87 protein-coding genes, 1 tRNA gene and 2 pseudogenes are annotated in these 90,063 nt (G+C 71.6%); 61 read left to right on the top strand and 29 right to left on the bottom strand.

Features of this window, described 5'->3' with window-relative positions; all coding sequences use genetic code 11:
- Positions 1 to 181: 181 nt before the first annotated feature.
- Positions 182 to 1,027, top strand: a pseudogene (locus IG94_RS0129295) (flavoprotein); the annotation flags it as partial.
- Between the two features lie 242 nt (positions 1,028 to 1,269).
- Entirely contained in the window at positions 1,270 to 1,803 is a 534-nt protein-coding gene (locus tag IG94_RS0129290; protein ID WP_031043872.1) for a DUF5994 family protein, read from the top strand.
- Here IG94_RS0129290 and IG94_RS0129285 read toward each other — a convergent pair.
- Positions 1,771 to 2,166 carry a DUF5994 family protein gene (locus IG94_RS0129285; RefSeq protein ID WP_224219996.1) on the bottom strand — a complete coding sequence of 132 codons (396 nt, stop codon included), beginning with the start codon at positions 2,164 to 2,166 and terminating at the stop codon, positions 1,771 to 1,773. The genes IG94_RS0129290 and IG94_RS0129285 overlap by 33 nt on opposite strands.
- Positions 2,167 to 2,480: 314 nt before the next feature.
- On the opposite strand from IG94_RS0129285, the gene IG94_RS0129280 reads away from it, so the two are divergent.
- Positions 2,481 to 3,071 (top strand): DUF5994 family protein, encoded by a 591-nt coding sequence (locus tag IG94_RS0129280; protein WP_031043866.1) that lies wholly within the window; start codon positions 2,481 to 2,483, stop codon positions 3,069 to 3,071.
- Between the two features lie 5 nt (positions 3,072 to 3,076).
- Entirely contained in the window at positions 3,077 to 3,358 is a 282-nt protein-coding gene (locus IG94_RS0129275; RefSeq protein WP_030401450.1) for a hypothetical protein, read from the top strand.
- On the opposite strand, the gene IG94_RS0129270 is transcribed toward IG94_RS0129275, so the two are convergent.
- The 5 genes from IG94_RS0129270 to IG94_RS0129250 form a co-directional block, all read right to left on the bottom strand.
- On the bottom strand, positions 3,355 to 4,395 hold the full coding sequence (locus IG94_RS0129270) for a fatty acid desaturase family protein (protein WP_031043862.1): 1,041 nt from the start codon (positions 4,393 to 4,395) through the stop codon (positions 3,355 to 3,357). The two genes, IG94_RS0129275 and IG94_RS0129270, sit on opposite strands and share 4 nt — an antisense overlap.
- 100 nt (positions 4,396 to 4,495) lie before the next feature.
- On the bottom strand, positions 4,496 to 5,011 hold the full coding sequence (locus IG94_RS0129265; protein WP_031043860.1) for a DUF5994 family protein: 516 nt from the start codon (positions 5,009 to 5,011) through the stop codon (positions 4,496 to 4,498).
- A 394-nt stretch (positions 5,012 to 5,405) separates the two neighbouring features.
- Complete coding sequence (locus tag IG94_RS0129260) at positions 5,406 to 7,133, bottom strand: GAF domain-containing SpoIIE family protein phosphatase (protein ID WP_031043857.1); 1,728 nt, start codon at positions 7,131 to 7,133, stop codon at positions 5,406 to 5,408.
- A gap of 715 nt (positions 7,134 to 7,848) precedes the next feature.
- A complete protein-coding gene (locus IG94_RS0129255) occupies positions 7,849 to 8,214 on the bottom strand; it encodes a hypothetical protein (protein ID WP_031043854.1) in 366 nt (121 codons plus the stop codon).
- Positions 8,215 to 8,228: 14 nt separating this feature from the next.
- Complete coding sequence (locus IG94_RS0129250; RefSeq protein WP_031043852.1) at positions 8,229 to 9,485, bottom strand: helix-turn-helix transcriptional regulator; 1,257 nt, start codon at positions 9,483 to 9,485, stop codon at positions 8,229 to 8,231.
- A 167-nt stretch (positions 9,486 to 9,652) separates the two neighbouring features.
- On the opposite strand from IG94_RS0129250, the gene IG94_RS39755 reads away from it, so the two are divergent.
- The 4 genes from IG94_RS39755 to IG94_RS0129225 all read left to right on the top strand — a co-directional run bounded on the left by IG94_RS39755 (position 9,653) and on the right by IG94_RS0129225 (position 13,008).
- Positions 9,653 to 10,024, top strand: coding sequence for a hypothetical protein (locus IG94_RS39755; RefSeq protein WP_148315135.1), 372 nt, complete (start codon positions 9,653 to 9,655; stop codon positions 10,022 to 10,024).
- Positions 10,017 to 10,166, top strand: coding sequence for a hypothetical protein (locus tag IG94_RS42635; protein ID WP_157852335.1), 150 nt, complete (start codon positions 10,017 to 10,019; stop codon positions 10,164 to 10,166). Before IG94_RS39755 ends, IG94_RS42635 begins: the two co-directional genes overlap by 8 nt.
- Before the next feature lie 785 nt (positions 10,167 to 10,951).
- The gene (locus tag IG94_RS0129230; protein WP_224326504.1) at positions 10,952 to 12,265 is read left to right on the top strand and encodes an asparagine synthase-related protein; all 1,314 of its coding nucleotides are present in this window, start codon (positions 10,952 to 10,954) and stop codon (positions 12,263 to 12,265) included.
- On the top strand, positions 12,262 to 13,008 hold the full coding sequence (locus IG94_RS0129225; RefSeq protein ID WP_031043839.1) for a class I SAM-dependent methyltransferase: 747 nt from the start codon (positions 12,262 to 12,264) through the stop codon (positions 13,006 to 13,008). Before IG94_RS0129230 ends, IG94_RS0129225 begins: the two co-directional genes overlap by 4 nt.
- Positions 13,009 to 13,022: 14 nt before the next feature.
- Here the strand turns inward: IG94_RS0129225 and IG94_RS0129220 are convergent, their stop codons facing one another.
- From IG94_RS0129220 to IG94_RS0129205, 4 genes are all read right to left on the bottom strand, one after another.
- Positions 13,023 to 14,765, bottom strand: a complete 1,743-nt coding sequence (locus IG94_RS0129220; protein WP_031043833.1) for a relaxase/mobilization nuclease domain-containing protein — start codon at positions 14,763 to 14,765, stop codon at positions 13,023 to 13,025.
- Positions 14,762 to 15,115, bottom strand: coding sequence for a plasmid mobilization protein (locus IG94_RS0129215; RefSeq protein ID WP_372458728.1), 354 nt, complete (start codon positions 15,113 to 15,115; stop codon positions 14,762 to 14,764). The genes IG94_RS0129220 and IG94_RS0129215 overlap by 4 nt, the downstream gene beginning before the upstream one ends.
- 857 nt (positions 15,116 to 15,972) lie before the next feature.
- Positions 15,973 to 16,665, bottom strand: coding sequence for an ATP-binding protein (locus IG94_RS0129210; protein WP_031043827.1), 693 nt, complete (start codon positions 16,663 to 16,665; stop codon positions 15,973 to 15,975).
- Positions 16,662 to 17,618, bottom strand: a complete 957-nt coding sequence (locus tag IG94_RS0129205) for a hypothetical protein (protein ID WP_031043824.1) — start codon at positions 17,616 to 17,618, stop codon at positions 16,662 to 16,664. The genes IG94_RS0129210 and IG94_RS0129205 overlap by 4 nt, the downstream gene beginning before the upstream one ends.
- 505 nt (positions 17,619 to 18,123) lie before the next feature.
- On the opposite strand from IG94_RS0129205, the gene IG94_RS0129200 reads away from it, so the two are divergent.
- The 5 genes from IG94_RS0129200 (at position 18,124) to IG94_RS0129180 (ending at position 22,606) form a co-directional block, all read left to right on the top strand.
- Positions 18,124 to 18,381, top strand: a complete 258-nt coding sequence (locus tag IG94_RS0129200; protein ID WP_030401440.1) for a helix-turn-helix domain-containing protein — start codon at positions 18,124 to 18,126, stop codon at positions 18,379 to 18,381.
- Between the two features lie 126 nt (positions 18,382 to 18,507).
- The gene (locus tag IG94_RS0129195; protein WP_031043819.1) at positions 18,508 to 18,720 is read left to right on the top strand and encodes an excisionase family DNA-binding protein; all 213 of its coding nucleotides are present in this window, start codon (positions 18,508 to 18,510) and stop codon (positions 18,718 to 18,720) included.
- A complete protein-coding gene (locus IG94_RS0129190) occupies positions 18,720 to 19,865 on the top strand; it encodes a tyrosine-type recombinase/integrase (RefSeq protein WP_031043814.1) in 1,146 nt (381 codons plus the stop codon). Before IG94_RS0129195 ends, IG94_RS0129190 begins: the two co-directional genes overlap by 1 nt.
- A gap of 198 nt (positions 19,866 to 20,063) precedes the next feature.
- Positions 20,064 to 22,130 carry a GNAT family N-acetyltransferase gene (locus IG94_RS0129185; protein WP_031043812.1) on the top strand — a complete coding sequence of 689 codons (2,067 nt, stop codon included), beginning with the start codon at positions 20,064 to 20,066 and terminating at the stop codon, positions 22,128 to 22,130.
- Entirely contained in the window at positions 22,127 to 22,606 is a 480-nt protein-coding gene (locus IG94_RS0129180; protein ID WP_224219990.1) for an ASCH domain-containing protein, read from the top strand. The genes IG94_RS0129185 and IG94_RS0129180 overlap by 4 nt, the downstream gene beginning before the upstream one ends.
- A 43-nt stretch (positions 22,607 to 22,649) precedes the next feature.
- Here the strand turns inward: IG94_RS0129180 and IG94_RS38935 are convergent.
- Positions 22,650 to 23,191 (bottom strand): annotated as a pseudogene (locus IG94_RS38935) (DUF1707 SHOCT-like domain-containing protein).
- Positions 23,192 to 23,497: 306 nt separating this feature from the next.
- A tRNA-Gly gene (locus tag IG94_RS0129170) sits at positions 23,498 to 23,571 on the bottom strand.
- Between the two features lie 537 nt (positions 23,572 to 24,108).
- On the opposite strand from IG94_RS0129170, the gene dcd reads away from it, so the two are divergent.
- Both dcd and IG94_RS0129160 read left to right on the top strand, forming a co-directional pair.
- Positions 24,109 to 24,684, top strand: a complete 576-nt coding sequence (gene dcd / locus IG94_RS0129165; RefSeq protein WP_031043809.1) for a dCTP deaminase — start codon at positions 24,109 to 24,111, stop codon at positions 24,682 to 24,684.
- Between the two features lie 25 nt (positions 24,685 to 24,709).
- The gene (locus IG94_RS0129160) at positions 24,710 to 25,207 is read left to right on the top strand and encodes a phosphoribosyltransferase (RefSeq protein WP_031043808.1); all 498 of its coding nucleotides are present in this window, start codon (positions 24,710 to 24,712) and stop codon (positions 25,205 to 25,207) included.
- A 68-nt stretch (positions 25,208 to 25,275) separates the two neighbouring features.
- Here the strand turns inward: IG94_RS0129160 and IG94_RS0129155 are convergent, their stop codons facing one another.
- The 3 genes from IG94_RS0129155 to IG94_RS0129145 all read right to left on the bottom strand — a co-directional run bounded on the left by IG94_RS0129155 (position 25,276) and on the right by IG94_RS0129145 (position 30,079).
- Positions 25,276 to 26,226, bottom strand: a complete 951-nt coding sequence (locus tag IG94_RS0129155) for a Yip1 family protein (protein WP_031043804.1) — start codon at positions 26,224 to 26,226, stop codon at positions 25,276 to 25,278.
- 126 nt (positions 26,227 to 26,352) lie between these two features.
- A complete protein-coding gene (locus IG94_RS0129150) occupies positions 26,353 to 27,657 on the bottom strand; it encodes an FG-GAP repeat domain-containing protein (protein ID WP_031043801.1) in 1,305 nt (434 codons plus the stop codon).
- A gap of 139 nt (positions 27,658 to 27,796) precedes the next feature.
- The gene (locus IG94_RS0129145) at positions 27,797 to 30,079 is read right to left on the bottom strand and encodes a (Fe-S)-binding protein (protein ID WP_031043799.1); all 2,283 of its coding nucleotides are present in this window, start codon (positions 30,077 to 30,079) and stop codon (positions 27,797 to 27,799) included.
- 488 nt (positions 30,080 to 30,567) lie between these two features.
- On the opposite strand from IG94_RS0129145, the gene dnaK reads away from it, so the two are divergent.
- The 6 genes from dnaK to IG94_RS0129115 all read left to right on the top strand — a co-directional run bounded on the left by dnaK (position 30,568) and on the right by IG94_RS0129115 (position 37,478).
- Entirely contained in the window at positions 30,568 to 32,433 is a 1,866-nt protein-coding gene (dnaK, locus tag IG94_RS0129140; protein ID WP_031043797.1) for a molecular chaperone DnaK, read from the top strand.
- A complete protein-coding gene (gene grpE, locus IG94_RS0129135) occupies positions 32,430 to 33,101 on the top strand; it encodes a nucleotide exchange factor GrpE (RefSeq protein ID WP_031043794.1) in 672 nt (223 codons plus the stop codon). The genes dnaK and grpE overlap by 4 nt, the downstream gene beginning before the upstream one ends.
- 36 nt (positions 33,102 to 33,137) lie before the next feature.
- A complete protein-coding gene (gene dnaJ, locus IG94_RS0129130) occupies positions 33,138 to 34,343 on the top strand; it encodes a molecular chaperone DnaJ (RefSeq protein WP_031043793.1) in 1,206 nt (401 codons plus the stop codon).
- A 5-nt stretch (positions 34,344 to 34,348) separates the two neighbouring features.
- A complete protein-coding gene (locus IG94_RS0129125) occupies positions 34,349 to 34,816 on the top strand; it encodes a heat shock protein transcriptional repressor HspR (RefSeq protein WP_031043789.1) in 468 nt (155 codons plus the stop codon).
- A gap of 379 nt (positions 34,817 to 35,195) precedes the next feature.
- Positions 35,196 to 36,302, top strand: coding sequence for a sugar ABC transporter substrate-binding protein (locus IG94_RS0129120; RefSeq protein ID WP_199790906.1), 1,107 nt, complete (start codon positions 35,196 to 35,198; stop codon positions 36,300 to 36,302).
- 150 nt (positions 36,303 to 36,452) lie between these two features.
- Positions 36,453 to 37,478, top strand: a complete 1,026-nt coding sequence (locus IG94_RS0129115) for a helix-turn-helix transcriptional regulator (RefSeq protein ID WP_031043780.1) — start codon at positions 36,453 to 36,455, stop codon at positions 37,476 to 37,478.
- Here IG94_RS0129115 and IG94_RS0129110 read toward each other — a convergent pair.
- Together IG94_RS0129110 and IG94_RS0129105 are read right to left on the bottom strand one after the other, a co-directional pair.
- Positions 37,444 to 38,424 (bottom strand): helix-turn-helix transcriptional regulator, encoded by a 981-nt coding sequence (locus tag IG94_RS0129110; RefSeq protein ID WP_031043778.1) that lies wholly within the window; start codon positions 38,422 to 38,424, stop codon positions 37,444 to 37,446. The genes IG94_RS0129115 and IG94_RS0129110 overlap by 35 nt on opposite strands.
- A 28-nt stretch (positions 38,425 to 38,452) precedes the next feature.
- Positions 38,453 to 39,463 carry a helix-turn-helix transcriptional regulator gene (locus IG94_RS0129105; protein WP_169752402.1) on the bottom strand — a complete coding sequence of 337 codons (1,011 nt, stop codon included), beginning with the start codon at positions 39,461 to 39,463 and terminating at the stop codon, positions 38,453 to 38,455.
- Positions 39,464 to 39,740: 277 nt separating this feature from the next.
- Between IG94_RS0129105 and IG94_RS0129095 the strand changes: the two genes are divergently transcribed.
- The 3 genes from IG94_RS0129095 to IG94_RS0129085 all read left to right on the top strand — a co-directional run bounded on the left by IG94_RS0129095 (position 39,741) and on the right by IG94_RS0129085 (position 43,828).
- The gene (locus IG94_RS0129095) at positions 39,741 to 40,076 is read left to right on the top strand and encodes a Rieske (2Fe-2S) protein (RefSeq protein ID WP_031043768.1); all 336 of its coding nucleotides are present in this window, start codon (positions 39,741 to 39,743) and stop codon (positions 40,074 to 40,076) included.
- Positions 40,077 to 40,450: 374 nt separating this feature from the next.
- Positions 40,451 to 43,048: an ATP-dependent chaperone ClpB gene (gene clpB, locus IG94_RS0129090; RefSeq protein WP_031043765.1), complete on the top strand. Its 2,598-nt coding sequence runs from the start codon at positions 40,451 to 40,453 to the stop codon at positions 43,046 to 43,048.
- 243 nt (positions 43,049 to 43,291) lie between these two features.
- Entirely contained in the window at positions 43,292 to 43,828 is a 537-nt protein-coding gene (locus tag IG94_RS0129085) for a type III secretion system chaperone family protein (protein ID WP_031043763.1), read from the top strand.
- A 140-nt stretch (positions 43,829 to 43,968) separates the two neighbouring features.
- Here the strand turns inward: IG94_RS0129085 and IG94_RS0129080 are convergent, their stop codons facing one another.
- On the bottom strand, positions 43,969 to 45,171 hold the full coding sequence (locus IG94_RS0129080; protein ID WP_031043760.1) for a pyridoxal phosphate-dependent aminotransferase: 1,203 nt from the start codon (positions 45,169 to 45,171) through the stop codon (positions 43,969 to 43,971).
- A gap of 73 nt (positions 45,172 to 45,244) precedes the next feature.
- Complete coding sequence (locus IG94_RS0129075; RefSeq protein ID WP_031043757.1) at positions 45,245 to 46,717, bottom strand: alpha/beta hydrolase; 1,473 nt, start codon at positions 46,715 to 46,717, stop codon at positions 45,245 to 45,247.
- A 273-nt stretch (positions 46,718 to 46,990) separates the two neighbouring features.
- On the opposite strand from IG94_RS0129075, the gene IG94_RS0129070 reads away from it, so the two are divergent.
- Positions 46,991 to 47,851, top strand: a complete 861-nt coding sequence (locus IG94_RS0129070) for a S1 family peptidase (RefSeq protein ID WP_157852333.1) — start codon at positions 46,991 to 46,993, stop codon at positions 47,849 to 47,851.
- A 218-nt stretch (positions 47,852 to 48,069) separates the two neighbouring features.
- Here IG94_RS0129070 and IG94_RS0129065 read toward each other — a convergent pair whose 3' ends face one another.
- A complete protein-coding gene (locus IG94_RS0129065) occupies positions 48,070 to 48,306 on the bottom strand; it encodes a GntR family transcriptional regulator (RefSeq protein ID WP_031043751.1) in 237 nt (78 codons plus the stop codon).
- A 155-nt stretch (positions 48,307 to 48,461) separates the two neighbouring features.
- On the opposite strand from IG94_RS0129065, the gene IG94_RS38930 reads away from it, so the two are divergent.
- Both IG94_RS38930 and IG94_RS0129055 read left to right on the top strand, forming a co-directional pair.
- A complete protein-coding gene (locus IG94_RS38930; protein ID WP_043484822.1) occupies positions 48,462 to 48,680 on the top strand; it encodes a hypothetical protein in 219 nt (72 codons plus the stop codon).
- Positions 48,681 to 48,949: 269 nt separating this feature from the next.
- Positions 48,950 to 49,231, top strand: a complete 282-nt coding sequence (locus IG94_RS0129055) for a hypothetical protein (protein ID WP_169752400.1) — start codon at positions 48,950 to 48,952, stop codon at positions 49,229 to 49,231.
- A gap of 472 nt (positions 49,232 to 49,703) precedes the next feature.
- On the opposite strand, the gene IG94_RS0129050 is transcribed toward IG94_RS0129055, so the two are convergent.
- Complete coding sequence (locus IG94_RS0129050) at positions 49,704 to 50,267, bottom strand: GNAT family N-acetyltransferase (protein WP_031043745.1); 564 nt, start codon at positions 50,265 to 50,267, stop codon at positions 49,704 to 49,706.
- Entirely contained in the window at positions 50,264 to 51,037 is a 774-nt protein-coding gene (locus IG94_RS0129045; RefSeq protein ID WP_031043743.1) for a GntR family transcriptional regulator, read from the bottom strand. The genes IG94_RS0129050 and IG94_RS0129045 overlap by 4 nt, the downstream gene beginning before the upstream one ends.
- 157 nt (positions 51,038 to 51,194) lie before the next feature.
- Here IG94_RS0129045 and IG94_RS0129040 point away from each other — a divergent pair, with 157 nt between their 5' ends.
- From IG94_RS0129040 to IG94_RS0128900, 29 genes are all read left to right on the top strand, one after another.
- Positions 51,195 to 51,524: an SCO3933 family regulatory protein gene (locus IG94_RS0129040; RefSeq protein WP_031043740.1), complete on the top strand. Its 330-nt coding sequence runs from the start codon at positions 51,195 to 51,197 to the stop codon at positions 51,522 to 51,524.
- Between the two features lie 2 nt (positions 51,525 to 51,526).
- A complete protein-coding gene (locus IG94_RS0129035; RefSeq protein ID WP_031043738.1) occupies positions 51,527 to 52,870 on the top strand; it encodes an FtsK/SpoIIIE domain-containing protein in 1,344 nt (447 codons plus the stop codon).
- A gap of 45 nt (positions 52,871 to 52,915) precedes the next feature.
- Positions 52,916 to 53,596, top strand: coding sequence for a DUF2637 domain-containing protein (locus IG94_RS0129030; protein WP_031043736.1), 681 nt, complete (start codon positions 52,916 to 52,918; stop codon positions 53,594 to 53,596).
- A 14-nt stretch (positions 53,597 to 53,610) separates the two neighbouring features.
- A complete protein-coding gene (locus IG94_RS0129025; protein ID WP_031043733.1) occupies positions 53,611 to 53,799 on the top strand; it encodes a mobile element transfer protein in 189 nt (62 codons plus the stop codon).
- Positions 53,800 to 53,810: 11 nt separating this feature from the next.
- A complete protein-coding gene (locus IG94_RS42030) occupies positions 53,811 to 53,966 on the top strand; it encodes a hypothetical protein (RefSeq protein ID WP_107060722.1) in 156 nt (51 codons plus the stop codon).
- 19 nt (positions 53,967 to 53,985) lie between these two features.
- Entirely contained in the window at positions 53,986 to 54,285 is a 300-nt protein-coding gene (locus tag IG94_RS0129015) for a hypothetical protein (RefSeq protein ID WP_031043731.1), read from the top strand.
- A 92-nt stretch (positions 54,286 to 54,377) separates the two neighbouring features.
- Positions 54,378 to 54,566, top strand: a complete 189-nt coding sequence (locus tag IG94_RS0129010; protein WP_031043727.1) for a hypothetical protein — start codon at positions 54,378 to 54,380, stop codon at positions 54,564 to 54,566.
- Positions 54,563 to 55,963 carry a replication initiator protein RepSA gene (repSA, locus tag IG94_RS0129005; RefSeq protein WP_031043724.1) on the top strand — a complete coding sequence of 467 codons (1,401 nt, stop codon included), beginning with the start codon at positions 54,563 to 54,565 and terminating at the stop codon, positions 55,961 to 55,963. The genes IG94_RS0129010 and repSA overlap by 4 nt, the downstream gene beginning before the upstream one ends.
- On the top strand, positions 55,960 to 56,148 hold the full coding sequence (locus tag IG94_RS0129000) for a helix-turn-helix transcriptional regulator (RefSeq protein ID WP_031043721.1): 189 nt from the start codon (positions 55,960 to 55,962) through the stop codon (positions 56,146 to 56,148). The genes repSA and IG94_RS0129000 overlap by 4 nt, the downstream gene beginning before the upstream one ends.
- The gene (locus tag IG94_RS0128995; RefSeq protein ID WP_031043719.1) at positions 56,148 to 57,398 is read left to right on the top strand and encodes a tyrosine-type recombinase/integrase; all 1,251 of its coding nucleotides are present in this window, start codon (positions 56,148 to 56,150) and stop codon (positions 57,396 to 57,398) included. Before IG94_RS0129000 ends, IG94_RS0128995 begins: the two co-directional genes overlap by 1 nt.
- A gap of 226 nt (positions 57,399 to 57,624) precedes the next feature.
- Positions 57,625 to 57,912, top strand: coding sequence for a hypothetical protein (locus IG94_RS0128990; RefSeq protein ID WP_031043717.1), 288 nt, complete (start codon positions 57,625 to 57,627; stop codon positions 57,910 to 57,912).
- 360 nt (positions 57,913 to 58,272) lie between these two features.
- Complete coding sequence (locus IG94_RS0128985; RefSeq protein ID WP_031043715.1) at positions 58,273 to 58,809, top strand: DUF2617 family protein; 537 nt, start codon at positions 58,273 to 58,275, stop codon at positions 58,807 to 58,809.
- Between the two features lie 146 nt (positions 58,810 to 58,955).
- Positions 58,956 to 60,614, top strand: a complete 1,659-nt coding sequence (locus IG94_RS0128980) for a polyamine aminopropyltransferase (RefSeq protein WP_031043711.1) — start codon at positions 58,956 to 58,958, stop codon at positions 60,612 to 60,614.
- Between the two features lie 65 nt (positions 60,615 to 60,679).
- Positions 60,680 to 61,516 (top strand): SRPBCC family protein, encoded by an 837-nt coding sequence (locus tag IG94_RS0128975; protein ID WP_031043708.1) that lies wholly within the window; start codon positions 60,680 to 60,682, stop codon positions 61,514 to 61,516.
- Positions 61,517 to 61,601: 85 nt separating this feature from the next.
- On the top strand, positions 61,602 to 62,399 hold the full coding sequence (locus IG94_RS0128970; RefSeq protein ID WP_031043705.1) for an aldose epimerase family protein: 798 nt from the start codon (positions 61,602 to 61,604) through the stop codon (positions 62,397 to 62,399).
- A 10-nt stretch (positions 62,400 to 62,409) separates the two neighbouring features.
- Positions 62,410 to 62,964, top strand: a complete 555-nt coding sequence (gene pyrE / locus IG94_RS0128965; protein ID WP_031043691.1) for an orotate phosphoribosyltransferase — start codon at positions 62,410 to 62,412, stop codon at positions 62,962 to 62,964.
- Positions 62,965 to 63,119: 155 nt separating this feature from the next.
- Positions 63,120 to 64,151: a class II fructose-bisphosphate aldolase gene (fbaA, locus tag IG94_RS0128960; RefSeq protein WP_031043686.1), complete on the top strand. Its 1,032-nt coding sequence runs from the start codon at positions 63,120 to 63,122 to the stop codon at positions 64,149 to 64,151.
- A 92-nt stretch (positions 64,152 to 64,243) separates the two neighbouring features.
- Entirely contained in the window at positions 64,244 to 65,701 is a 1,458-nt protein-coding gene (locus IG94_RS0128955) for an MFS transporter (protein ID WP_031043683.1), read from the top strand.
- A gap of 125 nt (positions 65,702 to 65,826) precedes the next feature.
- Positions 65,827 to 66,240: a DUF3151 domain-containing protein gene (locus IG94_RS0128950; RefSeq protein ID WP_031043680.1), complete on the top strand. Its 414-nt coding sequence runs from the start codon at positions 65,827 to 65,829 to the stop codon at positions 66,238 to 66,240.
- Between the two features lie 169 nt (positions 66,241 to 66,409).
- Entirely contained in the window at positions 66,410 to 67,243 is an 834-nt protein-coding gene (locus tag IG94_RS0128945) for a tryptophan 2,3-dioxygenase family protein (RefSeq protein ID WP_031043676.1), read from the top strand.
- The gene (kynU, locus tag IG94_RS0128940; RefSeq protein ID WP_031043670.1) at positions 67,236 to 68,516 is read left to right on the top strand and encodes a kynureninase; all 1,281 of its coding nucleotides are present in this window, start codon (positions 67,236 to 67,238) and stop codon (positions 68,514 to 68,516) included. The genes IG94_RS0128945 and kynU overlap by 8 nt, the downstream gene beginning before the upstream one ends.
- 232 nt (positions 68,517 to 68,748) lie before the next feature.
- Complete coding sequence (locus tag IG94_RS0128935) at positions 68,749 to 69,651, top strand: alpha/beta hydrolase (RefSeq protein ID WP_031043667.1); 903 nt, start codon at positions 68,749 to 68,751, stop codon at positions 69,649 to 69,651.
- A gap of 282 nt (positions 69,652 to 69,933) precedes the next feature.
- Entirely contained in the window at positions 69,934 to 70,923 is a 990-nt protein-coding gene (locus IG94_RS0128930) for an alpha/beta hydrolase (RefSeq protein ID WP_031043663.1), read from the top strand.
- Positions 70,916 to 72,205, top strand: coding sequence for an acyltransferase family protein (locus tag IG94_RS0128925; protein ID WP_031043661.1), 1,290 nt, complete (start codon positions 70,916 to 70,918; stop codon positions 72,203 to 72,205). Before IG94_RS0128930 ends, IG94_RS0128925 begins: the two co-directional genes overlap by 8 nt.
- Complete coding sequence (locus IG94_RS0128920) at positions 72,198 to 73,688, top strand: sensor histidine kinase (protein WP_052410915.1); 1,491 nt, start codon at positions 72,198 to 72,200, stop codon at positions 73,686 to 73,688. The genes IG94_RS0128925 and IG94_RS0128920 overlap by 8 nt, the downstream gene beginning before the upstream one ends.
- Positions 73,685 to 74,371, top strand: coding sequence for a response regulator (locus tag IG94_RS0128915; RefSeq protein WP_031043654.1), 687 nt, complete (start codon positions 73,685 to 73,687; stop codon positions 74,369 to 74,371). The genes IG94_RS0128920 and IG94_RS0128915 overlap by 4 nt, the downstream gene beginning before the upstream one ends.
- A 12-nt stretch (positions 74,372 to 74,383) precedes the next feature.
- Positions 74,384 to 75,802, top strand: coding sequence for a sensor histidine kinase (locus tag IG94_RS0128910; protein ID WP_031043650.1), 1,419 nt, complete (start codon positions 74,384 to 74,386; stop codon positions 75,800 to 75,802).
- On the top strand, positions 75,799 to 76,473 hold the full coding sequence (locus tag IG94_RS0128905) for a response regulator (RefSeq protein WP_031043647.1): 675 nt from the start codon (positions 75,799 to 75,801) through the stop codon (positions 76,471 to 76,473). Before IG94_RS0128910 ends, IG94_RS0128905 begins: the two co-directional genes overlap by 4 nt.
- A 140-nt stretch (positions 76,474 to 76,613) precedes the next feature.
- Positions 76,614 to 77,909 carry a cytochrome P450 gene (locus IG94_RS0128900; RefSeq protein ID WP_224326502.1) on the top strand — a complete coding sequence of 432 codons (1,296 nt, stop codon included), beginning with the start codon at positions 76,614 to 76,616 and terminating at the stop codon, positions 77,907 to 77,909.
- Here IG94_RS0128900 and IG94_RS0128895 read toward each other — a convergent pair.
- The 3 genes from IG94_RS0128895 to IG94_RS0128885 all read right to left on the bottom strand — a co-directional run bounded on the left by IG94_RS0128895 (position 77,892) and on the right by IG94_RS0128885 (position 80,816).
- Entirely contained in the window at positions 77,892 to 78,167 is a 276-nt protein-coding gene (locus tag IG94_RS0128895; protein ID WP_031043642.1) for a hypothetical protein, read from the bottom strand. The genes IG94_RS0128900 and IG94_RS0128895 overlap by 18 nt on opposite strands.
- Before the next feature lie 73 nt (positions 78,168 to 78,240).
- The gene (locus IG94_RS0128890; protein WP_031043639.1) at positions 78,241 to 79,866 is read right to left on the bottom strand and encodes an ABC transporter permease; all 1,626 of its coding nucleotides are present in this window, start codon (positions 79,864 to 79,866) and stop codon (positions 78,241 to 78,243) included.
- Positions 79,863 to 80,816: an ABC transporter ATP-binding protein gene (locus IG94_RS0128885; RefSeq protein WP_031043636.1), complete on the bottom strand. Its 954-nt coding sequence runs from the start codon at positions 80,814 to 80,816 to the stop codon at positions 79,863 to 79,865. The genes IG94_RS0128890 and IG94_RS0128885 overlap by 4 nt, the downstream gene beginning before the upstream one ends.
- A gap of 106 nt (positions 80,817 to 80,922) precedes the next feature.
- On the opposite strand from IG94_RS0128885, the gene IG94_RS0128880 reads away from it, so the two are divergent.
- On the top strand, positions 80,923 to 81,414 hold the full coding sequence (locus IG94_RS0128880; RefSeq protein ID WP_031043633.1) for a GbsR/MarR family transcriptional regulator: 492 nt from the start codon (positions 80,923 to 80,925) through the stop codon (positions 81,412 to 81,414).
- A gap of 107 nt (positions 81,415 to 81,521) precedes the next feature.
- Here IG94_RS0128880 and IG94_RS0128875 read toward each other — a convergent pair whose 3' ends face one another.
- Positions 81,522 to 82,451 (bottom strand): diacylglycerol kinase family protein, encoded by a 930-nt coding sequence (locus IG94_RS0128875; protein ID WP_031043631.1) that lies wholly within the window; start codon positions 82,449 to 82,451, stop codon positions 81,522 to 81,524.
- Between the two features lie 185 nt (positions 82,452 to 82,636).
- Here IG94_RS0128875 and IG94_RS0128870 point away from each other — a divergent pair, with 185 nt between their 5' ends.
- From IG94_RS0128870 to IG94_RS0128860, 3 genes are all read left to right on the top strand, one after another.
- Positions 82,637 to 83,920 carry an adenylosuccinate synthase gene (locus IG94_RS0128870; protein WP_031043628.1) on the top strand — a complete coding sequence of 428 codons (1,284 nt, stop codon included), beginning with the start codon at positions 82,637 to 82,639 and terminating at the stop codon, positions 83,918 to 83,920.
- Between the two features lie 121 nt (positions 83,921 to 84,041).
- Entirely contained in the window at positions 84,042 to 84,566 is a 525-nt protein-coding gene (locus tag IG94_RS0128865) for a DUF3515 family protein (protein WP_052410913.1), read from the top strand.
- A gap of 79 nt (positions 84,567 to 84,645) precedes the next feature.
- On the top strand, positions 84,646 to 84,858 hold the full coding sequence (locus tag IG94_RS0128860) for a hypothetical protein (RefSeq protein ID WP_031043624.1): 213 nt from the start codon (positions 84,646 to 84,648) through the stop codon (positions 84,856 to 84,858).
- A 29-nt stretch (positions 84,859 to 84,887) separates the two neighbouring features.
- On the opposite strand, the gene IG94_RS0128855 is transcribed toward IG94_RS0128860, so the two are convergent.
- The 3 genes from IG94_RS0128855 to IG94_RS0128845 all read right to left on the bottom strand — a co-directional run bounded on the left by IG94_RS0128855 (position 84,888) and on the right by IG94_RS0128845 (position 87,931).
- Positions 84,888 to 85,538 carry a hypothetical protein gene (locus IG94_RS0128855; protein WP_031043612.1) on the bottom strand — a complete coding sequence of 217 codons (651 nt, stop codon included), beginning with the start codon at positions 85,536 to 85,538 and terminating at the stop codon, positions 84,888 to 84,890.
- Positions 85,539 to 85,679: 141 nt separating this feature from the next.
- A complete protein-coding gene (locus IG94_RS0128850; RefSeq protein ID WP_031043609.1) occupies positions 85,680 to 86,381 on the bottom strand; it encodes a GntR family transcriptional regulator in 702 nt (233 codons plus the stop codon).
- A gap of 194 nt (positions 86,382 to 86,575) precedes the next feature.
- On the bottom strand, positions 86,576 to 87,931 hold the full coding sequence (locus tag IG94_RS0128845; RefSeq protein WP_031043604.1) for an aspartate aminotransferase family protein: 1,356 nt from the start codon (positions 87,929 to 87,931) through the stop codon (positions 86,576 to 86,578).
- A gap of 216 nt (positions 87,932 to 88,147) precedes the next feature.
- On the opposite strand from IG94_RS0128845, the gene IG94_RS0128840 reads away from it, so the two are divergent.
- Entirely contained in the window at positions 88,148 to 89,779 is a 1,632-nt protein-coding gene (locus IG94_RS0128840) for a serine/threonine-protein kinase (protein ID WP_031043601.1), read from the top strand.
- Positions 89,780 to 90,063: the final 284 nt, after the last annotated feature.

Raw genomic sequence — 90,063 nt, 5'->3', positions numbered from 1 at the left:
CGAGGCCGGTGTCGCCTACACCGGGGAGATCCTGACTGCAAACGAGGGAATGACCCTTGCTATTTGACACGCACGGCAGCTCAGCTCGGTGCGCACGATTGTGGACGTTCGATTCCGCGCGAACGCTGGCTGCCTCCCAAACCCATCAACAAGTGCTGTCCGTATTCGTGAACAGAGCCACGGTGAGAAGTCCGCTTCCGACCGCATCACCTACCGCGTCCCCGATCTGAAGGACCCGGCTGTCCGAGCCCGCTACGCCGGCAAGCGCACGGCGGTCGTCGGTTCCGGCGCCTCCGCGTTCACCGCTCTCGCCCTGCTCGCCGACCTGGCCGGGGAAGAGGCGGACACACACGCGGTCTGGATCCTGCGCCGAGGCATCGGCGACGCCACGTACGGCGGCGGCGAGGCCGACCAGCTCCCGGCCCGCGGCGCCCTCGGCCTGCGTGCCAAGGCGGCGGTGGAGCAGGGGCACGCGAGCGCCGTCACCGGGTTCCGTACGGAAGCGGTCGAGCGTGACGGCGACCGGCTGGTCCTGGTCGCCGAGGACGGCCGCCGCCTGGACGCGGTCGACGAGGTCGTCGTCCTGACCGGCTTCCGCCCCGACCTCAGCTTCCTCTCCGAGCTCCGCCTCGGCCTCGACGAACGCCTCCAGGCCCCGACCGCGCTGGCTCCGCTGATCGACCCGAACGTCCACTCCTGCGGCACGGTCTACCCGCACGGCGTGAAGGAGCTGTCCCACCCGGAGCAGGGCGTCTACCTGGCCGGCATGAAGTCCTACGGCCGCGCCCCCACCTTCCTCGCCATGACCGGCTACGAGCAGGTCCGCTCCATCACGGCCGCTCTCGCCGGTGACCACGAGGCGGCCGAACGCGTCGAGCTGACCCTGCCGGAGACCGGTGTGTGTGGCGGCGCGGGTCTGTTCGACGAGCCCGACGCCGCGCGGAGCGGCGAAGGCGGAGGTTGCTGCGCGGCCCCTGCCACGCTGCAGATCGGCATCGGCGCACCGGCCGCCTCCGGCGGCTGCTGACAGACCGACACCGCGGGCGCTGGCGCGTTCCTTGCGTTGGCGGCGAGTACGTCGGGGTGACGGGCCTTGGTGCCGCCCAGAAGCGCAGGTCGGGGGAAGCACACCTCGACCTTGTTCTTCTACGCGTGCGGCGATGACAGTGAGTAGCCCGGTGATCGTGGAATCCCGGCCGTCGTCGGTCGAGGAGTACCGTGAAACCAGGAGGCTTTCGGTTTGCCGTTCCCGGTAGGCAGGCGAGTGCGATGTCCGACCCCGACCCCCCGCGGGTGACCAGGCTCCTGCCCGACGCTGTGCATCAGGCGGTTTCGCGACCTGGAACCGCCGTGGTGCGGCTCGAGACGACCCATGACCGGAAGGGTGCGCTCGACGGGGCGTGGTGGCCCCGCTCCCGCGACATCGCCGGTGAACTGCCCGGCCTCGTCTCCGCGCTGTCCGAGTACCTCGGGCCGATCACACGTGTCGGTCTGGACACCGACGCCTGGGACGAGCTGCCGACGCGGCTGACGATCGACGGTCGTGTCGTCCGCATCGACTCCTTCCCGGTCGGAGACGACACCGTTCTCATCACCCGGGGCAGCAATGATCTCTTCTCGCTGCTGGTGGTTCCGCCCCACACCGCGGCCGACGCGGCCCGCGCGGCCATGGCCGCAGCCGTGCGCGCAGGCAGTCAGACGCCGGCGGAACAGATCCTCATCGACACCGGCACGGAGCGTGTGGGCCCGAGGCATGCACCCACCGCTGCGCTACGCCACGGCCGCCATGAGCCGGGCCGCTGACGACGCGCTCGTCGGGGGCGGCACCACGAGGAGATCCCAACGGCCCGCAGTGTAGGACTGCAGTAGGATCCTGTGCGGGTTGAGCGCCTCGGTGAATCTGTCGACCGCCACCTCGTAGCCGTTGACGACGACCACGCCGTGCGGGAGAGGCTGCCAGTGGCGGGGATTGACGGCCACGTGGGTGAGCCGGCCCCACAGCGGATCGATCACGTCGGCCAGTTCGCCGAGTTCTCGTGCCAGGTCGCGGGTCCGTGGCCACCACGCGCCGTCCGGACGGCCGAAGCGGCTGGCGGATCCGAGGACGAGGCGCGCGGCACGTGGTCGGAACGGTGCCGCGTGCGGACGGAGCTGAGTGGTGTTCATGATCATGAGGAAGAAGCCTGACTGCGGGCCTGCGCCGACTGACGGAGCGCCCGGTGGTGAGTGAGCGAGGACGGGACCGGCGGCGCCGGTACACGAAAGCCCTCGAAGTCCTCAGGCTACTCCTCGACGAGCCCCGACAAGAGGCTTCGGCCTCATCGGGTGGACTGCTCCCGGTGTACGGCCTGGTCGGGCGCCGCGAAGAGTAGGCTGGAGGAACCGGGGACACTCCGCGCACGGGCATTTCGCGTCTGTGCCGTTTTCGGTGATCGAATACGCCGGGTCGGCTCAGGCCCGCCCGGGGCAGGGTTCGCGTCATGACTGCGACCGTCTCCCCTCCGACGACGTCCGAAGACCGGCGTCCCACGTCTCCCGTACGTCTCTCGCTCGTCCCCGCCGGTTCGGCACCGCTGCTGCTGGACGGCGCCTGGTGGCCGCGTTCGCGTGATCTCACCGCCGAACTGCCGGCCCTGGCGTCCGTTCTGGATCCGCTGTGGGGGCGGATCACCCGGATCACGGTGAACCCCGCCCAGTGGCCGGTCGTCCCGCGCAAGGTGCCTGTCGCCGGGCACGTGGTGAAGGTGGGCTGGTTCCGCTTCGAGCAGGACGAGCACGAGTTGCTGCTGCTCTCCTACCACGTGGGCCGCTGGAACCTGCTGGTCGTTCCCCCGCAGACGCCTCCGGCCGCGGCCGCCTGGCTGATGGCCGCCGCGAGCGACCCGCGCCGGACAGCGACCGCGAGCAGCCTGCTGGCGGATGCCGCGCGTCTGACGGTGACCGCCGAGGCCGACCGCACCAGGGAAGCGGTGTGGGAGTCCGAAGGAGGACATGGAGCCGGTGCTTCCGTCACTTCTCCATGGCTTCGAGTCGCCGTCGCCACCGCGAGGGACCGGCCGGAAAGGGTGTGAGGGCCATGGACATCCTCGTGACGGTGTTCGTGCTGCTGGCGGTGATCGCGGCAGGCGCGTTCCTCATCCACCGCCTGAACTCCCAGCACGGGGGCAGAAGTGCCGCCTTCCACTACGGCCGCAGCGGTGTCGTCGCACCAGACCGGAAGACCGACGAAGGGCCGGCGGTACGCCGACGGTCCCCGGTCGCGAACGACGCCGGCGAGCGCCGGGGCTCCCGGTACGGCGGACGCGGACGGCTGCGTCCTGGACGCCGCCGTACCCACGGCGGCGTCTCGCCCCGCTAAGTGGGGACGCGGGTCCGTCGGAGCGGGGCGCCGGCGTCGTGGAGGCTGGTGAGTGCCAACCGGTAGGAGGCGACCAGGCCCGTTTCCGCATAGTCGACACCCAGGTCCCGGCAGTACCGCCGGACGATGGCGCGGGCCTTGCGCAGGTTGGGGCTGGGCATGCTCGGGAACAGGTGGTGCTCGATCTGGTGGTTCAGGCCGCCGAGCGCCAGGTCGGTGAACCGGCCGCCGTTGACGTTGCGTGAGGTCAGCACCTGGCGGCGGAGGAAGTCGGGGCGGTCGTCGGCCGTCAGGATCGGCATCCCCTTGTGGTTGGGCGCGAAGGCCGAACCGAGGTAGACGCCGAACAGGCACTGGTGGACGGCGAGGAAGGCGATCGCCATCCCGGGCGGCAGGACCCAGAACAGGGCGGCCAGGTAGACGGCGCAGTGCCCCAGGAGCAGAGCGCCGTCGACCGCCCGGCGTTTGAGCCGGCGGTTGGCCATGGCCCTGCCGCTCGCCACGTGCAGGTTGAAGCCCTCCAGCGTGAGCAGGGGAAAGAAGAGGAACGCCTGCCAGCGGCCGAGCAGGCGGGGCAGTCCGGTGGCGGCGCGGGCCTGGTCCGGGGACCAGACGAGCAGGTCGGGTCCGATGTCGGGGTCGAGGTTCTCGGTGTTGGGGTTGGCGTGGTGACGGGTGTGCTTGTCCTGCCACCAGCCGTAGCTCATGCCGATCGACGCGCCGGCGATCCGTCCGGACAACTCGCTGGCCCGGCGGCGGCGGAACACCTGCCGGTGGGCCATGTCATGGGCGACCAGGGCGACTTGCCCGTACATCACGGCCAGGAACGCGGCGATCGCCAGTGTCCACCAGGAGGCGCCGACGAGGACGAACGCGGCCCATCCGGCGGCGTAGAGCCCGGTCACGGCGGTGATGCGTAACGTGTAGTAGCCGGGGCGGCGCCCCAGCAGTCCGGCGTCCGCGATCTTCTTCGACAGCCGGGCGAAGTCGCTGCCGGGAGTGTCGGGGCGCGTGGCGGTGGTGGTGGCCATGGTCATGAGGACGTCTCTCTCAGAAGCGGGCGGATGACTCGGGGCGGCCCCAGGGCGAGTTGGGCGCGGGGAGCGGGTGCGTACATGGACGTGCCCGCGGCGGCTCCTACCACCGAGGGGCCCGGGTTCCCCGCCCGGTGGGTCCCACACGGCCGCGCGGACCTGCCGCCGCCGTCGGGGCCGGGGGCCGGGCTTCTCCCTCGGCGCCGGGCCGCCGGTCGTCCAAGGCGGCCGTCGTAAGGAGAGCGGCTGCTTCCTCCGTCGCGTCCGGCGGGATCACCTGCAGATCCCAACGGCCGAGCCCTGGGGAGAGCAGGACGACCCGGTCCGGGGCGTGCGGAGAGGCGGGGGCCTTGTGCAGGCGGACGACCTGGTTGGCGACGAACATGCGCCCCGGTGCCGCCGACCAGGCCGCGGCGTCCACGGTGACGCCGGTGATGTCGCCCCACGCTCTCGGCAGCGCGGCGAGCATCTTCGGGAGCTGTGTCAGAAGATCGCGGGAGTACGGCCACCACACTCCGTCGATCCGGCGCGGCAGCGCGCCGTGCGGCGCGAGACGCAGGCGGACGAGGGGCAGGGGCGGGGACAGGGTGGACGGTGCGGTGGGGACTGTGGCGATCACGTGGGATCTCTCTGACGAGTTGGGTGCCGGCCGGTTCGGCAGGGCACGGCGGCCGACGGTCCGCGGGCTGTCGGGCAGCGCCGGACGTGGCCGGTGGATCCGGGTGCTGGAGGTCGTGCCTGGCCGCTCTTGCCGGAGGAAAGCGCCGACGACCGCCGCGAGTTCGCGGGAAGGGAGTCGGCGGGCGTATGCGGGGTGAAGGGGGGAGACCCTTCCGCGTGACGAACGCCGGTGGATACCGGGGTGGAGCCGGTCCGCCACCGGCGTGCCTGATGCCCTCGGTCTCCTCAGACTACTCCTCGGCGAGTAAAGGCGGCGTGACAGCAGGTCATCAGTGGTGTGGGAGATGGTGGGCGCCTCCGCGGCACCGGCCCGGTCCGACGGCCACCACGTCTCATGGCGGCGGTACGCGCAGGGCGAGCAGGGCTACGTCGTCGGTGCTGCCGGGCGGCAGGTGGGCGAGCACCTTTCCGCACAGCCTGTCCAGCGGTTCGTGGACGAGAGTGAGGGCGTGCCGGAGCAGCCGGTCCAGGCCCGTGTCGAGGTCGCTGCCCGGTGTCTCGACGAGCCCGTCCGTGTACAGCAGCAGGGTGGAGCCGGGCTTCAGGGGATGCGTGGCGTCCGGTCGGTCCGCGTCGCCGACGGATCCGGTGCCGAGGAGCAGCCCCTGGCCGGCTTCCAGAAAGCATGCGGTGCCGTCCGGGGAGAGGAGCAGCGGGGGCGGGTGCCCCGCGCTGGTCCAGCGGAGCGTCCACGGTCCCGTGTCCGGGTCGCCCTCGACGCGGGCGAGGATCAGGGTGGCCAGCGGGACGGTGGTGATGACCGGCATGGCGGCGTCGAGGCGGTCGACGACGGCGCCGGGCGGTCCCGTGTGATCCCAGGCCAGCGAACGCAGAATGCCGTGCAGTTGGGCCATACCGGCCGCCGCGGTCAGGTCGTGGCCCACGACGTCACCGATGACCAGGGCGAGCGCGCCGTCCTTCAGGATGAAGGCGTCGTACCAGTCCCCGCCGACCTGGGAGCCCGCGGGTGCGGGCTGGTAGCGGGCGGCCAGCCGGAGGTGGCCCGGCCGGGGCAGCGGGACGAGCAGGTTGCGCTGCATGGCCTCGGCGACGGCGCGCTGACGGCCGTAGCGGCGGGTGTTGTCGATGAGCACGCCGACCCGGCGGCCGACGTCGCCCACTGCGGCCAGGTCGTCTTCGTCGAAGGGGTGCGCCGGGTCGGTGCGCACCACCGTCAGCGCCCCGGTGATCCGGTCCCGGGCGCCGAGGGGCACCGTAACGGCGGAGCTGGCGCCCACCGCCGTCAGAAAGCCATGGTGGAGAGCGGCCAGAGGAGGGTGTCCGGCGGCCGGGGTGAGGGCAGCCACCCGCTCCTGGAGCACGGATTCGCCCCCGGTCAGCGCACGGCCCAGCGGCGAGTCCTCCCCCTCACCGGCCCCCTCCGCGCCGAGTACGCTCCGGCCCTGGAATCCGGCGTCCCGTCCCTCCGGACCGGTCACCGCCACCCGGTGGACCTCGCCGGAACCGGTCCGCAGGTCCACCGCGGCCCAGTCGGCCAGACGGGGCACGAGCAGCCGCACCAGGCGGGCCAGCGCCTCGTCGGTCTCCAGAGTCTGCCCCAGGACGTCCGTGATCTCCGCGACCAGGGACAGCCGCTCGTTGAGGTCCTCCAGGGCGCGCGTGCGCGCCGTTCGCTCCCGGTGGACGCGGCGGTCCCCCGTGGCGTCCGTGAACAGCAGTGCCATGCCTTGCACGGAGCCGTCCTCCGTCAAGGGGGACGCGGACCAGGAGACAGCCAGCAGACGACCGTCACCGCGCAGGTATGTGCCGCCCTCCCCTCGCGCCCCCTGCCCCTCGGCCAGCGCGTGGAGCAGGGGGCACCGGTCTCGCGGCACCTTGTTGCCGTCCGCGTCCCGGTGCAGCAGATCGTGTGCGTCGGCTCCCCGCATCGCCCCGGTGGTGCGGCCCAGCAGCCGCTCGGCCGCCGGGTTCGCGACGATCACGCTTCCGGCTGCGTCCAGCACCAGCACCGCCGTGTCCAGCCGCTCGACGACCCGCCGCCAGAAACCCGGCTCGCCCACCGGCCACGCCCCCACGTCATCACCCACCGCATCGCGCACGGACCCTCCAGAGGCTGTCTTCCCGTCGATGGTGCTCCGACGCGGCCCTGCTCGCACGGCACCGGGGCAGACGGCGCACACCGCGCGGGCACGGCCCACGGGCCAGCCAGGTATGTCCGGACCAGGGGCAGTCGTCATCCCGCCGTCTGGCCAGACGCCGGGTCTCCCGGGCGGTTGGTCCGCTCGTCTCCGGCGAGCCGTACCCCGCGCCGTCCTCGCCCCGGACCGCGGGGAGCGCAGCTCCGCCCGGGCACGGACGCGGCCAGGCCCGTGACGAGGACGGCGAGGCCAGCAGGTGACAGGATCTCCGGGATGCTGCTCGATGAAGGCGTCGTCGCTGACCGTCAGGACGGCGAGCACACTGTTCACGGCTACGACGGTGTTGCGGCGGCTGTCGGGCCGGCCGCGATGGTGACAGTCAAAGCCTCGGCGGTCGTGGGGGAGGAAGCCCGTCCCGAGTCGGGACAAGAGGTTTGTCCCGAGTCGGGACATGACGCCCGTCCCGAAAAGGGACAACCGGAGACCCCGGCGAACAGTTCGGAGCCGCGCGCATGCTCAACAGGATCCGCCCGCTGTCCGGCCCCCTCGCCGCGCCGGTCCCACAGGAGCTGAACCGTGACGCGGCGGTCGGAAACGAGCCGCGAAGGGAGGGCCGATCGACGCCATAGGAAGCCCGGCGGTTGCGCAGGCCGACTTGAATGGCAGCCCCGTGCGACTACTTCAGAGCGTCCTCGATCGCCTCGAAGATGTCCGCGTCGGTCTCTTTCTGCCAGTCGGGCAGGTCGGGCCAGTCGGCGACATAGCCCGGCTTCGGGTTCTCGAAGTGCTTGTACATCTGCGCGGTCCAGCAGGTGGCGACAAAGCGGCTCTTCTGCTCGCGGGTGAGGCGGGAGGCGTGGCGGTCGCTGAGGTCGAGGAACTGGCGCACTTGGTCGTGGACGGCCCCGGCGGCCTGGCGCTCCCACTCGGGGGTCTCGTCCCAGGGGGTGACGTAGCCGGGCTTCGGCTCGCCGGGGAAGTGCTTGCGCACTCCGGTGATCCAAGCCTCGCGGAACAGTCGGGCGCCCTCGGACTGCGACATGCCTTCCCCTCTCGTCACGTCGTGCACAGTGCGTCGATCTCGGCGCCCAGCTCCGCCACACGAGCGTCGCGGGAGAGCGGGCCGAGGTCGGTTCGTAGCCCCTGAAGTTTATGGGCGACGTGACCCGAGGAGGTCGTGTGGGCGAGTCGCAGCGCCTCCCCGCCGTAGGCGAGTACTTGGTCGGGGTCCTGGCGCCGGGCGCCGATGGCCGCGAGGTCGGTCAATACCGCACCGCGTCGGCGGAAGGACTGGCCGGAAGCGAGGATGTCCTGGCTGAGCGCGCTGCTGAGTGCCTTCTCAGCGAGGTCGAGGCGTCCAAGCTGGAGGTAGCGCGCGCCACGCTCTTCTGCGAGGCGGGAGCCGTCGAAACGCAGCCAGCCACCGTTGTGGGCCGCCCCGCTCAGGACGGTCACCTTCTCCGCCTCGTCCAAGGCGCGTTCGCAGGCGGAGAGGTCGCCGAGGCCGGCGTACGCCTCGGCTTGGACGGCGGCGACCCAGTAGCGGGTGGACAGGGAACCGTCCCCGCGCCTTGCCACCTTCTCGGCGGCCGACAGCGTGCCGACCGCGTCGGCGTACCGGCGTTCGTACAGATCGACGTAGGCGTGGCGGACGAGGGCACACGCCCACAGGTCGTAGGACTTCGCCTCCTGGCTGGCAGAGGCGGCGAGCGTGTAGGAGGCGGCGGCGTCGGTGTAGCGGTTGCCGTCGAAGGCCAGTTCTCCTGCGAGCTGGAAGAGGTCGCCGGCCGCGCCGCACAGGGCCTGTGCTTCGACCTCGGGCCGTCCGTCGAGGGTCTCGTTCAGGGCGGTGAGCTGGTCGCGGACGACCGGGTAGACGGAACGCTTGGCGCGGGCGAGTTGGTAGACCTGCCACAGGTGTCCGTTCATGCGCAGGAAGTCGTCGGACATCCCGCGCAGCGCGCCCTCCGCGAGGGCTGCGCCCTCGTCGGGGGGCAGGGCCACCAGGGCACTGGTGACGGTGATGGCGCGCAGGAACTGGCGTCGGATCATGTCGTCGGGGTCCCCTGAGCCGTGGTGGTCGCGAGGCGGCGGCCCTGCCGACTCCGGGCGGGCTGCTCGTGGCTGTCCCACCAAGGCGTCGAGTTCGTCAAGGTCGAGGTGGAGCAGCTCGGCCAGCCGTGGTCTCAGCGGCGGCTGCGGCGTGGTGGAGCGGCCTTCCCAGCGGCCGACGGTCCGTCGGTCCACGCCGAGGGCGTGCGCGAGCTCTTCCTGACTGTAGCCCAGCGCCCTGCGCCGCTCAGCAAGCCCCATGCCGCCCCCTTTCCACGCACCAACCCGCGTCTAACCCGACGGCACCGGGCTGTCCCAGAAGTGTCTCAGGACTGCCCCGCGGATGCCGTGGTCTGCGCCAACACGAGCCGCTTTTCTGGACGTTGTCAGGCACGACAACGGTGGAGACCGGAGAAGGGGTGCGGGCAATGGCAGCAGGAAGCGTCACGTCGTTCGAGGTGGCTGGAGTGTCGATCGTCCTGGAGGCGGTCGACGAGACCGTGGAAACCGCGCTGGCCATTCGCCTGATGATGCCCGAACGCCCGGTGATCGACGCCACGACCCGAGACCTGGTCAGCCACCTGAGAGTGCTGATGGCCGAGGAGCTCGGCTTCGACGAGAACCCGGCCGTCCAGGCGCTGTTCCGGGAGGGCTACCGGGTCCTCGACCTGACGCGCCGGCCGACGGAGCAGTCCCCTCACTTCCATGCCTACCAGTACATGCGGGATCTCGGCTCACTGACCAGACGCTTCGCCGACGTCTACCGCGCGACCCGGAGGAAGGACCAGAACGATGGCTGACCAAACCCCGGCCGAGCCGCCGGTGTGCCGGATCGGCGCCACCCTGCCCGACCAGGAACGAGCACGACGCGTCTTCGTCGGCCGACCTGGCCTGGCGCCGACCGTGGGGCAACAGCGTGGCAAGGACCAGGGCGCGCAGTGAAAGGCCAGGTCACGGCTCAGGTCATGTACATCGCGTGCGTCATGGTGCTCGGGGGGTCGATCGTGGTGGCGGTGTCCCTGGGATGGTGAGCCGGCGGCGCAACAGGCGAGGTCGCCCCTATGGCTGGCGGCAGTGGCTGCTGTCGGCCCTGATCATCGTCTCCACTGCCCCGGTCGCCTGGGCTCTGTGGCACCTCGCCCCCGACTGAGAGAGACCACCGGTCCGCTCCGGACCTACCGACTCCCGCTCTGGCCGAGCGAGCCCTCGGGAAGACCCGGTCCCCACCGGGGAAGGGCTCAGCCGCTCTCTCCCTTCGGCCAGAGCGGGCCCCACCCAACGAGCTCCCGTCCAGTTCGCCGTGAACGCCGGCGGCAGGGACGGGTCCGGGTTCCGCAGCTCGCGGTGCCCGTCCACCCACTCCGCAGGAGGAAGGAACAGTCATGATCATCGACGAACTCTTCACGGGAGACCTGGTCACCGGCGTCCCCAGCATGGACGCGGCGCTGCTCGACAAGATGCCCGGTGGTGGCGACAACAACGGCGACCACTGCAGCTGACCGGCCGGTGAACGCGGCGGAGCAGGGCCTGGCGTCCTGCTCCGCCGCTCCGTAGAGGAGGGGAGCGGAGTGCTCTCGTTTCGTGTGCGACTGGCAGACACCCGGGACGCCGGCTGGCGATGGGACACAGACCGCTGGGTCAAGGGGGAGAGCTGGATCCGGCCCGCTCACGCAACCGTCCTGGTCGCGGACCTCATACCAGGCGACGGATCGAGCGTCTGTGTGCTGGTGCGAGAAGACAGAGACGGTGAAGCCGACTACACGTCGCTGCTCGTCCGGCCCGACGAGATCCAGGTCTCGGCGGGAATGCTGGGTACCGTCCCGCTGTACCTCACAGTTGTCGGCGACGAGATCTTCGGGGCGTGGGACATCGTCGACCTCCGGCCGCACCTGCGACCTGACCAGCTCAATCCACGAGCGGTCGCCCGCACCTTGAGCCGCCAACACCGCTCCAGCACCGACACCCTCTTCGACGGCGTGTACCGACTCACCGAACGCGCTACCGCGGTCTTCACGCCGGCAGGGCTCTCCATCCTCTACCCCGAGCCCGCCCAGCACGTCCTGGAACCCCGCAGCCTCCGTAGCGGAGTGGACCCCGTGACCGCGTTCGACGCACTGCTCACCGAGGCCGTGGCCGAGTGGCGATCGACGGCCGGCCGCGTCGGCGTCGAGGTGTCAGGCGGAGCGGACTCGGCCAACGTGGCACTGTCCGCCGTAGCGGCCGGATTCGGCTCCGTGCACACCTTCGGGCTACTCATGGGCGGCCGGATCGGCCAGCTCCAGCGAGACCGACGCCGCTCCCTGGTGGACCACCTGGGATTGCGCGACACCGCCGTGCCGGCGATGCAGCACCCGCCCTTCGTGCCTGGAGGCGTGAGGGAACGCAGACGGCCGCACGATCCGGCAGGCGCCTTCTACCAGGAAGCGTTCGACATCATGCGCGGGCACGTGGCCGCACACGGCTGCGAGCTGATCTTCACAGGTGGCGGTGGGGACGAGGTCAACGCCCACCACTCGCGTACGGAAGCCGGACTCCCGCCGATGGAGCCGGTGCCATGGCTCGGCGACAAGGCCACCGCGGCGCTGGCCCAGGTGAACGAGAACCTCGCTCCCATCCCGGTCCTGCCTGTGCCGACGCTCATGGCATTCGGCCTGCACAACCCGGCGTACGTGAGACTCGGTATCTGGCCGGTGGCCCCGCTCGTCCACCCCCGGATGATCCGCTTCATGGAGCAACTGCCGTACGAGTACAAACGCGACAAGAAGATGTTCCGCGACCGACTTCGGCGGACGGGTCTGCCCGAGTCCGTTGCGGCTCCGACCGAGCCGGAGAACTTCCTCGCGGTCATGGAGTCGGGACTGCGCACTTACGGGCTCCCTCTCCTGGACGAGATGCTGACCGATTCCCTGCTGATCGATCTCGGCTACGTTGATGCCGACGCCCTCAGCCGGGCCCGCGACCACGCCGAGCGGACTCCCGCGGTGCCCGACCTGCTGTGCGACACACTCGCCCTGGAAGTCGGACTGCGGAGCCTCGCATGAGCGGCCTGGACATCGCCGAACCCAGACACCTGGCAGCCTCCAACCTCTTCTACCGAGACCCCGCCCTGTACGACAGAGTGCAGTCCGACAGCACCAGCGCGAGCAGCTGTCGGGCGCTCGTCCATCGGCACCGCCCGGACGCCCGCACTCTGCTGGATCTGGGCTGCGGAACCGGGAGAGAGCTGGAGCTGCTGGCCCGCCACTTCGACTGCATCGGTGTCGAGTTCCAGCCCGGCCTGGTCGACTACGCCCGCCGCACACGGCCCGGCCTCGACATCCGCCTCGGCGACATGCGCACCATCCGACTCGACCACACCGCTGACGTGCTGACCTGCCTGGGAAACTCCCTCTCCTACGTGCACGACAACCAGGACATCCAGGCGGTCTTCCGGACCTTCGCAGCGCACGCCCGTCCCGGGACGCTCCTTGTACTCTGCTGTTCCGTAGCCCCGATCGAGCGTGATGAGCCGCAGGAAGCAGAGGTCGAGATCGGATCGGACACAGCCCACGTGACCATCACCTACGAGTGGGACCTGCGGACCCAGATGAACACCATGCGCCGGCACTGGGTGTTCAACTCAGGTGAAGAGACACGGGACGTGATTCGTCGGCGTGTTCTCGGGCCGCGTGAGCTGGAGCTGTACGCGACGCTCGCCGGCTTCGACGTCCTCCAGATCAGCGACGAGATCGGAGCAGGCACCTTGCACGGGCCTACCGCGTACACCGTGGCCCGGTACAGATGATCAGGACACGGTCGTCAGCGGCCACGGCGGGGATCGTTCCCTGTCGGGCCGGGCGCCGACTGCGTGGTGGGCGCCGAGTGCGAGGTGTGCCGGTTGGCTCGGAGGGCCGTGGCGTTGCGGTCGTCGGGTAGTGCGGGCAGGTGAGCGCTGCGGCGCAGGCGCCAGACGAGGACGTCGCTCATGGATCCGGCGGAGCGTAGTTCGCGCCGTGCCGTGGCTTCGGTCAGCAGGGCGGCCGGGTCATGGCCGGCCCTCCGGGCGTCGTCCAGTGTGGCGGCCAAGGCGGGCCAACCGGCCTCAGCCTCGATCCGGTCGGCCAGCTCCGGCAGCACTTGGTGGAGCAGGTTCGCCTGCTGTTGCCGAACACGTTGAGTCAGCCGCCGGCCTCGCTGGCTCAGTGCGGTCATGGGCTGGACTGAGGCGGCCTGGTAGGCGGCGCGGAGGTGCTCGGCGGCTTGCTGGGCTGCTGTGGCCTGCTGGGTGTGATGCTTCCTGGCGTGCCACTTTGCCGCGGCGGTCACGACGAAGAAGGCCATGTCGATGAGCATGGCCGTGCAGGCGCCGTCTTCGCCCCGGCCCAGGACCGGCCCGCTGTGGACGAGATCACGGGCGGCTTGTCGCAGGCCCCGGTCGTGCCCGCGTACCGCCTTCACGTGGGAGCGGCTCGCGCGCTCGAACGCGGAGGCTGCCTCGCGCAGTTCAGCCCGGGTGTGGGCGGCGGAGGTCTTGGCCAGCGCGTCCAGGACCTCTCCGGTCGCGGCGATCTGGGCTGCTGCGGTGCCGTCGTCGCCGTGGTCGATCACCAGCAGGGCCTGCCACGTGGCAGCCGCGGCCCGCCGCCGCGCGAACGCGGGGCCTGTCACGGGCGGCAGTGCAGGCTGATCCGGCCACGAACCGTCGATGGCGGTGGGCGTCTCCGAGGGCCGGCTCCAGCGTTCGCGGACACGGGGCAGGGACAGGTCGGGCGCCAGCTTGGAGCCTGAGTAGAAGACCGGCTCGCCGTCCTTGTTCCGGTCATCAGGGAGGGCGACCTTGTACCCGAGGAGGTCGCCGGAGGGCGCGAGACGCTTGCGGATCAGCAGACCGGCGGCGGCCAGGCGGTCGAAGAACTCGTCCGTCGAGGCAGCACCGGCCACTGCCCGGCGCACGGACTCACGAAGTTCCTCCCGCGCCGTGCGCTCCCGGCCTTCCCGCTGGGCCTTGTGCCGTTCGGCGCTGGTCGGACGACGGGCTGCGGTGCCATCGCCGGTGGCGAGGCGGCGCAACCCGTAGTCGATCTCGATCACGCGGGCTTCCGCTTGGGAACGCTTGCCGTCCCGGCGAATGCGGGCTTGCCGGCCGTCCTCTCGTACGACGGTGGCGATGATGTGAATGTGGTCGTCGGCGTGCCGAATCGCTGCCCAGCGGCAGGCGGCGTCGTCACCGTCGGGAGCGATGCTGGTGGCGGCGACCATTCGGCGCGCAATCTCGGCCCACTGCTCGTCCGACAGGACCGGGTCCTCAGGAGCGGCGCGTAGCGACAGATGCCACACGTGCTCGGCGGGCCGTCGGTTCTTCGGCAGGGCGTTGACCGGCTGGTCGAGCAGCCGCTGGAGATCTCCGTACGTGGCGTCGAGGTCGCGCCCGGGATCAGGGGCGAGGCTGTCCCAGGCGCCCACCAGGTGCGGGTCTGTGTGTTCTTCGTGCGTGCCGGGCCCGTACAGGTAGTGGAGCAGGCCGATGGTGCGCGTGCCTCTTGCGTGGATGCGGGGGATCACCTGGCCCTCCTGTTGTCCAAGTGGTGCTGGGTGAAGGCGTCGACGCGCCTGGCGGCGCGCTGGACGGCGGCGAGGACCGCCTCTGCCTGCGGTGCGTCGGCGCCGGAGTTCAGTGCCTTGGCGACCTGGTTGAGGTTGTTGCCGAGTTGCCCGAGGTGGCGCCGCAGCGCGAACAGCTCGTGCAGCATCTCTCGCTCGCCCGCGATGTCCTCGGCGGTGCGGCCGAGGTCGTGGGCGGCGTTGAGAGCGGCGCGGGCGAGGAAGCCGGCGATGCTCATGTGGCACGTGGCGGCTGCTCGGGCGAGCAGTTGGTACTCGGCGTCGTTCATGCGGCAGCTGGGCTGGTGCAGGCGCTTGTTCTCGTCGCGCAGGCGTTCGCGCTGCTGTATGCGGGGCTGTGACGGAGAGGTGCGCGCGCAGTCGATGCTGTGGTTCGCGTGTAGCTCTTCCCCGCCGGTTTGCGATCCGTCCTCGGTCGCTTCCGGGCCCGCCGCTCTCGGGGCGGGAGACGCAAGAGCATTGCTCCCGTCGGGAGCAATGCTCTTGCACCAACTTGCTCCGTCGGAGGCTGAGATGGCGGCCCCCTGACGCACGTCGTCAGGAGTGTGCTGATGTGGTTGGTGCATGGGTCGCTTTTCTGGGTGGGTGTTCCACGATGAGAACCCGTAGCGGCGGCCGTGCGCGGCTGACACCGGGCGGGCTCGTTACGGGACCGTGTGGGGTGGGCTCCAGGTTGGAGCGGTCCGCGAGGACCGGTCCTCTCTTCCTCTGTGCATCACGCTCGGGGACCGCGGACCGCGTTGTGCGGGTCTTCGGTCCTCGGCAGGACCGGGACCCGGCAGGGCTCGGTCCTTCCTCACGATTGACTGTCATGCGCGGTGCAGGACCGTTGTTTCCGCCCACCTGGGGGCTGTGACCTGCTGCTTTGCCAGGAGACCGTTCTCGTGTCCGACGGGACCGTCGGGGACCGGTCCCCGAGACGTACGGGACCGGTCCCCGATGTCTGGTGAGGACCGGTCCCCACCTCGGGCGGCCACGGTCCCGGGACCGGGATGCTCGGTCCTCGCATGTGCCGTCCGGTCCCCGGCCATTGAGGACCGGTCCCCGACACCCTCGCTCGGTCCTCGACGCGGCACGCGGCCGGTCCTCCTGGTGAAAGGACGCGCGCTCGCGGACTGCCCTTCCGTCATCCGGTCTTTCTCCATCGTCAGGGGGAGCGGTGACGTCGTCTGTCAGGGCCCTTGAGGATGACGCGGTCGGTCATCTCCGCGAGGCGGGAAGCGACGCGGTCACCGAGGGTGGTGCGCAGCTCGGCGGTGGGCAGATTGGTCGTGATGAGGGTGGGGAGCAAGTGCTCGTACCGGTGGTTGATGAGCCGGTAGGTCAGCTCCTCGGTCCACTCGCTGGTCTTGGCCGCACCGAGGTCGTCCAGAAGCAGCAGTGGGCTGCGGGCCAGGGTCTGCAGGTCGCGTTCGGCGTCGTGGCCGGCACGGGGACGCAGGCGGGCGTACAGGTCGGCGGTGGTGACGGCTTCCCAGCGCAGGCGAACCCCGCGGGTGAGGAGAGCCCGGACGGCGCCGTACGCCTGATGCGTCTTGCCCGTGCCGGTGGGGCCGGCGATCAGCAGGGAGGGACCCTCGGCGATGCCAGGCCCACTCGGGCCGGGGCGTCCGGCATGGGCGATGTGGTCGGCCCAGGCGATGATCTGAGGGTGGTCGGCGAGGGCACGGCGGTAGCGGGCCGGGATGCGGGCGTCGGCCAGCTCCAAGGCGGTGACGGGTTCGCCGGACGGCTCCGCGGCTACGGCGCCGGGGTCGATGCCACGGCCCGCCAGTATGCCGTTCAGACGGTCGGCGAGCGGGCCGACGGGCTGGGGTTCGCGGGTGAGGGTGGAGCTCAGAGCTGTTCTCCGTAGGCGGCTTCGACGTCGGCGGGGTTTGTCCACGCCCTGTGGATGACGGGCTGGGCGAGGGCGGCGTTCATGGCCTGGTGCACCAGGCTCGGCAGGATGCTGGGGTGCCTGCCCTTGGTCCTGTGGAGGACGAGCCCTGCCCTGACGTGGTCGGGAGCGATGCCTTCGGCGAGCAGCTTGCGCACCTCTCGGCCGAGATGGCCCAGGACGTCCTGGGGCGGGCGGTGGGCGCATGCCGCGCTGTATTCGGCGATGAGCTGCTTGGCCGAGACGGTGCTGGCCGCGGGGGCGCTTGCGCCCCCCGAAGGGGTAGATCCTAGATCCATGATCCTAGGTCCTAGATCCGGACCGTGAGGTGTCACCGCGGCCTCAAGCACGAGTCCGTGAGGTTCAGGTGAGGGCTCACTGAACGCCTTCTGACCTGCGGTTTTGCTGGTGGTTTCCGTTTGGTTCGAGGGATCGTGCGGGTTCCGTGCCCCTTCACTGCCACCTCCGCGAGGGTTCGGCGCATGGTCCGCGACGGCTCCGTGCGTTACGGACGGCGCGGGTGCCACGGCCTCGACAGCCTCGGTGCCGCCCGGGGCACCGTTCGGATCGTTGTGGCGAGGGCAGGCCGGGATGCGGCTCTTGCTGGCCCGGTTGATCTTCTGGTGCTTGTGCCACGTGACGATGTGCAGGTAGCGCTTGTCGTCCGGGCCCTTGTACCGGCAGACCAGGCCGGCGTCGGCCAGCTGGGCGAGATCCTTCTCGACCTCGGCGGGAGTGTGCTCCGGACGCAGAACCCACAGCTGACCGGCGATGATCGCCGCGTGGTCGCGATAGCGGCCTTGGTCGTCGGCCTGAGTGAGCAGACCGAAGAAGGTGCGCTCGGCGGTCAGGGTGACGACGGCGAGGGATTCGGAGACGAAGGCTTCGGGCTTGATGGTGCGGATCCGTGCCAAGAGCGGAGTGTTCCTTACTCGGTGGCCGATGGGCGGGCACCCATGGCTCACCGTCGGTCGTGACGGCAAAGGCGGGGGAGTTGGCCGGCCGTTGACGCGAGGCTGGCTGAGAGCCGGGCGCGCTTTCCGGGGGTGTCGTCAACATAGCCACACCCGAGCGGCACAAGTCCAGCCCTGACCTGTCGAATCTCTGTCGGCAGAAAGGCCATCGGCAATCGGGGCGGCGAGGGCGGCGTGAAAACGGTAGGTCACGATCTGCGGTTGACCAAATAGTTGTTCTGGGCGTCAAGCCAGAAGGATCACACCGGCAAGGCGTTGACGTCCGGCGAGTGGCGAAGCTACAACACAACACCCCACGTCAGAGACGCTGTCGAGCACTGCTCGGGTCGCCGTCACAGGGAACCCATCGACGAAATGGCCACCCGCCTGCCAAACGCACGGCGGCGCAACATAGCCGACGATCGCCGGTTAACCAAACCGGCGAACACAGCCGAGAATTGGAGTCATGGCAGCACGTTCACTGGAAATCGGCGCAGCCGGGATAAGGGCCGCCCGCACGATCGAAATTCTCCGCACCGAGCGCGGCCTCTCCCAGCGAGAGCTGGCCGCTCGCGTCACCGCCCTTGGCCGGCCAATGTCCAACACGATGCTGTCCCGCATCGAACGCGCTCAGCGCCGCTGCGACGTCGACGACCTGCTCACCCTCGCGCAGGCACTTCGCGTCCCGGCCCGCGCCCTGCTCCAGGACTCCGCGACCTGTTGAAGCCACCACCGGTCCGCCGTGCCCGCTCCAGTTTCGACCTCGGTAAGGAAGTCTCACCGTTGCACCGACTCGCAATAGCCCCGGCCCGTTGCACTCAGCAGCACAGCCGAAAGGGGGCGGTCGCCCATGACTGACCGCCTTCTGACGGTGGCCGAAGCCGCCGAACAGCTCGGTACCGGCGAACGCTTCGTTCGCCGTCTGATCGCCGAGCGCCGCATTCGCTACGTCAAGCTCGGACGTCCCGTGCGCGTCCCCGAGAGTGCCGTCACCGAGTACATCGAGGCGCGCACGGTCGAGCCGACCCGGCGCACCCGCACTCGGTACGGGCGGGCCGCCTGATGCCGACACGCAAGCTCCAGCGTCGTCGGGAGTTCGGTACCGTACGCAAGCTCCCGTCCGGTCGATGGCAGGCCCGCTACCTGGGCCCGGACGGGCAGCGCCACAAGGCCCCCGAGACCTTCGACACGAAGACCGACGCGCAGGACTGGCTGAACCTGGTCCGCGCCGACATCGAGCGTGACCACTGGCGTGACCCGGACGCCGGCGCGATCAACTTCGAGAAGTACGCCCTCCGTTGGGTGGAGGAGCGCGGTCTGGCCCCGACCACGGTCGACCGCTACGACGGCCTGCTACGCCTGCACCTCCTGCCGGCCTTCGGCAGCAAGGACCTGGACGAGATCACACCGCCTTCCGTCCGCACCTGGCGAGCCGAGCGGCTCAAGGCAACGGGTGCCACGACGGTCGCCAAGTCGTACCGGCTGCTGAAGGCCATTCTGCAGACCGCGGTCGATGACGACCTCCTGCGGACCAACCCGTGCCGGATCAAGGGCGCCGGTCGGGAGGAAGCCGACGAGCGGCCGACCGCCACCGTGGAGCAGGTCTTCGACCTCGCCGACGCCATGGGTCCGCGCTGGCGCCTGATGGTCCTGCTCGGTGCCTTCGCCTCGCTCCGCCCCGAGGAACTGGCTGAACTGCGCCGCCGCAGTGTCGATCTCGACGAATGCTCCCTGCGGATCACGCATGCGTCCCCGGAGCTGACCAACGGCAGGAGGGTCACCGGCGATCCCAAGTCACGAGCGGGCAAGCGCACCGTGTACCTGCCCGATTTCCTCCTGCCCGAGCTGCGACGCCACGTGCAGTGGTTCGCCGAGAAGGAGCCGGACGGACTCCTCTTCGTCGGGGAGAAGGGAGCCCCATTCCGCCGCTCGACGTTCGGACGGAAGTGGCGCAAGGCCAGGACGAAGGTGGGGCTGCCGGACAACTTCCGCTTCTACGACCTCCGGCACACCGGTAACACCCTCGCCGCCGACACCGGCGCCAAGCTGAAGGACCTCATGGTGCGCGCCGGCCAGTCCTCGGAACGGGCCCAGCTCATCTACCAGCACTCGACGGCCAAGCATCAGCGGAGGCTGGCCCAGGGGATCGACACTGAAGTGCGCGAGCGCTTGCGTGAGGCGGGTGCCGATCGGTCGGAAGCCACTTAGGCGGACCGGTATCGGGGCTACTAGTCCGGCGGGACGGTTCCATCGGCCGGACTCTGGAGGCAGGCGACGGTCTCCGCAGCACCGTGCGCCCCTCGTGCCCCCTTGAGGGATGGCAGCAACTGAGATCAGCTTCTCCCTGTATGCAGTGACAGGGGAGTTGTGGCCGGTCGCGATCAGCCACAGCTGGAGGGGGTAGTAATGGCGATCAAGCTGGTGTCCGTTTCGCCCGCGCAAGAAGAGTTGATCGTTAAGGCCATAGCCCTGGGGGACCGGTACACGAAGACGCTGGGGCTTCTGACGCCTCCTGCCTATGAGAAGGCAGCTGAGGACGGTGGCCTTCTGGTCGCGGTCGAGGCCGGCGAAGTGATCGGCTACGCGCTGTTCGGGCTGCCGAAGAGGAGCGCGCGTATCCGACTCGCGCACCTGTGTGTGGCTGAGGAAGAACGGGGGCGGGGAATTGCGGGCCGTCTGGTGGAGGGCATCAAGGAGCGGTATCCACAACGCCTTGGGATCAAGGCCAAGTGCCGTCGGGACTATGACCTGAGCGGGATGTGGAGGAGTCTGGGCTTCGTTCCAGACGGTGAGGTCCGTGGGCGTGGTCGTGACGGGGAGATCTTGGACGGCTGGTGGCTGGACCTCGGCCATCCGGACCTGTTCACGGAGATGGAGAGCGACGCGCTCCTCGTGGTGACGGTCGACCATGGTGTGTTCGCCGATCTGCGCGGCCTCACGGACACCACCGGTGCCGAGGAGTCCCGTGCGCTCGAAGCCGGATGGATGGCGGATCTCGTTGAGTTTGCCTACACCCCGCAGTTGGTCCATCAGATCCGGGACCTCACGGACACGGCAGAGCGTCAGCACCAGCAGGCGGCGCTGACCGGGCTCCACAAGCTCTCTCCCGGCTCCGCGGCCGTGGAGGAGCGAACCCGCGAACTGGTGCAAGCCGCTACGCAGGCGGTTCCCGGCCTGGCTGCCGACCCAGCACTTCTGCGGGGCATGCGGTATGTGGCCGAGACCTCGTGTGCTGGTCTACAAGTCCTGGCGACCCGTGATCCGCTGCTGTCTCGCCTGACAGACGTGGCCTGGGAGGTCGCTCGCGTCCGGGTCGTCTCACCGTCGACCGTGACGCTTCACGTCGATGAGCTGCGGCAGGCCCAGGTGTATCGCCCGGCTGACCTGATGGGGACGGAGTTCCGGTCCGCGGAGGTGGCGCCGGGCGCGGAGGATGAACTGGTCGCCTTCTTCGAGCAGTCGGGCGCTGACGACGGCTCAGCCTTCTCTGAGCGGCTGCGGTCGCTGAACGAGGGCGGGATCGCATGGCGTCGTGAGCTTCTCCGGGACGGCCAGGGCCGACCGGTCGCCCTCTACGCGTGGTCGCTGGACGGCCGAACCCTGGTTGTACCCGTCCTTCGCACAGCTGGCCACCCCCTGGAAGAGACCCTGGCCCGGCAGCTCCTCTTCCTGCTTAAGCGGCTCGGGAGGGATTGCGGGGCCGAGATCGTCCGCATCAGTGATCCGCACCCCTCCGAGGCGGCGCGGTCCGCGGCCGGTGACGACGGCTTCTTCGAGCACAACGGCCAGCTCGTCGCGCTCCTGGTGAACGTGTGCGGGACTGCCGCCGAGGTGGAGGTGGTGGCCGGCGGGTTGGCCCGAGAGCTTGCTGTCGATGCGACCGTGCTCGACGTCGGCATGCCGGCGGAGGTGACCGCCGTGCTGGAGCGTGCGTGGTGGCCGGCCAAGGTCATCGACTCCGAGCTGCCGTCCTTCATGGTGCCCATCAAGCCGCGCTGGTCGACTGAGCTGTTCAACGTCCCGGCCATGCTCATCGCGCGGAGCGACGCCCTGGGCATCAGCAGGGAACACGTCTACTACCGATCTTCGCAGCGTCGAGGAGAGAGCGTCCCGGCTCGACTGCTCTGGTACGTCAGCGACGACAACTCCACGGGAGAGGGTCAGATGGTGGTGGGCAGCTCGCGGCTCGACGAGGTGCTCATCGACACTCCGGATGTTCTGTTCTCGAAATTCGAACACCTGGGCGTATATGGTCGGGCTGAGGTCGAGAGGGCTGCAGACGCGTCCGGTCACGCCATGGCGCTGAGGTTCTCGGACACTGAGATCTTCCCGAAGCCGGTGACGCTGCGCCGATTGACCTCGCTGGCCAGGGGCCGGGGGCTAACGTGGTCGCCTGGCTCGCTGATCTCGCTGTCCAAGATCAGCAGTGAGCTGTTCCAGGCGGTTTACCAAGAGGGGCACCGAACGACGTGAGCGATCCGGAACGCGCGATGCTGCTGTCCGTCCACCCGCGCTTCGCCAACGCGATCCTGGCCGGCAGCAAGACGGTGGAGGTTCGCCGCCAGCGCGTCGCCGCGCCTCCGGGAACGCCCGTCCTCTTGTACGCGACCGCGCCCACCATGGCGGTGGTGGGCATGGCGCGCATTGCCGCCATCTACGTCGCCACGCCCAGCGAGGTCTGGTCGGCTCATCGGGGACAGACCGGGATCACCCGGAGGGAGTACGACGCCTACATGAGCGGCGCGAGGCAGGCGAGCGGTCTCACGATGGAGAATCCTGTCTCCTTCGATGAGCCGGTATCGCTCAATGCGCTGCGCTCCGCCGGGTCCTTCCACCCTCCGCAGAGCTACCGCTACATGAAGGGCGACGAGCTTCGACAGGTGGCCGTGGCGGGACCTGTCGTGGGCACGGCGCTTCGCGAGGCGCTGGGAGACCTGGTACCCGCCTAGTGCTGCACTCGCCGCCGGCGGGGCCGAAGCACCGGACGGGGCTTCAACGCAGGGCGTGGCGAATCTTCAAGCGTCCGTATCCCATGACCCCGGAGATCCGAATCGTCGGCCCGTCGGTCCGGGGGTGTCGCGGGATCTTGTAGCGCAGGTCCTTCCATCCCGTGCTCAGTCCTTCGACGTCGACCACCGCGTCCCGGGGCACCGTGATCCGGGCCCCGCCGGTTCCAGTTGCAGCTCGATGTCGACGATCGGGTGCTCGATGACCGCACGGGACAGGTCCAGGCGCACCCTTCCATATGCTGACTCGACCTTGAGGACCCGGGGCACCCGCCACGCGCCACGCCGCTTGATCCGCCCACCGGCGGCGGCGATCGTGGCAGTGCTTCCCGGTTGCTCCTCCGGGAGCGAGACCAGAGCGGACGCGAGTTCGCTCCGCGTCTTGGCCCTGAGCACCTGGTGGAGGTGCTCGTCCAACACCTCGTGTGGGATGAGCCCTTCCGCGTACGCCTCCTGCAGACGTCGCACGGCTGCCTCGCGGTCGCCTTCACGGATCAGTGAGGGCGATTCTTCCGGTAAGGAGGTCACGGGTTCACCGTACTGCCGAGTCGGCGAGGTAAACCCGTCAAGGCAGGCCCGGAGACCGGGGCGCCACCCGTCCCGCAAACCACCCTTTGCGTATGCGTCTTAGTGACCCTTTGCACCCTGTGTGGCGCAGGTCACACGAATTGCGTCTCGCGATATGGGACGCCGGGGCAGGTTGATGCCTGCTGGGCGCCCGAATGGCGCTGGTGTGGCGGCCTGGACTCGACTTAGGGCACGCCGAGGGCACGCCGCCCCCTGATTGGACTAGACAACAAGTAAGGCCCAGATCGGTGAACTGGGCCTTCTTCGTGGAGCGGGTGACGAGAATCGAACTCGCGCTCTCAGCTTGGGAAGCTGATGTTCTACCATTAAACTACACCCGCGCGAGACGCCGACCACGGTCGGTGTCTGGACGTTCGGTTACTCTACCCCATCGCTGGCCCCCGGTCTTCGGCCGTGGGGCCGCCGGTCGTTTCAGGGGGTGGGATGCGGCTGTCGGGGGGTCGGGGCGGGGCGTACGGTGGGGCGCTCCAGAGGGTGTGTGCGAGGGCGGAGTGCCGCCTGGAGAGTCGTCTCTTTCATCCCGTACTGTGGCTTTTGTCGTCAGGGTAGTCAGCCAGACGCGGCTCTTGGGGAAGGGACTTGAAGGACTTGATGGAGCGCACCGTCGTCCGCTGTGCCGATGGGCACGTGTTCACCGCCACCTCGTTCCCGATGCAGCAGGCCGAGCGACTCGGCCCCGGTCGGCTCGTCCGATGTCCGCGGTGTGCGCGGCTGCGGAGTGCCGTGCCGGTGGGTTCCGGCAAGCGGTAGCGGCAGGGCGCCCGAGCAGGGTGCCCCAGCAGGGAAGCCGAGCAGGAGAGGGCGCGCGGTGCGGCGGCGGTTGTCGCTGCTCCGCGCGCCTTGCGTATCCTCGGGGCGTGCTTCTCTCAGACAAGGACATCCGTGCCGAGATCGACAACGGGCGGGTGCGGATCGATCCGCTCGACGACTCCATGGTGCAGCCGTCGAGCATCGACGTGCGCCTCGACCGCTACTTCCGGGTGTTCGAGAACCACCGGTACCCGCACATCGACCCCTCCGTCGAGCAGGTGGATCTGACCCGGCTCGTGGAGCCGGAGGGGGACGAGCCGTTCATCCTGCACCCCGGTGAGTTCGTGCTGGCCAGCACGTACGAGGTCATCACGCTCCCCGACGACCTGGCCTCGCGGCTGGAGGGGAAGAGCTCGCTCGGGCGGCTCGGGCTCGTCACGCACTCCACCGCCGGGTTCATCGACCCGGGTTTCTCCGGGCACGTGACGCTGGAGCTGAGCAACCTCGCGACCCTGCCCATCAAGCTGTGGCCGGGGATGAAGATCGGGCAGCTGTGCATGTTCCGGCTCACCTCGCCGGCCGAGCATCCGTACGGCAGTGAGCGCTACGGGTCCCGCTACCAGGGGCAGCGGGGACCGACCGCCTCCCGCTCCTACCTCAACTTCCATCGGACCCAGGTATGAAGCCAGTGACGAGCAGGGCGCGCGCATGAGTGATGTCCGGGAGAACCTGACCTACGAGCAGTTCGGTGCCGCCGTGCGTGAGCTGGCGCAGACCGTCGCCGACGACGGGTACGAGCCCGACGTCGTGCTCTCCATCGCCCGCGGGGGCGTCTTCGTCGCGGGCGGGCTGGCGTACGCGCTCGACTGCAAGAACATCCACCTCGTGAACGTGGAGTTCTACACCGGGGTCGGGACCACGCTCGACATGCCCGTCATGCTCGCGCCCGTGCCCAACGTCATCGACTTCTCCGACAAGAAGGTCCTCATCACCGACGACGTCGCCGATACCGGCAAGACCCTCAAACTGGTGCGCGACTTCTGCCTCGACACCGTCGCCGAGGTCCGCAGCGCGGTGATCTACGAGAAGTCCCACTCGCTCGTCCAATGCGAGTACGTGTGGAAGCGGACCGATGACTGGATCAACTTTCCGTGGAGTGTCCTGCCTCCCGTCGTACGGCGGGACGGGCAGGTGCTCGACGCCTGACGGGCGGGGAGAGGACAAGAGGAAGGGGGACCGGCGCGCCGGTCCCCCTTCCTCGTACGCGGGCGGAGCTAGAACGTGCCCAGCTTCACGATCGACAGCAGGGCGATCAGCTGGATGGCGGACGCGCCGAGCGCCTTCGGCCAGGGGAGGTCGTGGGAGCGGCTGACCATCAGGGTCAGCAGGACGCCGCCCGCGACCCAGGTGGCCCAGCCGAGGATCTGGACGAAGGACGCGTCGCCGCCGGCGAACATCGCGACGAGCAGGCGCGGGGCGTCCGTGATGGACATGATCAGCATGGAGAGGCCGACCGTCGGCTGCCAGGCGCCGTCGCCGCCGAGCTGGCGGGCCAGGGTGTGGGTGACCACGCCCAGCACGAAGGCGCTCAGCACCAGCGCCACCGCCGTGGTCAGCACGATCGGGATCGCGTTCGAGAGGGTGGCGTTGATCGCCTCCTCGCGGGCGCCGTCGAAGCCGAAGACCGCCAGCAGGCCGTAGAGGAAGGTCACGACGAGGGCCGGGACCCACATCGCGTAGTCCCGCATCTGCAGGAAGGTCTGGTTGGGCGCGAGGACGACGCCCTTCAGGAGGTCCTTCCAGTGGAGGCGGGGGCCGATCGGGCCGGGGGCCGGGGCGGAGCCGGCGCGGTAGGTGTCGCCCTGGTTGTAGGGGTCGTCCACCGTGAACGCCTGGGTGTGGCCCGGGTTGTTGGCCGCGTACGGGTCGTACGGGGCCTGCTGCGGGGCGTGGCCGCCGTGCGGGCCGGGGTGGTGGCCGCCGTCGCCGAAGTACTCCGGCTCGCCGTGGCCGCCGCCGTGCGCCTGCGGCCAGGGAGAACCGCCGGGGCCGGGGCCGTGACCGGGGGCGCCACCTCCGTACGGCTGCTGCGGGTACGGCTGAGGAGACGCCGCCGGGCCGCCGTACGACGGTCCCTGGGGCGCCTGCTGTCCGTACGGCGGGCGTTGCGGTCGCGTGTGTGGAGCGCCGTTGTCCCGGCCGCGTCCGATCCTGAATCCAGCCACGTCTTCGAACGTACCTGGTCCCGGAGAGTCACGGGCGGGGCCCGGCCGTTCGGGGCGTTCTTGCGGCCGAGCTGTGACATCCCCTACGGGTTCCCCGCAAGGGTTCGGGAGGGGGACGAAGGGCGTTCAGGGGTGGGGCAGGAACTGGGATGTCGAGAAGGTGAGGGACGGTTTCGGGGTCACCAGGGCGGCCGTCGCCGCGCCGGGGTGGATCTCGACCGTGTCCGTCGTTTCGCCCCGGACGGTGCGCAGGACGAGGTCCGCGCGTCCGTCGCCGTCGAAGTCGGCCGCCGTGAGGATGTGGGGGGTGCCGGTCGCCGCCGGGTTCAGGGTGACCGAGTCCTTGGTCGTGGGGCCGGTCGCGCCCCCAGGGAGCAGGCGTACGCCGGAGTCCGCGGTGATCAGTTCGCTCAGGCCGTCGCCGTCGAGGTCGGCGGCGTGGAGGGTGGGAGCGGTGAAGTCGAGGGTGCTCGGGGCGGCCGTGGGGAGGTCGTGGCGCAGGGCGGTGCCGGAGGCGGTGGCCACGGCCGCGTCCAGCGCCTTGCCCCTGCCGAAGGCGCCGAGGGCGACGTCGGTGCCGGCGGGGAGGGTGGCCCCGGTGCGGGTCGGGCCGTCGGGGCCGCCGAGGACGACGTACGCCTTGCCGGGGCCCGCGGCGGCGCGGACGACCAGGTCGTCGTACCCGTCGCGGTCCACGTCGGCGGCGGGGCCGGTCGGCGCCTCGCCGGGGGAGGCGAGGGGCGCGGCGGCCTCGCGCGGGGCGCCCTTGCGGGTGAACGGGCCGCGCAGGTAGCTGAGGTGGCCGGCGGAGGCGTGGACGACCAGGTCCTGGGCGCCGTCGCCGTCGAAGTCGCCGCACACCGGGCGCTCGGGCCAGTCGTTGCCGAGGCGTGCCCGGTCGGGGACGGCGAGGGGGACGGCGCGGTCGGCGGGGCCCGACGGGGAGCCGAAGAGGAGCTGGAGGGGGACCGGGGGGCGGCCCTGGCCGTCGTAGGGCGGGTCGGTGGTGACCACCAGGTCGGTGAAGCCGTCGCCGTCGAGGTCGCAGGTCGCCTCCGTCTCGAAGACGGCCGGCGACTGGCCGTCCGTCGGCGCCGCGTACCGCTTCGGGGTGAGCAACTGCCGGGTGCCCGGGACCAGTCCGCGCGAAGAGCCGTAGACGATGCCGATGCCCGCGTCGTCGGCGTGGCTCTGCGCCTTGACCAGGTCGTCGAGGAGGAGGTCGCGGTGGCCGTCCCCGTTGAAGTCGTCGGGGACCTCGCTGCCCTCGCCGCGGGGGACCGGGAGCAGGGCGGCCGCCCCTGCGGCGCGTACGGGGGTGGGGGAGGCGTCGGCGGGTGCCGGGCCGCCGTGGCCGCAGGCGGTGAGGAGCAGCAGGCAGCCGAGGGCGGCCGTGCCGGGCAGGGTGCTTCTTCGCAGGCTCCGCACCATTCACCTCGTCCGTGTCGGGCGTTCCCACCAGCCCCCGCCGGTGACCGGGTAATGATGCACGCGGTCCGGCACACGGCGACACCCCCGGTTCGGACGAACTCGGGGGTGTCGGTCGGGTCCTGGGGGCGGGAGGGCGGTGCTACTTCACCGGTTCCGGGGTCGGCGCGCTCTCCGGCTCCGGCTCGCCGGTCGGGTCGGCCGGGGTCTTGACGGAGTCCAGGAGGAGCTGGGCCACGTCGACGACCTGGATGGATTCCTTCGCCTTGCCGTCGTTCTTCTTGCCGTTGACGGAGTCGGTGAGCATGACGAGGCAGAAGGGGCAGGCGGTGGAGACGATGTCGGGGTTGACGGAGAGGGCCTCGTCGACGCGCTCGTTGTTGATGCGCTTGCCGATCCGCTCCTCCATCCACATCCGGGCGCCGCCCGCACCGCAGCAGAATCCGCGCTCCTTGTGGCGGTGCATCTCCTCGTTGCGCACGCCCGGGACGGCGGCGATGATCTCGCGCGGCGGCGTGTAGATCTTGTTGTGGCGGCCCAGGTAGCACGGGTCGTGGTAGGTGATGATGCCCTCGACCGGGGTGACCGGGGTGAGCCTGCCCTCGTCGACGAGGTGCTGGAGCAGTTGGGTGTGGTGGACGACCTCGTAGTCGCCGCCGAGCTGCGGGTACTCGTTGCCGAGGGTGTTGAGGCAGTGCGGGCAGGTGGCGACGATCTTCTTGGCCGACTTGGGCTTCCTGGACTCGTCGGTGACCTTGCCGTCGTCGTCCGTCTCCTCGCCGAAGGCGGCGTTGAGGGACATGACGTTCTCCATGCCGAGTTCCTGGAACAGGGGCTCGTTGCCGAGGCGGCGGGCGGAGTCGCCGGTGCACTTCTCGTCGCCGCCCATGATCGCGAACTTGACGCCCGCGATGTGGAGCAGCTCGGCGAAGGCCTTCGTCGTCTTCTTGGCACGGTCCTCCAGGGCGCCGGCGCAGCCGACCCAGTAGAGGTACTCGACCTCGGTGAGGTCCTCGATGTCCTTGCCGACGACCGGGACCTCGAAGTCCAGCTCCTTGAGCCACTCCAGGCGCTGCTTCTTGGCCAGGCCCCAGGGGTTGCCCTTCTTCTCCAGGTTCTTGAGCATGGTGCCGGCCTCGGAGGGGAACGCCGACTCGATCATGACCTGGTAGCGGCGCATGTCGACGATGTGGTCGACGTGCTCGATGTCCACGGGGCACTGCTCGACGCAGGCGCCGCAGGTGGTGCAGGACCACAGGACGTCGGGGTCGATGACGCCCTGCTCCTCGAGGGTGCCGATCAGCGGGCGCTCGGCCTCCGCGAGGGCGGCGGCGGGCACCTGGGCGAGCTGCTCCTCGGACGCCTTCTCCTCGCCCTCCATGGTCTTGCCGCCGCCGGCCAGCAGGTAGGGGGCCTTGGCGTGCGCGTGGTCGCGCAGGGACATGATCAGGAGCTTGGGGGAGAGCGGCTTGCCGGTGTTCCAGGCGGGGCACTGCGACTGGCAGCGGCCGCACTCGGTGCAGGTGGAGAAGTCCAGCAGGCCCTTCCAGGAGAACTGCTCGACCTGGGAGACGCCGAAGACGTCGTCCTCGCCGGGGTCGGTGAAGTCGATCGGCTCGCCGCCCGACGTCATGGGCAGCAGTCCGCCCAGTGCGGTGCCGCCCTTGGCGTCGCGCTTGAACCAGATGTTGGGGAAGGCCAGGAAGCGGTGCCAGGCGACGCCCATGTCGGTCTTCAGGGCGACCGTGATCATCCAGATGAAGGAGGTGGCGATCTTCAGGCCGGCGAAGAAGTAGGTGAGGTTCTGGAGCGTGGCGAGGTCCATGCCCTCCAGCCACGACACCACCGGGTAGGAGATGAAGAAGGATGCCTCGTAGCTGTCCACGTGGTGCTGGGCGCCCTCGAGCGCGTGCAGCATGAAGATGCAGACGCCGACGATGAGGATGACGGCCTCGACGAAGTACGCCTGGCCGAAGTTGGAGCCGGCGAAGCGGGACTTGCGGCCCGGCTTGCGCGGGTGGGACAGCTGCCGGATGCCGATCAGGACCAGGATGCCGAGCACGGTCATGGTGCCGATGAACTCGACGAAGACGTTGTACGGCGCCCACTCGCCGACGACCGGCAGCAGCCAGTCGGCCCGGAAGAGCTGGCCGACGGCGTTGACGATCGTCAGCAGCAGGGAGAAGAAGCCCACCGCCACGAACCAGTGCGCGATCCCGACGACGCCCCAGCGGTTCATCCGGGTGTGGCCGAGGAACTCCCTGACCACGGTGACGGTGCGGCCTGCGGGGTCGTCGGTCCGCGTTCCGGCCGGCACCGGCTGGCCCAGCCGCAGGTAGGTGACGATCTGCAGGACGGCGCGGCCGAACAGCGCCACGCCGACCACGATCAGGACCAGCGACACGATGATCGCGGCGAGTTGCATTTGGGGGCTCCTCGGGCTGCGAGGGGAGGTATTACTGAGCGGTTATTACTAAGCGGTAACTTAATCAGTCTGTCCGAGACTACCCCCATCCCTCGCCGCACTGTAGTCGGACGTGCGGTGATCTGCGTCGCTGAGGCAACCCTGACCACCTGCCCGGAGTCCGGGGGCCGACACCGCTCGCCGGATGCGGGGTGCGGCGGTCCAAGGGGTCCCGGCGCGGTTGCGTGCGGGGTGTGGTGCTCCAAGGGCCCCGGCGCGGTCGCGTGTGGCCCCACGGGGTACTCCGACCCCCGGTGGGGTGTCACCCCCGCTGAGGTGATTTTTCCGGTTCGCCGGGCCGGGCGGGTCGAGAAGGTGCAGGTCGAGGCGCCGTTGCGCGTAAGGAACGGATAAGAGTTGAGTCGGCTCGACTCACCTCTGTTGACCCAGCGCGGGGCGTCGTGCACACTTGAGCCTGTTCCACTCAAGTCAGCTGGAGGTTATTCACCATGGCACGTGCGGTCGGCATCGACCTGGGCACGACTAACTCCGTCGTCAGCGTTCTGGAGGGCGGCGAGCCCACCGTCATCACCAACGCCGAGGGCGCCAGGACCACGCCGTCCGTCGTCGCCTTCGCCAAGAACGGCGAGGTGCTGGTCGGCGAGGTGGCCAAGCGCCAGGCGGTCACGAACGTCGACAGGACCATCCGCTCGGTCAAGCGCCACATGGGCACCGACTGGTCGGTCAACCTGGACGGCAAGGACTTCAACCCGCAGCAGATCAGCGCCTTCGTGCTGCAGAAGCTGAAGCGGGACGCCGAGTCCTACCTCGGTGAGAAGGTGGCCGACGCGGTCATCACCGTCCCGGCGTACTTCAACGACGCCGAGCGCCAGGCCACCAAGGAGGCCGGCGAGATCGCGGGCCTGAACGTCCTGCGCATCGTCAACGAGCCGACCGCCGCCGCGCTGGCGTACGGCCTGGACAAGGACGAGCAGGTCATCCTGGTCTTCGACCTCGGTGGCGGTACGTTCGACGTCTCGCTCCTGGAGATCGGCGACGGCGTCGTCGAGGTGAAGGCCACCAACGGTGACAACAACCTCGGTGGCGACGACTGGGACCAGCGCGTCGTCGACTACCTGGTCAAGCAGTTCCAGTCCGGCCACGGCGTGGACCTCGGCAAGGACAAGATGGCCCTCCAGCGCCTCCGCGAGGCCGCCGAGAAGGCCAAGATCGAGCTGTCCTCCTCGACCGAGACCAACATCAACCTGCCCTACATCACCGCCTCCGCCGAGGGTCCGCTGCACCTCGACGAGAAGCTGACCCGGGCGCAGTTCCAGCAGCTGACGGCCGACCTGCTCGAGCGGTGCAAGACGCCGTTCCACAACGTCATCAAGGACGCCGGCATCCAGCTGTCCGAGATCGACCACGTCGTCCTCGTCGGCGGCTCGACCCGTATGCCCGCCGTCGCCGAGCTGGTCAAGGACCTCACCGGCGGCAAGGACGCCAACAAGGGTGTCAACCCGGACGAGGTCGTCGCCATCGGCGCCGCCCTGCAGGCCGGTGTCCTCAAGGGCGAGGTCAAGGACGTCCTGCTCCTCGACGTCACCCCGCTGTCCCTCGGCATCGAGACCAAGGGCGGCATCATGACCAAGCTCATCGAGCGGAACACGACGATCCCGACGAAGCGCTCGGAGATCTTCACCACCGCCGAGGACAACCAGCCCTCCGTGCAGATCCAGGTCTACCAGGGCGAGCGCGAGATCGCGGCGTACAACAAGAAGCTCGGGATGTTCGAGCTGACCGGTCTGCCGCCGGCGCCCCGCGGCGTCCCGCAGATCGAGGTCGCCTTCGACATCGACGCCAACGGCATCATGCACGTGACCGCGAAGGACCTGGGCACGGGCAAGGAGCAGAAGATGACCGTCACCGGCGGCTCCTCGCTGCCGAAGGACGAGGTCGACCGGATGCGCCAGGAGGCCGAGAAGTACGCGGAGGAGGACCACGCCCGCCGCGAGGCCGCCGAGTCCCGCAACCAGGGCGAGCAGCTCGTCTACCAGACGGAGAAGTTCCTCAAGGACAACGAGGACAAGGTCCCCGGCGAGATCAAGACCGAGGTCGAGGAGTCCGTCGCCGAGCTGAAGGAGAAGCTCAAGGGCGAGGACACCGCCGAGATCCGCACCGCCACGGAGAAGGTCGCCGCCGTCTCGCAGAAGCTGGGCCAGGCCATGTACGCCGACGCCCAGGCCGCCGGCGGCGAGGCCCCGGGCGCCGGAGCGGGCGCGGGTGCCGGTGCCGCTGCCGGTGACAAGGCCGCCGACGACGACGTCGTCGACGCCGAGATCGTGGACGACGAGCGCAAGGACGGTGCCGCGTGACGGAGGAGACCCCGGGCTTCGAGGAGAAGCCCGACGTCCCCTCCGGCGCCACCCCTGACGACGCCGAGCCGCAGGCCGCCTCCGAAGAGGGGGCGGCCCCGGCCGGGGACGCGAGCGAGAACGCGGGCCTGGTGGCCCAGCTGGACCAGGTGCGCACGGCGCTCGGCGAGCGCACGGCGGACCTCCAGCGACTCCAGGCCGAGTACCAGAACTACCGCCGCCGGGTCGAGCGGGACCGCGTCGCGGTCAAGGAGGTCGCCGTGGCGAACCTCCTGTCCGAACTGCTTCCCGTGCTCGACGACATCGGTCGGGCCCGGGACCACGGCGAACTGGTCGGCGGCTTCAAGTCCGTGGCGGATTCGCTGGAGGGGATCATCACCAAGATGGGCCTCCAGCAGTTCGGCAAGGAGGGCGAGCCCTTCGACCCGACGATCCACGAGGCCCTGATGCACTCCTACGCACCCGACGTCACCGAGACGACGTGCGTGGCGATTCTGCAGCCCGGGTACCGGATCGGCGAACGCACCATCCGCCCCGCGCGGGTGGCGGTCGCCGAGCCGCAGCCGGGTGCCCAGACGGTCAAGCCGGCCGAGGAGAGCACCGAGGCGTCCGCCGACTCCGCCGACTCCCCGAGCAACAAGGAGAGCGGTGGCCCGGAGGAGGGCTGACCCGATCGCAGAGCAAGGGAAGGAGGGACGTCGGGGATGAGCACCAAGGACTTCATCGAGAAGGACTACTACAAGGTCCTCGGCGTCCCCAAGGACGCCACCGAGGCGGAGATCAAGAAGGCGTACCGGAAGCTCGCCCGCGAGAACCACCCGGACGCCAACAAGGGGAACGCCAGGGCGGAGGAGCGCTTCAAGGAGATCTCCGAGGCCAATGACATCCTCGGCGACCCCAAGAAGCGCAAGGAGTACGACGAGGCCCGCTCGCTCTTCGGCAACGGCGGGTTCCGGCCCGGGCCTGGCGCGGGCGGGGGCGGCGGCACCTTCAACTTCGACCTGGGCGACCTCTTCGGGGGCGGCCCCCAGGGCGGGGGCGGACAGGGTGGCGCCGGCGGTTTCGGCGGCGGGCTCGGCGACGTCTTCGGCGGGCTGTTCAACCGCACCGGCGGACCCGGCACGGGGACCGGCCCGCGTACGCAGCCGCGGCGCGGGCAGGACATCGAGTCCGAGGTCACCCTGAGCTTCACGGAGGCCATCGAGGGCGCGACCGTCCCGCTGCGGATGTCCTCGCAGGCGCCCTGCAAGGCCTGTTCGGGCACCGGCGACAAGAACGGCACGCCGCGCGTGTGCCCGACCTGCGTCGGCACCGGGCAGGTCGCCCGGGGCTCGGGCGGCGGGTTCTCGCTCACCGACCCGTGCCCGGACTGCAAGGGCCGCGGCCTGATCGCCGAGGACCCCTGCGACGTCTGCAAGGGCTCCGGACGCGCCAAGTCCTCGCGGACGATGCAGGTCCGCATCCCGGCCGGGGTGTCGGACGGGCAGCGCATCCGGCTGCGCGGCAAGGGCACGCCGGGCGAGCGGGGCGGCCCGGCGGGCGACCTGTACGTGGTGGTGCACGTCAAGGACCACCCCGTCTTCGGCCGCAGGGGCGACAACCTCACCGTCACCGTCCCGGTCACCTACACCGAGGCCGCCCTCGGCGGGGAGATCCGGGTGCCGACCCTGGGCGGTCCGCCCGTCACGCTGAAGCTGCCGGCGGGTACGCCCAACGGCCGCACCCTGCGGGCCCGGGGCAAGGGCGCGGTCCGCAAGGACGGTACCCGCGGGGACCTCCTGGTCACCATCGAGGTAAGTGTTCCGAAGGACCTGACGGGGAAGGCTCGTGACGCACTGGAGGCGTATCGCGAGGCGACCGCGGACGAGGATCCGCGGGCGGAGTTGTTCCAGGCCGCGAAGGGAGCTTGATCGAGATGGACGGCCGCAGTCCCCGCGGGCGCGGGGGTTTCTCACCGTACGAACTGACCGAGGACACCCCGGTCTACGTCATCTCGGTGGCGGCCCAGCTCTCCGGTCTGCACCCGCAGACCCTGCGCCAGTACGACCGCCTCGGCCTGGTCTCCCCGGACCGCACGGCCGGGCGCGGCCGTCGCTACTCGGCCCGCGACATCGAACTGCTCCGCCAGGTGCAGCAGTTGTCGCAGGACGAGGGCATCAACCTGGCCGGCATCAAGCGCATCATCGAACTGGAGACCCAGGTCGCCGCCCTCCAGGCGCGAGTGGCGGACATGGCCGACGCCCTCGACGGAGCGGCGACGGCGATGCGTCAGCGGGAGGCGGCGGTGCACGCGTCGTACCGCCGTGACCTGGTGCCGTACCAGGAGGTGCAGCAGACCAGCGCGTTGGTCGTGTGGCGCCCGAAGCGGCAGCAGTCGGACTGACGGCGCGCCGGCCGTCCGGCACGTCCGAGGGGCCCGGGATTCCGTACGCGGACTCCCGGGCCCCTTCGCGTCCCCGTGCCCGCCGGGCGTCCCGTGCCGTGTGCCGGGCGCGGTGTGCCCTGTGCCGGGCGCCGTGTGCCGGGTCGGCCGGCCTTTCGGCGGGCGGGTCGCGCGGTCGCGCACGTGAACGTCCGGTGTGCACGTGGCAGCCCTGCGCGCCGTCTCCCCGGCACCTTTTCCTGTCCGGGTGAACCTACTGTGCCCATCTCGTTAAGTGATTGCCCCTTGACGGCGGTGGTGGGTGAAGCGTTGGCTTTTCAGTCACATGGGCCGCACTGCTGTGCCCACGTCCCGAATCGCACCCGAAGTGAGCCTTCACATGCGCCGTATCGCCATATCAGTGGCCATTACCTCCATGTCCGTCGTGCTGGCCGGCTGCGGCGTGCTCGGGGCGACGGAGAGCAGCGACGACGCGAGCCCGACCAAGGGCAACGACATCACCGTCGGACTGCTGCTGCCGGAGAAGGAGAACACCCGCTACGAGCAGTTCGACTACCCCTTCTTCAAGGAGAAGGTCGGTGAGCTGACCCGGGACGCGGGCAGCGTCAAGTACGCCAACGCCGAGGCGAGCGCCCAGAAGCAGGCCGGGCAGATGCAGCAGATGGTCGACGACCGGGTCGACGTGATCGTCCTGGACGCGGTCGACGCGCACGCGATCGGGGACAGCGTGCAGAAGGCCAAGGACGCCGGGATCCCGGTCATCGCCTACGACCGGCTGGCCGAGGGGCCGATCGACGCCTACATCTCCTTCGACAACGAGCTGGTCGGCGAGGTCCAGGGCCGTTCGCTCCTTGAGGCCCTCGGCCCGGACGCGGACGAGTCCGACAAGGTCGTCATGATCAACGGCTCCTCCACCGACCCCAACGCCAAGCAGTTCAAGGCGGGCGCGCTGTCCGAGCTGAGCGGCAAGGTGACGGTCGCCCAGTCCTTCGACACCGAGGGCTGGAAGCCGGAGAACGCCAGGGCGAACATGACCGAGGCGATCGAGAAGCTCGGCAAGGACGGCATCGCGGGCGTCTACTCCGCCAACGACGGCATGGCGGGCGGCATCATCAAGTCCCTGAAGGACGCGGGCGTCACCGACCTCCCGCCGATCACGGGGCAGGACGCGGACCTTCCCGCGGTGCAGCGGATCGTCACCGGCGAGCAGTACATGAGCGTCTACAAGTCCTACCCGCAGGAGGCGGAGAACGCCGCGGAGATGGCGGTGGCCCGGGTCCAGGGCCGGGACATCCAGTTCGACGCCCTCGCCCGCGACAAGGTCGACAGCCCCACCGACAAGTCCATCCCCGCCCAGCTCGTCCCCGTGGTCGCCCTCACCAAGGGCAACATCGAGGAGACCGTCGTCGCGGAGGGCTTCTACGAGGTGAGCGACATCTGCACCGCCAAGTACGCGGACGCGTGCAAGGAGATCGGGCTGAAGTGACGCGGGGCCGGCCACTCCGTCCGGCCTGGGCGTACCGGCGGTAACCGGCGTTCTCCCCGCGCTCCCGGGCCCGGAGCCGTGTTGCGGAGCGGGTCCCGGCCGCGCATAGTTGCGCTGCGGAAGGAGCCGGAACCGGGGGTGGGATGGGCGATGGCCGGGCACGGGGCTCAGGAACATCCGCACGGCGCCGACCGGCTGTGCGCCGCCGGTGACCGCGTGTACTCCCGGGCCGTACGGCGTGGCCGGGTGCCGCGCCGGGACGCCGAGCAGGTGCCCTGCCTCCTGGAACTGGCCCTGCTGCACCCCGATCCCGACGACATGGACTGGCTGGTGCCGACCTCGCCGCAGGAGGTCATGACGCGGCTGCTGCGCGGGGTGCGGGAGGAGGTCAGCGAGAGCCAGCGGCGGGTGGGTTCGGCGGTGGAGGCCTTCGAGTGGTACGCGGGTCTCGGCGGGGCGCCGCAGGGCCCCGCGGGCACCGAGAGCGCCGCGATCCGGGTCCTCGACGGTCTCTCCCGCATCCAGACGGCGATGGACGAGGCGACCCAGGCGTGCACGGCGGAGGTCCTCACGGTCCAGCCGGGCGGCATCCGGCGGGAGGCGGAGCTGTCGGAGGGCCTGCACCGGGCGCTGGCGCTGCGCGGGCGCGGGGTGCGGATGCGGGACATGTACACGCACGTGGCCCGGCACGGGCAGGGTCTGCTCAACTACCTGGAGCTGATGGGCGACGCGGTGGAGGCCCGCACCCTGGACGAGGTCATCGACCGCCTGATCCTCTTCGACCGCACGGTCGCCTTCATCCCCGCCAACACCGACCGCACGATGGCCCTGGAGCTGCGCCACCCCGCCCTGATCGCCTACCTGGTGACCGTCTTCGAACGCCTGTGGCGCCTGGCGATCCCGCTCACGGCACCGCTCCCCGACACCGGCATCAAGGGCATCTCGCACCGCGAGCAGTCCATCGCGGCGCTCCTCGCGGAGGGCCACCAGGACGCGGTGATCGCGGAACGCCTCGGCATCAGCGTCCGCACGGCCCGCGCGCACATCGCCCGCCTGTCGGAGACGCTGGGCGCGGCCAGCCGCACGCAGTTGGGCGTCCGCATCGCCCAGGCGGGCCTGGACGGCTCCCCGGCCCCGGTCGTCATCCCTGGTCGAGAATCCCGGACTGCCCGATGAGGTAGCCGAGTTGGGCTCTGCTTTCGCTGCCGAGGGTGGTGGCGAGTTTGGCTATGTGGACGCGGGCGGTGCGGACGTTCATGCCGAGGCGGTCGGCTATGTCGGTGTCGGTGTGGCCTTCGACGAGGAGGGCGGCGATGGCGCGTTGGCGTGGGGTGATGCCGTTGAGGGTGGGTGGGTGCACGGCTTGGGGGTGCATGGGGGTGGCGAGGTGCCAGAGGCGGTCGAAGGTGTTGACGAAGTAGGCGATGAGTGCGGGGTGGCGTACTTCGAGGGCGAGTGAGCGGTCGGTGCTGGCGGGGATGAAGGCGACGGTGCGGTCGACGATGATGAGCCGGTCGGTGACCTCGTCCAGCGTCCGCGCCTCGACGTCACCGGTGAGCTGCTCGTAGCGGGCGCGGGCGTAGCCGGCGTGCCGGGCCGTGTGCTGGTACAGCGCACGGACACGGGCACCGCGGTCGAGGAACTCCTGGTCCCGCTTGATCGCCCCTTCGAGTACTTCGGGGCGTCTGGTGACGTGCGAGTCGTACGGCTGGATCGCGAGGATCTCACGTCTGCCCTTGGCCATCGCGTCCTCGATGGCCTGAGTCGTACGCCGTTTGCTGCTGAGAATCCTGAGGGCAGGGGTGTCCGTGTGGGCGGTGTCTCCGGCGCCCAGACGTATGAGGGGCTCGAAGGTGTCGGCGAGTCGCTGTCCGCGGCGGCGTTCGCCGGCAACGCGCTCCTCGGAAGAACGGAGCAGGCGTTGCAGTGCGACAGTCGGCGACACGGGCTCCAGCCGGTCCAGGTCCTCGACGGCGGGGTGGAGCAGGTCGTGGTCGAGCAGGCAGGGAGCAGCCGCTACCGCGGTGCTGGGAAGGTGGCCTTCGCGCAGCGCGCGGGCATAGAGCTCCAGACCCGCGTCGCACAACTCCTCCGCTCCGTGGCGATGCGTCTTCGGGGTCACGTGGGGGCTCTCTCTTCGTTGCTGGGGATCACTGATCCTTCTCCAGGATCCCGGACTGAGCAATGAGGAAGCCGAGTTGGGCGCGACTGCCGCTGCCGAGGGCCAAGGCCAGCTTGGCGATGTGGGCCCGGCAGGTCCGGACGTTCATGCCCAGCCGGCGGGCGATGGCCTCGTCGACGTGCCCCTCCACCAGGAGCTTGGCGATGGAGTGCTGGATGTCGGTGATGCCGTCGGGAGCGGTTTCGTACGGCGTTCCCACCTTGAGCGGCACCGCACGGGCCCACATGAACTCGAAGACCTTGATCAGGTACCGCACCAGCCCCGGGTGGCGAAGTTCCAGGGCGACCTGCCGGTCCTCCCGGGTCGGAATGAACGCGACGGTCTCGTCGCAGATGATGAGCCGCTCGACCAGCTCGTCGATGGTGCGGACCTCGACCTTGCCCGTGGCGATCTGATCCACGTACGCGAGTGTCTCCGGGCTGTGCCGGGCCGTGTGCTGGTAGAGGGTCCGTAGCCGCACCCCGCGATCGAGCAGGGGCCTGTCGCGTTCGAGGCCCTTCAGCAGGTTGCTCTCCAGCCGGCGGCCGCCGGGCTGCACGGTGAGCACCTCGGTCTGGCTCTGGGAGGTGGCGAGGTTGAGCGCCGCGTTGATCCGGTCCCTGCCCTCCAGCACGGTGATGGCGTGAGTGGAGGCGGTGTCCTGCGCGCTTGCGGCCATGAACGGCTCGAACGCGTCGGCCATCTGGACGGCGAGGCGCCGGTGCTCCGTGATCTCCCGCTCGATCGGGTGAAGACGCTGTGCGAGCGCGACCGTCGGAGGCACGGGGCGCAGCCAGGTGGCGTCGTCCGGGTCGGGGTGGAGCAGGGCGAACTCCATGAGGCAGGGTGCCGACTCGACGTCCGCACGAGCGACGCGGCCCGCCCGCAGCGCGGTGACGTAGATTCGGCTGCCTTCGTCACACAGATCGGTTATGGCGTGGGGATGTGCCGCTTGTGTCTCATTTGTCCCCAATTTTCCACCCCCCAGGGTCCTGAACATGCAGGAACATGATGCACCGATTGTGTGGCCATGACGTGCCTGAATGAGCCATCGTCTTATCCGACGGGGGAAGAGGAGACCATCGAGTGAGGACGAAGCCGACTATGAGTAAGAGAATGCTTCGCTCGGTACTTGCCGCTGCTCTTTCCGCCGTTGTGGTGTTCGGGGCCGCGAGCGGCCTGGCCGGCAAGTCCAGCGACGTCCGGGCGGATGCGGGGTCTACGGCGGTGGTCGCGGGTGCGGACGTTGCCGACGACACCTCCTGGAACTGATCGCCATGACGACCCCACCCGACGACCGTTCCTTCCGTCGAGAGATGGCGACCGCCTACCGCTCCGGCTGGCACTTCATCGACCTGGTCACCGCGATCCCCCACCCCGGTGACTCGTTGATGGTGACCGTCTTCGGAGAGCCGGTCGTCGTCACGCTGGACGAGGACGGCGACGTGCGGGCGTACCGGTGTCTGCGGCGGCCTCGGGGGGCGCCGCAGCCTGTGCGGTGTGCCATCCGGTACGGAATGATTTTTGTGAACCTGGATCAGAGGGACCACCGGCTCGCTCAGCCGGACGTCCTCGAAGTGAGGACCTTCTCGGCCACCCCCCGCAGTGCCTGACGCGATTCCCCCGTCGTAACAAATCGCTCAGGTGCTTCCCCCCGGCAGCGGCGTCACCGTGACCTGAACACGGTGACGCCGCTGTCGTATGCGCGGACATGTCGCCGTATCGCATGCTTCCGGCCCCGCCCGCAGAGTGGCCGAAAAGGGTCTCGTGCGACGCGGCCCCGACCCGCCACGGCCACCCTGGTGACCCCGGTGCCTCCCGGCGGGGACACGTGCCGTTCCTGCCTTGAGTGGAATAGACTCAACTTTGTGCACGTTGCCTGAGTCAGTAATCGAGAGACATCGAGAGACTCAGTACCGGGGACACCGGGAGCCATGGAGACCGGCCGGACACCGCCGACGGCCGACGCGAGGAGGAGAGCCAGAACGTGGACGCCGAGCTGACCAACCGGAGCCGGGACGCGATCAACGCGGCCAGCAACCGGGCCGTGACCGAGGGGAACGCCGACCTCACCCCCGCCCACCTGCTGCTGGCTCTGCTCCAGGGGCAGGACAACGAGAACATCACCGACCTGCTCGCCGCCGTCGAGGCCGACCTCGCCGCCGTGCGCTCCGGCGCCGAGCGCATCGTCGCCGGGCTGCCCAGCGTCACGGGGTCCACCGTGGCACCCCCGCAACCCAGCCGTGAGATGCTCGCCGTGGTCGCCGACGCCCAGGCACGCGCCAAGGAGCTCGGGGACGAGTACCTCTCCACCGAGCACCTGCTCCTCGGCATCGCCGCGAAGGGCGGCGCGGCCGGTGAGGTACTGGAGGGGCAGGGCGCCAGTGCGAAGAAGCTGCAGGAGGCATTCCGCAAGGCCAGGGGAGGGCGCCGCGTGACCACCGCGGACCCCGAGGGGCAGTACAAGGCGCTGGAGAAGTTCGGCACCGACTTCACCGCCGCCGCGCGGGACGGGAAGCTCGACCCCGTCATCGGGCGCGATCAGGAGATCCGGCGGGTCGTGCAGGTGCTCAGCCGGCGCACCAAGAACAACCCGGTACTCATCGGCGAGCCCGGCGTCGGCAAGACCGCCGTCGTCGAGGGGCTCGCCCAGCGGATCGTCAAGGGTGATGTGCCCGAGTCGCTGAAGGACAAGCGGCTGGTCGCCCTCGACCTCGGCGCGATGGTCGCCGGCGCCAAGTACCGGGGCGAGTTCGAGGAGCGGCTGAAGACCGTGCTCGCGGAGATCAAGGACTCCGACGGGCAGATCATCACCTTCATCGACGAGCTGCACACCGTCGTCGGCGCCGGAGCCGGCGGCGACTCCGCCATGGACGCCGGGAACATGCTCAAGCCCATGCTCGCGCGCGGCGAGCTGCGCATGGTGGGCGCGACCACGCTGGACGAGTACCGGGAGCGGATCGAGAAGGACCCCGCCCTGGAGCGGCGCTTCCAGCAGGTGCTGGTCGCCGAGCCGAGCGTCGAGGACTCGATCGCGATCCTGCGCGGGCTCAAGGGCCGCTACGAGGCCCACCACAAGGTGCAGATCGCGGACAGCGCCCTGGTGGCCGCCGCGAGCCTGTCCGACCGCTACATCACCTCCCGGTTCCTGCCCGACAAGGCCATCGACCTCGTCGACGAGGCCGCCTCGCGGCTGCGCATGGAGATCGACTCGTCCCCCGTCGAGATCGACGAACTCCAGCGCGCCGTCGACCGGTTGAAGATGGAGGAGCTGGCGATCGGCAAGGAGACCGACGCGGCCTCCCTCGAACGCCTGGACCGGCTGCGCCGCGACCTCGCCGACAAGGAGGAGGAACTGCGCGGCCTCAACGCCCGCTGGGAGAAGGAGAAGAAGTCCCTCAACCGGGTCGGCGAGCTGAAGGAGCGGCTCGACGAACTGCGCGGGCAGGCCGAACGCGCCCAGCGCGACGGCGACTTCGACAGCGCCTCCAAGCTGCTCTACGGCGAGATCCCCACCCTGGAGCGCGACCTGGAGGCCGCCTCCGAGGCCGAGGAGGAGGTTGCCAGGGACACCATGGTCAAGGAGGAGGTCGGCGCCGACGACATCGCCGACGTCGTCGCCGCCTGGACCGGCATCCCCGCCGGCCGCCTCCTGGAGGGCGAGACGCAGAAGCTGCTGCGCATGGAGGACGAGCTGGGCAAGCGGCTCATCGGCCAGACCGAGGCCGTACGCGCCGTCTCCGACGCCGTACGCCGCTCCCGCGCCGGGATCGCCGACCCGGACCGGCCGACCGGTTCGTTCCTCTTCCTCGGCCCCACCGGCGTCGGCAAGACCGAGCTGGCCAAGGCGCTCGCCGACTTCCTCTTCGACGACGAGCGGGCCATGGTCCGCATCGACATGTCGGAGTACAGCGAGAAGCACAGCGTGGCCCGCCTGGTCGGCGCCCCGCCCGGATACGTCGGCTACGAGGAGGGCGGCCAGCTCACCGAGGCCGTGCGGCGGCGGCCGTACACCGTCGTGCTGCTCGACGAGGTGGAGAAGGCGCACCCCGAGGTCTTCGACATCCTGCTCCAGGTGCTGGACGACGGCCGCCTCACCGACGGCCAGGGCCGCACCGTCGACTTCCGCAACACCATCCTGGTCCTCACCTCCAACCTGGGCAGCCAGTACCTGGTCGACCCGACGACCGGCGAGGCGGAGAAGAAGCAGCAGGTCCTCGAGGTGGTGCGGTCCTCCTTCAAGCCGGAGTTCCTCAACCGGCTCGACGACCTCGTGGTCTTCTCGGCCCTCAGCAAGGAGGAGCTGAGCCGGATCGCGCGGCTCCAGATCGAGTCCCTGTCCCGGCGCCTCGCCGAGCGCCGCCTCACCCTGGAGATCACCGACGAGGCCCTGGCCTGGCTGGCGGAGGAGGGCAACGACCCGGCGTACGGCGCCCGCCCGCTGCGCCGCCTCGTCCAGACCGCCATCGGCGACCGGCTCGCCCGGGAGATCCTCTCCGGCGAGATCAAGGACGGCGACGCGGTCCGCGTGGACCGGTTCGGCGACGACCTGATCGTGGGACCGGCGACCGGCAAGACGCTGTAGCCGCCACCGGCACGCCGTGCGGCCCGTCACCCCAGGTGGGTGGCGGGCCGCCGTACGCCCGGCGGCGCCCCGCCGTCGGACGCCGGCACCCGGAACGGCCGACGCCGGCACCCGAGGGGGCCGCACGGCTGCACCCGACCGGCCGGATCAGGTCGGCCCACGGCCGACAGGGCCCCGGCGGGCTTGCCACGCCCCTCCCCGCATGGTGGAGGATGGCCAGATCCGTACGAAGGGAAATTCACGGTGAGCATCGACCCGTCCTCGATTCCGAACTTCGGGGGCAAGCAGCCAGAGCCGCAGCCGCAAGGATCGGCGGGCCCCGTCGTCCCGGATCAGGATCTTGTGAAGCAGCTCCTCGATCAGATGGAGCTGAAGTACGTCGTCGACGACGAGGGCGACCTCGCGGCGCCGTGGGAGCAGTTCCGTACGTACTTCATGTTCCGCGGCGAGGACGACCAGCAGATCTTCTCGGTGCGGACGTTCTACGACCGGCCCCACCAGATCGACGACAAGCAGCAGCTGCTGGAGTCGGTCGACGACTGGAACCGGCGCACGCTGTGGCCCAAGGTGTACTCCCACACCCACGACGACGGCACGGTCCGCCTGATCGGCGAGGCGCAGATGCTGATCGGCATGGGTGTCAGCCTGGAGCACTTCGTCTCCTCGACGGTCAGCTGGGTGCGCGCCGCCATCGAGTTCGACCGGTGGCTCGTGGAGCAGCTCGGCCTGGAGCAGGACGCCGACGGGTCGGAGAAGCCCGCGGACGAGGACGGCGAGTAGCCGGCCCGTACGCCGCCGCGCGCCCCGGCGCGCGCCGGGAGAGCCCGGCCCCCGGCCGAGGGATGCTCAGCGTCCCGGTCGAGGGGCCGGGCTCCCGCCGTTTCCGGCGCGAGCCGGGCTCCCGCGGTTTCCGGCGCGGCTCACCCCGCCAGTGACTTCAGCCGCCCCACCGCCTCCTCGAGGACCGGCACCCGCTTGCAGAAGGCGAACCGCACGAAGGGGGCGCCCTCCTCCCGGTGGTCGTAGAAGACCGCGTTGGGGACGGCGACGACGCCGGCGCGCTCGGGCAGGGAGCGGCAGAAGGCGAAGCCGTCGCTCTCGCCGAGCGGGCGGATGTCGGTGGTGACGAAGTACGTCCCGGCGGGCCGGTACACACCGAAGCCCGCCTCCGCGAGCCCCGCCGACAGCAGATCCCGCTTGGCCTCCATGTCCTGCCGGTAGGCGGTGAGGTACGCATCCGGCAGCGCGAGCGCCTCGGCGACCGCGTACTGGAAGGGGCCCGAGGCCACGTACGTCAGGTACTGCTTGGCCGAGCGGACCGCCGTGAGCAGGGCGGGCGCGGCGGTGACCCAGCCGACCTTCCAGCCGGTGAACGCGTACGTCTTGCCGGCCGATCCGATGGTCACGGTCCGCTCGCGCATCCCGGGGAAGGTCGCGATCGGGACGTGCTCGGCGGTGCCGAAGACCAGGTGCTCGTAGACCTCGTCGGTCACCACCAGCAGGTCGCGCTCCACGGCCAGCTCGGCGACGGCCGCCAGCTCGTCCCGGGTCAGTACGGTGCCCGTGGGGTTGTGCGGGGTGTTCAGCAGGAGCAGGCGGGTGCGGTCGGTGACCGCGTCGCGCAGCTCGTCGAGGTCGAGGCGGAAGGCGGGCTCCCCGTCCGCCGTACCCGGGCGCAGGGTGACCGGCACCCGGGTGCCGCCCGCCATCGCGATGCAGGCCGCGTACGAGTCGTAGTACGGCTCGAGGGCCACGACCTCGTCGCCGGGCTCCAGCAGCGCCAGCAGCGCGGCGGCGATGGCTTCCGTGGCCCCGGCGGTGACCAGGACCTCGGTGTCGGGGTCGAAGGACAGGCCGTACCGGCGGAGCTGGTGCGCGGCGACGGCGGTCCGCAGTTCCGGGACGCCGGGCCCCGGCGGGTACTGGTTGCCGCGCCCGTCGCGCAGCGCCCGCACCGCCGCCTCGCGGACCTCCTCGGGGCCGTCGGTGTCGGGGAAGCCCTGCCCGAGGTTGATCGCCCCCGTCCGTACCGCCAGGGCGGACATCTCGGCGAAGATCGTCGTCCCGAACTCTGCGAGCCGGCGGTTCAGGAGGGGGCGGGCGCTCGGGCTCATGGAGGTCATGTCGGCCATCCTGCGCCGAGGCCGACGGGTTCCTCAACTCGTCCCGGGCCCCGTCGGCCACCCGCGAAGGGGACTACTCGGCGGGTTCCGCCGCACAGCGCAGGTCACCCGAGGGGCGCTCACCGGTGGCCAGGAACGCGCTCGCCGCGTCCTTGGCGCAGGTGTTGCGCCCGTAGGGGTAGACCCCGTGGCCGCCCTGGTCGACGGTCACCATCGTGGCGCGTCCGCCCAGGGCGTGCCGCAGCTTGCGGGCCCCGGCCAGCGGAGTGCCGGGGTCGCGCTCGTTCTGCAGCATCAGTATGTTCGAGGGGCCCCGGCCGGTGATGCGCACCGGCGGTTCGGTCCGCTCCTCGGGCCAGAAGGCGCAGGGGTTGATGCTCGCCGTCGAGCCGCCCAGCATCGGGTACCTGACCCGGTCCACGGCGACGTTGCGCTGGTACTCGCGGACCGTTCCCGGCCAGCGGGAGTCGCCGCAGACCACGGCGAAGCGCGAGGCCAGCAGGTTCTCCAGGCCGGCGGGGAGTTCCGGGAGCGGCAGTTCGCCCCCCGTGTCGACCGCCTGCCAGAACTCGGCGAGCTTGGGCAGGGTGCTGTCGCCGTAGAGCTGTTCGAAGGTGAACCCGCGGAACGCGATCCCGTTGACGCCCTGCACGGGCTTCTCGTCCAGCCGGTCGGCCAGCTCGTAGAACTTGGCCTTGATCTGCTCCGGTGTGGAGCCCAGGCCGTACTCGGGGTGCGCGGCGGCGAACGCGGCGAAGTCGGGGAAGCGGTCCTCCATGCCGCGGGCCATCAACCGCATGGCGGTGGCGTCGTAGCCGCCGGGGCCCAGGTTGCTGTCGAGGACGATGCGGTCGCCGCGCTGCGGGAAGAGCGTGGCGTAGACCGAGCCGAGGTAGGTGCCGTAGGAGGCTCCGAGGTACGACACCTTCGACTCGCCGAGGGCCGCCCGGATGCGGTCCATGTCGCGGGCGGTGTTGGCGGTGGTGGTGTGCGGCAGCATCTCCGCCGTGCTCGACGTCTTGCACTGCTCGGCGACCTGCCGGGCGTGGCCGACCTCCCGGGTGACGTCGGCCGCGGTGTGCGCGTAGGGCGGGAAGTTGCCGCGCCACTGCTGTTCCTGCGTCAGGTCGCAGGTCACCGGCGTGCTGTGGCCGACACCGCGCGGGTCGAAGCCGATGATGTCGTAGGAGTCGACGACCTCCTGCGGCAGCCCCGAGGCGGCGAGGACGGCCGGGTACAGGAGCCCCACGCCACCGGGGCCGCCCGGGTTGGTCACCAGGACACCGCGCCGCTTCGACGGCTTCTCGCTCGCCAGCCGGGACACGGCCACCTCGATCTTCCGGCCGTCCGGATCGCGGTAGTCCAGCGGCACTTCGAGCGTCGAGCACTGCAGGCGCGGCGCGGCGGCGTCCGCGGGGCACGGCCCCCACTCCAGAGCGCTCGCCGGCGTCTTGTCCGCCGCCGAGGGCGCCGCGGACGCCGTCGCGGGCAGCGCGGTCACCGCCAGCGCGGCCGCGGTGAGGGCCAGGGACATGCTTCTGCGCATGAGACGTCCTTCCGGGAGGGAACCGTACGGCAGTGACTCTGCTGGTCCGCGACGGCCGGCACATCGGCCCGCAGGACCGGCCCGGCTCCGACTTCGGGCGAGGCCGCGATCAGACCTGGGTCGAAGACCGACCTCCACCCGCCGGGTCGCAAGCGGTTCGGCGCCGGCCGCCCCGGAGGCCGCCGGGACACCCTCGGCCCCCCCTCCGGAGGCCGCCCGGGCGCCGCGCGGATGCTTACTTCGCTGCAAGCAAGCGCGTGCTCGACTGCCCGCATGAACACCCCACCGAAGACGAAGAGCGACAGCGCCTCCAGCAGCCCGCGCGGAGGGCGCGCGACCCTTTTGAAACGCGCGGTGTGCGCATCCGGCGTGCTGACGGCTCTCCTGGCCACCGCAGTCGCCCCGGCGCACGCCATCACCGGCGGGCAAGAGGCCACCCGGACCTACCCCTTCATGGCCTCCCTGCAGGACCGCGAGAGCGGTGACCACTTCTGCGGGGGAACACTTGTGGCACGGCAGTGGATCCTCACCGCCAAGCACTGCCTGCTCGCACGCGAGAGCGATTCCACGTCCACCTACGTGGACCCGCGGCAGGTCCAGGTGCGGCTGGGCAGCAACGACCGTACGCAGGGCGGCCGGCTCCGGCACGGCACGCGGATCGTCGGCTCGCCGGAGGACGGCACGCCGGGCCAGGACGTCGCGCTGCTCGCACTCGACGCGCCGGTCGGAGCCGAGCCCGCGAGCCTGCCCCGTGCGCCGTCGCGGCCCGGCGACGCGGTGCGCACCCTCGGGTGGGGGGACCACGAACTGCCGGACAGCCCCGACGACCCCTGGCTGCCGCTGCCGACCAAGCTGCGCGAGCTGAACACGCACGTCATCGGCCCCGACCGCTGCCCCGGGATGAGCGGCGAGCCGATAGAGCCGCACGAGCTGTGCGTCGAGGCCCTGCCCGGCGAGGGCAAGTGGCCGCAGACGACGCGCTCCGGGGACTCCGGCGGCCCGCTGCTCGCGCGGCAGGGCGGCTCCTGGACCGTCCTCGGCGTGGTCTCCCGGGGCAGCCTCGACCAGCACGCGGTCTACGGCTCCACCTACGCGGCACTGGGGTGGATCAAGGAGGCCGTCACCAAGGGGTGAGGACCCTCAGAAGTTGCTCAACTCGCCTTCGGTGGTGGCCACCTGCGGTGATGCTCGGAGCACCCCCTCTGACCTGCGGGTGGTCAGTCGACGTCTGTCATCGTCGGTCGGCGTCGACCCCCCTCGCACGGCCCAGGGACGGCCCGGGACTCACCCACGGGGGAGGGGCTCGGCCCTCGGGAAACCCATGGTCAGGCAGGCCCCGCCGGTGAGCGCCGCTACGGCTTGGGCAGCTCGGCGACGAACGTCCCGATGCCCGGCTGCATCTGCGCCAGCCCCGCCTCCCGCAGCTCGGTGAGAACCCGCCGGGCCGTCATCTGCGCGATGCCGAATTCACCCTGAATCGCGAGGGCGCCGGGCAGCTGGCTTCCGGGCGGGTACTCGCCATCGGCAATCCGCTGCTCGATGACCTCGTACACCTGCTTCCAGCGGGGGATGTCCGGCTTCCAGTCCATGATCCGAAGCTAGGCAGTGTAAGCCCACTCGGCGAGACGAGATTGCCTGACTGGCCTAGCTACCCTAGCTACCTAGGCATATCCTGCGTAAACGCACAGATCCCCTGCGGCCGCGCGAACGACCCAGGGGAGTGGACGACTGACTAGGAGTCGACGTGAACGAGGGTACGCAGGACCAGAACGCCGAGAACAGCCCGACCGCAGCCAGGACGGAGCCCATGACCTACGGCTACTGCTCATGGCACCGCGGCTACAGTGCCGGCATCCGCGCCATCGAGGTTGTGGAGCAGGGGAGCGGACCGGGGCGAGTGCAGTCGGCCTGTGGTCCGTGCCGTGAGGAGCACGCCCTGGTCCCGTACGCCGACCGGCCATGACTGAGCCCCGGAGTGCGGTAATGCGCTGCGTGGCGTATTGCATTCCGACTAAGGTGGCGGCCTGAGTCGTTGCGCGGCGGGGGTGTGAATGGACTGGACAGACTTGTTCCCAGCGATCACTTCTGCCCTCGTGGCCTTCGGCACCCCGTCTCTGCGTCGTGTTCTCGTGGCGGTCTTTCGCGGGAAGCGCCGGAATGGTGCAGGTTCGACCATCGGGCGCAGAGTCTCACGGGCTGTCCGGGCCAGCTCCGACCCATCTCAGGGGCCTGGTGATCGCCATGTCTGATGAGGTAGTCGCGGCGCAGATAGCGAACGAGCCAGTTGCGGCAGCCCAACCTGCTGACGTGGCGACAGTGTCGCAACATTTCCGGCTGGTGTTCTTCGGTGTCCTGGCCATTACGTTGCTAACGCTGGGCGCCAGTCTCTACATCGGGATTTTCATCGCGAAGCCCACAGAAGCGGCGAAGTCGGCCATGGACACATGCTCGACGCTCTCTCAGCTCGGCTTTGGTGCAATGGTCGGGCTTCTTGGTGGCAAAGCGGTGACGTGACCATTGTGTTGGTCGACGTAGAAGCACTCGGTGACCACCAATCACCCCCCCAGCTCCCATCCCGTCCGCCGTTGACCCACACATCGTGGAGCGGGCGTGGTTCAGGGGCGTCAAGGTGGAGCGCGCCACTGTACGAACGACCTTGACGCCCCTGGGCCGCGTCTGCTCGGCTCTGCCTGGGTCGGCGGTGGACGGGATGGGAGCCCCCACGCGCACCCCTACGGTCCCGCAGTCGGCGACGGTGCCCCCTCCATCCCGGTGCCGGCCGATCCCCCGCCGGAGGCATCGTCTTGACCCGCTCGCGCTCTGCGGAGATCGACTCACACAGACCGGCGCTTGCATGTGGGCGCGCGTAGGCGCAGCGCGGGCGGAGCGGGCCGGAGGCAGGAGCGGCGCCCGCGGCGGAGCCGGGAGCGCGCCCGGCGGAGCGGAGCGCAGCCGGACTTGATGAGGTAGAGAAACTCGTAACAGCTCAGGCGCGAAGCGGTTCCGGGCTCGGTGTCTCGTCGGTGAAGGTCGGCTCTGCTGGCCTGGTAGGGCGCTGGGCGAGCCAACCTGAGACTCGTGGGCCTCCGTTGACGGCGTTGCCTTCGAGGACGGTCCTCACGTGCTGGAAGCCCTGCTCCAGGTAGTAGCGCTGCAACCGGGTGTTGGACGTCCAGGCGTCGAGGCGTAGCCACTTGGCCGCTGCTCGGTGGGCCCGGTCTCCCGCCCAGTCCAGAAGGGTGCCTCCGAGGTTCTGACCGGAGTAGTCCCGGGAGACCGTCAGTTTGTTGACGAACATCGACGGTTCGGAGAGTTCCTCGTCCGACCACAACCCCTCCTCGGCCTCCGGGGTGAGTGTGATCGTGGCGGCGGTCTGGTCCCCGTCCCTCAGCATGAAGACGGTGCCCGCGTCGATCGTCGTCAGCAGTCGTTCGGCCGGGTACGGGCGGCTCCACTGGTCGCTGCCGAGTGCGCTGATCCAGGACGCCGCTTCCTTGCGGAAGTCGAGCAGTCGTTGGAGGTCGGCCGGTGTGGCGGTCGTGATCTTCACTGGGCTTCGTTCTCGTTCCGGGCGGAGAGGTCGCCGATCTCGTAGTTCATGCGGTTCAGGTCGCCTCGGAACGTCGTGACGGTGCAGCGCACGGGGCGGTCGGCCGTGTACCCGGTGCGGGTCCAGAGCATGACCGGGACGCCGGGGCCGATCTCCAGGAGGCGCGCTTCCTCGGGTGTGGGCATCCGGGTTGCGATCTCGTCGGCGTATCCCACCTGCTCGACGCCGAGGCCGGCAAGGTAGCGGGTGGTTCCCTCGGCGATGTCGCCGGGCTCGGCAAGCCGCGGAGCCTTCTGGAGAAGCCAATCCGGGTAGTGCGTGGCCTGCGTCGACCACGGCACGTCATCGACGAAGCGGTGGCAGAACCGCAGCACGGACCGTGATCCGGCCTCCACCTCCAGGCGCTGCGCGATCTGCTCGGACGTGGTCGCCAGCTCGACGCGGAAGGTCTGGTGCGGTCGGCGTCCCGCGTTCGTCACGTCGGTCGAGTAGGCGTCGCCGTTCTGCGGGAACTGCAAGTTCTCAAAGCGGGACGCGTTCAGCTCGAAGACCTCGTGCTTGCGCACCTCGTAGCCGAGACCCTGGCTGGACGTGATGAGCCCCTGGCTGACCAGGAGGTTGAGGCCGGAGCGGACGGTGTTGCGCGAAGCCTCGAAACGGGTCGCCAGCTCGGCCTCCGACGGCAGTCGAGCACCTGGCCCGTAGGTGCCGTTGTCGATCTCGCGTCGTAGCGCATCGGCCACCTGCTGGTACTTCGGCTGCTTGCTCATTGGTCCATCATGACGCACTCGCTCAACTTGTTGGTACATGTGGACCCAAAGATCTTGACGAATCACTCTCGGTGGGTAAGTCTCTACGCATCAGCTTGTACCAACAAGTTGAGCAAGAGGTCCAAAGGGCCTGAGTCTGACCTGCAAGGGGACAGTTATGCCTTCGTTCAAGATCGACCTGTCGTCCGCCGTGGTGTTCGTGGCCACCGCACCGACGCCGAAGCTCGTGAACCAGAAGACGGGGGAGCGGGCCATCGACCGGGAGACCGGCGCGGGCCTCTCCACGGTGGGTCTGCTGGTCTCCGACGAGGGGGAGGGCAACCTGTGGCAGGTGACCATCCCGGAGACCGGCTTCCCGGAGGGACTGGCACCGGGTACGCCCGTGAAGGTGGTCGGACTGAAGGCCCGGGACTGGGAGAACGAGTTCAACGGGCAGAAGCGGCACGGCATCTCCTTCCGCGCGGTCGCGATCACCTCGGCGGTCTGACCATGACGGACCTGACGGTGTGGCTGGAGGCCACTGGGGCCGTGTCGGCGGCTGGCGGACTCGGCTACGCGAAGATCCGCGCACCGCGCGTGTACTGGTCGCTGGTCGGCATGCCGGTCACCTGGGGGCGCTTCGCTCTCTCCTACCGGTCGACGATGGACGTGTGCGGGCTGACGGTGCAGCCGTCGGGACTGCGGGCGTTCATGACACGCAACGTCGCTCGCCGGGAGGTGCAGCCGGTTCCCCCGAAGGTCCGCCGGGTGCGGGGCACCTCGACCGGGCTGCGGGTCACGCTTCGACTGCCGGCCGGACTGGAGCCCGCCGACCTGATCGCCTCCTCGGAGCGGCTGCGGCACGCCTGGGGCGTCCACTCGGTCACCGTGACGGAGACCAAGCCGGGGTACGTCGAGCTGCGGATGACCGGCTATGACGTGCTGCGCCGGGTACGGATGCCGCGTGGGGCGCAGCCTCGGGGCATGGTGGTGCCGGTGGCGCTGCGTGAGGACGGGACCGCCTTCGAGCGGGACTACCGGGCGGCGCCCATGGCGCTCACCCTGGGCGCGAACCAGTCGGGCAAGTCGATGTACCAGCGGAACCTGATCAAGGGGCTGGCACAGTTGCCGGTGGCCCTGGTCGGCATCGACTGCAAGCGCGGGGTCGAGCAGACCGCCTACGCGTCCCGCCTGTCCGCCCTGGTGACCAGTCCCGACGATGCGGCATCCCTGCTCGGCGTCCTGGTCGCGGAGATGGAAGACCGCTTTGACCTCCTCAGCCGACATGGTGTCTCCGACCTGTGGGAACTGCCGGAGTCCACGCGGCCGGTGCCGGTCGTCGTCCTGGTGGACGAGATCGCCGAACTGTTCCTGATCTCCTCCAAGAAGGACGAGGAACGACGGGAGCGGATCGTCACGGCGTTGATCCGGCTGGCGCAGATGGCCCGCGCGGTCGGAATCCATCTGGAGATCTGCGGGCAGCGCTTCGGCTCCGACCTGGGCAAGGGCGCCACCATGCTTCGTGCTCAGCTCACGGGCCGTGTCGTGCACCGCGTCAATGACAAGCAGACGGCCGAGATGGGGCTGAACGACCTGGCCCCGGACGCGGTGCCGGTAGCCAGCCTGATCCCGATGGAGCGTCCCGGCACGGCCGTTGCGGCGGACTCCTCCGGCGGCTGGTCGAAGATCCGCACCCCGAACACGACGCGGGACGAGGTGGTGGCCGTCTGCCGGGCCTTCGCCCACCTGGTCCCCGATCTGCCGGTGCTCGCCCCGTTCCGGCCCGCCGCGCCCGTCGTCCCGGCTCCGGTCGCCGGTCCCTCGCTGGTGAAGCCGCGCCCGGTCACCCCCTGAATCCGGCCTGATCTGGCCCCACTTCCCTGGAAGGGAGGTACCCCCATGCCCCGCTCGATCCGCCTGGACGCGGTCCTTGTCCAAGCTGTCATCGCTGGCGCGCTGTCCTTCGCTCACCTGCATGACCTGGCCGAGGCCGCCGGACAGTCCGGCTGGAAGGCCTGGGCCTATCCGGTCTCCGTGGATCTGCTGCTCGTCGCTGCCTGGCGTCGACTGCGCACCGCCCGCCGGGACCGCTCGGCCTGGATCTGGTTCGTCATCGCGCTGTTCGCCTCGCTGGGCGCCAACATCGCGACCGCCGGACTGCTCGACCTCGACGCCGTACCCGCGTGGCTGTGCATCCTCGTCGCAGGGTGGCCGGCACTGGCCTTCCTCGGCGGCACCCTTCTGGTCCACTCACCCACCGACCAGGCCGCGCCCGAGCAGCCTGCCGAAGAGGGGCAGGCGCAGCCCGCCGAGGTCGAGGTGACCCGCACCGATCCGCCGGGCACTGACCCGGAGCCTGTGTCCGCCGCCCCCGAGCTGGCCCCCGCTCCCGCGTCACCGCCGCAGACCGTCCCCGGCACCCCCGCGGTTCCGGCCGCGCTGCTGGACCACGCCCGGAAGCTCGCCGACGCGCACCAGGCGTCGACAGGTACGCCGATGCCCGCCGAAGCGCTGTCGGCCCGGCTCGGCCTGCCCGACCCCATGGTCAACGCGATCTCAGCCCAACTCCAGCTCACCTGAGGGGAGAACCGTTCATGTCCGTCTACCGCCGCTTCCGCAACCGCCTCCGCGTCGGCCCGGTGCAGGTCGGCACGTACTTCGACGGCCGAGGCCGTGAGATGCACACCGCCGCCTGCACGGCCCCGCGCTGCGGCTTCTCCGCCGACTACCCCGACCGCTCCGCCGCCGAACTCGCCGCTCGCACGCACCGCTGCACGGCCTAGGGGAGATCGCCATGGACGTACCGCTCTGGCTCGCGCTGCTCGTCGTCGGCTTCCTCGGCATCAAGCTCATCCGCCCGCCCTGGTGGCTGGTCGCCGTGCTCCTCCTCGGCGGCTACCTCGTCGCGGACAGCGTCCTCGGCCCCGCCGTCGACACCATCGTCAAGTAGTTCCGAAGGGAGACCGCTCGTGCTCACCCCGAAGTACCCGCACCAGGACACCGCACCGTCCGCTACCGCCTCGGCCGTCGAAGTGCCGGCATCCGGCTCCGCCGTTCCCGCTCCGGCCGCGCCTCTCGCCAACCGCCCGACCGTCCAGCTCACCCCGGGCAGTGCCCTCGCCCTCGCTGCCGGTGGTGGCGCCGTGGTCTTGGTCGTCGGCGCCGTCCTGGTCTCGATGCTCCTCGCCGTGGCCATCACCGGCGTTTCGGTCGCCCTGGTCGCCGTCGTCCTGCGGCTGCTGCTCAAGGACCTCGCCAAGCAGCGCTGACGGCCCCCGGAGCGGCCTCGGTCGCCAAACTTCCGCCGCTCCGGGCGCCTGGACCCATTCAGATCCACTGGACCCGAAAGGGAAGCTCCATGATGCCCCAGCACGCCTTGATCGTGTTCTGCCACAAATGTGACGGTTTCCCGGTCGTCGCCGTCACCACCGGCACCCGGCACCGCGACGGCACTCGCGCTACCGCTCGCATCACCTGCCCGGCCTGCCAGGGCACCGGCCGCACGGCCCTGACCCCCGCCTCGCACCGTCAGGCGGTGACCGGCGCGTGAACGACTCCGCCACCACGGCGGGCCTGGACCCGGCCACCCTCGCCGATGTGCTGAGGCTGGCCGGATCCACCGGCTTCGACCGCGTCAAGGAACAGATCAAGCGCACCGGCGGCTGCTCGGACCCGATCCACCTGCAAGGGTCCGTCGTCGTCCGTGACGCCCGGACACGTCACGTGCTGCACTCCTACTCGACCGACACCGAGCCCGGCGGACGGCTCCGCGTCGCCTGCGGCAACCGTCGTGCCTCCCGCTGCCCGTCCTGCGCCTGGACCTACGCGGGCGACACCTACCACCTGATCCGCGCCGGTCTCGTCGGCGACCCGGACAAGGGCACCCGGCACACGATCCGGGAACACCCGCGCGTGTTCGCCACGCTCACCGCGCCCTCGTTCGGCCCGGTGCACAACCGGCCCGGCACCCGGCCGTGCCGCTGCGGCGCCCACCACCAGGAGGACGCCGCCGAACTCGGTACCCCGCTCCACCCGGACACGTACGACTACGCGGGCGCCGTGCTGTGGAACAACCACGCCTCCGACCTGTGGCGCTACTTCACGATCTACCTGCGCCGCGAGATCGCCAAGCGCGCGGGGCTCACGCAGAAGGCGGCCCGCGAACAGTCCCGCGTCGCCTTCGGCAAGGTCGCCGAATACCAGAAGCGCGGCGCCGTCCACTTCCATGCCGTCGTCCGCTTCGACGGTCCCGACGGGCCCGACTCGCCCCCGCCCGCCTGGGCCACCCTCGACCTGCTCACCGACGCGATCCGCGCGGCAGCTGCCCGCGTCGCGGTCGACGTCGAACCCGCCGGGGACCAGCCTGCCCGCACCCTGCGCTGGGGCACTCAGCTCGACGTGCAGCCCATCGGCGCCTTCGGCGACGGCCAGGAGATCACCGAACAGGCCGTCGCCTCGTACGTCGCCAAGTACGCCACCAAGGCCGCCGAAACGACGGGCACCGTGGATCGCCGCATCGGCAACAAGGAAGCCCTGGCCCTGCTCGGCGTGCCCGACCATCCCGCCCGGCTCATCGCCGCGTGCCTCGACCTCCACCCGCTCTACCCGGACCGCAAGTTCCGCGACTGGGCCCACATGCTCGGCTTCCGCGGCCACTTCTCCAGCAAGTCCCGCCGGTACTCCACCACCCTCGGCGCCCTGCGCCAGACCCGCGCCGACTACCGGGCCGCCCAGCAGCGGGAAGCCCTCGGCCTGCCCGACCCCGACGACGAACAGGCAACCACGCTCACCCTCGCCCACTGGTCCTACGCCGGGCACGGCCATACCCCCGGTGAACTCTGGCTCGCCGCCAACATCCGCCGCGACATGCAGCAGAGCCGCGAGACGGCCCGGGAAGTCATGGCGGACCTGTCGACCGATCGGAACGACTGGGAGGCGTACGCATGAGGCTGCCCGAGCAGTACCTGACCCCGGAAGACCTCGTGAGCCTGTTCCGCCTGCCGAGCGTGGACACCGTCTATCAGTGGCGCCGTAAGGGCACCGGACCCACCGGCTTCCGCGTCGGCCGGCACCTCCGCTTCGACCCCGACGACGTACACGTCTGGGTCGAGTCGCTGAGGGAGGCCGCCTGATGGCCGGGCACATCCAGGACCGTTGGTACAAGGTCAGCACCGGGGCGAACGGCAAGGCGGTCAAGGTCAAGACCGACCGTCACGGCAGCGGGCTCCGCTACCGCGCCCGGTACGTCGGCCCGGACGGCTCCGAGAAGTCCAAGAGCTTCCCCGACGGCAAGAAGCGGCTCGCCGAGAAGTGGCTGAGCGCCATCGAGACGGACATGACGCGGGGGCAGTACACCGACCCCAAGTCGGTCCGGATCACCTTCCGGGAGTACGCCGGGAAGTGGTTGGACAGCAGGACGTCCAGCCCGATGACCCGGAAGGAACTCGGGCGGCGGCTGAGGCTGCACGCGTTTCCCGTGATCGGCTCGCGGCCGGTGGGGACCTTCCGCCCCGAGCACATTCGGGGGCTGCTGGCCGCGCTGGAGGCCAAGCCGGGTGTGAGTGCCGCCTACGCCCGGAACATCTTCGCCGACGTCCAATCCGTCCTGTCCGCCGCCGTGGACGACTCGCTCTTGTCCCGCAATCCGTGCAGCGCGCGCACCGTACGGCGGCCCAGGCTGGACACGCACCCGGTGACGCCCTGGTCCCTCGCCCAGGTGCTCGCCGTTCGAACGGCGCTTCTGGAGCGGTACCGGCCCATGGTCGATGTGGGCGCCGGTTGCGGCCTCCGCCAAGGGGAGTTGTTCGGACTCGCCGAAGACGCGATCGCACCCGACGGGCGCACGCTGCATGTCGTCCGGCAGATCAAGCACGTGGAGGGGCACCCCGTTTTCGCCCTGCCCAAGGGCGGCAAGACGCGGGATGTTCCCCTGCCCGCCTCGGTGGGCGAAGCGCTCCGGGCGCACATGGATGCCTGCAAGCCCATGGAGGTCACGTTGCCGTGGGACGTGCCGGAAGGGCCGAAGGTGTCCGCCCGCCTGCTCTTCACGGCGGAGAAGGGCGGCATGATCTGGCGCAGCAACTTCAACGGCAAGGAATGGAAGCCCGCCCTGGCCGCTGCCGGGCTCATCCCTGACGCAGGGCAGGACGGCAAGTACGCATCGGCGCGCGAGCACGGCATGCACGCCCTCCGGCACTTCTACGCCTCGGCGTTGCTCGACGCGGGCGAGAACATCAAGGCCATCAGCGAGTACATGGGGCACGCCGATCCGGGCATGACCCTGCGGGTGTACGCCCACCTGATGCCCGACAGCCGCGAACGCGCCCGGCGGGCCATCGACTCCGTGTTCCAGTACGGCCCGGAGGGCGATGACGGCCCGTAGACGGCCCCGTGAGCCGTCAACGGCCCCTGACAGGCACTCCGGTGCAGGTCAGGGGCCGCTGCCGTTTGCAGACCCTCAGAAGTTGCTCAACTCTGCTTTGGGGCACGGCAGGGAGGGGCATCCCCCGTTCACGCACCACCGCGTGACAACAGAGCGAGGCATCCACGGGGGATCGCTTCGGGGGATCTTCCGGGCGTGTGCCCGGGAACGGAAGGAGGGTGGAGCCATGGTGGTCGGCATCATCCTGATCGTGTGCGCGCTCCTGGTGACCAGGGCGGTCGTGGCGGGCCGGCGCGCCTCCCGCACCGCCCGCAAGCGGGGCGGCCGGGGAACGCGCCACTGGAGCACCGGCGGAGGCGGCGACAGCGGCAACAACAGCTGGTGGGCCGGGGACGGGGACGGCGGTTCCTCGGGCGGACATCACGGAGGCCACTCCTGCGGTGGCGGGTCGTCCTGCGGAGGCGGCTCGTCCTGCGGAGGCGGGGGCGGCGGATGCGGCGGCGGAGGCAGCTGACACGGGGCAGCCGAGCTCCGGCCAGGGGGAACCGCATCCCCGCCACGGGCGCCCGCCGGGGCAGCACACCCGGTGGGCGCTCCCACGCACCGGCGCACTTTCCGCGAGCGGGGTGTGCGCCATGGTTGAACAGTTGAGCTGTTGAGCCCCCTGAGGGATGGAAACGCCACGAAGTTGGGTAAAAACGCTGTGGTGGCGCCACTGTTCATGATTCGCTCTCCCACATCAACCCAGCTCCTCGGACGACCTGTTGATCCCCTCCTGACCGGCCGACTGGGCTGAGCGGGCCGCATCCCCGGCGTTGCCGGGACGGGTGGGCCCCACACCTTCCTCTCCATTGTGTGCTTGCGGAGCCGATCCATGCTCACGACCCTGAACACCGCCTACACCGACACCCGCGCCGCCGACCTGGCCTGGACCCTGGGCCGCGAACCGCTGCCCGCGCTCGCCAGCCTCGACGTCGAACTGGAAGATGCAAAACTGCAGTTGAGGCTCCTGGGCGCCTCCCATCAAGTCCTGCTCGAAGAGGAGCAGGGCAGTTGCTCCGAGACGGTGGCGTGCATCCCGGGCAGCAGCACCCCGCTGCCGCTGGGCGTCGCCAAGCGGGTGGGCGACTGGGAGTACGAGTTCGCCGCCCGCGTGGAGGTGCTCACGCCCGGTTCCTTCGCCGGCCGCGCCCAGGAACTGCTGGCCCTGGTCGCCGACCATCCGCACGGCCTGGCCGGGGTCTTCCCGGGCAGTCCGCACGCCTTCACCGCACTGCTGGCCCACCGGCGGGAGGGCCAGGTGCACTGGCGCACCTGGCACGCCTATCCGCAGGACGGCCAGCTGGTGGCGACCCGGACCCGGGTGGGCGCGCGGGTGCCGGCTCCGCAGCTCAGCGCGGCCGCCGTATGAGCGGGCGGGCGCCGCCGGGCGGGCGGGAGCGGGGCCCGGTCGCCTGAGCCGGTGGAGGCCGGTTAAACCTGCGGTGTCCGGCGGGGCCCGAGTTTCACACGTGTGGGTGACGAAGCGCAGTCGGCACGTGACGTAACGTCACTGCGGTGATCGAGCCGCACGTGCCCGCCCCTCCCGGTCCTCCGCCGTCCTGGGGAGCCCCCGGCGGTGCCGGGGCGCCCGCGCCGCTGCCGGTGCGGCCCGGCACCGGGCGGTTCCTGGTGCTGGCCGGTGTGTTCGTCTGTGCGGCCTGCGGGCTCGTGTACGAACTCGAACTCGTCGCGCTCGCCTCGTACCTCATCGGCGACTCGGTCACCCAGGCGTCCGTGGTCCTGTCCGTCATGGTCTTCGCCATGGGCCTCGGCTCCCTGGCCGCCAAACGGCTGCGGCGGTTCGCGGCCGCCGGGTTCGGCGCCCTGGAGGCGGGCCTCGCCCTCGTCGGCGGCTCCAGCGCGATGGTGCTGTACGCCGTCTTCGCCTGGACCGGCGGCTGGGGCGGCCTGTGGGCGGACGGGCCGCGCGTCCTGCTGGTCGGCTTCTCGCTCACCATCGGCGTGCTGATCGGCGCCGAGGTGCCGCTGCTCATGGAGCTGATCCAGCGCGTCCGCCGGCAGGACCCGGGCGGCGCCGTCGCCGACCTGTTCGCCGCGGACTACGTCGGTGCGCTCGTCGGCGGCCTGGCCTTCCCCTTCGTGCTGCTGCCCTTCCTGGGCCAGCTCACCGGCGCCCTGCTGACCGGGACCGTCAACGCGGTCGTCGGCGCCGCCCTGGTCCTCGGCCTGTTCCGGCGCGACCTGACCCGGCGGGCCCGCTGGCTGCTGCTCACCGCCAACGTCCTCGTCCTCGCCCTCCTGGCCACGGCGACCGTCCTCGCCGACGACTTCGAACGCGCCGCCCGGCACGCCGTGTACGGCCAGGACGTCCGGGTCGCCGTGCGGACCGACGTGCAGGAGGTCGTCCTCACCGGCGACGCCGACGGGCGGCCCCTCGACCTGTTCCTGGACGGGCGGCTGCGGGTCAGCGACAGCGACGAGCGGCGCTACCACGAGGCCCTGGTGCGCCCGGCCATGGACGGCCCGCACGCGCGGGTGCTGATCCTCGGCGGCGGCGACGGCCTCGCCGCCCGGGAGGTGCTGCGCCACCCCGGCGTCCGCCGGGTCGACGTCGTCGAACCCGACGCCGGGCTCGTCCGGCTGGCCCGGAACGACCCCGGCCTGTCCGCCCTCAACGAGCACGCCTACGGTGACCCGCGCCTCCACGCCGGCACGGCGGACGCCTTCCGGCGGCTGCGCTCGACGCCGTCCGCGGCGTACGACGTGGTGATCTCGGACCTCCCCGACCCGGACATCACCGCCAGCACCAAGCTGTACTCCCAGGAGTTCTACGGCCTGCTGCGGCGGGTGCTCGCTCCGGACGGGCGGCTGGCCGTGCACGCGGGTCCGGTCGCCGACCGCCCCCGGACCTTCTGGACGGTCGACGCGACGCTCCGCGCGGCCGGCCTGCCGGCCGTCGCCTACCGCGTCGGCACCCGCGACGCCGACCTCGCCCCCGACCCCGGGCGCGCGAGCGCCGGCCTGCACGCCCCCGCCCCGCGCGGCTGGGGCTTCCTGCTGGCCGCGCGCGCGGCCCCCGCCCTGCGCCTCGACCCGGCGGCGCCCCGCCCGCGCACGCTCACCCCCGAGTCCCTGGCGGGGGGCGCCCGCGACGCGGCCCGCACCCGCGTCCCCGGGCTGCCGCCCTCCACGCTGGTGCATCCGCGGTACTGAGTCCCCGGCAGGGTTGTCGGTCAACACACTGGCCAACAACCCCAGGAACGGTAGGCTGCGGTGACATGGAGCATGAGGTGTTCGTTCCGGTTCCGGCCGAGCGGCTCAGGGACGTGCTGGCCGACCCCGCCCGGGTCGCCCGGGCCGTCCCGGGGCTCCAGCAGGACGCCGGTGCCGAGCCGGTCGCCGGCCGGCTGAAGGTGCGTATCGGCAGTCACTCCATCACCTACCGCGGCACCCTGCGCCTGTCCGGGGGCGAGGACGGCACGTACGCCGTCCGGGGCGACGCCACCGAGTCGCGCGGCACCGGCACGGTCGCGCTCGCGCTCACGCTGCGGGTGGCGGACGCCGACGGCGGCTCGACCGTCGTCCTCGGCGGGACGGCCACCGCGGACGGGCGCGTGACGGAGCTGCCGCCGGAGTCGGTGACGTCGGCCACGGCCCGGCTGCTGACCCGGTTCGCGGAGAACCTGGGCACCGCGGCGGCGGAGGAGCCGCGGCCCGCCTCGGTCTTCGACACCGAGATCCCCCCGCCCTCGCTCCTGGCCACGGACGGCGAGCGCGACGAGGACGACGGGCACGGCGAGAGCGACGGGAGCGACGCCGGAGCCGGGGAGGACGCGGACGCAGCTCCCCCCGCCGCCGCCCCCGAGCCCGCCGCCCCGGAGCCCGCGGCCCCCGAGCCGGTCCGGCCCCCCGCCGAGGCCGCCCACGCGCGCCGCACGATGATCGGCCGCAGCGCCGAGGAGGTGGACCACGCCCCGCCGCGCGGCCGGTACGCCCCCGTCCCCGCGCCCCAGCCGAGGGTGGCCGGTGCCCCCCTGCGCTGGGCCGCCCCCGCGGCGGCGCTGGTCGTCGCGTCGGCGATCGTCGTGGGCCGGGCGCTCCGCAGGCGCCGCTGACCCCGGCCTCCCCCCGGTTCCCGCCGCGTCGCCGATGGGCCCGGTCCCGCCGGTGCGCCCTTGATCGCCCCAGTAGGGTCGTGGCGTGAGCAACGAACCCATCACGCTGACCGCGGGTGACGCGGAGGCGACCGTGCTGCCGGGCAACGGCGGCCGGATCGGCGGGCTCCGCGTCGGCGGCACGGAGCTGCTCCGCCAGGGCGAGCGCTACGGCTGCTTCCCGATGGTCCCCTGGTGCGGCCGCATCCGGGACGGCCGCTTCGACGACGGCGCCGTGGTCCACCAGATGCCGCTCAACTCCCCGCCGCACGCCATCCACGGCACCGCACGCGACGCCGCCTGGCGCACCGCCCGCGTCACCGCGGACGAGGCCGTCCTCACGTACGACCTGACCGACCCCTGGCCCTACACCGGCCGCGTCACTCAGGTCGTCGCCCTCGCCGAGGACGCGCTGACGCTGACGCTGGCCGTGGAGACGTACGACTCGTCCTTCCCGGCGCAGGTCGGCTGGCACCCCTGGTTCAACCGCACCCTCGACGGCGGGGGCGGCGCGGACGTCTCGATCGCCTTCGACCCCGCCTGGCAGGAGGAGCGCGGCGACGACCACCTCCCCACCGGCAACCGCGTCGAGCCGAAGCCGGGCCCCTGGGACGACTGCTTCGGCATGCCGGACGGCGTCGACGTCACCCTCACCTGGCCCGGACGGCTGGAGCTGAACGTGACCAGCCGCGAGCCCTGGGCCGTGGTGTACGACGAGCAGGAGGCCGCCGTCTGCGTGGAGCCGCAGACCGGGCCGCCCAACGGCCTGAACACCGCCCCGCGCCTGGTCACACCCCTGGAGCCGCTGGAGGCCACGACGACCTGGTCCTGGCGCCGCCTCTAAGCTGGCGTCCATGACGGACGTAGACGTACGCGGCGCGCTGCTGCAGCAGATCAAGGACAAGGCCGTGGTGCACGGCAAGGTGACCCTCTCCTCGGGTCTGGAGGCCGACTACTACGTCGACCTGCGCCGCATCACCCTGGACGGCGAGGCCGCGCCGCTGGTCGGACAGGTGCTGCTCGACCTGACCGCCGACCTGGAGTACGACACGGTGGGCGGCCTCACCATGGGCGCCGACCCGGTCGCCGCGAGCCTGCTGCACGCCGCCGCCGCGCGCGGCCGCAGGCTGGACGCGTTCGTGGTCCGCAAGGCCGCCAAGGCGCACGGGCTGCAGCGCCGCGTCGAGGGCCCGGACATCAGGGGCCGCCGCGTGCTGGTCGTCGAGGACACCTCCACCACCGGCGGCTCCCCGCTGACCGCCGTCGAGGCCGTGCGCGAGGCCGGCGGCGAGGTGGTCGCCGTCGCGACCATCGTCGACCGGGCGACGGGCGCCGCCGAGAAGATCCAGGACGGCGCGGGAGTGCCGTACCGGTACGCGTACGACAAGGACGAGCTGGGCCTGGACTGAGCCGTCCCCCGAAGCCCCGGAGGACCGCGACGGACGTCCACTCGGGTATTCCCGCGTCGTCTGGAAGGATGGGGCCGACGATGACGTCGCCTTCCAGTCTCAGGTCAGGGCCATAAGCACCAGCACGCCCACCCGCACATACAAGGAGCGGACAGATGCCCATCGCAACTCCCGAGGTCTACAACGAGATGCTGGACCGGGCGAAGGCAGGAAAGTTCGCCTACCCGGCCATCAACGTGACCTCCACTCAGACGCTCCACGCGGCCCTGCGCGGTTTCGCCGAGGCGGAGAGCGACGGCATCATCCAGATGTCCACGGGCGGCGCCGAGTTCCTGGGCGGCCAGCACAACAAGGACATGGTGACCGGCGCCGTCGCGCTGGCCGAGTTCGCGCACATCGTCGCCGAGAAGTACGACGTCACCGTCGCCCTGCACACGGACCACTGTCCCAAGGACAAGCTCGACGGCTACGTGCGTCCGCTGCTCGCGGTCTCCGAGGAGCGCGTCAAGGCCGGCCGCAACCCGCTGTTCCAGTCGCACATGTGGGACGGCTCGGCCGAGACCCTGTCCGACAACCTCTCCATCGCCGCCGAGCTGCTGGAGCGCGCCCGCGCCGCGAAGATCATCCTCGAGGTCGAGATCACCCCGACCGGCGGCGAGGAGGACGGCGTCTCGCACGAGATCAACGACTCCCTGTACACCACGGTCGACGACGCGGTCCGCACCGTCGAGGCCCTGGGCCTGGGCGAGAAGGGCCGCTACCTGCTCGCCGCGTCCTTCGGCAACGTGCACGGCGTGTACAAGCCGGGCAACGTCGTGCTCCGCCCCGAGCTGCTCAAGGAGCTGAACGAGGGCATCGCGTCGAAGTACGGGCAGCCGGCCGGCAGCAAGCCGTTCAACTTCGTCTTCCACGGCGGCTCGGGCTCCTCCGCCGAGGAGATCGCGACCGCCCTGGAGAACGGCGTGGTCAAGATGAACATCGACACGGACACCCAGTACGCCTTCACGCGTCCGGTCGCCGACCACATGTTCCGCAACTACGACGGCGTCCTCAAGGTCGACGGCGAGGTCGGCAACAAGAAGACCTACGACCCGCGCACCTGGGGCAAGCTGGCCGAGGCCGGCATGGCCGCGCGCGTCGTCGAGGCCTGCGGCCACCTGCGCTCGGCCGGCACGAAGATCAAGTAAGCCACGAAGATCAAGTAAGTCCGGTCGTCCCGACCGTCCGCACGAGCCCGGCGCGCTGACATCCGCGCCGGGCTCGCTGTATACCTGGGGCCATGCCCGATGTCCGGCTCGCCTCACCGCAGGGCAGATGGATCCTGCTCACCACCGTCCTCGGCTCCAGCATGGCCCTGCTGGACTCGACCGTCGTCAACGTCGCGCTGCCCCGCATCGGCCGCGACCTGGACGCGGGCCTCGCCGCCCTGCAGTGGACCGTCAACGCCTACATGGTCACGCTGGCCGGGCTGATCCTCCTCGGCGGCGCCCTGGGCGACCGGTTCGGACGGCGCCGGATCTTCGTCCTCGGCGTCCTGTGGTTCGCCGCCGCGTCCCTGCTGTGCGGTCTCGCCCCGAACGCCGGTGTCCTGATCGCCGCCCGCGCCCTGCAGGGCATCGGCGGCGCGCTGCTCACGCCGGGGTCGCTCGCCCTCATCCAGGCCTCCTTCCACCCCGACGACCGGGGCCGGGCGGTCGGCCTGTGGTCCGGGTTCGGGGGCGTCGGCGCGGCGGTGGGCCCCTTCCTCGGCGGCTGGCTGGTGGACGGGGCGGGCTGGCGCTGGGTGTTCCTGCTCAACGTGCCGCTGGCGCTGCTGTGCGCGCCGATCGCGCTGCGCCACGTACCGGAGTCGTCCGACGAGCGCGCGCACACGCGGTTCGACGTGCTCGGCGCGGTGCTGGGGGCGGCGGCCCTCGCGCTGCTCACGTACGCGCTGATCGAGGCCCGTGCCGCGTCCTGGGCGGTGGCGCTCAGCGCGGTGGCCGGGGTGGCGGCCGCGGTGGCCTTCGTCGTCGTCGAACGGCGCGGCAAGGACCCGATGATGCCGCTGGACGTCTTCGCCTCCCGCCAGTTCACGGCGGTCAACCTGGTCACGCTGTGCGTGTACGCGGCCTTCGGCGGCTTCTTCTTCCTCGCCGCGCTCCAGCTCCAGGTCGTCGTCGGCTGGTCCGCGCTGGCCGCCGGTACGGCGCTGCTGCCGACCACCGTCCTGATGCTGCTGCTCTCCGCCCGCTCGGGCGAACTCGCCGAACGCCTCGGACCGCGCCTCCAGCTCACCGCCGGGCCCCTGTTCTGCGCGGCCGGGATGGTGCTGATGCTGCGGGTCGGCCCGGGTGCCTCCTACCTCGCCGACGTGCTGCCCGCCCTGCTGGTCCTCGGCATCGGCATGGTCACGCTGGTGGCGCCGCTGACGGCGAGCGTGCTGGCCGCCGTGGACACCGCGCGGGCCGGTCTCGCCAGCGGCGTCAACAACGCGGCCGCCCGTGCGGCGGGGCTCGTCGCGGTCGCCGCGCTGCCGCTGCTCACCGGCATGGGGGAGGAGGCGTACCGGTCGGCGCCGGCGTTCGACGACGCGTTCGGGCCGGCGATGCTGATCTGCGCGGGCGTCCTGGTCGCCGGCTCCGTGCTCGCCTTCACCACGGTGCGCCGGCGCCCGTCCCCGGACTGCGCCCGGCCCGAGTGCCGCACCCACGGCTCGGTACTGACACCCCCGTTGGAGGGCGACCCCGCCTCCTGACCCGCCCGCCGCCGAGGGGCGCGGGGAACCGCGCGCCCCGCCACGACGCACCCGCATCCGCCCACGTGCCCCCTCCCGCCGACAGCCCCGTCCGGCCGCCCCCGGCGATGCCGCAGACTTGTCCCATGGCCATTCACGAGAACCTCCTCGGGGGACCGCCCCCGACCCACCTCCCCGACGACCCCGGGCCGCGCGAGCTGCTGGCGGGCGGCACCTCGCCGGCCGACGTCGCCGCGAAGTACCCGACGTCCTCGCTCGCCTGGGCCCGGCTGGCCGACGAGGCGTACGAGCGCGGCAGCGTCGTGGAGTCGTACGCGTACGCCCGCACGGGCTACCACCGCGGCCTGGACGCCCTGCGCCGCAGCGGCTGGAAGGGGCACGGCCCGGTGCCCTGGGAGCACGAGCCGAACCGCGGCTTCCTGCGCGCCCTGCACGCCCTCGCCCGCGCCGCCCGGGAGATCGGCGAGAAGGAGGAGTACGAGCGCTGCAGCGGCTTCCTGAAGGACTCCTCGCCGTCCGCGGCCGAGGTCCTCGGCTGACCGGTGCCGCCGGTCTTTCGGGACGTGTTCCGGGCCCGTCCCCGCCGCCGTGCGGGGGCGGGCCTTGCGGTTTCCTGCGACGATTGCGGAGTATGCCGTTGGGGACCGGGGCCCCGTGCCGGTAACGGCAGGGCGGACCGCTACCCGAAGTGCACATCAGGAGACAGCGATGTCCCACGACGCCCCGAATCTCGACTTCGAGGGCAGCACGCCGTACGAGGACTACGTCAAGGCGGACGTGCTCACCCATCTCCAGCACACCCTCTCCGACGATCCCGGAGAGATGGTCTTCCTGGTCACGACCCAGGTGATGGAGCTGTGGTTCACCGTCGTCGTCCACGAGTGGGAGACCGCCGCCCGCGCCCTGCGCGAGGACGGTGCGGACGGCGGGGACGGCGTCCGGGTGGCGACCGACGCGCTCAAGCGCTCGGTGCGGGAGCTGGAGGCGCTCAACGCCTCCTGGACCCCGCTCGGACAGCTCACCCCGGCCCAGTTCAACTCCTACCGGTCCGCCCTCGGCGAGGGCTCGGGCTTCCAGTCGGCGATGTACCGGCGCCTGGAGTTCCTGCTCGGCGACAAGTCCGCGTCCATGCTCGTCCCGCACCGCGGCGCCCCGCGCGTCCACGCGGAACTGGAGAAGGCGCTGCACGAGCCGTGCCTGTACGACGAGGTGGTCCGGCTGCTCGCCCGGCGCGGGTACGACATCCCGGACACCGTGCTCCGGCGCGACGTCACCCGGAAGTACGAGCCGGCCCCCGAGGTGGAGGCCGCCTGGACGGCCGTGTACTCCGGCGACCAGAACGGCGAGCTGGCCCGCCTCGGCGAGGCCCTCACCGACGTCGCCGAGCTGGTGTGGCGCTGGCGCAACGACCACCTGGTCGCCACCCGCCGCGCGATGGGCTCCAAGACCGGCACGGGCGGCTCCGCCGGGGTGGCCTGGCTGGAGAAGCGGGCCCGCGGCAACGTGTTCCCCGAGCTGTGGACGGCGAGGTCGTATGTCTGAGCGGACGGGCCTCGCGGGCGAGGCGGAGGAGCTGGACGCCGCCGATCCGCTGGCCGCGGTGCGCGGGGAGTTCGTCCTGGACGACGTGACGTACCTCGACGGCAACTCCCTCGGCGCCCTCCCGGCACATGTCCCCGGGCGGGTGGAGGACGTGGTACGGCGGCAGTGGGGCGAGCTGCGCATCCGGTCCTGGGACGAGAGCGGCTGGTGGACGGCGCCCGAGCGGATCGGCGACCGGATCGCGCCGCTGGTCGGCGCCGCCGCCGGGCAGGTCGTGGTCGGCGACTCGACGAGCGTCAACGTCTTCAAGGCGCTGGTCGCCGCGGTGCGCATGGCGCAGGATGACGGGGCGGCCGGGGCGGCCGGGGCGGACGGCCGGGGAAGCGGCGGGGGCGGGAGCGGCGGCGGTGCGGTCCGGGACGAGATCCTCGTGGACGCCACCACCTTCCCCACGGACGGCTACATCGCCGATTCCGCGGCCCGGCTGACCGGCTGCACGCTGCGGCCGGTCCTCCCGGCCGAGGTGCCGTCGGCGCTGGCGGACCGGGGGGAGCGCACGGCGGCCGTGCTGCTCAACCACGTCGACTACCGCACGGGCCAGCTGCACGACCTGCCCGCGCTCACGGCCGCCGTGCACGCGGCGGGGGCGTACGCCGTCTGGGACCTGTGCCACAGCGCGGGCGCCCTGCCGGTCGGCCTCGACGAGCACGGCGTCGACCTGGCCGTCGGCTGCACCTACAAGTACCTCAACGGCGGCCCCGGCTCGCCCGCGTACCTGTACGTGCGCCGCGGCCTCCAGCACCGCTTCGACTCCCCGCTGCCCGGCTGGAACTCGCACGCCGAGCCGTTCGGCATGCGGCCCGACTACGCCCCGGCCGCCGGCGCGGTGCGCGGGCGGGTCGGCACGCCGGACATCCTCTCCCTGCTCGCCCTGGAGGCGGCGCTGGACGTGTGGGACGGGGCCGGGGTCTCGGTGGCGGCCGTCCGGGCCAAGTCCCTGGCGCTGACGGACTTCTTCCTGCGCTGTGTCGGGGCGTACGTCCCCGGGGGCCGCGCGGAGTCGCTGACCCCGGCGGCCCACGCCGAGCGGGGCAGCCAGGTCGCGCTGCGCTGCGACGGCGCCGGTGACGTCATGAAGCGGCTGATCGAGCGCGGCGTGGTCGGGGACTACCGCCCGCCGGACGTGCTGCGCTTCGGCTTCACCCCGCTGTACGTCGGCTTCGCGGACGTGGAGCGGGCGGCGTGGGTGCTGGCGGAGACACTGGCCGGCTGAGTCGCGGCGTCGGAGCAGCGCGGGCGGGGCCGTGGAGGTGTCGAGTCGCTGAGGTGGGGCCGCGGAGGTGTCGAGTCGCCGAGGTGGGGCCCGGCGGATCGTTCGGCCCTCACCCAGCGTCACATCCCCATGTCCGCGCACGTCATCGGCCTGATAACGTCCCGCCAACGGCCGATTTACTTCTCCCGGTCCGCCAACGCCGTTTCGACGCTGAGAGGTTGAGAGATTGAGCATGCCGGACTCCGCCGCAGGACCGGGCACCGCTGCCGCACGGGACGCCGCGGAGGAGAAATCGGCCTTCTCGCACCCGGCGGTCGACCCCGACGGCACCGCCGCCTACGGCGAACTCCCGGACCAGGTGGTCGACTTCTACGCGCCGCGCGGAGCGGGTGGTCCGGGTGGCGCCGCGCCCGTGGTGGTGGTGCTGCACGGCGGTTCGTGGCGGGCCCCGTACGACCGGCGCCACATCAGCCCGTTCGCCGGCTTCCTCGCCCAACGGGGCTTCGCCGTGGCCAGTGTGGAGTACCGGCGCGGGGCCCGGGGCCCCGGCGGTGAGGATGCGGGCGAACCCGTCGCGGGGCGCTGGCCCGACACGTTCGACGACGTGGCGGCCGCGGTGGACGCGCTGCCCGAGCTGGTGCGGCGGCACCTGCCGGGGGCCGACGTGCGACGCATGGTGCTCACCGGCCACTCCGCCGGCGGCCACCTCGCCCTGTGGGCCGCGTCCCGCCACGTCCTGCCCGCCGACGCCCCCTGGCGCACCGACCGTCCGGCACCCCTGCGCGGGGTGGTCGCCCTCGCCCCGATCGCCGACTTCGAGGTGGCCGACCAGCTCGGCGTGTGCGGTGGCGCGGCACGTCAACTGCTGGGCTCAGAAAAGCTGTTCGCCGAGCGGCGGCCCTATGCCGACCCCGCGCTGCTGCTGCCCACCGGCATCGCGACGACCCTGGTCCAGGGCCGGGCCGACGTGGACGTTCCGCAGGCGGTCGCCGACGCGTACGCCGACGCGGCGGCGAAGGCCGGGGAGGTGGTGGGCGTCACGCTGCTGGAGGACGTCGGCCACTATCCGCTGATCGACCCGGCGGCGGACGCGTGCGCGGTGGTCGCGGAGGAGATCGCGCAGCTGGCCTGGTGAGTCCTGGTGGGCGGTGAGTGGCGAGCGGTGAGCCGGGGGCACGCCGTTGGCGGCGCCCGTCGTGGCCGTCGCGCTGGGCAGCCGTCGTGGCCGTGGTGCCCGTCGTGCCCGTCGTGCCCGTCGTGCCCGTCGTGCCCGTCGTGCGGCGGAGCCCGTCGTACCCGTAGTACCTGAGAGCTACCCGCCAGGTGAGTTCTCTGGCGGGACGCGGGTTACGCGGCCCGGTCCATAACTTCCCCTTCAGACACGCCCGATGGCCGGGCGTGCCGGAGGGGAGCGGCCATGGGGCCCGGTACGACGGCGACTTGGCGGCGGTGGGCGGGCAAGTGGCGCCGCGCCGGCTGCGCCGCCCTCATCGCGAGTTCCGTGGTGCTGCCCCTCTCCGGTGCCGCGCGGCCCGAGATCCCCGCCCCGGCGCCCGCGGTCCTCCCGGCCCCGACGGCGGGCACGCTGGAGCAGACCTACGCCGCCCACCGGGCCAACGCCGCCGAGGCGTCCCGGATGGCCGCCGGCCACGGCGACCGCCGGCGCGCGGCGGCGGACCGCGCGATGGCCGGCTCCTCCCGCCGCCTCCTCGCCTTCGACGGCCGGGGCGCCGGACTGGCCACCGAGGTCTTCGGCGACCTGGCCCGCGCGGACCGCGTCGCCGTCCTGGTCCCCGGCTCCGACACCGGCCTCGACACCTACGACCGTTTCCGCGCCACGGCACTCGCCCTGCACCGGCAACTCGCCGCCGAGGCGCCCGACGGCACGCGTACCGCGGTCGTGGCCTGGCTGGGCTACGAGACGCCGGGCACCGTCAGCACCACGGTCCTCACGACCGACCGGGCCGACGCGGCCGCCCCCGAGCTGCGCGCCCTGACGGCCGGCCTGCGACGGATCACCGGGCCCGGCACCCGTCTCGCCCTCCTCTGCCATTCGTACGGCGCGGTGGTCTGCGCCCGCGCCGCCGACGGCCTGGACGTCGACGACATCGCCCTGGTCGGCAGCCCCGGCGCCGCGGCCGGCACCGTCGCCGACCTGCACACCGGTGCCCGGATCTGGGCGGGACGGGGTGCGGACGACTGGGTGGAGCACGTTCCGCACGTCAGCGCCGACCTGTTCGGGACCGCCGTCGGCTTCGGCACCGACCCGGTCTCCCCGGACTTCGGCGCCCGGGTCTTCGACGCGGGCGACGGCGGCCACAGCGACTACTTCGCCCCCGGCTCCCTCTCCCTGACGAACCTCGCCCGGATCGTGCTGGGCGAGACCACCGAGGTGACCCATGACTGACGTGACCCGAGCCCCCCGACCCCCTCGCCCCACGCCCACCGGGCCGGTCCCGGTGCCGCGGCCGGACACCCCGCGCGGCACCCCGCGCCCGGTCGCCCCGCGGTCCGGCACCCTGCGGCGCGCCGCCGCCCGGATCGACGCCGCCACCCCCGGCGACCGCGACCGCGCCGTCGACGCCCTGCGGGCCTTCGCCATCCTCGGCGTGGTCCTCGGGCACTGGCTGGTGACGGCCCTGGTCGCCGACGGCGGCGGCCTGCACGCGGCCAGCCCGCTGCAGGACCTGCCCCGGCTGGCCCCGATCTCCTGGGCCTTCCAGACCCTCGCCGTGTTCTTCCTGGTCGGCGGTCACGTCGCCACCCGCGGTTACGCGTCGGCCCGCGCGCGCGGCGAGTCCTACGGCCGCTGGCTGACCGCCCGGCTGTCCCGGCTCTTCCGGCCGGTCCTGGCCGTTCTCGGCCTGTGGGCGGTGACGGCGGTGCTCCTGCTGCTGACCGGGGCCGAGTTCACGACCGTCCACACGCTGGTGAAGCTGGCCCTGTCCCCGATGTGGTTCCTGCTGGTCTTCGCCGCGCTGACCGCGGCGACGCCTTTGCTGACGCGGCTGCATCCGCTGTGGCCGCTCGTCGTCGTCCTCCACGTGGACCTGCTGCGCTTCGGCCTCGGCGCCCCGGCCTGGCTCGGCTGGCTCAACCTCGCCGCCGGCTGGCTCGTCCCCTTCACCCTCGGCGCCGCCTGGACCCGCGGCGAACTGGACCGCCGCCGGGCGGGCTGGATCCTGCTCGCCGGCGGTACGGCGACGACCGCGGCGCTCGTCGCCTGGGCGGGCTACCCGGCGTCGATGGTCGGCGTCCCCGGAGCTTCCGTGTCCAACCTCAACCCGCCGACCCTGGCCGCCGTCGCCTTCGGTCTGGCCCAGTGCGGGCTCGCCCTGCTCCTGCGCGAGCGGCTGCGCCGCGCGATGCGGCGGCCCGTGGCCTGGGCGGCGGTCGCCCTGGTCAACCTCTCCGCGATGACGATCTTCCTGTGGCACCAGACCGCGCTGATGGCGACCACCGCCACGGGCCTCCTCGCGGGCCGGCTGCCCGGCCTGCACACGCTCCCCGACGGCCCGGACTGGGTCGCGGCCCGGCTCGCCTGGCTCCCGGTGTTCGCCCTGGTGCTCGCCGGGTGCTGGGCCGCCTTCCACTCCTGCGAGCGCGGCGCGGCCGAGGGCCGCTCGCGCGTCGTGCGGACGCACCGCTCGCCGGGCCGGCCGGGGACGACGGGTGCACGTCATGTCTAGGGTGGGGCCCGTGAAGCCGAGGGGGGAGCAGAAGTGGGTCCGGGACCGGGTCCGGCGGGTGCTGCGCGTGCTCCGCGACGACCTGTGGACCTGGCGCGCGGACCCGCTGCCGCCGTCGGTGTGGCTGCGTTGGCTGCCGCACGGGATCGTCTGTCTGGCCGCCTTCGGTGTGCTGGTCGGCGACGCCGCCCAGCTCGGCGAGAACGGCGGGGTCGAGCCGGGGTTCGCCTTCGTGATCGCCCTCGCCGAGGGCGGTGCGATGGTGCTCGCGCTGTGGCGGCCGGTCGCGGCGTGGTGGCTGTCGATGGCGGGCATGCTGGTGGGCGCCGTCGCCGTACGGGCCCACATGGTCGCCGGGCCGGCCGGGACGGACGCCGTGCCGGCCCACACGGACCCCGTGCCGGCCGAGGTGGTGCAGGCGGGTCCGGAGTTCACCTGGCCCTGGACGGCCGCCGGGCTCATCGCCCACCTGTTCGTCCTGCTGCTGCTCGCCCTGCGGGTCCGCACCCGGGTCTCCGGGGAAGCGCTGGCCCTGACCGCGTTCGTCACCTATCTGCTGCAGGGCGTGGTGGGGGCGCCCGCATACCTGCCGACCGGCCAGCTCGCCCTCATCCTGTTCACGGTCGCCGTCGTCCTCGGCATGGCCCTGCGCGGCCGCCGGGAGGCCCGCAGCCAGCTGGCCCGGCAGACCTCGCTCACCGCCGAGGAGCGGGCCCGGCGGACCCTGCTGGAGGAGCGCAGCCGTATCGCGCGCGAGCTGCACGACGTGGTCGCCCACCACATGTCCGTGATCTCCATCCAGGCCCAGGTCGCCCCCCACCTCGTGGCGGACCCGCCGGACGAGCTGAAGGAGAACCTCGCCGGCATCCGGCAGAACGCGCTGGAGGCGCTGACCGAGCTGCGCCGGGTGCTCGGCGTGCTGCGCTCGGAGCACCCGGACGCGCCGGCGGCGCCCGAGGGAGGCGACGCGGCCCCGCACGCGCCGCAGCCCACCCTGGACCGGCTCGACGCGCTGGTGGAGAACACCAGGGCCGCCGGGCTGACGGTCACCACCGGCACGAGCGGGACGCGCCGACCGCTGCCGCCCGGCGTCGAGCTGTCGGCGTACCGGATCGTGCAGGAGGCCCTCAGCAACGTGCTGCGGCACGCGCCCGGCGCCGACGCCCGGGTCCACCTCACCCACCTCCCGACCGGACTGCGCGTGGAGGTCTCCAACACCCGCCCGACGCGGGCGCCGGGGCCGTCGCAGGGGGCGGGGCACGGGCTGCTGGGCATGCGCGAGCGGGTGGCGATGCTCGACGGCTCCCTCACGGCCGACCCGCTGCCGGACGGCGGTTACCAGGTGGCCGCGTTCCTGCCGGCCGACGCCGCCGGGCCGCCCCGCCTCCCCGGCCACGCCTCAGCCCTCACCCCCACCGCCACCCCCGACTCCGACTCCGACTCCGACTCCGGACCGAACCCCACCGAGGACGACACCCGATGACGACCAGCGGCAACGGCCGTGTGATCCGCGTGCTGATCGCCGACGACCAGCAGATGGTCCGGCAGGGATTCACCGTGCTGCTCAACACCCAGCCCGACATCGAGGTGATCGGACAGGCGGTGCACGGCCTGGACGCCGTCGCGAAGGTCGCCGACCTGTCCCCGGACGTCGTCCTGATGGACATCCGCATGCCCGAGCTGGGCGGCATCGAGGCCACCCGCCGGATCACCGGCTCGACCCCGGACATCAGGGTGCTCGTACTGACCACCTTCGACCTCGACGAGTACGTGTACGAGGCGCTGCGGGCCGGGGCCTCCGGGTTCCTGCTGAAGGACGCGTCGGCCGACCAGCTGGCCGACGCGGTCCGGGTGGTGGCGGCCGGGGACGCCCTGCTGGCGCCCGGTATCACCCGGCGTCTGATCGCCGAGTTCTCCCGGCTGGACGACCGCCCGCGCGGCCCGCTGAAGGCCCGCGTCGGCGACCTGACCGAGCGGGAGACGGAGGTCCTCGCCCTGATCGCCCAGGGCCTGTCCAACGCGGAGATCGCCCGGCGTCTGGTGGTCGCCGAGCAGACGGTGAAGACCCACGTCGGCAGGATCCTGGTGAAGCTGGGCCTGAGGGACCGCACCCAGGCGGCGGTCTTCGCCTACGAGTCGGGCCTGGTGCGCCCCTCGGGATACTGAGGAGCGACGGTCGTGGTCCCTGTAGTACCTGAGAGGGACGTCCGGAAACCCGTCTGCGCGGGGACGACCGCCCCCACCCGGTCGGCCTACGGTGTGAGCGTGACCGAGACGACTCGCCGGCAGCACGGCAACGGGACCCGCAGTCCGGAGTACCGGCTGTCCCAGAACGCCCTGCAGGGACTGCGCCAGGACCTGTTCCACGACCCCTTCGCCTACCGGCTGCTCCCGCCCCGGCGCACGGACGGCCCGTTCGTGCGCCGGCTGCCCGGCAGGCTGCGGCAGGCCGCGCAGCACCTCCCGCACGCGGTGGTGGCCGCGGCCGCGCTGCTTGCCCTGGCCGTCGGTGCGGTGTCGGGCGCCCTGCCCGGCGGCGACACGGGGGCCCTGCTGACCGGCGTGCTGTGCGCGCTCCCGGTGGTCGCCACGCTGGTCCGGCCGGTCGGCGCCTTCTGGCTGTCCCTCGCCGTGACCCCCCTCGTCTCGGTCATCAACGGCGACGGACAGGACTGGCCCTGGATACCGGGCGCGATGGTCTGCCACCTCGTGGTGCTGGTCGTCGTCGCGCTGCGCACCCGGCCCCGCACGGCCGTCTGGATGTGGGTCCTGACCGCCGCGTACGCCTTCCTCGCGGACATCTTCTTCGGCGGCTACTACTCGAACGGCGGGCCCATGCTGGTGTCGTCCGCGTTCGCCCTGCTGCTGGTCTGCCTCTGGCACGTCCGGCACGCCGCGCAGGAGCAGGTGACCGCGGAGCAGACGGTCACCGCGCACGAGCGGTCCCGGCGCACCCTCCTTGAGGAGCGCACGAACATCGCCCGCGAACTGCACGACGTGGTCGCGCACCACATGTCGGTGGTCGCGATCCAGGCGGAGGCCGCGCCCTACCGGGTGGAGAACCCGCCGGAGGAGCTGGAGCGGGCCTTCGCCACCATCCGGGTCAACGCGGTGGCCGCGCTCACCGAGCTGCGCCGCGTCCTGGGTGTCGTCCGCGCCGAGGACTACGAGGCGCCGGACGCCCCGCAGCCGACCCTCGCCGACCTGGACGCCCTGCTCGACAACGTGCGCGAGGCGGGCCTGGCCGTCGACAAGGCGGTGACCGGCGCGGTGCGCGAGCTGCCGCCCGGCGTGGAGCTGTCGGCGTACCGGATCGTGCAGGAGGCCCTGAGCAACAGCCTGCGGCACGCGCCCGGCGCGACGGCCCGCGTCGAGGTCTCCTACGTCCTGGGCGGCCTGGGCCTGCGCGTCGTCAACACCGCCATCCCCCAGAACACCCTGGTCAAGCCCTCGCCCGGCGCCGGACACGGGGTCACCGGCATGCGGGAGCGGGTGTCGATGCTGAACGGCGAGATCACGGCCGGACCCACCGACGACGGTGGTTACGAGGTGGCGGTGTTCCTGCCGGTCACCGCACCGAACGAGGACGAGGCATGACCGACAGCACGATCCGGGTACTGATCGCCGACGACCAGATGATGGTGCGCGAGGGCTTCTCGGTCCTGCTCAACGCGATGCCGGGGATCGAGGTCGTCGGCGAGGCGGTCAACGGACGGGAGGCCGTGACCAAGGTCCGCGAACTCGCGCCGGACGTCGTCCTGATGGACATCCGCATGCCCGAGCTGAACGGCATCGAGGCGACGCGGGAGATCGTCGCGGCGGACGGGGCGTCGAAGGTGCTGGTGCTCACCACCTTCGACCTCGACGAGTACGTCTACCAGGCGCTGCGCGCGGGCGCGTCCGGCTTCCTCCTCAAGGACGCCTCGGCCCGCCGGCTCGCCGACGGCGTCCGGGTGGTCGCCGCCGGCGAGGCCCTCCTCGCGCCCTCGATCACCAAACGCCTGATCGCGGAGTTCTCCAAGCTGTCCGACACCCCGCGGCTGATGCCCTCGGCGCAGGCGGCGTACGGAGACCTCACCGAGCGGGAGACGGAGGTGCTGGTGCTGATCGCGCAGGGCCTGTCGAACGCGGAGATCGCCGAGCGCCTGGTCGTCGCCGAGTCGACGATCAAGACCCACGTCAGCCGCATCCTGGTGAAGCTGGGCCTCAGGGACCGCACCCAGGCGGCGGTCTTCGCGTACGAGGCCCGCCTGGTCACCCCGGGCTGAGCCGCGCGGGGCGGGCGCCGGGGCAGGACCGGGGCGAGCCGGGCCCCGCCCCTGGCCCGGCCCGCCCTGGCCACCGGCCTCCGGCACCGGCTGGCGTCCGCCCCTGGTCACCGACCTCCGGCACCGGCTAGCGTCCGTCCATGGCCGCCTCCGACCGCTCCACCGCCGGTTCCACTGCCGGTTCCACTGCCGGCTCCGCCGCACCCGACCGCTCGGCCGTCCTCGACGGCTCCTCCGGGTTCGACCCGTGGAACCCCGCGTTCGTCGCCGATCCGTACCCGGCCTTCGCCGAGCTGCGGGCCCGGGGCCGCGTGCACTACTACGAGCCGAGCGACCAGTGGATCGTCCCGCACCACGCGGACGTGTCGGCGCTGCTGCGCGACCGCCGGCTCGGCCGGACCTACCGGCACCGTTTCTCGCACGAGGAGTTCGGCCGCACCGCGCCCCCGCCGGAGCACGAGCCCTTCCACACGCTGAACGACCACGGGATGCTCGACCTGGAGCCCCCGGACCACACCCGGATCCGGCGCCTGGTGTCGAAGGCGTTCACGCCGCGCACGGTGGAGCGGCTGCGGCCGTACGTGCGCGGACTCGCGGACGACCTGGTCTCCCGGCTGGTGGCGGCGGGCGGCGGCGACCTGCTCACGGACGTGGCCGAACCGCTCCCGGTCGCCGTGATCGCCGAGATGCTGGGCATCCCGGAGTCCGACCGCGCCCCGCTGCGCCCCTGGTCGGCGCAGATCTGCGGGATGTACGAACTGAACCCGTCCGAGGAGACCGCCGCGAAGGCCGTCCGCGCCTCGCTCGACTTCTCCGAGTACCTGCGCGCACTGATCGCCGCCCGCCGCGAGGAACCCGGCGACGACCTGGTCTCGGGCCTGATCGCGGCCCACGACGAGGACGACGACCGCCTCACCGAGCAGGAGATGATCTCGACCTGCGTCCTGCTCCTGAACGCCGGTCACGAAGCCACGGTCAACGCCACGGCCAACGGCTGGCTGGCCCTGTTCCGCAACCCGGACCAGCTGGCGGCCCTGCGCGCCGACCACTCCCTCGTCCCGTACGCCGTCGAGGAGCTGATGCGCTACGACACCCCGCTGCAGCTCTTCGAGCGCTGGGTCCTGGACGAGATCGAGATCGACGGGACGACGATCCCGCGCGGCGCCGAGATCGCGATGCTGTTCGGCTCCGCCAACCACGACCCGGCGGTGTTCGCCGACCCCGGCCGCCTCGACGTGACCCGGCGCGACAACCCCCACATCTCCTTCAGCGCCGGCGTCCACTACTGCATCGGCGCCCCGCTGGCCCGCATCGAGCTGGCGGCCTCGATGACGGCCCTGCTGGAGCGGGCCCCGACCCTGCGGCTCGCGGCGGAACCGGAACGCAGGCCCAACTTCGTGATGCGGGGCCTGGCGGACCTACGCGTGGAACTCTGACCCGCGCGGCGCCCCGGAGCGCCGCCCCCTGGTCAGCAGCCAGGCGCCCAGCGCGTAGACCAGCCCCGGCACGACCGCGCCGCCGACCACGACGAGGGGCAGTTCGAGGAAGAAGGCACCGAAGTCCTGCCCGTTGTTCTCGAACTCGTTCCCGAGATGGCGCTGCGTGCGGTCCGACGCCGCCCACACCCACACGGCGCCCACGGCCCCCACCGCCGACACCAGGCACCCGCCGCACGTCGCTGCATCTCGTCTCATGACCACCAGGACGCTCCCGACCCGGCCGGCGGTTCGCTTCGGGCCGGGTCGGGGTGCCCGCGCACGGCGTGGGTCACGTCGTCAGGTCCCGCCGCCGCAGCGCCGTCAGCCCCACCGCCACCAGTACGGCCGCGATCAGCACCAGCGCCAGCACCGGCGGCCAGCTCATCTCCCCGCCCGGCAGCTTCGGCAGGTGCCCGAAGGGCGACAGGTCCAGCACGGACTGCGGCACGTCCAGCGCGGGCCCGATCCACCCGAGCAGCAGGACCGCCCCCGCCACGCCCCACGCCGCCACCGCGCCCCGGGGCAGCACGCCGTGCAGCAGCACCGCCGCTCCGCCGATCACCCACACCGCGGGCAGCTGCACGAGGCAGGCGGCCAGGATCGCCCCGGCGTCCCGCCCGTGACCGGCCGCGAAACCGGCCCCGGCGAAGAGCATGAGGAGCGCCGCGCCGCCGAAGGCGACGACGAGGTGCCCCGCGGCCCACCGCAGCCGGCCCACGGCACCCGCGAGCACCGGTTCCGCCCGCCCGGAGGTCTCCTCGCCGCTGAGCCGCAGTACCGACGCCACCACGTACAGGGCGGCGACCAGCCCGAGCATCCCGACCATCGCGGACACGAACGCGTCGGTGAGCCCGGCCTGCCCGCCCATCCGCTCGACGATCCGGCGGGCCTGCGCGTTGTCCCCGACCAGATCCGCGGCCCCCTCCGTCAACCGGCCGTACACGACCCCGGCGAGGAGGAACCCGGCGCTCCAGCCGAGAACGGCGCCCCGCTGCAGCCGCCAGGCCAGCGCACCGGCCGTCCCGAGGCGCCCGGCGGCCGGTCCCGGCCGGGTCGGCAGGAAGCTCATGCCGAGATCCCGGCGCCCGGCCAGCGCGTACGCCACCACCCCCTGCGCCACCACCGCACCGCCGATCAGCGCCGGCACCCACCACCGCTCGCCCGCGAAGGCGCGCAGGTTCTCCAGCCACCCCAGCGGCGACAGCCAGGTGAGCACCGACGCACCGTCGTCCGTCGTCGAGTCGCCCGCCGCGCGCAGCACGAAGGCGGCGCCGAGCACCCCCGCCGTCAGCCCCCGCGCGAGCCGCGCGCTCTCGGTGAGCTGGGCGGCGATCGCCGCCATGGTCGCGAAGAGCATCCCGACGCCCGCGATCCCCAGCCCGAGGGCCACCGCGCCGACCGCTCCCTGCCCGGCCAGTCCGACGGCGACCAGCAGGGCCAGGACGCCGTTGGCGACCGCGGCCGCGAGCAGCGCCGCCGTCAGAGCGGCCCGGCGGCCGACCATGCCGGAGGCGACGACCTCCTGCCGGCCGCTCTCCTCCTCGTCGCGGGTGTGCCGTACGACGATCAGCAGGCTCGTCACGGCGGCGAGCGCGGCGGCGTACACACCGACGCGCCAGGCGGTGAGCGCGCCGAGGCCGTCGTCGAAGAGGGGGCCGACCATCGCCCGCAGCGAGGCGTTGGTCTCCATCTGCCGTGCCAGGTCGGCGCGTTCGTCCGCCGTGCCGTACAGGCCCCTGAGGGTGTTCGGCATGGACAGCACCATGAGCGCGTTCACCGCGACCCATACCGGGATCAGCACCCGGTCGCGGCGCAGGGCGAAGCGCAGCAGCGTGCCGGTACCGGCCAGTTGGCGCGAGCCGCCCGAACGGGCCGCGGACGGAGCGGCGGTGACGGCGCCGGTGGTCGTGGTCATCGCGTGGCCACCTGACCGCCGGAGTGCGCGCCCTTCGCGTCCCCGGTGCCGGCGGCCCCCTCGGCCCCCTCGGCCTGGTAGTGCCGCAGGAACAGCTCCTCCAGCGTCGGCGGTGTCGAGGTCAGCGACCGCACGCCCGACTCGCCCAACGCCCGCAGTACGGCGTCCAGTCGGCCGGTGTCGACCTGGAGCCGGACCCGGTGGCCCCGGACGTCGAGGTCGTGCACGCCCGGCAGAGCGGCGAGCCCGCCCGGTGTTCCGGCGAGTTCGGCGGTGATGCTGGTGCGGGTCAGGTGGCGCAGGTCGGCGAGCGAACCGCTCTCGACGGTCCGCCCCTTGCGGATGATGCTGACCCGGTCGCACAACTCCTCGACCTCGCTGAGGATGTGGGAGGACAGCAGCACGGTCCGGCCGCGTTCGCGCTCCTCCCGCACGCAGCGCTGGAAGACCTCCTCCATCAGCGGGTCGAGCCCGGAGGTGGGCTCGTCGAGGATCAGCAGGTCCACGTCGGAGGCGAAGGCGGCGACGAGCGCGACCTTCTGCCGGTTGCCCTTGGAGTAGGTACGGCCCTTCTTGGCCGGATCCAGCTCGAACCGCTCGATCAGCTCGGCCCGGCGGCCCCGGTCGAGTCCGCCGCGCAGCCGTCCGTAGAGGTCGATGACCTCGCCGCCGGAGAGGTTGCGCCAGAGCGTCACGTCGCCGGGGACGTAGGCGATCCGGCGATGGACCTCCACCGCGTCGCTCCAGGGGTCCCGGTCGAGTACCCGGGCGGTGCCCGAGTCGGCGCGCAGCAGACCGAGCAGGACGCGGACGGCGGTGGACTTGCCGGCTCCGTTGGGGCCGAGGAAGCCGTGCACCTCGCCGGTCCCGACCTCCAGGTCGAGCCCGTCCAGCGCGTGCGTGCGTCCGAACGACTTGTGGAGTCCGGAGACGCTGATTGCCTTCGTCATGTTTCGGAAAGTACGCTTCTTTCAGAAAGTTGTGAAGTTAAGGAACCGTCAAGAACATGAGAGATGATCGGCGCATGACGACGGAACGCGCGACGGGACGAGACGCATGACGACGGGGCCGGGGCGCGACCCCGGGGCGGTGTCCAAGTTCGTGGAGGGCTTCGCGGCCCAGCTGGTCGAGGCCGGGATGCAGCGGATGCCGGCCCGGGTCTTCGCCGCGCTGCTGGCCTCCGACTCCGGCTCGATGACCTCCGCCGAACTCGGCGAGAGCCTGCGGGTCAGCCCCGCCGCCGTCTCCGGTGCCGTGCGCTACCTCTCGCAGCAGCACATGGTCTCGCGCGAGCGTGAACCCGGTTCCCGACGGGAGCGCTACCGGGTGCACAGCAACCAGTGGTACGAGGCGCTCACCAACCGCGAGGCCATCATCAAGCGCTGGGAGAGCGCGCTGAGCGAGGGCGTCGCCAGCCTCGGCGCCGACACCCCGGCGGGGCGGCGGATGGTCGAGACGCTGGCGTTCTTCGAGTTCGTCGACGGGGAGATCGCGGCGATGATGGAGCGCTGGCGCCTGCACCGGGAGGACCGGTTCGGGCAGGGCTGAAGGCGGTCGGAGAAGCGGCCGGAGTGGCGATCGGCGAAGCGGTCGGAGGGGCGGTCGGAGAGGAAGCGGCCGGAGAGGAAGCAGTAGGCCGGGGGACCGGCAGCGTCCTACCCCATGGGCAGCGTCAGCCCCCACGCCCCCTCCTGCGCCACCCAGGTCCGCGTCCCCACCGGCCCGCACTCGATCGAGTCGGCCCGGTAGCGGAAGTGCGCCCCCGACACGGTCACCGTGTGCCCGCTCGCCGTCAGCGGTGCCGTCTCCGCGCCCGCCGCCAGCGGCCGCACCTCCACCACCGCCGCCCCAGCCGCGCCCGGCGCCACCGAAACGGCCTCGACCGGCTGGTCCAGGTCCACCAGCGTCGCCCCGTCCACCTCCACCCGCAGCCGGGTCGGACCGGCCGCACCCGGGGCGAGCGCGGTCCGGGCCGGCCGCGAGGACGCCAGGGTCCGCACCAGGGACTGGCAGGTCCGCAGCCACGGGTGGGCCGGGCCGGGCCCGCTCGCCCCCCTGTCCGCGCCCGCCTCCGCGCCCGGCCCCCCACCCGCGGACGGCGACCCGTGCCCCGGCCCCGGCGGAATACCCACCTCCCCCAGCACCACCCCGTCACTGTCGTCGACGAGCAGGTCCAGGCGCCGTTCCGCACCGGCCAGGACCGCACGCGCCGCCGCCACCGCGCCCGACGGCAGGCCGAGCGACCGGCTGAGGCCCAGCACCGACCCCACCGGCACCACCGACAGCGAGCAGCCCGACAGCTCCCGGTGCCGGTGCAGCAGGGCGACGGCCCGCAGCAGCGCCCGGTCGTCGCCGATCACCACCGGCCGTCGTGAACCCCGCCGCCGCAGCGCCCGCGCGAACTCCTCCGGGTCGTCCGGAAGACACACCTTCGTGTGCGACGCACCCGCGCTGAGCACGTCTTTCGCGATCCGGACGGACTCCCCGTCCATCCGCCGGGCGACCGGATCGACGACCACCAGAAGCTGATCGGACCTCGCGGAAGAGTTCGCGGATGAGCTCGCGGAAGTCGCCACCTCGGCCATGCCTCGCTTCCTCGGGTAGCATCTTTGTGCAAGAGCCCCTTGCGCTGTTGCGCCAGGGGCTTCGTCTATTCCGGGGCACCCGGTCCGACGGTTGGCGGCCAACGACGGTCGCGGTGTACGTGGCGGAAACCCGTCCCGTACGCCCTCGACCATGGACATGCCCCGCCCGGAAGGGGTGTACGCGCGTGCCCGCACTTGTGCTGCTCGGTGCTCAGTGGGGTGACGAAGGCAAGGGAAAGGCGACGGACCTGCTCGGTGGTTCCGTCGACTATGTGGTGCGCTACCAGGGCGGCAACAACGCCGGCCACACGGTGGTCGTGGGCGACCAGAAGTACGCCCTGCACCTGCTCCCTTCCGGAATCCTGTCTCCCGGCTGCACGCCGGTCATCGGCAACGGCGTCGTGGTCGACCCGTCGGTCCTGTTCTCCGAGCTGAGCGGGCTGAACGAGCGCGGCGTCGACACGTCCAAGCTCCTGATCAGCGGCAACGCGCACATCATCACGCCGTACAACGTGACCGTCGACAAGGTGACGGAACGCTTCCTCGGCAAGCGCAAGATCGGCACCACCGGCCGCGGCATCGGCCCGACCTACGCCGACAAGATCAACCGCGTGGGCATCCGGGTCCAGGACCTCTACGACGAGTCGATCCTCACCCAGAAGGTCGAGGCGGCGCTCGACGTCAAGAACCAGATGCTCACCAAGCTCTACAACCGCCGGGCCATCGCCACCGGCCAGGTCGTCGAGGAGCTGATGGGCTACGCGGACAAGCTCGCGCCGTACGTCGCCGACACCGTCCTGGTCCTCAACGAGGCGCTCGACGACGACAAGGTGGTCCTCTTCGAGGGCGGCCAGGGCACGCTGCTCGACATCGACCACGGCACGTACCCGTTCGTCACCTCGTCGAACCCGACCGCGGGCGGCGCCTGCACCGGCGCCGGCGTGGGCCCGACGAAGATCAGCCGGGTCATCGGCATCCTCAAGGCGTACACGACCCGCGTCGGCGCCGGCCCGTTCCCGACCGAGCTGTTCGACGAGGACGGCGAGGCCCTGCGCCGCATCGGCGGCGAGCGCGGTGTGACGACCGGCCGCGACCGCCGCTGCGGCTGGTTCGACGCGGTGATCGCCCGCTACGCCACCCGCGTCAACGGCCTCACCGACTTCTTCCTCACCAAGCTCGACGTCCTCACCGGCTGGGAGGAGATCCCGGTCTGCGTGGCGTACGAGATCGACGGCAGGCGCGTCGAGGAGCTGCCGTACTCGCAGTCCGACTTCCACCACGCGAAGCCGGTCTACGAGACGCTGCCCGGCTGGAGCGAGGACATCACCAAGGCGAAGTCCTTCTCCGACCTGCCGAAGAACGCGCAGGCGTACGTCAGGGCCCTGGAGGAGATGTCCGGCGCCCCGATCTCCGCGATCGGCGTGGGACCGGGCCGGGACGAGACGATCGAGATCAACTCGTTCCTGTAGCAACCGGGCGGCCGGGGCCCCGCACGATCGTGCGCGGGGGCCCCGGCCGTCGGCGTCCGGCCGCTGGTTACGCTGGCGGACACCGGCAGCGGACGGAACGGACGGGCGGAGCGGGCGGAACATGCGGATCACCAACCCCCTCCCCGTCGCCCTGCGCCGAAGGCCGTCCGCCCGGGCGTGGATCTGGCTGACCGTGGCGGTCGTCGCCGTCGCCGGTGCCCTGTTCTACGTCGACAGTCACCGTGTCTCCGCCGCCCCGCACGCGGGCGACCCGAAGTGCGACAAGGTGCTCTCCCGCCTCCCGGACGACATCCCCGGCGCCTCGCGCGACTGGGCGCTCGGGGACGGCGTCGCCTCCTGGGGCGGCCAGAAGGCGGTGTTCCGCTGCGGCGCCGAGGAACTGCAGCCCAACATCAACCTCTGCGTCACCGCCGACGGCGTCGACTGGGTCCTGGACGAGGGACGGCTCAAGAGCGACGGGGTGAGCGTCCTGCGGACGTACGGCCGCTCACCGGCCGTGGAGTTCACGTACCACGGTTCGCGCGAGGAGGTCGGCGGCATCCTCACCGAGCTGAACCCGGCCGTGCAGTGGCTCCCGCAGGAACGCAAGTGCATCGGCCTGGACGAGGCCGACAACGTCCTCTGAGCCGGGTCACCTCCTGTCCGGCCCTTCGTTCGGCCCCCTCCACGGGGCGTCCGCAGACGGTCTGGTGTCGGATCGGGGCATGACCGACCGCTGGAGCGCCGACGATCCCTGTCACGGTCCGTACGGTGGCGGGGCCGACCCCGCCGGCTGCGGCGACCCGGCCCGCTTCGAGGTCGCCAGGCATCTGCGGACGCCGCTGCACGTGTGCCCCGTACACCTGGGGCCGTCCCTGCTCCTGGCGGACGGGGTGCTGTGGCCGCCGGTGATCTCACTGATCCGGGCGCGGGCCTGAAGGCGGGCCCAGCCGGGCCGGCCGCCGGGTCAGCTGAAGATGATCATCGATCCCTGGGCCAGGCTCCGCGTGGCCGCCGCGTGCAGCCCCAGCCACACGTGCCGCTCCCGGGCGAAGGGGCTGTCGTCGTACGGCGCGGGCACCGCCGGCTCCTCCAGCTCCGTCGGCGCGGGCGGCGCCTGCGGCGGTGCGGGCGGGTTGGCCGGGTCGATGCCGAGCGCGGGGGCGACGGCCTCCAGCTCCCGCAGCAGCGTGTGGGAGGAGCCCAGCGGGCCGCCGCCCGCGAGGAGGTCGTCGTTGGCGAGCGGGTGCGGGAAGTCGACCGGGACGTAGGCGCCCGCGTGGTCGTAGTGCCACACCAGGTGGGACTGCTGGGCCGTCGACTCGAACATCTCCAGCAACTGCTCGTAGTCGCCGCCGAGTTCGTCCACCGGCGTCACCGGCAGCCCGCACACCTGCAGCAGGTACGCCCGGCGCAGGAAATGCAGCGCGTCGTAGTCGAAACCGGCCACCGGCGCGACTTCGCCGGAGAGCCCCGGCATGTACTGGTACACCGGCACCGGAGGCAACCCCGCCTCGGCCAGCACCTTGTCGTATTGCGCGAGTTCTTCGGCGAACGGGTTGTCCGGCGTGTGGCACAAGACGTCGACGAGCGGTACCAGCCACAGGTCACAGGCCAAAAGAGGGCTCCTCACACAGCACGGCGCGGTCGGACACGGTGATCAGGCGGTGGGACACGGTGATCAGGAAGCGTAGTCGGTGGGCATCGCGTGCAGGTCCCATACCCATCTGGGGCCGGACCACGACACGTCAGGCCTGCCTCATCCCTCGGCGAGGCGCTCGATGAGGCCGAGCGAGTGCCGGTTGTACGCGTCGACGAGCGAGCGGGCGCCCGGTACGTCGCGGCGGGCGAGGGCGTCCACCAGCGCGGTGTGCCCGGACCACAGCGCGCCCCGCAGATCGCTGAGCCGGCGCAGGTGCTGCACCGTGCACACCCAGCTCTGCACGCGCAGCCGGTGCAGGAAGTCGGAGAGGTAGGGGTTGCCGAACAGGACGGCCAGCTCGCGCCAGAAGCGCAGGTCGTAGCCGATCAGGACGGTCAGCTCCCCGGCCGCGGCGGCCCGCTGGGCCTCCTCGCCGCGCCGGCGCACCCCGGAGAGGGCGGCGGCGACGCGCGGGTCGTCGGGATCGGGACCGCCCCGCAGATCGTCGGCGAGGGCGAGGAACATGCCGTCGGTGACGAGGCTGCGGGCCCGGACCATGCCGCGGAAGTCGTCGGCCGAGTACTCGTGGACGCGGAAGCCCCGGTGCTGGTCGGCGTCCAGGAGCCCCTGCGCCGACAGATCGACCAGGGCCTCGCGCACGGGCGTCGCGGACACCCCGTACTGCTCGGCGATCTCCTTGACGGTGAACTCCTGCCCCGGCTGGAGCCGCCCCGCCAGCACCTCGTCGCGGAGGGCTTCGGCGATCTGCTGCCGCAGGGTGCTGCGCGTGACGGCACCGGTTCCGCTGGGGCCGGGCATGTCGGGCGTCTCCTCGTCGCGTGCGGGTGCGTGCTCGTACGCATGCGCCTGCACGGGTCCACGGCGGCTCGCCGCGGTGGACCGCGCACACGTGTACGAGCACGCAACCTTACGCGCTCGCGCCCCTCTCCCGGCCCTTCTCCGGACCGTCCCCCTCCGCCTTTCCTCCCCCGGCCCGTCCCGCGGCCCCGTGTCTACTCCGTGTACTCGTCCGCCACGGACAGCGCCGTGTCCAGGACCGCGAGGCCCTCCTTCAGCTCCGCCTCGGAGATGTTGCACGGCGGGACCACGTGGGTGCGGTTCATGTTCACGAACGGCCACACGCCGTGCGCCTTGGCCGAGGCCGCGAACGCCGACATGGGCGTCGCCGCCTGCCCGCTCGCGTTGTACGGCACCAGCGGCTCCCGGGTCTCCCGGTTCCGCACCAGCTCCAGCGCCCAGAACATGCCGGTCCCGCGGACCTCGCCCACGCTCGGGTGGCGCTCGGCCAGCTCCCGCAGCGCCGGTCCGACCACGTCGGTCCCGAGCCGGGCGGCGTGCTCGACGATGCCCTCCTCCTCCATCACCGTGAGGGTGGCGACGGCGGCGGCGCAGGCCAGCGGGTGCCCGGAGTAGGTCAGCCCGCCGGGGTAGGGCCGCTCGGCGAAGGTCGCGGCGATCTCGCCGGAGATCGCGACGCCGCCGAGCGGGACGTAGCCCGAGTTCACGCCCTTGGCGAAGGTCATCAGGTCGGGCACCACGTCGTACAGGTCGGCGGCGAACCACGTGCCGGTCCGCCCGAAGCCGGCCATGACCTCGTCGAGCACGAAGACGATGCCGTACTTGTCGCAGATCTCGCGGACCCCGGCCAGGTAGCCGGCCGGCGGCAGCATGATCCCGGCGGTGCCCGGGATCGTCTCCAGCACGATCGCGGCGACCGTCGCCGGGCCCTCGAAGGCGATCGTCGTCTCCAGGTGCTCCAATGCCCGCGCGCACTCCTGCTCCTCGGTCTCGGCGTAGAAGCGCGAGCGGTACAGGAACGGCGCCCAGAAGTGCACGACCCCGGCCGTGCCGCTGTCGGAGGCCCAGCGGCGCGGATCACCGGTGAGGTTGACCGCCTGCTGGGTGCCGCCGTGGTACGAGCGGTACGCCGAGAGCACCTTCGGGCGCCCGGTGTGCAGGCGCGCCATGCGCACGGCGTGCTCCACGGCGTCGGCGCCCGCGTTGGTGAAGAAGATCTTGTCCAGGTCGCCGGGGGTCCGCTCGGCGATCAGCCGGGCCGCCTCCGAGCGGGCCTCGACGGCGAACGCGGGCGCGAACGTCGTCATCGTCGCCGCCTGCTCCTGGATCGCGGCGACGACCTTGGGGTGCTGGTAGCCGATGTTGGTGTAGACGAGGCCGCTGGAGAAGTCGAGGTAGCGCTTCCCGTCGTAGTCCCAGAAGTACGACCCTTCCGCGCCGGCGACGGCGAGCGGGTCGATGAGTTCCTGCGCGGACCAGGAGTGGAAGACGTGCGCACGGTCTGCGGCCTTCACGGCCGCGCCGGCCCGGGGGTGGGGCTGAGGGGTCATGCGGCCGAGGGTAGATGTCCGCGATGCGGAAACGGAATCGGCGTCCTGTCCGGAGTCGGGGGCTTTCCACGACAGACTGTCGAGGCGGGAGGCCGCCGCGTCCGTTACCGAACCGTGGACCTGCCCGTCCCACGGTGTGCCCGTGCCGCACTATCCTCGCCCTGTTGTTCACGTGTACTCACGTGCGGGGGACACGTGCGGGGAAGGCGGCGCCACATGCAGGAGCTCGGGGACGGGGACCCGACGCAGATCGGCGGGTACCGGCTGCTGGGGCGGCTGGGCACGGGCGGCATGGGCCACGTCCACCTCGCCCGGTCGGACCGGGGGCGCACGGTCGCCGTCAAGCTGGTGCGCGAGGAACTGGCCGCGCGGGAGGAGTTCCGGGCCCGCTTCCGGTACGAGGTGGAGGCGGCGCGGCGGGTCGGCGGCCACTGGACGGCTCCGGTGCTGGACGCCGACACCGAGGCCGCCGTGCCGTGGGTCGCCACCGGCTACGTCGCCGGCCCCAGCCTCCAGCAGGTCGTCGGGCACGACCACGGGCCCCTGCCGGAGCGCTCGGTGCGCACGCTGGCCGCCGGCCTCGCCCACGCCCTGCGGGACATCCACGCCGCCGGGATCGTCCACCGCGACCTCAAGCCGTCCAACGTCCTCCTCACCATCGACGGCCCCCGTGTCATCGACTTCGGCATCGCGCGGGCCCTGGAGACGGTGTCCGAGGACGGCGGGGTCACCCGTACCGGCGCGCTCGTCGGTTCGCCCGGCTTCATGGCGCCCGAGCAGGTGCGCGGCGACGGGATCACGCCCGCCTGCGACGTCTTCTGCCTCGGCTCGATCCTCGTCTACGCCGCCACCGGCAAGCTGCCCTTCGGCACCGCCCGCACCGGGGCGCACGCGGTGATGTTCCGCATCGCGCAGGAGGAGCCCGACCTGGAGGGCGTACCGGAGGCCCTCGTGGACCTCGTACGGGACTGCCTGGAGAAGGATCCCGCGGCACGGCCCGGTCTCGCGGAGGTCCTGAGGCGCACGGGCGCGCAGGACACGGTCGCGGACGGCCGCTCGCACGAACCGTGGCTGCCGAGTCCCCTGGTGGCCCAGCTGGGCCGGCACGCGGTAAGCCTCCTGGACACGGAGAACCCGGAGCCCCTGACGCCCCCGGCCCCGGAGGCACCCCCGACGCCGACGCCGACGCCGGTTCCGGTCCCGGACCCGGAGGCGGCTCCGGCGGGGGAACCGGCTTCCGCCCCGCCGCCGATCCACCCCACCACCGTCGTCACGGACCAGAGCCCTCCCTCTCACCCCTTCTCCCCCCAGCCGCCCTCCCGCAGGGCCGGGGGCACCGCGCTGCTGGTCGTCGTCGCCCTGGTCGTGGCGCTGGGCGCCGGGGGCGCGGTCTACGCCCTGATGAGCGGGGACGGCGACCACCGGGCCGGCGACGAGCCCCTGCGCGCCGAGACGTCTCCGGCGGCCCGCAACCCGGGGGCCGGCGCCCCGGACGGCTCGATACCGACGGCGTACCTGGGTACGTGGACCGCCACCATCGACAACGAGTCCGGCATCCACACCCGCCGCCTGACCATCCGGCAGGGCGACGTGGGCGACACGGTCCTCTCCCTCACCGCCGACGGTCCCGCGGGCGACGCCACCTACCACTGCGTCTTCGAGGCCGACCTGGCGAAAGCCCCGGGCTCCGACGGACCGGTGCGCCTCGGCCTGTCCACCGTGACCGCCGCCGAACCGCCCTCCTCCTGCACCCCGGGCGAACCCACCACGCTCACCCTCCAACCGAACGGCTCCCTGCGCCGCGCAACCGACAACAGCGGAGACAACCTGACCTACACCCGCCAGTAACCCCACGCCCCCGCTGACGGGCAGTCGTGCCGCCCGAGCTGCGGGCAGTCGTGCCGCTGGGGCGGCACGGGTGGGCGCAGCGGCACCCCGCAGCGCCGGGCAGCGCGCCCCACCCCCGGCCGGCGCCCACGCCGGGCACGCGGCCGACGCCGGGCCGCAGACCCACCCCCGGCCCGCACCCACGCCGGGCACCGAACAGACACCGGCCCCGGACCCACCGCACCCACCCCGCCCAGCCCACCGCAGGTCACCGCGGTTCGGGCGGCCGCTGCCGAGGCATATTC

Origin of the sequence: Streptomyces olivaceus, from assembly GCF_000721235.1 — a bacterium.
In the GTDB taxonomy this organism is placed as follows: Bacteria; Actinomycetota; Actinomycetes; order Streptomycetales; family Streptomycetaceae; genus Streptomyces; species Streptomyces olivaceus.
This window is presented reverse-complemented; position numbering and strand designations above follow the sequence as displayed.

Coding starts and splice junctions, on each gene's coding strand:
- dnaK (WP_031043797.1), top strand. CDS start 30,568: ATGGCACGTGCGGTCGGCATCGACCTGGGCACGACTAACTCCGTCGTC.
- IG94_RS0129280 (WP_031043866.1), top strand. CDS start 2,481: ATGACTGCGACCGTCTCCCCTCCGACGACGTCCGAAGACCGGCGTCCC.
- IG94_RS0129125 (WP_031043789.1), top strand. CDS start 34,349: ATGGACGGCCGCAGTCCCCGCGGGCGCGGGGGTTTCTCACCGTACGAA.
- IG94_RS42635 (WP_157852335.1), top strand. CDS start 10,017: ATGGCTGACCAAACCCCGGCCGAGCCGCCGGTGTGCCGGATCGGCGCC.
- IG94_RS0128850 (WP_031043609.1), bottom strand. CDS start 86,381: ATGCCCGGCCCCAGCGGAACCGGTGCCGTCACGCGCAGCACCCTGCGG.
- IG94_RS0129200 (WP_030401440.1), top strand. CDS start 18,124: ATGGCAGCACGTTCACTGGAAATCGGCGCAGCCGGGATAAGGGCCGCC.
- IG94_RS0129035 (WP_031043738.1), top strand. CDS start 51,527: ATGACGGACCTGACGGTGTGGCTGGAGGCCACTGGGGCCGTGTCGGCG.
- IG94_RS0129185 (WP_031043812.1), top strand. CDS start 20,064: ATGGCGATCAAGCTGGTGTCCGTTTCGCCCGCGCAAGAAGAGTTGATC.
- IG94_RS0129030 (WP_031043736.1), top strand. CDS start 52,916: ATGCCCCGCTCGATCCGCCTGGACGCGGTCCTTGTCCAAGCTGTCATC.
- IG94_RS0129095 (WP_031043768.1), top strand. CDS start 39,741: ATGACGACCCCACCCGACGACCGTTCCTTCCGTCGAGAGATGGCGACC.
- IG94_RS0129275 (WP_030401450.1), top strand. CDS start 3,077: ATGGACATCCTCGTGACGGTGTTCGTGCTGCTGGCGGTGATCGCGGCA.
- IG94_RS0129150 (WP_031043801.1), bottom strand. CDS start 27,657: ATGGTGCGGAGCCTGCGAAGAAGCACCCTGCCCGGCACGGCCGCCCTC.
- IG94_RS0128915 (WP_031043654.1), top strand. CDS start 73,685: ATGACGACCAGCGGCAACGGCCGTGTGATCCGCGTGCTGATCGCCGAC.
- IG94_RS0129160 (WP_031043808.1), top strand. CDS start 24,710: ATGAGTGATGTCCGGGAGAACCTGACCTACGAGCAGTTCGGTGCCGCC.
- IG94_RS0129120 (WP_199790906.1), top strand. CDS start 35,196: ATGCGCCGTATCGCCATATCAGTGGCCATTACCTCCATGTCCGTCGTG.
- IG94_RS0129195 (WP_031043819.1), top strand. CDS start 18,508: ATGACTGACCGCCTTCTGACGGTGGCCGAAGCCGCCGAACAGCTCGGT.
- IG94_RS0129145 (WP_031043799.1), bottom strand. CDS start 30,079: ATGCAACTCGCCGCGATCATCGTGTCGCTGGTCCTGATCGTGGTCGGC.
- IG94_RS0129270 (WP_031043862.1), bottom strand. CDS start 4,395: ATGACCATGGCCACCACCACCGCCACGCGCCCCGACACTCCCGGCAGC.
- IG94_RS0128945 (WP_031043676.1), top strand. CDS start 66,410: ATGTCCCACGACGCCCCGAATCTCGACTTCGAGGGCAGCACGCCGTAC.
- IG94_RS0128895 (WP_031043642.1), bottom strand. CDS start 78,167: ATGAGACGAGATGCAGCGACGTGCGGCGGGTGCCTGGTGTCGGCGGTG.
- IG94_RS42030 (WP_107060722.1), top strand. CDS start 53,811: ATGGACGTACCGCTCTGGCTCGCGCTGCTCGTCGTCGGCTTCCTCGGC.
- IG94_RS0128900 (WP_224326502.1), top strand. CDS start 76,614: ATGGCCGCCTCCGACCGCTCCACCGCCGGTTCCACTGCCGGTTCCACT.
- IG94_RS0129025 (WP_031043733.1), top strand. CDS start 53,611: ATGTCCGTCTACCGCCGCTTCCGCAACCGCCTCCGCGTCGGCCCGGTG.
- IG94_RS0129115 (WP_031043780.1), top strand. CDS start 36,453: ATGGCCGGGCACGGGGCTCAGGAACATCCGCACGGCGCCGACCGGCTG.
- kynU (WP_031043670.1), top strand. CDS start 67,236: ATGTCTGAGCGGACGGGCCTCGCGGGCGAGGCGGAGGAGCTGGACGCC.
- IG94_RS0128990 (WP_031043717.1), top strand. CDS start 57,625: ATGGTGGTCGGCATCATCCTGATCGTGTGCGCGCTCCTGGTGACCAGG.
- IG94_RS0129225 (WP_031043839.1), top strand. CDS start 12,262: ATGAGCGGCCTGGACATCGCCGAACCCAGACACCTGGCAGCCTCCAAC.
- IG94_RS0128845 (WP_031043604.1), bottom strand. CDS start 87,931: ATGACCCCTCAGCCCCACCCCCGGGCCGGCGCGGCCGTGAAGGCCGCA.
- IG94_RS0128925 (WP_031043661.1), top strand. CDS start 70,916: ATGACTGACGTGACCCGAGCCCCCCGACCCCCTCGCCCCACGCCCACC.
- IG94_RS0128930 (WP_031043663.1), top strand. CDS start 69,934: ATGGGGCCCGGTACGACGGCGACTTGGCGGCGGTGGGCGGGCAAGTGG.
- IG94_RS0129255 (WP_031043854.1), bottom strand. CDS start 8,214: ATGTCGCAGTCCGAGGGCGCCCGACTGTTCCGCGAGGCTTGGATCACC.
- IG94_RS0128880 (WP_031043633.1), top strand. CDS start 80,923: ATGACGACGGGGCCGGGGCGCGACCCCGGGGCGGTGTCCAAGTTCGTG.
- IG94_RS0129290 (WP_031043872.1), top strand. CDS start 1,270: ATGTCCGACCCCGACCCCCCGCGGGTGACCAGGCTCCTGCCCGACGCT.
- IG94_RS0128935 (WP_031043667.1), top strand. CDS start 68,749: ATGCCGGACTCCGCCGCAGGACCGGGCACCGCTGCCGCACGGGACGCC.
- IG94_RS0129045 (WP_031043743.1), bottom strand. CDS start 51,037: ATGAGCAAGCAGCCGAAGTACCAGCAGGTGGCCGATGCGCTACGACGC.
- pyrE (WP_031043691.1), top strand. CDS start 62,410: ATGACGGACGTAGACGTACGCGGCGCGCTGCTGCAGCAGATCAAGGAC.
- IG94_RS0129105 (WP_169752402.1), bottom strand. CDS start 39,463: ATGTTCAGGACCCTGGGGGGTGGAAAATTGGGGACAAATGAGACACAA.
- IG94_RS0128975 (WP_031043708.1), top strand. CDS start 60,680: ATGGAGCATGAGGTGTTCGTTCCGGTTCCGGCCGAGCGGCTCAGGGAC.
- IG94_RS0128860 (WP_031043624.1), top strand. CDS start 84,646: ATGACCGACCGCTGGAGCGCCGACGATCCCTGTCACGGTCCGTACGGT.
- IG94_RS0128950 (WP_031043680.1), top strand. CDS start 65,827: ATGGCCATTCACGAGAACCTCCTCGGGGGACCGCCCCCGACCCACCTC.
- fbaA (WP_031043686.1), top strand. CDS start 63,120: ATGCCCATCGCAACTCCCGAGGTCTACAACGAGATGCTGGACCGGGCG.
- IG94_RS0128840 (WP_031043601.1), top strand. CDS start 88,148: ATGCAGGAGCTCGGGGACGGGGACCCGACGCAGATCGGCGGGTACCGG.
- dnaJ (WP_031043793.1), top strand. CDS start 33,138: ATGAGCACCAAGGACTTCATCGAGAAGGACTACTACAAGGTCCTCGGC.
- IG94_RS0128890 (WP_031043639.1), bottom strand. CDS start 79,866: ATGACCACGACCACCGGCGCCGTCACCGCCGCTCCGTCCGCGGCCCGT.
- IG94_RS0129040 (WP_031043740.1), top strand. CDS start 51,195: ATGCCTTCGTTCAAGATCGACCTGTCGTCCGCCGTGGTGTTCGTGGCC.
- IG94_RS0129190 (WP_031043814.1), top strand. CDS start 18,720: ATGCCGACACGCAAGCTCCAGCGTCGTCGGGAGTTCGGTACCGTACGC.
- IG94_RS0129075 (WP_031043757.1), bottom strand. CDS start 46,717: ATGCGCAGAAGCATGTCCCTGGCCCTCACCGCGGCCGCGCTGGCGGTG.
- IG94_RS0128955 (WP_031043683.1), top strand. CDS start 64,244: ATGCCCGATGTCCGGCTCGCCTCACCGCAGGGCAGATGGATCCTGCTC.
- IG94_RS0128985 (WP_031043715.1), top strand. CDS start 58,273: ATGCTCACGACCCTGAACACCGCCTACACCGACACCCGCGCCGCCGAC.
- IG94_RS0129070 (WP_157852333.1), top strand. CDS start 46,991: ATGAACACCCCACCGAAGACGAAGAGCGACAGCGCCTCCAGCAGCCCG.
- IG94_RS0129000 (WP_031043721.1), top strand. CDS start 55,960: ATGAGGCTGCCCGAGCAGTACCTGACCCCGGAAGACCTCGTGAGCCTG.
- IG94_RS0128865 (WP_052410913.1), top strand. CDS start 84,042: ATGCGGATCACCAACCCCCTCCCCGTCGCCCTGCGCCGAAGGCCGTCC.
- IG94_RS0129250 (WP_031043852.1), bottom strand. CDS start 9,485: ATGGGGCTTGCTGAGCGGCGCAGGGCGCTGGGCTACAGTCAGGAAGAG.
- IG94_RS39755 (WP_148315135.1), top strand. CDS start 9,653: ATGGCAGCAGGAAGCGTCACGTCGTTCGAGGTGGCTGGAGTGTCGATC.
- IG94_RS0128920 (WP_052410915.1), top strand. CDS start 72,198: ATGTCTAGGGTGGGGCCCGTGAAGCCGAGGGGGGAGCAGAAGTGGGTC.
- IG94_RS0129065 (WP_031043751.1), bottom strand. CDS start 48,306: ATGGACTGGAAGCCGGACATCCCCCGCTGGAAGCAGGTGTACGAGGTC.
- IG94_RS0128875 (WP_031043631.1), bottom strand. CDS start 82,451: ATGGCCGAGGTGGCGACTTCCGCGAGCTCATCCGCGAACTCTTCCGCG.
- IG94_RS0128995 (WP_031043719.1), top strand. CDS start 56,148: ATGGCCGGGCACATCCAGGACCGTTGGTACAAGGTCAGCACCGGGGCG.
- IG94_RS0129080 (WP_031043760.1), bottom strand. CDS start 45,171: ATGACCTCCATGAGCCCGAGCGCCCGCCCCCTCCTGAACCGCCGGCTC.
- IG94_RS0129285 (WP_224219996.1), bottom strand. CDS start 2,166: ATGAACACCACTCAGCTCCGTCCGCACGCGGCACCGTTCCGACCACGT.
- IG94_RS0128885 (WP_031043636.1), bottom strand. CDS start 80,816: ATGACGAAGGCAATCAGCGTCTCCGGACTCCACAAGTCGTTCGGACGC.
- IG94_RS0128905 (WP_031043647.1), top strand. CDS start 75,799: ATGACCGACAGCACGATCCGGGTACTGATCGCCGACGACCAGATGATG.
- IG94_RS0129010 (WP_031043727.1), top strand. CDS start 54,378: ATGCCCCAGCACGCCTTGATCGTGTTCTGCCACAAATGTGACGGTTTC.